The 113,772-nt window shown below is 70.8% G+C and carries 98 protein-coding genes, 1 tRNA gene, 1 pseudogene and 1 riboswitch (2 of these 101 only partly in view); of the genes and pseudogenes, 59 read left to right on the top strand and 41 right to left on the bottom strand.

Going from position 1 to position 113,772, the window contains the following annotated elements:
* The 7 genes from FCH28_RS16575 to FCH28_RS16605 form a co-directional block, all read left to right on the top strand.
* On the top strand, positions 1-928 hold the 3' portion of the coding sequence (locus FCH28_RS16575) for an ABC transporter ATP-binding protein (protein ID WP_136740817.1). The gene continues 806 nt to the left of window position 1, outside the view; the window shows 928 of its 1,734 coding nt (coding positions 807-1,734); its start codon lies off the left edge, out of view; it ends in the stop codon at positions 926-928.
* Positions 925-2,931 (top strand): ABC transporter ATP-binding protein, encoded by a 2,007-nt coding sequence (locus tag FCH28_RS16580; RefSeq protein WP_136740818.1) that lies wholly within the window; start codon positions 925-927, stop codon positions 2,929-2,931. Before FCH28_RS16575 ends, FCH28_RS16580 begins: the two co-directional genes overlap by 4 nt.
* 417 nt (positions 2,932-3,348) lie before the next feature.
* On the top strand, positions 3,349-4,185 hold the full coding sequence (locus FCH28_RS16585; protein WP_136740819.1) for a response regulator transcription factor: 837 nt from the start codon (positions 3,349-3,351) through the stop codon (positions 4,183-4,185).
* 24 nt (positions 4,186-4,209) lie between these two features.
* Complete coding sequence (locus FCH28_RS16590; protein WP_136740820.1) at positions 4,210-5,235, top strand: LacI family DNA-binding transcriptional regulator; 1,026 nt, start codon at positions 4,210-4,212, stop codon at positions 5,233-5,235.
* Positions 5,236-5,336: 101 nt separating this feature from the next.
* On the top strand, positions 5,337-6,368 hold the full coding sequence (locus FCH28_RS16595; RefSeq protein ID WP_136740821.1) for a S1C family serine protease: 1,032 nt from the start codon (positions 5,337-5,339) through the stop codon (positions 6,366-6,368).
* A 117-nt stretch (positions 6,369-6,485) separates the two neighbouring features.
* A complete protein-coding gene (locus FCH28_RS16600; protein ID WP_136740822.1) occupies positions 6,486-7,223 on the top strand; it encodes a response regulator transcription factor in 738 nt (245 codons plus the stop codon).
* Positions 7,220-8,674 (top strand): sensor histidine kinase, encoded by a 1,455-nt coding sequence (locus FCH28_RS16605; protein ID WP_246102926.1) that lies wholly within the window; start codon positions 7,220-7,222, stop codon positions 8,672-8,674. Before FCH28_RS16600 ends, FCH28_RS16605 begins: the two co-directional genes overlap by 4 nt.
* Here the strand turns inward: FCH28_RS16605 and FCH28_RS16610 are convergent.
* Both FCH28_RS16610 and FCH28_RS16615 read right to left on the bottom strand, forming a co-directional pair.
* Positions 8,655-10,001 (bottom strand): LmeA family phospholipid-binding protein, encoded by a 1,347-nt coding sequence (locus tag FCH28_RS16610; RefSeq protein ID WP_136740823.1) that lies wholly within the window; start codon positions 9,999-10,001, stop codon positions 8,655-8,657. The two genes, FCH28_RS16605 and FCH28_RS16610, sit on opposite strands and share 20 nt — an antisense overlap.
* 255 nt (positions 10,002-10,256) lie before the next feature.
* Entirely contained in the window at positions 10,257-10,646 is a 390-nt protein-coding gene (locus tag FCH28_RS16615; RefSeq protein ID WP_136740824.1) for a hypothetical protein, read from the bottom strand.
* 143 nt (positions 10,647-10,789) lie between these two features.
* On the opposite strand from FCH28_RS16615, the gene FCH28_RS16620 reads away from it, so the two are divergent.
* The gene (locus FCH28_RS16620; RefSeq protein ID WP_136740825.1) at positions 10,790-11,722 is read left to right on the top strand and encodes an aminoglycoside phosphotransferase family protein; all 933 of its coding nucleotides are present in this window, start codon (positions 10,790-10,792) and stop codon (positions 11,720-11,722) included.
* 28 nt (positions 11,723-11,750) lie between these two features.
* Here the strand turns inward: FCH28_RS16620 and FCH28_RS16625 are convergent, their stop codons facing one another.
* A complete protein-coding gene (locus FCH28_RS16625; protein ID WP_136741127.1) occupies positions 11,751-12,215 on the bottom strand; it encodes a DUF3574 domain-containing protein in 465 nt (154 codons plus the stop codon).
* A gap of 202 nt (positions 12,216-12,417) precedes the next feature.
* Between FCH28_RS16625 and FCH28_RS16630 the strand changes: the two genes are divergently transcribed.
* Positions 12,418-13,281 carry a hypothetical protein gene (locus FCH28_RS16630; protein ID WP_136740826.1) on the top strand — a complete coding sequence of 288 codons (864 nt, stop codon included), beginning with the start codon at positions 12,418-12,420 and terminating at the stop codon, positions 13,279-13,281.
* An 80-nt stretch (positions 13,282-13,361) separates the two neighbouring features.
* Here the strand turns inward: FCH28_RS16630 and FCH28_RS16635 are convergent, their stop codons facing one another.
* Positions 13,362-15,209: a bifunctional metallophosphatase/5'-nucleotidase gene (locus FCH28_RS16635; RefSeq protein WP_136740827.1), complete on the bottom strand. Its 1,848-nt coding sequence runs from the start codon at positions 15,207-15,209 to the stop codon at positions 13,362-13,364.
* 187 nt (positions 15,210-15,396) lie between these two features.
* Here FCH28_RS16635 and mshD point away from each other — a divergent pair, with 187 nt between their 5' ends.
* Entirely contained in the window at positions 15,397-16,335 is a 939-nt protein-coding gene (mshD, locus tag FCH28_RS16640) for a mycothiol synthase (RefSeq protein ID WP_136740828.1), read from the top strand.
* Between the two features lie 39 nt (positions 16,336-16,374).
* Here mshD and FCH28_RS16645 read toward each other — a convergent pair whose 3' ends face one another.
* Positions 16,375-16,977 (bottom strand): GNAT family N-acetyltransferase, encoded by a 603-nt coding sequence (locus tag FCH28_RS16645; protein ID WP_136740829.1) that lies wholly within the window; start codon positions 16,975-16,977, stop codon positions 16,375-16,377.
* A 343-nt stretch (positions 16,978-17,320) separates the two neighbouring features.
* Between FCH28_RS16645 and FCH28_RS16650 the strand changes: the two genes are divergently transcribed.
* The 3 genes from FCH28_RS16650 to FCH28_RS16660 are packed head-to-tail and all read left to right on the top strand — an operon-like array spanning position 17,321 to position 21,355.
* Positions 17,321-19,618 (top strand): RNA degradosome polyphosphate kinase, encoded by a 2,298-nt coding sequence (locus tag FCH28_RS16650; RefSeq protein WP_136740830.1) that lies wholly within the window; start codon positions 17,321-17,323, stop codon positions 19,616-19,618.
* Positions 19,602-20,939, top strand: a complete 1,338-nt coding sequence (locus tag FCH28_RS16655; protein ID WP_425471940.1) for a CHAD domain-containing protein — start codon at positions 19,602-19,604, stop codon at positions 20,937-20,939. The genes FCH28_RS16650 and FCH28_RS16655 overlap by 17 nt, the downstream gene beginning before the upstream one ends.
* Positions 20,936-21,355 (top strand): NUDIX hydrolase, encoded by a 420-nt coding sequence (locus FCH28_RS16660; protein ID WP_136740832.1) that lies wholly within the window; start codon positions 20,936-20,938, stop codon positions 21,353-21,355. Before FCH28_RS16655 ends, FCH28_RS16660 begins: the two co-directional genes overlap by 4 nt.
* Positions 21,356-21,417: 62 nt before the next feature.
* Here the strand turns inward: FCH28_RS16660 and FCH28_RS16665 are convergent, their stop codons facing one another.
* The gene (locus FCH28_RS16665; protein WP_136740833.1) at positions 21,418-22,425 is read right to left on the bottom strand and encodes an aldo/keto reductase; all 1,008 of its coding nucleotides are present in this window, start codon (positions 22,423-22,425) and stop codon (positions 21,418-21,420) included.
* A gap of 174 nt (positions 22,426-22,599) precedes the next feature.
* On the opposite strand from FCH28_RS16665, the gene FCH28_RS16670 reads away from it, so the two are divergent.
* A complete protein-coding gene (locus tag FCH28_RS16670) occupies positions 22,600-23,514 on the top strand; it encodes a helix-turn-helix domain-containing protein (protein WP_136740834.1) in 915 nt (304 codons plus the stop codon).
* A gap of 271 nt (positions 23,515-23,785) precedes the next feature.
* On the opposite strand, the gene FCH28_RS16675 is transcribed toward FCH28_RS16670, so the two are convergent.
* Positions 23,786-24,640, bottom strand: a complete 855-nt coding sequence (locus FCH28_RS16675; RefSeq protein WP_136740835.1) for a class I SAM-dependent methyltransferase — start codon at positions 24,638-24,640, stop codon at positions 23,786-23,788.
* 156 nt (positions 24,641-24,796) lie between these two features.
* On the opposite strand from FCH28_RS16675, the gene mshA reads away from it, so the two are divergent.
* On the top strand, positions 24,797-26,206 hold the full coding sequence (gene mshA, locus FCH28_RS16680) for a D-inositol-3-phosphate glycosyltransferase (protein ID WP_136740836.1): 1,410 nt from the start codon (positions 24,797-24,799) through the stop codon (positions 26,204-26,206).
* A complete protein-coding gene (locus tag FCH28_RS16685; protein WP_136740837.1) occupies positions 26,199-26,711 on the top strand; it encodes a type III secretion system chaperone family protein in 513 nt (170 codons plus the stop codon). Before mshA ends, FCH28_RS16685 begins: the two co-directional genes overlap by 8 nt.
* A gap of 62 nt (positions 26,712-26,773) precedes the next feature.
* Here the strand turns inward: FCH28_RS16685 and FCH28_RS16690 are convergent, their stop codons facing one another.
* From FCH28_RS16690 to FCH28_RS16700, 3 genes are all read right to left on the bottom strand, one after another.
* Entirely contained in the window at positions 26,774-28,063 is a 1,290-nt protein-coding gene (locus tag FCH28_RS16690) for an alpha/beta hydrolase family protein (protein ID WP_425471941.1), read from the bottom strand.
* 267 nt (positions 28,064-28,330) lie between these two features.
* Positions 28,331-28,702, bottom strand: a complete 372-nt coding sequence (locus FCH28_RS16695) for a deoxyxylulose-5-phosphate synthase (RefSeq protein ID WP_136740839.1) — start codon at positions 28,700-28,702, stop codon at positions 28,331-28,333.
* A gap of 133 nt (positions 28,703-28,835) precedes the next feature.
* On the bottom strand, positions 28,836-30,263 hold the full coding sequence (locus FCH28_RS16700; RefSeq protein WP_136740840.1) for an MDR family MFS transporter: 1,428 nt from the start codon (positions 30,261-30,263) through the stop codon (positions 28,836-28,838).
* A gap of 266 nt (positions 30,264-30,529) precedes the next feature.
* Here FCH28_RS16700 and FCH28_RS16705 point away from each other — a divergent pair, with 266 nt between their 5' ends.
* On the top strand, positions 30,530-31,291 hold the full coding sequence (locus tag FCH28_RS16705) for a phosphoglyceromutase (protein WP_136740841.1): 762 nt from the start codon (positions 30,530-30,532) through the stop codon (positions 31,289-31,291).
* Positions 31,292-31,452: 161 nt separating this feature from the next.
* On the opposite strand, the gene FCH28_RS16710 is transcribed toward FCH28_RS16705, so the two are convergent.
* Positions 31,453-31,905, bottom strand: a complete 453-nt coding sequence (locus FCH28_RS16710) for a protein kilB (protein ID WP_136740842.1) — start codon at positions 31,903-31,905, stop codon at positions 31,453-31,455.
* Between the two features lie 296 nt (positions 31,906-32,201).
* Here FCH28_RS16710 and FCH28_RS16715 point away from each other — a divergent pair, with 296 nt between their 5' ends.
* Positions 32,202-32,450 carry an SCO4226 family nickel-binding protein gene (locus FCH28_RS16715; RefSeq protein ID WP_136740843.1) on the top strand — a complete coding sequence of 83 codons (249 nt, stop codon included), beginning with the start codon at positions 32,202-32,204 and terminating at the stop codon, positions 32,448-32,450.
* Between the two features lie 186 nt (positions 32,451-32,636).
* Here the strand turns inward: FCH28_RS16715 and FCH28_RS38145 are convergent, their stop codons facing one another.
* Both FCH28_RS38145 and phoU read right to left on the bottom strand, forming a co-directional pair.
* Positions 32,637-32,798, bottom strand: a complete 162-nt coding sequence (locus tag FCH28_RS38145) for a hypothetical protein (protein WP_169314180.1) — start codon at positions 32,796-32,798, stop codon at positions 32,637-32,639.
* Positions 32,799-32,943: 145 nt separating this feature from the next.
* Positions 32,944-33,624 (bottom strand): phosphate signaling complex protein PhoU, encoded by a 681-nt coding sequence (gene phoU / locus FCH28_RS16720; RefSeq protein ID WP_136740844.1) that lies wholly within the window; start codon positions 33,622-33,624, stop codon positions 32,944-32,946.
* 602 nt (positions 33,625-34,226) lie between these two features.
* On the opposite strand from phoU, the gene phoR reads away from it, so the two are divergent.
* A complete protein-coding gene (gene phoR, locus FCH28_RS16725) occupies positions 34,227-35,498 on the top strand; it encodes a two-component system sensor histidine kinase PhoR (RefSeq protein ID WP_136740845.1) in 1,272 nt (423 codons plus the stop codon).
* Positions 35,499-35,503: 5 nt separating this feature from the next.
* Positions 35,504-36,175, top strand: coding sequence for a two-component system response regulator PhoP (gene phoP / locus FCH28_RS16730; protein WP_465270440.1), 672 nt, complete (start codon positions 35,504-35,506; stop codon positions 36,173-36,175).
* 95 nt (positions 36,176-36,270) lie between these two features.
* Here phoP and FCH28_RS16735 read toward each other — a convergent pair whose 3' ends face one another.
* On the bottom strand, positions 36,271-36,936 hold the full coding sequence (locus tag FCH28_RS16735) for a copper chaperone PCu(A)C domain-containing protein (RefSeq protein WP_136740846.1): 666 nt from the start codon (positions 36,934-36,936) through the stop codon (positions 36,271-36,273).
* 898 nt (positions 36,937-37,834) lie between these two features.
* On the opposite strand from FCH28_RS16735, the gene FCH28_RS16745 reads away from it, so the two are divergent.
* The 7 genes from FCH28_RS16745 to FCH28_RS16775 all read left to right on the top strand — a co-directional run bounded on the left by FCH28_RS16745 (position 37,835) and on the right by FCH28_RS16775 (position 45,056).
* Positions 37,835-38,317 carry a CarD family transcriptional regulator gene (locus FCH28_RS16745; RefSeq protein ID WP_003953493.1) on the top strand — a complete coding sequence of 161 codons (483 nt, stop codon included), beginning with the start codon at positions 37,835-37,837 and terminating at the stop codon, positions 38,315-38,317.
* 466 nt (positions 38,318-38,783) lie between these two features.
* A complete protein-coding gene (ispD, locus tag FCH28_RS16750) occupies positions 38,784-39,530 on the top strand; it encodes a 2-C-methyl-D-erythritol 4-phosphate cytidylyltransferase (protein WP_136740847.1) in 747 nt (248 codons plus the stop codon).
* On the top strand, positions 39,517-40,047 hold the full coding sequence (ispF, locus tag FCH28_RS16755; RefSeq protein WP_425471943.1) for a 2-C-methyl-D-erythritol 2,4-cyclodiphosphate synthase: 531 nt from the start codon (positions 39,517-39,519) through the stop codon (positions 40,045-40,047). Before ispD ends, ispF begins: the two co-directional genes overlap by 14 nt.
* A gap of 130 nt (positions 40,048-40,177) precedes the next feature.
* Positions 40,178-40,582: a PPOX class F420-dependent oxidoreductase gene (locus tag FCH28_RS16760; protein ID WP_136740848.1), complete on the top strand. Its 405-nt coding sequence runs from the start codon at positions 40,178-40,180 to the stop codon at positions 40,580-40,582.
* A gap of 146 nt (positions 40,583-40,728) precedes the next feature.
* A complete protein-coding gene (cysS, locus tag FCH28_RS16765) occupies positions 40,729-42,123 on the top strand; it encodes a cysteine--tRNA ligase (RefSeq protein WP_136740849.1) in 1,395 nt (464 codons plus the stop codon).
* Between the two features lie 149 nt (positions 42,124-42,272).
* Positions 42,273-43,229, top strand: coding sequence for a 23S rRNA (guanosine(2251)-2'-O)-methyltransferase RlmB (gene rlmB, locus FCH28_RS16770; RefSeq protein ID WP_136740850.1), 957 nt, complete (start codon positions 42,273-42,275; stop codon positions 43,227-43,229).
* A 153-nt stretch (positions 43,230-43,382) separates the two neighbouring features.
* Entirely contained in the window at positions 43,383-45,056 is a 1,674-nt protein-coding gene (locus FCH28_RS16775) for a DoxX family protein (RefSeq protein ID WP_136740851.1), read from the top strand.
* A gap of 153 nt (positions 45,057-45,209) precedes the next feature.
* Here the strand turns inward: FCH28_RS16775 and FCH28_RS16780 are convergent, their stop codons facing one another.
* From FCH28_RS16780 to FCH28_RS16790, 3 genes are all read right to left on the bottom strand, one after another.
* Complete coding sequence (locus FCH28_RS16780; protein ID WP_136740852.1) at positions 45,210-45,938, bottom strand: nucleotidyltransferase family protein; 729 nt, start codon at positions 45,936-45,938, stop codon at positions 45,210-45,212.
* Positions 45,939-45,968: 30 nt separating this feature from the next.
* Entirely contained in the window at positions 45,969-46,403 is a 435-nt protein-coding gene (locus tag FCH28_RS16785; protein WP_136740853.1) for a hypothetical protein, read from the bottom strand.
* A 278-nt stretch (positions 46,404-46,681) separates the two neighbouring features.
* Positions 46,682-47,818 (bottom strand): ABC transporter ATP-binding protein, encoded by a 1,137-nt coding sequence (locus tag FCH28_RS16790; RefSeq protein ID WP_136740854.1) that lies wholly within the window; start codon positions 47,816-47,818, stop codon positions 46,682-46,684.
* A 181-nt stretch (positions 47,819-47,999) separates the two neighbouring features.
* On the opposite strand from FCH28_RS16790, the gene FCH28_RS16795 reads away from it, so the two are divergent.
* Positions 48,000-48,073: transfer RNA gene (locus tag FCH28_RS16795), tRNA-Thr, on the top strand.
* 216 nt (positions 48,074-48,289) lie between these two features.
* Here the strand turns inward: FCH28_RS16795 and FCH28_RS39240 are convergent.
* A pseudogene (locus FCH28_RS39240) lies at positions 48,290-48,568 on the bottom strand (LacI family transcriptional regulator); the annotation flags it as partial.
* A gap of 536 nt (positions 48,569-49,104) precedes the next feature.
* Between FCH28_RS39240 and FCH28_RS16805 the strand changes: the two are divergent.
* The 3 genes from FCH28_RS16805 to FCH28_RS16815 all read left to right on the top strand — a co-directional run bounded on the left by FCH28_RS16805 (position 49,105) and on the right by FCH28_RS16815 (position 51,874).
* Positions 49,105-49,557 (top strand): very short patch repair endonuclease, encoded by a 453-nt coding sequence (locus FCH28_RS16805; RefSeq protein WP_136740855.1) that lies wholly within the window; start codon positions 49,105-49,107, stop codon positions 49,555-49,557.
* A complete protein-coding gene (locus tag FCH28_RS16810) occupies positions 49,554-50,561 on the top strand; it encodes a DNA cytosine methyltransferase (RefSeq protein ID WP_136740856.1) in 1,008 nt (335 codons plus the stop codon). The genes FCH28_RS16805 and FCH28_RS16810 overlap by 4 nt, the downstream gene beginning before the upstream one ends.
* A gap of 77 nt (positions 50,562-50,638) precedes the next feature.
* On the top strand, positions 50,639-51,874 hold the full coding sequence (locus tag FCH28_RS16815) for a DNA cytosine methyltransferase (protein WP_246102928.1): 1,236 nt from the start codon (positions 50,639-50,641) through the stop codon (positions 51,872-51,874).
* Here the strand turns inward: FCH28_RS16815 and FCH28_RS16820 are convergent.
* From FCH28_RS16820 to FCH28_RS39895, 3 genes are read right to left on the bottom strand one after another with little or no spacing between them, the layout of a single operon-like run.
* Entirely contained in the window at positions 51,843-52,730 is an 888-nt protein-coding gene (locus FCH28_RS16820) for a DUF6339 family protein (protein WP_136740858.1), read from the bottom strand. The two genes, FCH28_RS16815 and FCH28_RS16820, sit on opposite strands and share 32 nt — an antisense overlap.
* Positions 52,727-53,719, bottom strand: coding sequence for a hypothetical protein (locus FCH28_RS16825; RefSeq protein WP_136740859.1), 993 nt, complete (start codon positions 53,717-53,719; stop codon positions 52,727-52,729). Before FCH28_RS16825 ends, FCH28_RS16820 begins: the two co-directional genes overlap by 4 nt.
* Positions 53,716-57,222 carry a sigma-70 family RNA polymerase sigma factor gene (locus FCH28_RS39895; RefSeq protein WP_169314183.1) on the bottom strand — a complete coding sequence of 1,169 codons (3,507 nt, stop codon included), beginning with the start codon at positions 57,220-57,222 and terminating at the stop codon, positions 53,716-53,718. The genes FCH28_RS16825 and FCH28_RS39895 overlap by 4 nt, the downstream gene beginning before the upstream one ends.
* Positions 57,223-57,468: 246 nt before the next feature.
* Here FCH28_RS39895 and FCH28_RS16835 point away from each other — a divergent pair, with 246 nt between their 5' ends.
* The 5 genes from FCH28_RS16835 (at position 57,469) to FCH28_RS16855 (ending at position 66,763) form a co-directional block, all read left to right on the top strand.
* Positions 57,469-59,085 carry an NERD domain-containing protein gene (locus FCH28_RS16835; protein ID WP_136740861.1) on the top strand — a complete coding sequence of 539 codons (1,617 nt, stop codon included), beginning with the start codon at positions 57,469-57,471 and terminating at the stop codon, positions 59,083-59,085.
* Positions 59,082-62,249 (top strand): helicase-related protein, encoded by a 3,168-nt coding sequence (locus tag FCH28_RS16840; RefSeq protein WP_136740862.1) that lies wholly within the window; start codon positions 59,082-59,084, stop codon positions 62,247-62,249. Before FCH28_RS16835 ends, FCH28_RS16840 begins: the two co-directional genes overlap by 4 nt.
* Positions 62,246-64,138, top strand: a complete 1,893-nt coding sequence (drmB, locus tag FCH28_RS16845; protein WP_136740863.1) for a DUF1998 domain-containing protein — start codon at positions 62,246-62,248, stop codon at positions 64,136-64,138. Before FCH28_RS16840 ends, drmB begins: the two co-directional genes overlap by 4 nt.
* A complete protein-coding gene (locus FCH28_RS16850; protein WP_136740864.1) occupies positions 64,135-65,235 on the top strand; it encodes an AAA family ATPase in 1,101 nt (366 codons plus the stop codon). Before drmB ends, FCH28_RS16850 begins: the two co-directional genes overlap by 4 nt.
* A 424-nt stretch (positions 65,236-65,659) precedes the next feature.
* Complete coding sequence (locus tag FCH28_RS16855; protein WP_136741130.1) at positions 65,660-66,763, top strand: aminopeptidase P family protein; 1,104 nt, start codon at positions 65,660-65,662, stop codon at positions 66,761-66,763.
* A gap of 40 nt (positions 66,764-66,803) precedes the next feature.
* On the opposite strand, the gene FCH28_RS16860 is transcribed toward FCH28_RS16855, so the two are convergent.
* Positions 66,804-67,979 (bottom strand): NAD(P)-binding protein, encoded by a 1,176-nt coding sequence (locus FCH28_RS16860; protein WP_136740865.1) that lies wholly within the window; start codon positions 67,977-67,979, stop codon positions 66,804-66,806.
* Positions 67,980-68,289: 310 nt separating this feature from the next.
* Between FCH28_RS16860 and FCH28_RS16865 the strand changes: the two genes are divergently transcribed.
* Positions 68,290-68,934, top strand: coding sequence for a pentapeptide repeat-containing protein (locus FCH28_RS16865; RefSeq protein WP_136741131.1), 645 nt, complete (start codon positions 68,290-68,292; stop codon positions 68,932-68,934).
* Positions 68,935-69,123: 189 nt separating this feature from the next.
* Here FCH28_RS16865 and FCH28_RS16870 read toward each other — a convergent pair whose 3' ends face one another.
* Positions 69,124-69,621, bottom strand: coding sequence for a hypothetical protein (locus FCH28_RS16870; protein WP_136740866.1), 498 nt, complete (start codon positions 69,619-69,621; stop codon positions 69,124-69,126).
* Positions 69,622-69,744: 123 nt separating this feature from the next.
* Here FCH28_RS16870 and FCH28_RS16880 point away from each other — a divergent pair, with 123 nt between their 5' ends.
* Positions 69,745-71,340, top strand: a complete 1,596-nt coding sequence (locus tag FCH28_RS16880; RefSeq protein ID WP_187363851.1) for an SGNH/GDSL hydrolase family protein — start codon at positions 69,745-69,747, stop codon at positions 71,338-71,340.
* Between the two features lie 200 nt (positions 71,341-71,540).
* Here FCH28_RS16880 and FCH28_RS16885 read toward each other — a convergent pair whose 3' ends face one another.
* A complete protein-coding gene (locus FCH28_RS16885; RefSeq protein WP_136740867.1) occupies positions 71,541-72,116 on the bottom strand; it encodes a TerD family protein in 576 nt (191 codons plus the stop codon).
* A gap of 235 nt (positions 72,117-72,351) precedes the next feature.
* Between FCH28_RS16885 and arfB the strand changes: the two genes are divergently transcribed.
* Complete coding sequence (arfB, locus tag FCH28_RS16890) at positions 72,352-72,780, top strand: alternative ribosome rescue aminoacyl-tRNA hydrolase ArfB (RefSeq protein WP_136740868.1); 429 nt, start codon at positions 72,352-72,354, stop codon at positions 72,778-72,780.
* 111 nt (positions 72,781-72,891) lie between these two features.
* On the opposite strand, the gene FCH28_RS16895 is transcribed toward arfB, so the two are convergent.
* On the bottom strand, positions 72,892-73,506 hold the full coding sequence (locus FCH28_RS16895; RefSeq protein WP_136740869.1) for a flavin reductase family protein: 615 nt from the start codon (positions 73,504-73,506) through the stop codon (positions 72,892-72,894).
* Between the two features lie 299 nt (positions 73,507-73,805).
* Here FCH28_RS16895 and cdgB point away from each other — a divergent pair, with 299 nt between their 5' ends.
* On the top strand, positions 73,806-75,464 hold the full coding sequence (gene cdgB / locus FCH28_RS16900; RefSeq protein WP_136740870.1) for a diguanylate cyclase CdgB: 1,659 nt from the start codon (positions 73,806-73,808) through the stop codon (positions 75,462-75,464).
* A 303-nt stretch (positions 75,465-75,767) separates the two neighbouring features.
* Entirely contained in the window at positions 75,768-76,676 is a 909-nt protein-coding gene (locus FCH28_RS16905) for a carbohydrate-binding protein (protein WP_136740871.1), read from the top strand.
* Between the two features lie 84 nt (positions 76,677-76,760).
* Here the strand turns inward: FCH28_RS16905 and FCH28_RS16910 are convergent, their stop codons facing one another.
* From FCH28_RS16910 to FCH28_RS16920, 3 genes are all read right to left on the bottom strand, one after another.
* Positions 76,761-77,690: a 1-phosphofructokinase family hexose kinase gene (locus FCH28_RS16910; protein WP_136740872.1), complete on the bottom strand. Its 930-nt coding sequence runs from the start codon at positions 77,688-77,690 to the stop codon at positions 76,761-76,763.
* A 206-nt stretch (positions 77,691-77,896) separates the two neighbouring features.
* Positions 77,897-79,138 (bottom strand): N-acetylglucosamine-6-phosphate deacetylase, encoded by a 1,242-nt coding sequence (gene nagA, locus FCH28_RS16915; protein WP_136740873.1) that lies wholly within the window; start codon positions 79,136-79,138, stop codon positions 77,897-77,899.
* Positions 79,138-80,070, bottom strand: a complete 933-nt coding sequence (locus FCH28_RS16920; RefSeq protein WP_136740874.1) for an ROK family protein — start codon at positions 80,068-80,070, stop codon at positions 79,138-79,140. Before FCH28_RS16920 ends, nagA begins: the two co-directional genes overlap by 1 nt.
* Positions 80,071-80,392: 322 nt before the next feature.
* On the opposite strand from FCH28_RS16920, the gene FCH28_RS16925 reads away from it, so the two are divergent.
* From FCH28_RS16925 to otsB, 3 genes are all read left to right on the top strand, one after another.
* Positions 80,393-81,661, top strand: a complete 1,269-nt coding sequence (locus tag FCH28_RS16925; RefSeq protein WP_136740875.1) for an extracellular solute-binding protein — start codon at positions 80,393-80,395, stop codon at positions 81,659-81,661.
* A gap of 265 nt (positions 81,662-81,926) precedes the next feature.
* Positions 81,927-82,190, top strand: a complete 264-nt coding sequence (locus tag FCH28_RS16930; RefSeq protein ID WP_136740876.1) for a DUF3263 domain-containing protein — start codon at positions 81,927-81,929, stop codon at positions 82,188-82,190.
* 273 nt (positions 82,191-82,463) lie between these two features.
* Positions 82,464-83,423: a trehalose-phosphatase gene (gene otsB, locus FCH28_RS16935; protein ID WP_169314184.1), complete on the top strand. Its 960-nt coding sequence runs from the start codon at positions 82,464-82,466 to the stop codon at positions 83,421-83,423.
* Between the two features lie 251 nt (positions 83,424-83,674).
* On the opposite strand, the gene FCH28_RS16940 is transcribed toward otsB, so the two are convergent.
* Together FCH28_RS16940 and FCH28_RS16945 are read right to left on the bottom strand one after the other, a co-directional pair.
* Positions 83,675-85,183: an alpha,alpha-trehalose-phosphate synthase (UDP-forming) gene (locus FCH28_RS16940; RefSeq protein ID WP_136740877.1), complete on the bottom strand. Its 1,509-nt coding sequence runs from the start codon at positions 85,181-85,183 to the stop codon at positions 83,675-83,677.
* A 47-nt stretch (positions 85,184-85,230) separates the two neighbouring features.
* Positions 85,231-86,202 carry a glucosyl-3-phosphoglycerate synthase gene (locus tag FCH28_RS16945; RefSeq protein WP_136740878.1) on the bottom strand — a complete coding sequence of 324 codons (972 nt, stop codon included), beginning with the start codon at positions 86,200-86,202 and terminating at the stop codon, positions 85,231-85,233.
* A gap of 228 nt (positions 86,203-86,430) precedes the next feature.
* Positions 86,431-86,577, top strand: a riboswitch (SAM riboswitch).
* A gap of 17 nt (positions 86,578-86,594) precedes the next feature.
* On the opposite strand from FCH28_RS16945, the gene thrC reads away from it, so the two are divergent.
* From thrC to groL, 4 genes are all read left to right on the top strand, one after another.
* Positions 86,595-87,914, top strand: a complete 1,320-nt coding sequence (thrC, locus tag FCH28_RS16950; protein WP_136740879.1) for a threonine synthase — start codon at positions 86,595-86,597, stop codon at positions 87,912-87,914.
* Between the two features lie 59 nt (positions 87,915-87,973).
* Positions 87,974-88,252 carry a MoaD/ThiS family protein gene (locus FCH28_RS16955; RefSeq protein ID WP_136740880.1) on the top strand — a complete coding sequence of 93 codons (279 nt, stop codon included), beginning with the start codon at positions 87,974-87,976 and terminating at the stop codon, positions 88,250-88,252.
* 414 nt (positions 88,253-88,666) lie between these two features.
* The gene (locus FCH28_RS16960) at positions 88,667-88,870 is read left to right on the top strand and encodes a cold-shock protein (protein WP_003986833.1); all 204 of its coding nucleotides are present in this window, start codon (positions 88,667-88,669) and stop codon (positions 88,868-88,870) included.
* Between the two features lie 359 nt (positions 88,871-89,229).
* Complete coding sequence (gene groL / locus FCH28_RS16965; protein ID WP_136740881.1) at positions 89,230-90,852, top strand: chaperonin GroEL; 1,623 nt, start codon at positions 89,230-89,232, stop codon at positions 90,850-90,852.
* A 135-nt stretch (positions 90,853-90,987) separates the two neighbouring features.
* Here the strand turns inward: groL and FCH28_RS16970 are convergent, their stop codons facing one another.
* Complete coding sequence (locus tag FCH28_RS16970) at positions 90,988-91,641, bottom strand: TetR/AcrR family transcriptional regulator (protein ID WP_136740882.1); 654 nt, start codon at positions 91,639-91,641, stop codon at positions 90,988-90,990.
* A gap of 296 nt (positions 91,642-91,937) precedes the next feature.
* On the opposite strand from FCH28_RS16970, the gene FCH28_RS16975 reads away from it, so the two are divergent.
* Together FCH28_RS16975 and FCH28_RS16980 are read left to right on the top strand one after the other, a co-directional pair.
* On the top strand, positions 91,938-92,369 hold the full coding sequence (locus FCH28_RS16975; RefSeq protein WP_136740883.1) for a VOC family protein: 432 nt from the start codon (positions 91,938-91,940) through the stop codon (positions 92,367-92,369).
* 70 nt (positions 92,370-92,439) lie between these two features.
* Positions 92,440-92,847 carry a VOC family protein gene (locus tag FCH28_RS16980; protein ID WP_136740884.1) on the top strand — a complete coding sequence of 136 codons (408 nt, stop codon included), beginning with the start codon at positions 92,440-92,442 and terminating at the stop codon, positions 92,845-92,847.
* 58 nt (positions 92,848-92,905) lie between these two features.
* Here the strand turns inward: FCH28_RS16980 and FCH28_RS16985 are convergent, their stop codons facing one another.
* The 3 genes from FCH28_RS16985 to FCH28_RS16995 form a co-directional block, all read right to left on the bottom strand.
* Positions 92,906-94,510: a PTS transporter subunit EIIC gene (locus FCH28_RS16985; protein WP_136740885.1), complete on the bottom strand. Its 1,605-nt coding sequence runs from the start codon at positions 94,508-94,510 to the stop codon at positions 92,906-92,908.
* Between the two features lie 68 nt (positions 94,511-94,578).
* Positions 94,579-95,517, bottom strand: a complete 939-nt coding sequence (gene murQ, locus FCH28_RS16990; RefSeq protein ID WP_136740886.1) for an N-acetylmuramic acid 6-phosphate etherase — start codon at positions 95,515-95,517, stop codon at positions 94,579-94,581.
* 136 nt (positions 95,518-95,653) lie between these two features.
* Positions 95,654-96,598, bottom strand: coding sequence for a MurR/RpiR family transcriptional regulator (locus FCH28_RS16995; RefSeq protein ID WP_187363852.1), 945 nt, complete (start codon positions 96,596-96,598; stop codon positions 95,654-95,656).
* 131 nt (positions 96,599-96,729) lie between these two features.
* Between FCH28_RS16995 and FCH28_RS17000 the strand changes: the two genes are divergently transcribed.
* The 3 genes from FCH28_RS17000 (at position 96,730) to FCH28_RS17010 (ending at position 98,013) form a co-directional block, all read left to right on the top strand.
* Positions 96,730-97,092 (top strand): hypothetical protein, encoded by a 363-nt coding sequence (locus FCH28_RS17000; protein ID WP_425471953.1) that lies wholly within the window; start codon positions 96,730-96,732, stop codon positions 97,090-97,092.
* 1 nt (position 97,093) lies between these two features.
* On the top strand, positions 97,094-97,369 hold the full coding sequence (locus FCH28_RS17005) for a DUF4031 domain-containing protein (RefSeq protein WP_136740887.1): 276 nt from the start codon (positions 97,094-97,096) through the stop codon (positions 97,367-97,369).
* A 113-nt stretch (positions 97,370-97,482) separates the two neighbouring features.
* Positions 97,483-98,013, top strand: coding sequence for a pyridoxamine 5'-phosphate oxidase family protein (locus FCH28_RS17010; protein ID WP_136740888.1), 531 nt, complete (start codon positions 97,483-97,485; stop codon positions 98,011-98,013).
* A gap of 182 nt (positions 98,014-98,195) precedes the next feature.
* On the opposite strand, the gene FCH28_RS17015 is transcribed toward FCH28_RS17010, so the two are convergent.
* Together FCH28_RS17015 and FCH28_RS17020 are read right to left on the bottom strand one after the other, a co-directional pair.
* Positions 98,196-99,458, bottom strand: coding sequence for a Cmx/CmrA family chloramphenicol efflux MFS transporter (locus FCH28_RS17015; RefSeq protein WP_425471944.1), 1,263 nt, complete (start codon positions 99,456-99,458; stop codon positions 98,196-98,198).
* A 117-nt stretch (positions 99,459-99,575) separates the two neighbouring features.
* On the bottom strand, positions 99,576-100,265 hold the full coding sequence (locus tag FCH28_RS17020; RefSeq protein WP_136740889.1) for an HD domain-containing protein: 690 nt from the start codon (positions 100,263-100,265) through the stop codon (positions 99,576-99,578).
* A gap of 468 nt (positions 100,266-100,733) precedes the next feature.
* Between FCH28_RS17020 and FCH28_RS17025 the strand changes: the two genes are divergently transcribed.
* On the top strand, positions 100,734-101,489 hold the full coding sequence (locus FCH28_RS17025) for a copper homeostasis protein CutC (protein ID WP_136740890.1): 756 nt from the start codon (positions 100,734-100,736) through the stop codon (positions 101,487-101,489).
* A gap of 210 nt (positions 101,490-101,699) precedes the next feature.
* Here FCH28_RS17025 and FCH28_RS17030 read toward each other — a convergent pair whose 3' ends face one another.
* Positions 101,700-103,886, bottom strand: a complete 2,187-nt coding sequence (locus tag FCH28_RS17030) for a HelD family protein (protein WP_136740891.1) — start codon at positions 103,884-103,886, stop codon at positions 101,700-101,702.
* Positions 103,887-104,264: 378 nt separating this feature from the next.
* Between FCH28_RS17030 and FCH28_RS17035 the strand changes: the two genes are divergently transcribed.
* Both FCH28_RS17035 and FCH28_RS17040 read left to right on the top strand, forming a co-directional pair.
* Positions 104,265-104,525 (top strand): hypothetical protein, encoded by a 261-nt coding sequence (locus FCH28_RS17035; RefSeq protein WP_246102932.1) that lies wholly within the window; start codon positions 104,265-104,267, stop codon positions 104,523-104,525.
* Between the two features lie 156 nt (positions 104,526-104,681).
* Positions 104,682-106,124 carry a glycosyltransferase 87 family protein gene (locus tag FCH28_RS17040; protein WP_246102933.1) on the top strand — a complete coding sequence of 481 codons (1,443 nt, stop codon included), beginning with the start codon at positions 104,682-104,684 and terminating at the stop codon, positions 106,122-106,124.
* Between the two features lie 75 nt (positions 106,125-106,199).
* On the opposite strand, the gene FCH28_RS17045 is transcribed toward FCH28_RS17040, so the two are convergent.
* The gene (locus FCH28_RS17045) at positions 106,200-107,852 is read right to left on the bottom strand and encodes a DNA repair helicase XPB (protein ID WP_136740892.1); all 1,653 of its coding nucleotides are present in this window, start codon (positions 107,850-107,852) and stop codon (positions 106,200-106,202) included.
* 329 nt (positions 107,853-108,181) lie between these two features.
* Positions 108,182-110,665 carry a helicase C-terminal domain-containing protein gene (locus FCH28_RS17050; RefSeq protein ID WP_136740893.1) on the bottom strand — a complete coding sequence of 828 codons (2,484 nt, stop codon included), beginning with the start codon at positions 110,663-110,665 and terminating at the stop codon, positions 108,182-108,184.
* Positions 110,666-110,979: 314 nt separating this feature from the next.
* Here FCH28_RS17050 and FCH28_RS17060 point away from each other — a divergent pair, with 314 nt between their 5' ends.
* Both FCH28_RS17060 and FCH28_RS17065 read left to right on the top strand, forming a co-directional pair.
* Complete coding sequence (locus tag FCH28_RS17060; RefSeq protein WP_136740895.1) at positions 110,980-112,182, top strand: hypothetical protein; 1,203 nt, start codon at positions 110,980-110,982, stop codon at positions 112,180-112,182.
* Between the two features lie 56 nt (positions 112,183-112,238).
* Positions 112,239-112,895: an HAD family hydrolase gene (locus FCH28_RS17065; protein ID WP_136740896.1), complete on the top strand. Its 657-nt coding sequence runs from the start codon at positions 112,239-112,241 to the stop codon at positions 112,893-112,895.
* Here FCH28_RS17065 and FCH28_RS17070 read toward each other — a convergent pair.
* Entirely contained in the window at positions 112,859-113,110 is a 252-nt protein-coding gene (locus tag FCH28_RS17070; protein ID WP_136740897.1) for a hypothetical protein, read from the bottom strand. The genes FCH28_RS17065 and FCH28_RS17070 overlap by 37 nt on opposite strands.
* Before the next feature lie 227 nt (positions 113,111-113,337).
* Between FCH28_RS17070 and FCH28_RS39715 the strand changes: the two genes are divergently transcribed.
* A complete protein-coding gene (locus FCH28_RS39715; protein WP_136740898.1) occupies positions 113,338-113,721 on the top strand; it encodes a cold-shock protein in 384 nt (127 codons plus the stop codon).
* 16 nt (positions 113,722-113,737) lie between these two features.
* Here FCH28_RS39715 and FCH28_RS17080 read toward each other — a convergent pair whose 3' ends face one another.
* Positions 113,738-113,772 carry the end of a 1,4-dihydroxy-6-naphtoate synthase gene (locus FCH28_RS17080; RefSeq protein ID WP_136740899.1) on the bottom strand. It continues 835 nt past the right edge of the window, so only the last 35 of its 870 coding nucleotides appear in the window; the start codon falls outside the window, past its right edge; its stop codon occupies positions 113,738-113,740.

A 113,772-nucleotide genomic window follows, 5' to 3' on the forward strand; every position in this document is an offset into this window, starting at 1 on the left:
GCGGATCGGCGCGCTGACGGCGTTCCTCAGCTACCTCATGTACATCCTCATGTCGATCATGATGGCGACGTTCATGGTGATGATGCTGCCGCGCGCCGAGGTCTGCGCCGAACGCATCCAGGAGGTGCTGGCGACCGAATCCAGCGTCGTCCCGCCGGAGAACCCCGTCACCGAGCTGCGCCGGCACGGCGAACTGGAGCTGCGCGACGTGGAGTTCCGCTTCCCGGGCGCCGAGCAGCCGGTCCTCAGGGACATCTCCCTGGTCGCCCGCCCCGGCGAGACCACCGCCGTCATCGGCTCCACCGGCAGCGGCAAGTCCACCCTCCTCGGCCTCGTCCCGCGCCTCTTCGACGCCACCGGCGGCACGGTCCTGGTGGACGGCGAGGACGTCCGCACCCTCGACCAGGAGACCCTGGCCCGCGCCATCGGCCTCGTCCCGCAGAAGCCGTACCTCTTCTCCGGCACCGTCGCCAGCAACCTCCGCTACGGCAATCCGGACGCCACCGACGACGAGCTCTGGCACGCCCTGGAGACCGCGCAGGCCCGCGAGTTCGTCGAGCGGATGGACGGCGGTCTGGACGCCCCCGTCGCGCAGGGCGGCAGCAATGTCTCCGGCGGCCAGCGGCAGCGCCTCGCCATCGCGCGGGCGCTGGTCCGCAAGCCGGAGATCTACCTCTTCGACGACTCCTTCTCCGCGCTGGACTACGCGACGGACGCGGCGCTGCGGGCCGCGCTGTCCCGGGAGACCGACCGGGCGACGGTGGTGATCGTCGCGCAGCGGGTGTCCACCATCCGCGGCGCCGACCGGATCGTCGTCCTGGACGAGGGCCGGGTCGTCGGCACCGGTACGCACACCGAGCTGATGGCGGACAACGAGACCTACCGGGAGATCGTGCTCTCCCAGCTCACCGAGCAGGAGGCGGCATGACCACCGCGGACAAGGGAGCGGCCGCCCCGGCCGAGGCCCCGGAGACCCCGGAGACCCCCGAGGCCGCCCCGAGACGGGGCCCGGCCCCGGCACTGGGCCCGGCCCGGATGATGGGCGGCCAGCCCACCGAGAAGTCGATGGACTTCAAGGGCTCCGGCAAGCGGCTGCTGGCCCAGATGCGGCCCGAGCGTGGCATCTTCTCGTTCGCCCTGGTGCTCGGCGTGGTGAGCGTGGCGCTGACCGTGGTCGCGCCCAAGATCCTCGGCCATGCGACCGACCTGATCATGGCGGGGATCATCGGCCGCAAGCTGCCCGACGGGCTCACCGCGGAGCAGGCGGCGGACCAGCTGCGCGCGCACGGCCAGGGCGGGCTCGCCGACATGCTCGGCACGATGCACGTCGTCCCCGGCCAGGGCATCGACTTCGGCGCCGTCGCCACCGTCCTGCTCTGGGTGGCGGTGATCTACGTGGCCGCCTCGCTCTTCGGCTTCGTCCAGGCCAGGATCGCCACCAAGGTCGTCCAGCGCACCGTCTTCCGCCTCCGCGAACAGGTCGAGGAGAAGCTGGCCCGGCTGCCGCTGAGCTACTTCGACAAGCAGCAGCGCGGTGAGGTGCTCTCCCGCGCGACCAACGACATCGACAACATCCAGCAGACGCTGCAGCAGACCCTCAGCCAGATAGTCGCCTCGCTGCTGACCATCCTCGGCGTCCTCGCCATGATGTTCTGGATCTCACCGCTGCTGGCGCTGGTCGCCCTGGTCACCGTCCCGGTGTCGGTCCTCGTCGCCGCCAAGGTCGGCAAGCGCGCCCAGCCGCAGTTCGTCCAGCAGTGGAAGACGACCGGCAAGCTCAACGCGCATATCGAGGAGATGTACACCGGCCACTCCCTGGTGAAGGTCTTCGGCCGCCAGCGGGAGTCCGCCGAGCTGTTCCGCGAGCAGAACGAGGCCCTCTACACCGCCGGCTTCAAGGCCCAGTTCATCTCCGGGATCATCCAGCCCGCGATGATGTTCATCGGCAACCTCAACTACGTCCTGGTAGCGGTGGTCGGCGGGCTCCGGGTGGCCTCCGGCGCCCTCTCCATCGGCGACGTCCAGGCGTTCATCCAGTACTCCCGGCAGTTCAGCCAGCCGCTCACCCAGGTCGCCTCGATGGCCAACCTGGTCCAGTCCGGTGTCGCCTCCGCCGAGCGGGTCTTCGAACTCCTCGACGCGGCGGAGCAGGACGCGGACCCCGAGGTCCCGGCCCGCCCCGAGAGCGTCACCGGCCGGGTCGAGTTCGAGGACGTCTCCTTCCGCTACGCCGGGGACAAGCCGCTCATCGAGGGGCTGTCGCTGGGCGTCCACCCCGGCCAGACCGTCGCCATCGTCGGCCCCACCGGCGCCGGCAAGACCACTCTCGTCAACCTGCTGATGCGGTTCTACGAGGTGCGCGGCGGCCGGATCACCCTCGACGGCGTCGACATCGCGGAGATGTCCCGCGAGGAGCTCCGCTCCCACATCGGCATGGTCCTCCAGGACACCTGGCTCTTCGGCGGCACGATCGCGGAGAACATCGCGTACGGGGCCCCCGAGGGCACCTCGCTCGACCAGGTCGTCGCGGCCGCCAAGGCCACCCACGTGGACCGCTTCGTGCGCACCCTCCCGGACGGCTACGACAGCGTCATCAACGAGGAGGGCGGCAATGTCTCGGTCGGTGAGAAACAGCTGATCACCATCGCCCGCGCGTTCCTCGCCGAGCCGGCGATCCTCGTCCTGGACGAGGCCACGAGCTCGGTCGACACGCGCACGGAGGTGCTGATCCAGCACGCGATGGCGCGGCTGCGGACGGGCCGTACGAGCTTTGTGATCGCGCACCGGCTGTCCACGATCCGGGACGCGGACGTCATTCTCGTCATGGAGAACGGCTCGATTGTGGAACAGGGCACACACGACAGCCTGCTGGCGGCGCACGGCGCGTACGCCCGGCTCTACGCCGCGCAGTTCGAGGAGGCGGTGGTCTGACGCGGCCTGGCCGCGCATTTCCCGGGCCGGCGGGGGCCGGCCCGGGAGCGCGGCGGGCATGATCACTTGCGTCCCGGACCGTCAAGACCGCCGTCCGACGACCACTCGAAGTGATCAAGGGAACACAAGAAGGTGCAAAATCGGCCTCCGGTCCGGAACGCATCTGAGATATCCTGCAGGGCAAGAAGGATCCGGGCAGCGTAGCCCCCGGGTCCTTTTGTGCTTTAAAACGCGCGATGCGCGATGGAGAGCGCTGTACGAAGCAGAGCCGCAGACTCCCCCGGCCAAGGCCGGGAGGTGCCCCCGTCGCAGGGACCGAGGAGGAGCAAGACGCATGGGCAAGAGAAGCAAACCGGACAGTGAGCCGTACAGGACGACGCACACCGAGCGCGCCATGATCGGGGCAGGTGGTCGGAAGTGAGCTCGCTCCTGCTGTTGACCAATGCACTCCAGCCGTCGACGGAGGTGCTCCCCGCCCTCGGCCTGCTGCTGCACAGCGTGCGGGTGGCCCCCGCCGAGGGGCCTGCCCTCATCGACACCCCCGGGGCCGACGTCATACTGATCGACGGCCGCCGCGATCTTCCCCAGGTGCGTTCGCTGTGCCAGCTGCTGCGGTCCACCGGGCCGGGCTGTCCGCTGGTGCTGGTGGTGACGGAGGGCGGCCTCGCCGCGGTCACCGCCGACTGGGGCATCGACGACGTCCTGCTGGACACGGCGGGACCCGCCGAGGTGGAGGCCCGGCTGCGGCTGGCGATGGGCCGCCAGCAGATCACCACCGACGACAGCCCCATGGAGATCCGCAACGGTGATCTCTCCGTCGACGAGGCGACCTACAGCGCCAAGCTCAAGGGCCGGGTCCTGGACCTGACCTTCAAGGAGTTCGAGCTGCTGAAGTACCTGGCGCAGCACCCGGGCCGGGTGTTCACCCGCGCCCAGCTCCTCCAGGAGGTGTGGGGCTACGACTACTTCGGCGGCACCCGGACGGTCGATGTGCACGTACGGCGGCTGCGCGCCAAGCTCGGCCCCGAGCACGAGTCGCTGATCGGCACGGTCCGCAACGTCGGCTACCGCTTCGTGACACCGGAGAAGGTGGAGCGGGCGGCGGCCGAGGCACAGGCGAAGGAGGACGCCGCGAAGGCGAAGGCCGCGAATGCGGTGAAGTCCTCCCCGGACGACTCCCACGCTGGTGGCGGCTCCGCGCAGGCCATGCCGACGGGTGCCGAATCGGTATCCGTTCGGCCTGCCCAGCGGTAGCACCACCCGCGTAGACTGCCGCGCGTGGCCAAGGTGACGCGGGATGATGTGGCAAGACTGGCGGGTACGTCCACCGCCGTGGTCAGCTACGTCATCAACAACGGACCAAGGCCGGTCGCCCCGGCCACGCGCGAGCGGGTGCTTGCCGCCATCAAGGAGCTCGGCTACCGGCCGGACCGCGTCGCCCAGGCGATGGCGTCCCGCCGTACCGACCTCATAGGCCTGATCGTGCCGGACACCCGGCAGCCGTTCTTCGCCGAGATGGCGCACGCCGTCGAACGGGCCGCCTCCGAGCGCGGGAAAATGGTCCTGGTCGGCAACGCCAACTACGAGGACGAGCGCGAGGCCCACTATCTGCGGGCCTTCCTCGGCATGCGGGTCTCCGGGCTGATCCTGATCAGCCAGGGCCCCAGCGAGCACGCCGCCGCCGAGATCGACGCCTGGGACGCCCGGGTGGTGCTGCTGCACCGGCGGCCGGACGCCATCGACGACGTCGCGGTGATGACGGACGACATCTGGGGCGCGCAACTGGCCACCCGGCATCTGCTGGAGCACGGCCACCCCTACGTCGCCTTCCTCGGCGGCACCGAGGAGACCCCGAAGTCCGGCGACCCGGTCACCGACCACGTCGAGGGCTGGCGCCGGGCCATGCAGGAGTCCGGGAAGACACCCGAGGGGCGCTATTTCCAGGCGCCGTACAACCGCTACGACGCCTACCAGGTCGCGCTGAAGCTGCTGGCAGGCCCCGACCGGCCGCCGGCCATCATGTGCGCGACCGACGACCAGGCGATCGGTGTGCTGCGGGCCGCCCGCGAACTGCGCATCGACGTGCCCGGCGAGCTGGCGGTGGCCGGCTTCGACGACGTGAAGGAAGCAGGGCTGACCGACCCGCCGCTGACGACGGTCGCCTCGGACCGCCAGGCGATGGCGCGCGCCGCGGTCGATCTGGTGCTGGACGACGGGCTGCGGGTGGTGGGCTCGCGCCGCGAGCGGCTGCGGCAGTTCCCGTCGCGGCTGGTGGTGCGGCGGTCGTGCGGCTGCCAGGGCTGACGAGCCGACCGCCCGGGACTTATCCCGGGCATACCCACTTCTGTCGGGCCTCTTAGGGCGTTCTCAGACCATTCTCATGCTGTGGACGCACAGTCATCACCATGACCGAGAGCTACCGCCGAAGCGGCGATGAACCATCCCAGGACCGGCCGTACGCATACGGCGCCGCCTACGGGGACGCCTACGGGCGGGTGGTTCCGCCGCTGCCCCCGTACGCACCGGATCCCGCCCCGCGCGAACCGCGCCACCGGGCGCGCCGGCCGGTCGCGCTGATCGCGGCGGTGGCGCTCGCCTCCGGTCTCATCGGCGGCGGCAGCGCCGCGCTGATCGCCGGCGCCACCCGGACGGCGGAGACCGGCACCGCCACCCCGGTCGTCAACGCGGGCAAGAACAGCGGCGGCGGTGTCTCGGCGGTGGCGAAGGCCGTCAGCCCGGCCATCGTGGAGATCAGGGCGCGGACGGCCGACGGCGAGGCCACCGGATCCGGCGTGGTGATCACCAAGGACGGCGAGATCATCACCAACAACCATGTGGTGGCCGGCGCGGACACCGTGACCGTCACCTTCGGCGACGGCGGCAGCAAGAGGGCCAAGGTCGTCGGCACCGACCCCGACAAGGACCTGGCGCTGATCAAGGTCAGCGGCGCCAAGGGCCTGACCGCGGCCACCCTCGGCGACTCCAACCGGCTCGCGGTCGGCGACCAGGTCGTCGCGATCGGCTCGCCCGAGGGCCTCACCGGGTCCGTGACCAGCGGTATCGTCTCCGCGCTCAACCGCGAGGTCACCGTCCCCAAGGACCGGGACCGGGGGCAGCGGGGGCCGGAAGGCCCGGGCGGCGGCTGGCCCTTCGAGTTCGGCGGCAACCAGTACAACGGCGACACCGGCTCGTCCAAGACCACCTACAAGGCCATCCAGACCGACGCCTCGCTCAACCCGGGCAACTCCGGCGGTGCGCTGATCAACATGCAGGGCCAGGTCGTCGGCATCAACTCGGCTATCTACTCGCCGAGTTCGGCGACCAGCAGCACCGCCGGCAGTGTTGGTCTCGGATTCGCCATACCGATCAACACCGTCAGGGCCGACCTCGACGCACTGCGCGACGGCGGGAGCGACCGCGGCAGCAGCGGTGTCTGACCACGCAGCCGTGCCAGGCTGATGGACACTCCTGAAGTCAGCGGCTCGAGTCGGCGACCCGAGTCGGCGGCTTGAGCCATCGGCCGTTCCGTATCCCACCCCGAGGTAGTCACGCACATGAGTCCCGCCGAGCACGGTGATCAGCCCGCCCGCATCCTGATCGTCGACGACGAGCCCGCGGTCCGCGAGGCCCTGCAGCGTTCGCTGGCGTTCGAGGGCTACGGCACCGAGCAGGCCGTCGACGGTCTGGACGCGGTCGAGAAGGTCGCCTCGTACGACCCCGAACTGATCGTGCTGGACGTGCTGATGCCGCGGATGGACGGGCTGACCGCCGCCCGCCGGCTGCGGGCGAGCGGGGTGACCGTACCGATCCTGATGCTGACCGCACGCGACACGGTCGGCGACCGGGTCACCGGGCTGGACGCCGGCGCCGACGACTACCTCGTCAAGCCGTTCGAACTGGACGAGCTGCTGGCCCGGATCCGGGCGCTGCTGCGCCGCAGCTCGTACGCGGCGGCGGCCGGCGCGCCGCCCGAGGCGGGCGAGACGCTGGCCTTCGCCGACCTGCGGATGGACCTGGCGACCCGCGAGGTCACCCGGGGCAGCCGCCCGGTCGAGCTGACCCGCACCGAGTTCACGCTGCTGGAGATGTTCCTCGCGCACCCGCGCCAGGTCCTGACCCGTGAGCAGATCCTGAAGGCCGTGTGGGGCTTCGACTTCGAGCCCACCTCCAACTCCCTCGACGTCTATGTGATGTATCTGCGCCGCAAGACCGAAGCGCACGGCGAACCCCGGCTGGTGCACACCGTGCGCGGGGTCGGCTATGTGCTGCGGACCGACGGCGGCGCGGAGTGAGCGGCGGGCACGACGGGTTCGGCGGGATCGGCGAACGCTTCGGCCGGCTGCCGCTGCGCGCGCGGCTGACCCTGCTCACCGCGGCCGCGGTGGCCGTGGCGGTGGCCGTCTCCGCGCTGGCCTGTTGGCTGCTGACCCGCACCCAGCTGCGCGACGAGGTGGACAACTCGCTGCAGAACGTCACCGTCCCGCCGGCCTACCTCCAGTACACCTACGACAACTGCCGGCCCACCGACCCGACCGAGAACGAGAACGCCCCGCCGTCGTACTACAACGTCCAGGTCGTCCAGGTGGACGGCTCGCGCTGCGTGGGACCCAACTCCCAGCCCGTACGGGTGCAGGCCGCGGATCTCGCGGTGGCGCAGGGCCTGCGGCGGGACACCCTGCACGACGCCACCACCGGCACCGGCGCGGACGTACGGGTGCTGACCAAGCACATGGATGTCCAGGGCGTGCAGTTCGCGGTCTCCATCTCCCGTCCGCTGAGCGAGATCAGCAGCGCGCTGAACACCCTCGCGCTGCTGCTGGCCGCCGTCGCGGGACTGGGTGTCGTCGGGGCGGGCACGGCCGGACTGGTCATCGCGCGTTCCGGCCTCAAGCCCGTCGACCGGCTCACCGAAGCCGTCGAACACGTCGCCCGCACCGAGGACCTGACCATCCGCATCCCGGCGGACGGCGAGGACGAGATCGCCCGCCTCTCCCGCTCGTTCAACTCCATGACCGCGGCGCTGGCCGCCTCCCGCGACCTCCAGCAGCAGCTGATCGCGGACGCCGGCCATGAGCTGCGCACCCCGCTGACCTCGCTCCGTACCAACATCGATCTGCTGGTGCGCAGCGAGCAGTCCGGCCGGGAGATCCCGGCCGCCGACAAGGCGGCGCTGCTGGCCTCGGTGAAGGCGCAGATGGGGGAGCTGGCGGCGCTGATCGGGGATCTCCAGGAGCTGTCCAGGCCGCCGGCGCCCGGCCAGTCCGCCATCGAGGTGGTGGCGCTGCACGACATCGTCGCCGCGGCCCTGGACCGGGCCCGGCTGCGCGGCCCGTCGCTGGCCTTCACCGCGGACCTCGGCCCCTGGTACGTACGGGCCGAACCGGCCGGGCTGGAACGCGCGGTGGTCAATCTGCTCGACAACGCGGTGAAGTTCAGCCCGCCGGGCGGCAGCGTCCAGGTCCGGCTGGCGGCCGGCGAGCTGACCGTCCGCGACCACGGCCCCGGCATCCCCCAGGACGAACTGCCGCATGTCTTCGAGCGGTTCTGGCGCTCGCCGTCCGCGCGCAGCCTGCCCGGCAGCGGGCTGGGCCTGTCGATCGTGGCCCGTACGGCGGAGCAGGCGGGCGGCGACGTACGGCTACGGGCCGCGGCGGGCGGCGGCACCGAGGCGCTGCTGACCCTGCCGGGCGCCGCGACGCCGCCACCGGAGATGCCGGGCCCGGCTACTTCTTCTGCTTCTTAGCCGCGTCCCCGACCGGCAGGTTCGCGCCCGACAGCTCGACGCGGATGCCCTCCCGCTCGACGGAGATATCGCGCAGCCGTACGTCGCCGGGCGTCTTGGGCAGCCGGAAGGACAGCGACAGCCGGTCCGCGAGCTGCGGCTTGGTCAGTCCGGTCAGCGCGCCCAGCACCTTCGGGTCGATGCCGACCTTCTCCAGCAGCCAGGGATGGTCGACCACCACATCGACGAGGTTGACCTGCATCAGCTGCTCGACGAAGCGCGGCGACCCGGTCAGCTCGTGCAGCTTCTGCTCGTCGCGCAGCGCCTGGTCGATGTACTGCCGGGGAATGCCGATCCGGTCCGCGATCGCCGGAATGCTCAGCATCGCCTTGACCTTGGCGGCCTGCCGGCTGACCTCGGCGGCGGCCTTGCGGGTCAGCCGCAGACCCTCTTCCTTGCCGGTGCCGGGGCGGTAGACGGCGACATCGCCGATGTCCAGCCGCATCCGGCTGATGTCGGTGGAAATCCCGCGGTCGCCCGCCCGCCGAATGCGGGCCTCCGCCCGTACCCGCAATTCGTGTCCGGCGATCGGCAGCCGCCCGTCGGCCCGGACCGCGTCGGGACCCATCTCGCTGAATTTCACCTGCGAGGCGCCCAGTTCGCGATTCATGTCGTCGAAGGCGAGCAGCACGCTGCCGTGCATTTTGCCGATCGTGGCGCCCTTGATGGACGAGGGAAGATCGCCGTCGAGCCGCACATCATTCGCGGTCGCCTCGATTTTCGCCAGCGAGACCCGGTCGGCCGCCAGGTCGGGAATGGTGACCTTCACCTGGTCGAGACGCTTGTCGAAGACCTGGGTGAGGAAGGGGAATCCCTGGATGTCGACTTCCGGCTTGGCCGTGAGCTTCAGGGATTCCTTCAGTTTCTCCTCGGTCTTGTCCTGTGCGTAGAGCACCGCGAAACGGTCGAGCAGGCTGAGGAACGCCGTGCACACCAGGACCGCGACCAGCAGTTTCAGGGTGAGCGGAACGGCGGCGAAGCGGCTGACCCCACGCTTGCGACGGCGGTGGTTCGGCGCCGTCCACACCTCGTCGTCCTCGTCCGAGCGCAGCCCCAGCCCCAGGGGATCGTCGCTGCCGTCACGCTCGTTGAGGTACGTACGGCGGCGGGACGTGCCGTCGAATTCCGCGCCGTATTCCGGCTCGGGCTCCGGCTCCGGCTCGGGGTCGGCGAGGGCCGCCAGGTCCGCGTAGGGATTGACCTTCTCAAGCCGTCTGGTGTCGCTGTGCGGGTCGTCCGGAGTGGAGCCTGACGGGGAGGGTGAAGCTATGCGTATGGGGGTTCGCATCCGCATATCCCACCATGAGCGGGACCCTTGAACGCAAGCGCTACCGACGGTATGTGAGATAGGTGATGGTTGTCCTGTCGGGCTTGGCGAAGAATTATCCGTAACTTGAGCACGATCTGATCTACCGTCACCATCCGCTGCGCTTTGCCTGGGCCGCGTCTTGTCTTTCCCGTCGTTGTACCTGCGGCAGGCGGTGGCCGCTGCGCGGGGCTGTCGGGTGCGGCTCCGGGCCTCCGGACTCCGTCCTGAGGGCCGTCACCGCACCCGACAGACAACCGCCCGCCGCAGGCGCAACGGCGAGAAGTGCCCACGGCGGGACAGCCGAAGACGGCGCGAGCAAAGCGCAGCGGATCGGCCCCACGGCCTTACCGTGGCCAGTGCCAGGACCGCGCCGACCGCGGACATGACGACGATCAGCGCGTCGTAGGCGAGGAAGACCCACAGCGGAGCGTGATCCGCGGCGCCGTCGCCCCTCGCGTGGCGGTAGTCGACGCCCATCCAGAGGTGCCAGACGAACGAGGCCACCAGCCAGCCGAACGCCGCGTACGCCCAGAAGGCGAGGCGGCGCCGCGGCGGAGCGGGAGCCGGCGGAGGACCGGGGGACCTGCGTGAAGGAGAACCCGGGGACCTGCGTGACGGAGTCATACCGGCACGCTAGGGACGCGGGCCACGGTCCGGGTCCCACTACGGGCGGGACCGCCTCCCCCGCGCGGCGGAACCCCCGCTCGCCCTCGGGGCGCCCCGAAATCCCGTTGATCTTCCGGCCGTTGGGCCCGTACGGTCCGCGCATGCTGCCTCGCGTGGACACGGACGACGAGTGGGACGCGATCGTCCCCGACGAACGGGTGATGCGGCCGGGGGCCGTCGCCCTCTGTACCCGGCTCGGCCTGACCGACGTCCCCCTGACCCGCTTCCCGGACGGGTCCCAGCCCGTCTACGCGGTCGGCGACCGGTACGTCCTCAAGCTGTTCCCCGCCGCGAGCGCGGCCGACGGCATCGCCGAGGCCCGCGTCCTCTCCCACGTCCAGGGCCGCCTTCCGGTCCCCACCCCCTATGTGCACGACGCCGGGGAGTTCGACAACGGCTGGCGCTACGTCCTGATGTCCCGGTTGCGCGGCACGGACCTGGCCGTCACCTGGCCGCGTGTCCCGCGCGCCGACCGGGACCGCATCGCCACCGAGTGCGGGGAGACCCTGGCCGCGCTGCACGCCCTCGACCCGGCCCCGCTCGCCGACGTCCTCGGCCCCGGTGACTGGGACGCCTTCCTCACCGGTCAGCGCGCCTCGGCGGTGGACCGCCAGCGCGCGCACGCGCTCCCCGAAGCTTGGCTGGAACAGATCCCCGGCTTCCTCAACTCGGTGCCGCTGCCCCCGCAACCGTCGGGGGCGCTGCTCCACACCGAGTTCATGCGCCAGCACCTGACCATCGACGAGCACGACGACTGGCGGCTGACCGGTCTGTTCGACTTCGAGCCCGCCATGATCGGCCACCGCGCCTACGACTTCGTCGCGGTGGGCCTGTTCGTCTCCCGCGGTGACCCCCGCCTGCTCGCCCGTGTCTTCCGCGCGTACGGCGAGACCTTCACCCCTCGCGAACTCCTCGCCCACACCCTGCTGCACGTCTACAGCAATCTGCCCTGGTATCTGCGGGAGCTGCCCGCCCCGCCGGAGCCGACGCTGGAGTCCCTGGCGGAGACCTGGTTCGGCACGGCGGGGCGGTGACAGGCCGGCCCACGGCCCGCCTGGCAGGTCAGAAGTCGACGCGGGCGCGGTCGTCGACGCGGGCCACGGACTCCTGCCCGAACCGCTTGTTGTAGGTGTCGCGGATGTACTCGATCTTGGGGTCGTTCGGGCCGGCCTGGGAGGTGGGATAGAACAGCGTCAGCTCGTAGGAGCGCTCATGCTCGATGACGCCGTGTGCGTCCCGGTACTGGCCCTGCCCCTCCTGGATGGTCAGGCCGTCCGGGAAGCGGGGCGTGACGACCTTGTCGACGAACGCGTGGAACTGCTTGTCGGTGACGGCGGGGCCCCCGTCCGGGCGGGCGGTACCGAAGAAGAGGCTGGTCTCGACGTACGGAGCGCCGTGCGCGGCCCGCGGCGGCTGGCTGGCGTGCGCGGACGCGGGGGCGACGGCGGGTGCGGAGGCGGGCGCGGCGGCGCCGAGCAGGGCGGTGGACAGTGCCAGGACGGCGATACGCAGACGGGACGGGGCCATCGATGCCAACGGACTTCCTCTCGTGGGGACTCGGCCGGGTAACGACGGTAAGGGGCCGAGAGGACGCGTCCTGGGGATATAAGCCACCCTTCGGGTGAGGGCGGGCATCGCGCCCAGGGGGGCATGGGCTCGCCGGACGGGGGCCACAGGGAGGGTGGATACGCTGGCCCGATCCACTGTCACGGAATTGGGGAACTGCCGTATGGCGATGCGCAAGAGCACGATGAAGGAGCAGGTCGCTGAGGCGATAGCCCAGCAGGCCCCCGGGGACCGGGCGTTGGTGTCGATCACCTGCCTGACCGGGCCGACCCCCTGGCTGACCGGGGCACTGGGCCTGATCGGACAGATGCTGGTGAAGTACTACTTCGTCACCGTCACCGAGCAGGCGGTCGTCCTCCACCGGATGCACCGGCTCAACCAGCGGCCGCAGGAGATCACCCACGCGATCCCGCGTGACCAGATACAGGGCGCGGTCTCCGAGGTCAATGTGAACCCGCTCTGGAGCTCGTTCCGCCTGGCGCTCCCGGGTGAGTCGGCCCCGGTCCGGCTGAACGTCCACCGCGTCTGGCGGGACGAGATGGAGCAGCTGCTCGCCATGATCGGCGCAGCGCCGCAGCAGGGTTACGCGCCGCAGCAGCCCGGCCTTCCGGGGCAGCAGCAGCCGGGCTACCACCAGGCTCCGCAGCAGCAGGGTTACGCGCCGCAGGGGGCACCGCAGGCGGGCCAGCAGGGGCAGCCGCAGTACCAGCAGCAGGCCCCGCACCAGGCTCCGCCGCAGCAGGCCCAGCCCGGCTACCCGCAGCAGGCGCCCCAGCACGCCCCCCAGCAGCCCCCGCACCAGGCTCCTCAGCAGCAGCCGCAGCCTGGCTACCAGCAGCCCCAGCAGCCCCAGCAGCACCCGGGCTACCACCAGGCCCCGCCGCAGCAGCCCCAGCCCGGCTACCAGCAGCCGCCGCACCAGGCACCCCAACAGGCCCCGCAGCAGGGCCAGTACGGCTACCCGGCCGGCCAGCCCCAGCAGCCCCCGTACGGCGCCCCGCAGCAGGGCAACCCCTACGGCGGCTGAGCGCGCGCCACACGAACACGACGACGGCCCGGCGGGGGATCCCGCCGGGCCGTCGCCGCACCCTCTCCTCTGCTACTTCTCTACTTCACGACCGTGATCCGGTCCGCCTTCGGCGGGTTCAGCGGGCTGTCCGCCGAGGAATGGGCCGCCAGGTAGCCGGTGAACGCGTCCAGGTCGGACGGGCCCACGTACTTGTTCCCGCCGTCCTTGAAGACCGGGAAGCCGTCGCCGCCGCCGGCCAGGAACTCGTTCATGGCGACGCGGTAGGTCTTGGCCGGGTCGATCGCGGCGCCGTTCAGCCTGATCGAGTCCTTGACCACGCGGTCGGCGCCGGTCTTGGTCATGTCCAGGGTGTACGTCAGGCCCTCGGAGACCTGGAGGATCTTCGGGGAGGCCGCGTTCGGGCCGCTGACCTGCTGCTGGAGCCCGGTGATCAGTTGCGCGCCGGTGAGGTCGACGACGTTCATCATGTTGGTGAACGGCTGGACGGTGAAGGCCTCGCCGTAGGTGACCACGCCGTCCCCCTCCTCACCGGAGGCCTTGAAGGCGAGGTCGGAGCGGATGCCGCCGGGGTTCATCAACGCGAGCTGGGCGCCGCCCTTGCCGTCCGGCTTGGTGGTCTCCAGCTGCGCGTCCGCGATGACATCGCCGAGCGGCGACTCGGGGGCGTTCGCGCCGCGGCCCGCGATGTCGGCGGAGATGCGGCCGACGGGGCGGTTCGCGACCGGCGCGGCGAGCTTGTTCCAGTGGGCGATCAAGGACGTCATGTCCGCGGCCTTGGGCTGGGTGCGGTTCACGACGTGGTTGACCCCGCGGGGCGCGTGCACGCTGGTGCGCACGATGTCCTTGGTGCGGCGGTCGTACGTCAGCGTGGTGTCCGTGTAGAGCTTGCCGTAGGACGCGGCGGAGGTGACGGTGCGCGGGGTGCCGGACGGGTCCGGGATGGTGCAGGCGTACGCCTGGTGCGTGTGGCCGGTGACCAGCGCGTCGACCCGGGACGTCACGTTCTTGGCGATCTCGGTGATCGGGCCGGAGATGCCTCCCCCAGTCTCGGCTCCGCTCGACCGGGGGGACCCCCATCCGGGGCCGGGGCTGTCGCAGTTGTAGTTGTACGAGGTGGAGGCGGGCAGACCGCCCTCGTGGATCAGCGCGACGATCGACTTCACGCCCTGCTTGTCGAGCTCCCGGGCGTACTTGTTGATCGTCTCGACCTCGTCGTGGAACTTCAGGCCCTTGATGCCCTCGGCGTTGACGATGTCCGGGGTGCCCTCCAGCGTCACGCCGATGAAGCCGATCTTGACGCCGTTGCGCTGCCAGACGCTGTACGGCTTGAGCAGCGGCTTGCCGGTCCTGTCGTCCGTGACATTGGCGGTGAGGTAGGGGAAGTCCGCGCCCCGGAACTTCCTGCCGTCCTCGTAGCAGCCGTCCTTGGGGTGGCAGCCGCCGTTCTGGAGGCGGGTCAACTCCTTGCGGCCCTCGTCGAATTCATGGTTGCCGACGGAGGTGACGTCCAGCCCCAGCTTGTTCATCGCCTCGATGGTCGGTTCGTCGTGGAACAGACCGGAGAGCAGCGGGCTGGCGCCGACCATGTCACCGGCGGCCGCGGTGACCGAGTACGGGTGGCCCTTGCGGGCGGTGCGCAGCGACTGGGCGAGATATTCCACGCCGCCCGCCTCGACGGTCTTCTTGCTGCCGTCCGGCTGGATCTCCTCGACCGTGCCGGAGGAGCCCTGCGGCGGCTGGAGGTTGCCGTGGAAGTCGTTGAAGGAGAGAAGTTGTACGTCGACGGTGCGGCCCGGGTGGCGTGCCGGGTCGCTGCTGGCGCCGGCCGGCAGGGCGGTGGCGGTGACACCGACGGCCGCGGCCAGTACGGCGGCCGCGGCCGTCAATCTGCGCGCGATACGGCGCCGTTGAGGTGTCGATGGCATGGGATCCCCCTCGTGTACCGGTCGGGTGCCGGTCGGTTACGGGACGGACAACGGGTCGTGTGTGTCCGAGCGGTGGGCAGCCTACGGTCGACGCGCGTAGCGCAACAGGGGGAGAAGGGTTACGAGCTGGTTGCCGGGGAGCGGCGGCGTACCGGACGAGCGCGCGGCAGGGTCGTACGCTTCAGGCATGACTGACGCTGCACACGAGACGGGCCGGACCGGCCGCAGGATCCAGGTGGCCGACGAGCTGGCCCCGGAAGAGGCCGCGGCCGTCCTCGAGCTGATCGAGCGGGCCGCGCGTACGGACGGGCAGCCCGCCGTGTCCGAGCAGGGGCGCTTGCAGCTGCGCGGCGGGCGGCGGGTGGGAGTCCGGCACCTGTTGGTGTACGTGCCCGTGGACGACACCGAGGAACTGGTCGGGTACGCGCAGCTGGAGGACACTGACCCGGTGGAGGCGCCGGCCGCCGAGCTGGTCGTGCACCCCGGGCAGCGCGGCCGCGGGCACGGCCGGGCGCTGGGCACCGAACTGCTGGACCAGTCGGGCCGCCGGCTGCGGGTGTGGGCGCACGGCGGGCATCCGGCCGCCCGCCACCTGGCACAGACCCTCGGGCTGACGATGTTCCGGGAACTGCGGCAGATGCGGCGCTCGCTGACGGACCTGGACCTGCCGGAGCCGGTCCTCCCCGAGGGCGTGACCGTACGGACCTTCCAGCCGGGCATCGACGACGAGGCCTGGCTGGAGATGAACGCGGAGGCGTTCGCGCACCACCCGGAGCAGGGCTCGCTGACCCGGCGCGACCTGGAGGCCCGGATGGCCGAGGCGTGGTTCGACCCGAAGGGTTTCTTCCTCGCGGAGAAGGGCGGGCGGCTGGCCGGCTTCCACTGGACCAAGGTGCATGCCGAGGAGGGCCTCGGCGAGGTGTACGTCCTCGGGATCCGGCCCGGCGCGCAGGGCGGCGGCCTGGGCAAGGCGCTGACCGCCATCGGGCTGCGGCATCTGGCGGCGGAGGGGCTGCCGACGGCGATGCTGTACGTGGACGCGGACAACGTGGCGGCGGTGACCGTGTACGAGCGGCTGGGATTCCGTACGCACGAGACGGATCTGATGTACCGCTCGGAGACGTGAGAGGCGCGGGCCGGGTGGGGCGGGCGAGGGGCTGCTGCCCTAGCCGCCCTGCGCCGTCCGCCACTCGCGCGCCAGCATCGCGTAGACGACCTCGTCGGCCCATTCGCCGTCGAGGAACTCGTTCTCCCGCAGATGGCCCTCGCGGCGCATCCCCAGGCGTTCCAGAAGGTTGGCGGAGGCGGTGTTGCGGCCGTCCAACTCGGCCTGGATGCGGTGCAGTCGAAGGTCCTCGAAGCCCAGTTTCAGCAGTGCGCGGGCGGCCTCGGTGGCGTAGCCGCGACCCGCGAAGTCGGGGTTGAAGACATAGCCGATGCCGCCCTGGCGGTGTTCCCTGCTGGTCCACACGAAGGTGACATCGCCGACGAGTTGCCCGGTCGCGCGGACGACGACGGCGAACTGGAGGATGTCGCCGGACTCGCGCAGCGTCGTACGGGCCGCCTTGGTGGCGACGGACGCGCGCGAGCCGTCCTCGTCGAAGGGGCCCCAGTAGAGGTAACGGCAGACCTCGGGGCGGCGCTGGTAGGTGTGGATCGCCTCGAAGTCGTCGGCGGTGACGGGGCGGAGATCCAGCCGATCGGTGCGTATCGGGTAGTCGGGGGTGTACGGCAGCGGCGGTGTGGGAGGCGTGGGAGGTGTGGGCACGCGGGGGAGCGTAGGCGGCGCGGCCGACGGACGCAGCCCACTTTTCGCATGATTCCACTAGTTGTTTAGTGGAAGCTTGGGGCGGGCCCGTTGGTCTGCGCCCCCGGAAGGCGCCCGGACGCCCCCCGCCAACCCGGGAAAACGGCCGGAAAACCCCCGGAAACCCCCTGGGAGTAGCGCCCCGCTTGCCTGTCCGCCATATCCGCGTTACCGGCGATTCAATGTTGCTTGCGAGCATCACTGAATGCAGCCCGCTGTGCCGAAAGCCCCGAAATCGGGGCTCCGAGTCGCTTCGCCTCCTCCTGACGCGCCCGGAATCCCCAGAGCGCGGAAGAATGGGGCCATGAACCAGCAGTCCAGCTCTCAGGCCCAGGTCCAGCCCGAGACGACGGCCGCGAAGCCGAAACACGCCCGTCCCGAGGCCGCGGGCCCCGCCGCCCAGCCGTCGGTCGGCTCCATCGCCGCCCACCGCCCGCACGCCGTCGGCGTGCCGCTGCCCGAGCTGGAACCGGATCTGGACGCCGATCTGGATTCGTACGACGACCACGGAGTGCCGGGCGCGAACGGCGAGGAGCTGCCCAGCGGCCGCTTCCTGGACCGGGAGCGCAGCTGGCTGGCCTTCAACGAGCGGGTGCTGGAACTGGCCGAGGACCCCGCCACCCCGCTGCTCGAACGGGCCAACTTCCTGGCGATCTTCGCCAGCAACCTGGACGAGTTCTTCATGGTCCGGGTGGCCGGCCTCAAGCGCCGGATAGCCACAGGTGTCGCCACCCGCTCCGCGTCCGGGCTGCAGCCCCGCGAGGTGCTGGAGCTGATCTGGACCCGCTCGCGCGAGCTCATGGCCCGGCACGCCGCCTGCTTCCAGCAGGACATCGCCCCCGCCCTCTCCGAGGAGGGCATCCACCTCATCCGCTGGCCCGACCTGACCGAGAAGGAACAGGCCCGCCTGTTCACCCTCTTCCGCCAGCAGATCTTCCCGGTCCTCACCCCGCTCGCGGTGGACCCCGCACACCCCTTCCCGTACATCTCCGGCCTGTCCCTGAACCTCGCCGTCGTCGTACGGAACCCGGTCAGCGGCCATGACCACTTCGCGCGGGTCAAGGTCCCGCCGCTGCTCTCCCGCTTCCTGGAGGCCTCCCCGCAGCGCTACGTCCCCATCGAGGACGTCATCGCCGCGCACCTGGAGGAGCTGTTCCCGGGGATGGAGGTGCGCGCCCACCACATGTTCCGGGTCACCCGCAACGAAGACCTGGAGGTGGAGGAGGACGACGCGGAGAACCTGCTCCAGGCGCTGGAGAAGGAGCTCATGCGGCGCCGCTTCGGGCCGCCGGTCCGCCTGGAGGTCGAGGAGTCCATCGACCCGGGCGTCCTCGACCTGCTCGTACAGGAACTGAAGGTCTCCGAGGCCGAGGTCTACCCGCTGCCGGGGCCGCTGGACCTCACCGGCCTCTTCGGCATCGGGGCGCTGGACCGGCCCGAGCACAAGTACCCCAAGTTCGTCGCCGGCACGCACCGTGACCTGGCGGAGGTGGAGTCGGCCTCCGCCCCCGACATCTTCGCCGCGCTGCGCGCCCGTGACGTGCTGCTGCACCACCCGTACGACTCGTTCTCCACCTCCGTGCAGGCGTTCCTGGAGCAGGCCGCCGCCGACCCGCACGTCCTCGCGATCAAGCAGACCCTCTACCGGACCTCCGGCGAGGACTCCCCGATCGTGGACGCCCTGATAGACGCCGCCGAGTCCGGCAAGCAGGTGCTGGTCCTCGTCGAGATCAAGGCGCGCTTCGACGAACAGGCCAACATCAAGTGGGCCAGGAAGCTGGAGGAGTCCGGCTGCCACGTCGTCTACGGCCTGGTCGGCCTCAAGACGCACTGCAAGCTGTCGCTCGTCGTCCGCCAGGAAGGCGAGATGCTGCGCCGCTACTCGCATGTGGGGACCGGCAACTACCACCCGAAGACGGCCCGGCTGTACGAGGACCTGGGGCTGCTGACCGCCGACCCGCAGGTCGGCGCCGACCTCTCCGACCTCTTCAACCGGCTCAGCGGCTACTCCCGGCGGGAGACCTACCGCCGGCTGCTGGTCGCCCCCAAGTCGCTGCGGGACGGACTGATCCAGCGCATCACCAAGGAGATCGCGCACCAGCGGGCCGGGCGCCCCGCCTATGTCCGTATCAAGGTCAACTCGATGGTCGACGAGGCCGTCATCGACGCGCTCTACCGCGCCTCCCAGGCCGGCGTGCCGGTCGACATCTGGGTGCGCGGCATCTGCGCGCTGCGCCCGGGAGTCGCGGGACTGAGCGAGAACATCCGGGTCCGCAGCGTCCTCGGCCGCTTCCTGGAGCACTCCCGGATCTTCGCCTTCGGCAACGGCGGCGAGCCCGAGGTGTGGCTGGGCAGCGCGGACATGATGCACCGCAATCTGGACCGGCGGATCGAGGCGCTGGTGCGGGTGACCGACCCGGCGCACCGCGCCGCCCTCAACAGACTGCTGGAGACCGGGACTTCGGATTCCACCTCGTCCTGGCACCTGGGCCCGGACGGCGACTGGACCCGGCAGGCGGTGGACGCGGACGGCGTGCCGCTGCGGAACGTACAGGAAATGCTCATTGACGCCCGGAGGCGCCGGCGTGGCCCAGCGACATGACCAGCCGACCGGGGGGCCGGCCGGTCTCCTCGGTACCGGACACCAGCCCGGCCGCCCGCCCGGAGCACGGGCCGCGGTGGTGGACGGGCCACAGGCACGAGCGGGCGAGGGCCGCGGGGGCGGCGACGGCCGGGGGACCGGGGAGGGCCGGGTGTACGGGCAGCAGGCCCGGCCGGACGGACCGCCGCCCCGCACGTCCACCCCCGCCGCTTCCCCCCTCGCCCACCCCTCCGACTGCCTTCTCTCCGCCGGCTCGGCGCTCGCCGGGCGCACCGCCGGGGAGCTGCTCGCCGCATATCTGCACCGGCAGTCCGCGGACTTCCTGCGCAGCCTGCGACTCCACCGCGAGAGCGGCTCGGACGCGGAGGGCGCGGGCGAGGCCGCCCGGCAGCTGCGCTCCGCCGCCCGCCGGATCAGCGCCACCCTGCACACCTTCCACCCGCTGACCGAGGAGTCCTGGGCCGACCAACTCCAGGCGGAACTGGGCTGGTTGTCCGGCACCCTGGCCCGCGAACAGGCCTGCGCGGCGCGCCGCGAACGGCTGATGGCGGCGCTCCAGCGGCTGACGGGGCGGGGCGACCGGACCGAGCGTGCGGAGCGGGGGCCGCGCGGCGGCCGGGGGGACCGTACGGGAGCCGGCACCGGGGCCGGCACCGGCGCGGCCACGGGTACGGCCACCGCCAAGGCCGCCGAGCCGGACGCGGAGGGCACGCTGTCGGCCGGGGCGGCGCGGGCCGGCGCGCTGCTGGACCGCCAGCTCACCCTCGCCCGCACCCGCGCCCACTCCGCCGCGCTCCAGGCCCTGGGCTCCTCCCGCTTCCACGCCGTCGCCGACTCCGTGGCGGTGCTCGCGTCCGAGGCGCCACTGGCCCGGACCGCCGCCGACGTGCCGGCCGCCGAGGCGCTGCCGTCACTCGCCGAGCAGGCCCACCGGCGGCTCGCGGACGCCATCGCCGCACTGCCGCTGTCCCGCGCCGGCCATCCGTACAACGCCGACGCACTGGCCGCCGACCACCGCCAGGACACGCCCTGGCACCAGGTGCGGATGCTGGTCCGGCTCAGCCGCTACGCCGAGGAACTGATCGCCCCTGACCAGGTCGACCCCCGGCTGGTGGAGGCGAGCCGGGCCCTGGAACGGCATCGCGACGCCGCCGAGGCCGCCGCCGCTGCCGCCGCCGCGGCCCGCACCCCACGGATCGCCCCGGCCACGGCATACGCCCTGGGTGTCCTGCACGCCGACCAGCGCCACGAAGTGGAGGCGGCCCGCTTCGCGTTCGGCCGGGTGTGGCTGCCGGGCGAACGGAGCGGAGCATGGACATGACGTTTCCTCAGAAGCGGATCCGGGCGGCGGGGTGCGTGCTGTGGCGCCGCGCCTCGTCCGAGGACGGGCTGGAGATCGGGCTGGTGCACCGCCCCAAGTACGACGACTGGTCGCACCCCAAGGGCAAGCTGAAACGCGGCGAGGACGCGCTGGCCGGGGCGGTGCGGGAGGTCGCGGAGGAGACCGGCATGGACTGCCGGCCCGGCGCGCCGCTCCCGACCGCCGCCTATCTCGCCAACGGCCGCCCCAAGCAGGTCCGTTACTGGGCCGCCGAGGCGGTCGGCGGGGCCTTCACACCCAATGCCGAGGTCGACCGGCTGGAGTGGCTGTCGCCGGCCGACGCCCGCGACCGGCTCACCCACGAGCGGGACCGGTCGCTGGTCGGCGCGCTGCTCGCCGCGCTGCATCTGGCGTGAGGCGGGCCGGGGCGGGCGTGCGGGGCCGGGGCGGGGCCGGGGCCTTCCGGGCGCCGTCCGGGTCAGCGGCGGCGCAGCGACGCGTCCGCCACGGCCGGCGGGACGTAGTAACTGTCGGCGCGGTTGAGGTCGGTGCCCGGCGGAACGATCGCGTCGATCCGGTCCAGGACGTCCGCGCCGAGCATCACCTCCGCCCCCTCCAGGAGGCTGTCGAGCTGGTCGAGGGTGCGCGGCCCGATGATCACGGAGGTGACCGCCGGGTGGGCACGCACGAAAGCGGTCGCCAGGTGCGGAAGGGACAGCCCGGCCTCCGCGGCCACCTCCGACAGGGCGCCGACCGCCTCCGCCTTGCGGGCGTTCTCGGGGATCGACAGGTCGAACTTCTGGGTTTCGAGGCCGGCCCGTGAGCTGGCCGAGAGGTCGCGGCCGGACAGCCAGCCCGCGCTGAGCGGACCCCAGGTCAGCACGCCCATGCCGTAGCGTTGCGCGGTCGGCAGCACCGCGGCCTCCGCACCGCGCGCCAGCAGCGAGTACGGCGGCTGCTCGCTGCGGAAGCGGACATGGCCGCGGCGCTCGGCGGTCCACTGCGCCTCGACGATCTGCTCCGCGGGGAAGGTCGAGGTGCCGACCGCCCGCACCTTGCCGGACCGTACGAGGTCCGAGAGGGCGCCGAGCGTCTCGTCGATGTCGGTGGCCGGGTCGGGACGGTGCACCTGGTAGAGGTCGATGTGGTCGGTGCCGAGCCGGCGCAGGCTGTCCTCCACGGCCCGGACGATCCAACGGCGGGAGTTCCCGCCGTGGTTGGCGTCCGGGCCCATCGGGTTGAAGAACTTCGTCGCGAGGACGACATCGTCGCGGCGCCCCTTGAGGGCCTTGCCGACGATCTCCTCGGACTCGCCGGCCGCATACACGTCCGCGGTGTCGACGAGGTTGATACCGGCGTCCAGCGCCCGGTGCACGATCCGCACACCGTCGTCATGGTCGGTATTGCCCCAGGCACCGAGCATCATCGTGCCGAGCGCGTACTCGCTGACCGAGATACCGGTGCCGCCGAGAATCCTGCGGTTCATTCGCTGCTCCGTGGGGTGGTGTGTGGGGTGGTGCGTGGGGTGTGTGGGGCGCGGGTCGCGTCGCGGCCTCCCGTGCGTGGACCACCTTGCGGCGCGTACGCGGAGGCGACCAGGCCCGTCGCAGCCTGGGTCCGGCGGAACCACCCAACCGGCCGTGCGTCGCATACTGGACGGATGCTGCATGCGGATGTCGAGATCAGCTCGTTCCTCAAGGCGCGCCGCGCGGCGCTGGACCCGGCCGACCTGGGGCTTCCCGGCGGACTCAACCGCCGCCGGGTGCGGGGGCTGCGGCGCGAGGAGGTCGCGCAGCTCGCCGGCATCAGCGTCGACTACTACACCCGGATCGAGCAGGGCCGTGCGCACGCGATCTCGGACTCCGTCCTGGACGCCATCGCACGGGCGCTGCGGCTGACCGGTGGCGAGGTGACGTACCTCCGGAACGTGGCGGTGCCGCGCCGCCGCGGGGCCGATTTCCGGCCGACCGGTGACGGTCCCGGGCAGACAGGCGAAGGTCCCGGGCAGACCGTAAGGCCGGAGATCCGGCAGCTGCTGGACGCCATGGAGAGCACCGTGCCGGCCATGATCATGGGCCGTGGCCTGGACATCCTCGCCTGGAACACGCTGGCCGGCCGGGTCGGCTTCGACTTCGACGCGCTGGACCGCGATCGGTGCAATTCGGCGCTGCTGGTCTTCCTCGACCCCGCGGCGCGCGTGCTGCACCCGGAGTGGGACCGTATCGCCGAGGAGGTCGTCGGGAACCTGCGGGCGGAGAGCGGACGGCACCCCGACGACCCGCGGATCTGCGAGGTCGTCACCGAACTCCTCGACAGCAGTGCGGACTTCCGGCGGCTGTGGGAGGCGCAGGCGGTGCACGAATGCCTGCGTGGCAGCAAGCGGATCATCAACCCCCACGTCGGCGAGCTCCGCATCAGCTTCGAGAGCTTCCGGCTGGCCGACGACACCGACCAGGCGCTGGTGACGTACAGCGCACCGCCCGGCTCACCGACAGATCTACGGCTCCGACAGCTGGCGGGAAGGGAAGCGCTGGCCGCGGGGGCGGGGGAGGGAGCCGGGGCCGGGACGGCCTAGGCGGCCGGCCGCGCCGGGGGCGGTCCCCCGGGGGCGGGTGGCCCAGGCGGCTTGTCGCGGTAGGCGTCCGCCGGGAACACCTCTCCCCAGGAATACCGCCCACCGCGAACACACTCCCCAGGAATACCGCCCGCCGCCCCCGCGTTGTGGACCCGCAGGGGGCCCTCGCGACCCTTAGGGGATCTGTTCGAACAACCCTTAGGGGTTCCGCCCGCCCCTGGGTCGTACGCCACCGCCCCGCCCGGCCCCCAGCCGCCAGCCCCCGTCCCGCTCACCCCCGTGGCGCCAGTGCCTCCCACCGCACCGTGACCTCGCCCTGGCGCCTGCGGCGTGGGTCGCCGGTCAGGGGCCAGTCGGCCGCCAGGCTGCGTATGGCGGCGAGCCAGCGCTGGCGTGCGCCCAGCGCGCCCAGCGGAGCGGCCGCCGCCCAGGCGCGGTCGAAGTCGCGCAGGAAGGCGTGCACCGGCTCGCCCGGCACATTCCGGTGTATCAGCGCCTTCGGGAGGCGTTCGGCCAGGTCGGACGGGGTGTGCAGGGAGCCGAGCCGGGTGGCGAAGGTGACCGTACGGGGGCCCTCGGGGCCCAGCGCCACCCACACATGGCGCCGCCCTATCTCGTCGCAGGTGCCCTCGACCAGCAGCCCGCCGGGCGCCAGCCGCGCGCACAGCCGCTGCCATACGGCGGCGACCTCGCCCTCGTCGTACTGCCGCAGCACATTCGCGGCCCTTATCAGGACCGGCGCGCGCCCCCGGTCGCCCGGCAGCGGCACCTCGAAGCCGCCGTGGACGAATTCCAGTCCGGGCCGCTCGTACAGCTGGGCGGCCGCGACCCGCGCCGGCTCGATCTCTATGCCGACGACCTGCGCCTCCGGCCGGACCGTGCGCAGCCGGCCCAGCAGCTCCACGGCCGTCCAGGGCGCGGCGCCGTATCCGAGGTCGACGGCGACCGGATCGGCGGCCCGGCGCAGCTCGGCGCCGTGTTCGGCGGCGATCCAGCGGTCCATGCGGCGCAGCCGGTTGGGGTTGGTGGTGCCGCGGGTGACGTTTCCGACGGGCCGGGTCGGCGCGGACGCCGGAGCGGCGACGGCGGCGACGGGGGCGACGGAGAGGGTGGAGCGGCGGGCCATGCCATCGAGGGTATGGGGTCGCGCCGGCCATCCCGGCCGTAGGTCATGCTTTGGCAAACTGTAAAGACATGGCTCCGGACGGAAATGGATGGGCGGTTTCCGTTGTTGGAGGGGTTCGGAGGCGCGCAGCCCGCCTCGGCTAGGAGGTAGCTCGCAGTGAGCCAATACGTGTCCCGGCTCCGCAGCCGTTCCTACGGCCAGTTCGCGGGCCAGGCGAGACTGCGGCTGCCCGGCGGCGTGCGCCGTCCGCGCCGTGTCGCGATGCTCAGCGTGCACACCTCCCCGCTGCATCAGCCCGGCACCGGCGACGCCGGCGGCATGAACGTCTACATCGTCGAGCTGGCCAGGAAGCTCGCCTCGATCAACATCGAGGTGGAGATCTTCACGCGCGCCACCACCGGCGCCCTGCCGCCCGCCGTAGAGCTCGCCCCCGGCGTCCTCGTCCGGCATGTCGACGCGGGCCCGTACGAGGGCCTGGCCAAGGAAGAGCTGCCCGCGCAGCTGTGCGCCTTCACCCACGGCGTCATGCAGGCCTGGGCCGGCCACCGCCCCGGCTACTACGACCTCGTCCACTCCCACTACTGGCTCTCCGGGCACGTCGGCTGGCTCGCCTCCGAGCGCTGGGGCGTCCCGCTGGTGCACGCCATGCACACCATGGCCAAGGTCAAGAACGCCGCGCTCGCCGCCGGAGACGCCCCCGAGCCCGCCGCGCGCGTGATCGGCGAGACCCAGGTCGTACGCGCCGCGGACCGCCTGATAGCGAACACCGCCGAGGAGGCGGACGAGCTCGTACGGCATTACGAGGCGGACCCTGGCAAGGTCGCCGTCGTGCACCCGGGCGTCAACCTCGACCGGTTCCGGCCCACGGCGGAGAGGGCGGCCGAGGGCGAGCCGACCGGTGCCTCCGGCCGCGGCGTCGCGGAGAGCCGGGCCGCCGCCCGCGTCCGGCTCGGGCTCCCGCAGGACGCGATGATCCCGCTCTTCGCCGGCCGCATCCAGCCGCTGAAGGCCCCCGACGTCCTGCTGCGGGCGGTCGCCGTCCTCCTGACCGAGGAACCCTCCCTCCGCTCCCGCCTCGTCGTCCCGGTGGTCGGCGGGCCCAGCGGCAGCGGCCTGGCCAAGCCGGAGGGCCTGCAGAAGCTGGCCGCCCGGCTCGGCATCGCGGACATCGTGCAGTTCCGGCCGCCGGTCGGCCAGGAGCAGCTCGCCGACTGGTACCGCGCGGCATCCGTCCTGGTCATGCCGTCCTACAGCGAGTCGTTCGGCCTGGTCGCGATAGAGGCCCAGGCCTGTGGCACCCCGGTCGTCGCGGCCTCGGTCGGCGGCCTCCCGGTGGCCGTCCGGGACGGCGTCAGCGGCTTCCTCATACCGGGCCACGACCCGGCCGACTACGCCCGCGCGCTGCACCGCTTCGTGGCGGACCCGTCCCTGGCCACCCGCATGGGCGCCGAGGCCGCGCGGCACGCCCAGTCCTTCGGCTGGGACACCGCCGCCTCGGCGACCGGCGAGGTGTACACCGCGGCGATGCAGGAGCGCCGGCGTCACCTACGATCGCTGCATGGCTGACGTGGCGGAGACCGTGAACGACGCACGGCGGACGATCGAGGCGACCCTGGACGACGCCGGACTGGAGTGGGAGTCCCCGTCGGACGGCTCGTATGTCGTCAAGCTTCCGGGCACCCGCAAGCTCTCCACGACCTGCTCGCTGCTGGTCGGGCGGCACTCGCTGTCCGTGAACGCCTTCGTCGTACGGCACCCCGACGAGAACCATGAGGCGGTGCACCGCTGGCTCCTGGAGCGCAACACCCGCCTCTACGGCGTGAGTTACGCCATCGACAAGCTCGGCGACATCTATCTCGTCGGCAAGCTGCCGCTGGCCGCCGTCACCCCCGAGGAACTCGACCGCATCCTCGGCACCGTCCTGGAGAACGCCGACGGCTCATTCAACACGCTCCTCGAGATGGGCTTCGCCACGGCTATCCGCAAGGAGTACGAGTGGCGGGTGTCGCGCGGCGAGTCCACCCGCAACCTGGACGCCTTCGCGCATCTGACGGGCCGGGCTTCGGAGTAGGAGCGGGTCCGGGAGTTGCGGCGGGTTCCCGCGTTACGGCGGGTTCCGGCGCTGCTCGGTCGCTACCGTACGAACCGCACCTCCGGGTACCGGTCCGAGGGCCCGTCGAACAGCCCGCTGTCCCGTCCGCGCAGCCACCGGTCGAAGAACGCCGGGACATACGCCCGCTGTGCGGCGACCGCGCGGCCCGGGTCTATGGAGCCGATCATCTTGATCACCTCCTTCCGGCGCAGGTCCAGCCGCCGCGCGATCTGAGGTATCAGCGACTCCGCGTCCGTGTAACTCGCATGCGTGCTCCTGCCGAGCGTCAGGTCCCGGTGCCAGCCCGAGCTGTGCCCCCACACCGCGCCCCAGGAAGCGACGGTGTGATGGGTGTCCCCTTCCTTCCCCATCAGCAGTAGCGGCCGGTCGACGCCATCGAGGCCGACCGTCGACGGGTTCGACGGATCGTCATCGCGCTGGGTGTAGCCCATGACGCCGTCCATGTTCACCGCGGCCTTGATCCGCCGGTCGTCATGCATCGTCTGCGCCGCGGTGAACCCGCCGGCCGACTGTCCGAACATCCCTATGGCCTTGAGGTCCAGGGCTCCCCGCAGACCGGCCGGCAACGGGGAGGACCGACCCACCTTCGTCAACTCGTCCAGTACGAACCGGGTGTCGGCCACCCGCACCCCGCTGACCTTCTTCAGCAACTCCGTCATCCGGCCGGCCTTCTCGGCCCGCTCCATCTCCGCCGGCATCACACTGCGCGCCACGCGCCCGTCGGGGAACTCCACCCCGGCCGCCTCGTAGGTGTGGTCGATGCTCACCACCACATAGCCGCGGGAGGCCAGTTCGTCGCAGAGCGTGCTGCCCAGTGAGCGAGGATCACCGGCACCGGGGGAGTACAGGACCACAGGGAGCCGCCCCCGATGGCGGGCCACCGGCGCACCCTGGTGCGCGTGGGTGCGCGTTGCTCCCCAATCGACCTTCCCCTGCGGCACATACTTCGAGAAGCTGTTCAGCGCGTCGAACCCCGCCGCCTCACCCGGCAGCATCTGCGGCGCGAGCGGATACCGCCCTGCGTCCTCCTGCGCCGGATAGCGGACACTCACCATCAGCTCGCGGTGCGCTTGCCCGGTGACCCATGGATCGTGGCGCCGGTGGTCGACCAAGTGGAGTGAGGCCGTGCCGACTTGATGTGGCCCGGTGGGCGCGGGAAGCGTCATCCGCGCCGGATGAGCGTCGGCGGCCGAAGTACGTAAGGACGTATCCAAGGGGGCGTGTCCGGGGACGGGACCGGGCGCGGGCCGCTCCGTCCTGACCGCTCCCTGGGCCCCGGCCGCCGTCGCGACCAGCGCCGCAGCGACCACCAGTGCACCAACAGCCCCCGCCCTGCGCCACCTTCTCCGCTTCGCCGCGCTCCCGGCCCCGTTCCCGACCTCGGTCCCGGTCCTGCCGCCGGACTCGTTCCCGGCCCTGTCCCCGTCCCCGTTCCGCATGACGTCTCCCCCGTCCGTTCTCCCCCGCGGTTTCCTGCCGCACAGCCAGGATCTCGTCGTCAAGCGGCCCGATCAATCGGGGAAAACCCTGACTTCGCGGTGCGGCCGGCACGAACGATCACTGCGCCGAGGGGGGCCTCAACCGCGTTGAACAGCCGCGGACCACGGCACCTCGTATCGCACCAGCGCGCGGGCGAACGGCTCTCCCGTGGCCTTCGCATACGCCATCCGCTCCCGTACCTCGCCGAGCGTGCGCGGGCGGTATCCGGGCCCGCCGCAGCAGCTCTTATGGAAGCGAACGCCCGCGTTGAGCAGCACCGAGAGCACCCGCCAGCCGGCGGTGTCCCGTCGGCGCGGCGGTGCGAACGCGGAGCCGACGTGGATCAGCGGCTTCGCGCAGCGCGGGCAGCGCCGTCCGTGGTCGCCGTATGGCTGCTGGTGCCCGCCATAGGGCTGCTTGTACGAGGCCCGGCAGGGCAGGCAGACGTATGACGTCTTTCCGGAGGGCATACGGGGAGCGTAATCGGAGGCGGCGCCGGACTCGACGGGATTTCGGTCGACGGGATTTCGGTCGGCGGATTTCGGCTCGCAGGGATTTCGGCGCGGCGGACGGGCCGAATGCCGATGCGCCCGGCGGGGACGGTCACGCCACCGGTTCGGCCGACGCGGAGGCGGCGGACGTCCCCCTGCCACCGCTCGCCTCTGCGCCACCGTCGGCCCCCGCAGCACCGCTCGCGGCCTTGCCACCACCGCCACCGGCCCCCGCACCACCGCGCGCCGCGGCGTCCGCGACCACACCCCGCGTGGATTCCGCCCCTCCCGCCCCGCCCGCCGATGCGCCCGGCAGGCTTCGCAGCAGCACCCCGTACCCCACCGCAGCGACCGTGCCGACGGCCGCGCAGCCGGCCCACAGGGCGTCGGCCCCGTAGTGGTCGATCACCGTGCCGCCGATCAGAGGGGCCGTCAGAGAGGCGACCGACCAGGAGAGGGCGTACATGCCCTGGTAGCGGCCACGGCCATGGACCGGCGACAGCCGCACCACCAGCCCCATCTGCGTCGGCGAGTTGATGATCTCGCCGAGGGTCCAGACGGCCACCGCGACCGCGTACATCGCCACCGACCCTGCCAGTGCGGTCAGCCCGAAGCCGTACCCGGCGAGCAGTGCCGATCCGATCAGCAGCGTCGCGGGGCTGCGGTGCTCGATGAAGCGGGTCACGGGGATCTGCAACAGCACGATGAGTACGCCGTTGACCGCGATCACCAGGCCGAAGTCGGTGCTGGAGAAGCCGTCCTGACCCATCGACACCGGCATCGACACATACGCCTGCTGGAAGAGCAGGGCCAGGAGGAGGTTGAGGCCGACCACGGTCATGAAGCGTCCGTCGCGCAGGACGGTGAGCATGGAGATCCGGCCGGGGTCCGCGCCCCCGGCGTCCCGGGTGCCGTCCGCGCCGGTCGTGCTCGGCGCGTCCGGCCGCGACTCCGGCAGCTTCCAGAAGACGACCAGGGCGCAGGCCAGCACCAGCGTCGCCTCGCCCAGGAAGAGGGCCAGGTAGCCGTGCTCGGCGATCAGCCCGGCGGCGGTCGAGGAGATCGCGAAGCCCAGGTTGATCGCCCAGTAGTTGAGGGAGAACGCCCGCACGCGGTCCTCGGGGGCGACGATGTCCGCCATCATCGCCTGCACGGCGGGCCGCGAGGCGTTGGACGCCATGCCGACCAGGCACGCCACCGCCGCGATGGCGACCGGATGCTCCATGAACCCCAGCAGCGCCACGGAAGCCGCCGTCGACAGCTGTGCGATCAGCATGGTGGGCCGCCGGCCGAGCCGGTCGGTCAGCACGCCCGCCCCTATGGACGAGACCACACCGCCGAGCCCGTAGAGCGCGCCGACCAGGCCCGCGTACGAGGCGGAGAAGCCACGCTCGACGGTCAGGTAGAGCGCCAGGAAGGTGGCGACGAACGCCCCCAGCCGGTTGATCAACGTACTGGTCCACAGCCACCAGAACTGCCGGGGCAGACCGGAGACGCTCTCCGTGGCGGCGCGTCTGAGGCCGGTGATTGTTGCAGACATGACAGTTCCCCCGGGGATGTTCGGCGTGTCCACGTCAGTGGCGACTGTGAGAGTGGTGGGAGGGCGTGAGGGGTGGGAGTGGGGTGAGGGGTGGGAGCGATGTAAGTGGTGAGAATGCTGTTCGCAACCTACTTACGGGTCGGCTGTCACCGCCACTCAATTGACGGGAAGCGTCAAACGTCGCCGAGAAGGCCAGGTCGTCGCGGGGGAGCCCGGGCCCTGGACAGGCGCAAAGCCCGATCCGGAATTCGATTACGCTCGACGGCATGGCCGACGCACCGTACAAGCTGATCCTCCTCCGCCACGGCGAGAGCGAGTGGAACGCGAAGAACCTGTTCACCGGCTGGGTGGACGTCAACCTCAACGAGAAGGGCGAGAAGGAGGCGGTCCGCGGCGGAGAGCTGCTCAAGGACGCCGGTCTGCTCCCCGACGTGCTGCACACCTCCCTCCAGAAGCGCGCGATCCGCACCGCGCAGCTGGCCCTGGAGGCCGCCGACCGTCACTGGATCCCGGTCCACCGCAGCTGGCGGCTGAACGAGCGCCACTACGGCGCGCTGCAGGGCAAGGACAAGGCGCAGACGCTCGCCGAGTTCGGCGAGGAGCAGTTCATGCTCTGGCGCCGCTCGTACGACACCCCGCCGCCCGCCCTCGAGGACGGCTCCGAGTTCTCCCAGAGCGACGACCCGCGCTACGCGGACATCCCGCCGGAGCTCCGCCCGAAGACCGAGTGCCTCAAGGACGTCGTCTCCCGCATGCTGCCGTACTGGTACGACGGCATCGTCCCGGACCTCGTCGCCGGCCGCACGGTCCTGGTCGCCGCCCACGGCAACAGCCTGCGCGCCCTGGTCAAGCACCTCGACGGCATCTCCGACGCGGACATCGCCGGCCTGAACATCCCCACCGGCATCCCGCTCGCCTACGAGCTGGACGCCGACTTCCGCCCGGTCAAGCCGGGTGGCACCTACCTCGACCCGGAGGCCGCCAAGGCCGCCATCGAGGCAGTGAAGAACCAGGGCAAGAAGAAGTAAGAATCGCGATCACGCCCCTCACCCGCACGTTTGATGCGGGTGAGGGGCTGTCGTCGTTCTCGGGCGGGCTGCGGGCTGCGGGCTGCGGGCTGCGGGCTGCGGGCTGCGGGCTGCGGGCTGCGGGCCGTCCGGAGCATCGGGCCATGACCCGGCCGGCGATCTCAGGCCATGGCCCGGCCCGCGGCGGCGACCAGTTCGTCGGTCGCCGCGATGGCGGCCTCGCGGCGGGAGGCCAGGGCCGCGTGGTCGGTGGCGTCGCGCAGGTCGAACGCGGCCAGGGCGGCCTGGCGGGCCGGCTCGGCCAAAGACCGTTCCAGGACGGAGACCGCGACCAGCGGTCCGGTCACGGCCGAGCGCGTGGCGTGCGAGGCGGTGCGCGCCGCCTCGACGGCTTCCGTGCCCGCGCCGTCCAGGCGCAGGACCTCGCGATGCCACATGGCCCGCCGGTGGTCGCCCAGGGCGGCCACCAACTCGCCCAGCGCCTTGCGCAGCGCTTCGGCCCGCTGGTCGGCGCGGGCGGCGCTCTGCGCGATCCGCGCACTCTTGATCTGCAGCAGCCCGGTGAGCGCGCCCCCGAGCAGTGTGCCGACCACGGCAATGACGCTGGGCCACATCGTGAAGTCCTCCTTGAACGCAGAGACGGCGGGCTTCGGGCACGGCCGCCCGCCGGGCGTACCACCTGGCAGGCGTGATCCCGTCAGCCCCCGGTGCGCTTGAGGGGACGCCCTGCGGAGACGGCCGGTTGCCGATCGGGATCCGCCGTCCCGAGGTCCGGGACGGGCGTACCGGCATCCCGCGCCAGTAGGGCGATATGGGGCAAATGGATGCAGCATGTTGAGAGGGGGGCGACGTCGAACGGTGCGCGTTCGTCCGAAGCCGGAGGGGGCCGCAAGCTGGAGAGGTGAGTCAGATGGCCGAATTCATGGACATTCATCACGGCATGAAGGGCATCACGGCCGAGCAGCTCAGGGAGGCGCACAACGCTGATCTCGCGATCGAGGGGCAGGAAAACGTCCACTTCACCCGCGCCTGGGCGGACCCCGACGCCGGCGACGTCTTCTGCCTCTCCGAGGCGCCATCGGCGGAAGCCGTGCAGCGTGTGCACGAGCGCGCCGGCCACAAGGCGGACGAGATACACCCGGTGCCGCTGACGATCTGACGCGGCCCGGAAGACACAACGGAAGACACAACGGATGACACAACGGAAGACACAACGGCAAACGCACCGGAGGGCACACCGGCAATCACGCCGGCCGACCAGCGGAAAACACAGCGGCCCCGACCCGGCGGAACGCCGGTCGGGGCCGTTGTGGTCGCGCTGTCACCGTCGCGCCGGCGGGGCCGGCTAGCCGCAGCCGCCGCCGCACTGGCACGGCCCGCCGGACTGGCAGCCGCAGGCGCAGCCGGGGCCGCAGCCGCAGGCGCCGAGCAGCGGGAGCCGCGGACGTTCGACGGCCGGCGGGTCGTCGTGGGGCGTGGGGTTGGGGGAGTCCGCCATGTGCGCCATGAGTTTCCTCCTAGGGGTCACCGGGTGCCCAGTTCTGCCCATTGCATGCCCCGGCCGAGAGGCGCGTCAACGGCGCGTGGAGGCACACGTCAACGGCGCACGGTGGTGTGGGGGACGGGATCGTGCCCCTTCGCCACCGCCGTGCTCAGGCGCCCTCGACCGCCGTCGTCGGCGGAGCGATCTCGTCCGCGTGCTCGCCGGTGACCAGGTAGACGACCCGCTTGGCCACGGAGACCGCGTGGTCCGCGAAGCGCTCGTAGTAGCGGCCCAGCAGCGTCACGTCCACGGCCGTCTCGATGCCGTGCTTCCAGCGGTCGTCCATGAGGTGCTGGAAGAGCGCGCGGTGCAGCAGGTCCATGGCGTCGTCGTCCTGCTCCAGCTGAAGCGCCAGATCGACGTCCTTGGTGATGATGACCTCGGCGGCCTTGGCCATCAGGCGCTGCGCCAGCTGCCCCATCTCCAGGATCGTGGCGTGCAGATCGCGCGGCACGGCCGTCTCCGGGAAGCGCAGCCGGGCCAGCTTGGCCACATGCTGGGCGAGGTCGCCGGAACGCTCCAGGTCGGCGCTCATCCGCAGGGACGTGACGACGATCCGCAGGTCGGTGGCGACCGGCTGCTGCCGCGCCAGAAGGGCGATCGCCCGCGCCTCCAGATCGCGCTGGAGGTCGTCGACCTTCTCGTCGGCGGCGATCACGTTCTCGGCCAGCTTCAGGTCCGCGTCGAGTATCGCCGTGGTGGCGCGCCCGATCGCGGAGCCGACGAGCCGGGCCATCTCGACCAGGCCCTCGCCGATCGAATCCAGCTCCTCGTGGTACGCGTCCCGCATCAGTGACCTTCTCTCGCATCGAGTGGTGGTGTGGATCCGAAGGGGAACGGATCCGTGGGGTCGGGTGGGTATGTGTCCTGTGGGTCCACCAGGTCCGGTGGGGCCTGTGGATCCGGTGGGGTGTGGAAGGTGGGGAACAGGGCGAGCGGTTGCTCTGGGGTCCTGCTCCGGTTCCTGCGCTCTTTCCTACGCTCCCACGGGTCGTGCCCGCGCGGCCGGTGAATCAGGGGGAGCCGAGAAGAGCGGGTGACCCCCGGTTCTCGGCCGCGTCGGTGCGGGATCGATTCCTCACCCGCACCCTCACACTGCGGGGGCATCGCGACCTCCGGTGCCACCGGGAGTTAACCGTCGCCGTCGTGAAGGTGAACTCTGGGCGACGTGACCGCTGCCCCGAGTCCGGCGGTCCGGTTCACCTGACCGCGCCCCGGGCCGGTCGAGCGGTCGCCCCGGCCGCCTTGGGGCGTCTGGTCCGCGGCCGCGGTATCCGCCCTGCCCTCCGGAGTGAACCACCACCGACGCCTCGGTGAACTCTGGGCGACGTGTGTCCGGGGAGGGGCTCGCACGACTGGGGAAGTGTCCGACCCGGCGCATAACCTGGTGTCATGAACGTGGATGCGGCCGTTGCCGCCGTGGCAGCGATCGCCGGGCTGTGTACCGGCGTCTTCGCCATGCTGGCGTTCCGCTGGAGCGAGCGGGACCAGGCCAAGCCCACCCGCACCTCCCTGCACACCGACGCCGTACTGCCGCCCGGCGTCGACACCGTGCTCTCCGTGCTGCGCTCGTCCGCCGTGGTCCTCGACGAGGCCGACGCCGTCGTGAAGGCCAGCTCCGCAGCGTACGCCCTCGGGCTGGTCCGGGGCGGCAAGCTCGCCGTCGAGCCGATGATGCAGATGGCCCGCGACACCCGCAGGGACGGCGAGATACGCCAGGTCGAGCTGGATCTGCCGCGCCGCGGCACCGGCCGCGGGGACGCGCTCGCCGTCTCCGCCCGGGTCGCCCCGCTCGGCTCCCGGCTCGTCCTCCTCCTGGTCGAGGACCTCACCGAGGCCCGCCGCATAGAGGCGGTCCGCCGCGACTTCGTCGCCAACGTCAGCCATGAGCTCAAGACCCCGGTCGGCGCCCTCTCGCTGCTCTCCGAAGCCGTGATGGACGCCAGCGACGACCCCGAGGCCGTCACCCGCTTCGCCGGCCGTATGCAGAACGAGGCCACCCGCCTGACCAGCCTCGTCCAGGAACTCATCGACCTCTCCCGGGTCCAGAACGACGACCCGCTGGAGGACGCCGAGCCGGTCCGGGTGGACGAACTGGTCGCCGAGGCGATCGACCGCTGCCGCCAGCAGGCCGGCACCAAACAGATCACCATGGCCGCCGGAGGCACCGCCGACCTGCACGTATGGGGCAATCGCGGCCAGCTCGCGGCCGCCCTCGGCAATCTCGTCGAGAACGCCGTCAACTACTCCCCGGCGCGCACCCGCGTCGGGATCGCCGGCCGCCGGGTCCCCGCACCCGGTGGCGACCTGATCGAGATCGCGGTGACCGACCAGGGCATCGGGATATCCGAGAAGGACCGGGACCGCGTCTTCGAGCGGTTCTACCGAGTGGACCCGGCGCGCTCGCGCGCCACCGGCGGGACCGGCCTCGGCCTCGCCATCGTCAAGCACGTGGCCGCCTCCCATGGCGGAGAGGTCACGGTGTGGAGCGCTGAGGGACAGGGCTCCACCTTCACCCTGCGTCTCCCCGAAGCCGGTGCCGTACGCGACCGCGAACGGCCCCCGGACCTCGACATCGCGGAGGCCCTCGACGACGAGGACCGCCCGTACGAGACCTTCAACGAACCGCTCCCTGCTCACCCTGCCCCGGAGGTCCTTCCGTGACCCGAGTGCTTGTCGTCGAGGACGAGGAATCGTTCAGCGATGCACTGTCGTACATGCTCCGCAAGGAGGGTTTCGAGGTCGCCATCGCGGCTACGGGCCCCGATGGACTGGACGAGTTCGAGCGCAACGGCGCCGACCTCGTCCTTCTGGACCTGATGCTGCCGGGCCTGCCCGGCACCGAGGTCTGCCGCCAGCTGCGCGGCCGCTCCAACGTCCCGGTCATCATGGTGACCGCCAAGGACAGTGAGATCGACAAGGTGGTCGGCCTGGAAATAGGAGCCGACGACTACGTCACCAAGCCCTTCTCCTCCCGCGAACTGGTCGCCCGCATCCGCGCGGTGCTGCGCCGCCGCGGCGAGCCGGAGGAGGTCACCCCGCAGGCCCTGGAGGCCGGCCCGGTCCGGATGGACGTGGACCGCCATGTCGTCACCGTCTCCGGCGGCAAGGTCGACCTGCCGCTCAAGGAGTTCGACCTCCTGGAGATGCTGCTGCGCAACGCCGGCCGGGTGCTGACCCGTATGCAGCTCATCGACCGGGTGTGGGGCGCCGACTACGTGGGCGACACCAAGACCCTGGATGTGCACGTCAAGCGGCTGCGCGCCAAGATCGAGCCGGACCCGGGCGCCCCGCGCTATCTGGTCACGGTCCGCGGTCTGGGCTACAAGTTCGAGCCGTAAGCCCGCCGGCCGCACGCCGGTGGGGTGCGCCGAATCCACGCGTCAGGGGCGCCCGTCCGATCCGGACGGGCGCCCCTGACGCGTATCTGGCCGGGTCAGTGACCCTCGTGCGCCCCGTGCGCCTCGTTCGTGGCCTTGCCGGTCGGCGAGGCGGCGCCGGTCGGGGTGGCCTCGCCGGTCGGCGTGGCCGACTCCGACGGCTTGGCGGTGCCCGACGGGGTCGCCGAGCCGGACGGCTGCGGCACCTCGCTGGGGCCCCAGCCCGTGAAGTACTTCTGCGCCGGGACGACGAACGCCGCGATGTCGATCTTGCCCGCGGAGCTGAAGTTGAAGGTCAGCGGCTGCGAGCCGCCGTCCTTGACCGACTCGCGGCCGCTCGCCAGGACGGCCGCGGCGTTGCCCTCGCCGCCGATCACGACGGAGCCGCCGGCCGGCACGGTGATCGGACCCGAGGCACCCTTGGCGGGGCTCAGCTTGGCCGACTTGCCGGTGCCGTCGACGCTGATGGCGGTCAGCTTCTGGTCCTTGGCACCGTTGTTGAACAGCGTCACGGAGATCACGGCCGGGCCCTTGGCGTTCAGGTCCGGCTGGGTGATCACATTCGCGTTCTGGATCTTGATGTCGCCGACGGCGGTCGCGGCGTTGTCCGGCTTCACCTGCAGCGTCTGGGCATCGTTCCCGGCACCGCACGCGGAGAGCGAGGCGATCGAGAGCGAAAGGACGGTGGCGGCGAGGACGCCGCGTCGAAGGCTGCGGCTCACGGCGGCGGCATCTCCTTGACGAGCTACGGCGGCCGAACTTCGTGCCCGGTCGCGGATGGACGGCTGGGGCGGCCGTTGCGTACGCGTCATACGACGGGTGCGTAAAGCCGCCCTAAGGGTGTGTCAGCGCCGCTAGGTTACCGAGCCGTCCTCACGCCGCCGCACCCGACCCGCCCCCAGCGTGATCAGGCGCCCGTCGCGGGCCGAGGTATCCGCCGGCATCCGGCGCGCCCGGCCCCGCGACGGAAGGACGACGGACCACCGTCGGGAAGCCCGCGGCACGCCCATCGCCGTGGCAGGATCCCCGCTTCGGCACCCCGTTTCGGTATCGCTCGGCATCGCGCCTCGGGGTCGCCCTTCGGCATCCCCCTTCGAGATCTCGTACGCATCTCTTCGCCGCCGATTTGAGGATCCCGTTCCCGTTCCTCTCCACCGGCTCTCCACTTCCTCGATGTACTCGGAGAACGCGGATGAATATTCGGCACGGCCGTTCGGGTGGTGTCCTGCCGGTTTCCCGAGGTGAAAAGCAGTATTCGCAGGGAATGTGTGCGCCCCGCGGAATTGATCACGCCCCTCCGTCGGCCGAAGTTGATCAATTCGAGAATCGAGCCGGAGCCGCCCGCGACCAACCGAACGGAGTAGCGGAAGTCGCTCATACGGATCCGTGCAAAACGGGACGTACATCACGTCGATCATCCCGTTCCCGGTGTGTGACAGGCACGTTTCACCTCCCCCGTGGAGCCCCTCCGACCTGCGAATACCCGCGTACGGCGACCCCTCGCAGCACGTTCCGGGCGCTGTTGTCAAGCCCCGAGATATGCCCTGACCTGCGAAAACGCCATTCAGAACGGCCCGTTCCCGTGTTAGCATGGATAGCCACGGAAGGGGTACCTGTCACATGACGTTCAAGGTTGGCGACACCGTGGTCTATCCCCATCACGGGGCCGCGCTGATCGAGGCCATCGAAACTCGCCAGATCAAAGGCGTGGACAAGACCTACTTGGTGCTGAAGGTCGCCCAGGGCGACCTGACTGTTCGTGTTCCAGCGGACAATGCGGAGTTCGTCGGCGTACGCGACGTGGTTGGCCAGGACGGGCTGGACCGGGTCTTCGAGGTGCTCCGCGCACCATATGCCGAAGAGCCTACGAACTGGTCCCGTCGCTACAAGGCAAATCTTGAGAAGCTCGCTTCCGGCGACGTGATCAAGGTTGCCGAGGTCGTGCGCGATCTCTGGCGTCGTGAGCGCGAGCGCGGGCTCTCCGCCGGTGAGAAGAGGATGCTTGCCAAGGCGCGCCAGATTCTGGTGAGCGAGCTTGCCCTCGCGGAGAACACCAACGAAGACAAGGCCGAGGCTCTGCTCGACGAGGTCCTCGCGTCCTGACGACGCAGTGTGCGAATGCTGTGTGAATCCACGTAACCATGTGATTCGACGATGTTGATTCGACGAAGCGGCGAGAAATCTGCGACGTGAATCGGCACTGCGTTTATCTGGCACCGGGTACATGTGGCGAGCGGGTGCATGTGACAAGCCCTGTCGTGAGACAAGCCCTGTCATGTGACAAGTCCTGTGGCATGTGATTCACGGTGACGTGTGAGGCAACGCAGTACTGCCGCGGTGCCCGAGTGACGACCGTCCGCCTAGCGGAGCGGTCTGTTGCCGGGCGCTGCGGCATATCTGCGGCCGGTCGCCCCGTGGTGTGCCGGGCTCGGGCAGCTTCCTCGACCGATGTCACGGAAGGGTCCGGTCAAGGCATCGCGCCCGGCACGCTCAGGCCATACCCACCTCGGCCGAGGAAACAAACCTGTCTGCGCCAATTCCGGGCTCGCCCCGGACTCCGGAGCCCTCGATGTCAGATCCCTCCCGCCCGATCCGCACCGCCGCGGTGATCCCCGCCGCCGGCCGCGGTGTCCGGCTCGGCCCCGGCGCCCCCAAGGCGCTGCGCGCGCTGGGCGGCACCCCCATGCTGGTGCACGCCGTCCGTGCGATGGCCGCCTCGCGCGCCGTCTCCGTCGTCGTCGTGGTCGCCCCGCCCGACGGCGCCGCCGAGGTCCGCCACCTCCTCAACGAGCATCCGCTCACCGACCGGACCGACCTCGTGGTGGTGCCCGGCGGCGAGACCCGCCAGGAATCCGTACGGCTCGGTCTGGCGGCGCTGCCGGACGCCGTCGACGTGGTGCTGGTGCATGACGCGGCGCGTCCGCTGGTGCCCGTCGACACCGTCGACTCGGTGATCGCGGCGGTGCGCGGCGGCGCGCCGGCCGTCGTGCCCGCGCTGCCGCTCGCCGACACCGTCAAGCAGGTCGAGCCGCAGCCGCAGGGCACCCCGGAGCCGGTCGTCGGCACCCCGGAGCGCGCCCTGCTGCGTGCCGTGCAGACCCCGCAGGGCTTCGACCGGGAGACCCTGCTCAAGGCGCATGACACGGTCGTCGAGGGCGAGGGCGCCACGGACGACGCCGGGCTGGTCGAACGGCTCGGGACGCCGGTCGTCGTCGTCCCGGGGCATGAGGAGGCGTTCAAGGTGACCCGCCCGCTGGACCTGGTGCTGGCCGAGGCCGTACTCGCCCGTAGGAGGGCCACCGATGGCTATGTCTGAGGCCGCCGCGGCCGGGCTCCCCGGCGCCCCCCTCGTCCCGCTCGTCGGCATCGGCACGGACGTGCACGCCTTCGAGCGCGGCCGCGAGCTGTGGTGCGCCGGGCTTCTGTGGGACGAGTCCCACAGCGGCGGCTACGGCCTTGCCGGGCACAGCGACGGCGATGTGGCCGCGCACGCCGCCTGCGACGCGCTGTTCTCGGCGGCCGGCATCGGCGACCTCGGCGCGCATTTCGGCACCGACCGCCCGGAGTGGTCCGGCGCCTCCGGTGTGACGCTGCTGGCCGAGGCCGCGCGCATCGTGCGGGCCGAGGGCTTCACGATCGGCAATGTCGCGGTGCAGGTCATCGGCGTACGGCCGAAGGTCGGCAAGCGGCGGGACGAGGCGCAGAAGGCGCTGTCGGCGGCGGTCGGCGCGCCGGTCTCGGTGTCCGGGACGACGTCGGACGGGCTGGGGCTCACCGGCCGCGCCGAGGGGCTGGCCGCGGTCGCCACGGCGATCGTCTTCCGTACGGCCTGAGAGGGCCGAGGTGGGGCGCGGCGGCGCCCGGCGTTCCCCCGTACGGCCGGGAATGCCGGACGCCGCACGGGTGTTGGGGGAGCATCGGAGTACTCGTGTCCACCGGTACGGCTCGCAGGAAGGACCCCTCGTGAGTGCCACACTGTCCGATGCCCTCAAGGAACTCCTCGACACCCCCGTCTTCGTGACGGTGGCGACCATCCAGCCCGACGGCAGCCCCCAGGTGTCCCCGGTCTGGACCCGGCGGGACGGCGACGACGTGCTGATCTCGACGACGGTCGACCGCCGCAAGGCCGCCAATCTGCGCCGCGACCCCCGTGTGAGCATCGTCGTCCAGCCCTTCGACGACCCGTATCACTACGCCGAGATCCGCGGTTCCGCCTCGCTCACCACCGAGGGCGGCCCAGAGCTGATCGATGAGCTGTCCCTGAAGTACACGGGCAAGCCGTACGCGGAGTTCAACCCCGCGGCCAAGAACGACGCCGAGCGGCTGGTCGTACGGGTCACCCCGCGAAAGGTGGTCGGCACCCTCTGAGGGCGGGACGCCCGGCGGTCTCCGCGTGACCCGGGCCACTGCGCGTTTCGGCGGATATCCCCGGCTCGGCGGTCGAGTGTCACGCTTCTGTGTCCCCGCGGCCCAGGGGGCGCAGGGCACTGCCTCGTTCCGACTACCCTGGTTCCGTGACGATTCGCCTGTACGACACCAGCGCCCGGCAGATTCGCGATTTCACCCCGCTCACGCCGGGCTGTGTCTCGATCTACCTGTGTGGCGCGACCGTGCAGGCCGCCCCGCACATCGGGCATATCAGGTCGGGACTGAACTTCGACATCATGCGCCGCTGGTTCACCTACCGCGGCTATGACGTCACGTTCGTGCGCAACGTGACGGACATCGACGACAAGATCATCACGAAGTCGGCCGAGCAGGGCCGCCCGTGGTGGTCGATCGGCTACGAGAACGAGGTCGCCTTCAACACGGCGTACGACACTCTCGGCTGCCTGCGCCCGACCTACGAACCGCGCGCCACCGGACACGTCCCCGAGATGGTCGAGATGATGCGCGGCCTGATCGAGCGCGGCCACGCCTACGCCGCCGACGGCAACGTCTACTTCGACGTGAAGTCCTTCCCCGGCTATCTGCAGCTGTCCAACCAGGAGTTGGACAACCTGCTGCAGCCGTCCGGCGAGGGCGAGACCGGCAAGCGGGACCCGCGCGACTTCGCCATGTGGAAGGCGGCGCGGGACGGCGAGCCCAGCTGGGAGACCCCGTGGGGCCGCGGCCGGCCGGGCTGGCACCTGGAGTGCTCGGCGATGGCCCACAAGTACCTGGGCTCCGCCTTCGACATCCACGGCGGCGGCGTCGACCTCGTCTTCCCGCACCACGAGAACGAGATCGCGCAGGCCAAGGCCTTCGGCGACGACTTCGCCGCCTACTGGTCACACAACGCCTGGGTGACCATGAGCGGCGAGAAGATGTCGAAGTCGCTGGGCAATTCGGTGCTGGTCTCCGAGATGGTCAAGCGCTGGCGCCCGATCGTGCTGCGCTACTACCTGGGCACCCCGCACTACCGCTCCATGATCGAGTACAGCGAGGAAGCGCTTCAGGAGGCCGAGGCGGCGTTCGCGCGGATCGAGGGCTTCGTCCAGCGCGCCGTCGAGAAGGTCGGGGTCGTCGAGCCCGCGCCCGAGGTGCCGCCGGCCTTCGCCGAGGCGATGGACGACGACCTGGGTGTCCCGCAGGCGCTGGCGATCGTGCACACCACCGTCCGGCAGGGCAATTCCGCGCTGACCGCCGACGACAAGGAGTCCGCGGTGGCCCGCCTCGCGGAACTGCGGGCGATGCTCGGGGTGCTCGGTCTCGACCCGCTCGACGAGCGCTGGGCGGTCGGCGACGCCGAGGGCGGCGCCGACCTGCACGGCGTGGTGGACTCCCTGGTGCGGCTGGTGCTGGAGCAGCGGCAGGCGGCCCGTGCGCGCAAGGACTACGCGACCGCCGACGCCATCCGCGACCAGCTCCAGCAGTCCGGTCTCGCCATCGAGGACACCCCGTCCGGCCCGCGCTGGACGCTGTCATGACCTCGGCGTGACCACCGCCCGGGCCCCGTCGTGAGCGGCGGCGACCGCCCGGATTCGCCCTTCCCGGTGGCCGCGGGCGACACTCAGTCCATACGTACGTATCCACTCCACGTCGCGAGACGTCGAGAGCAGTGAGGAACAGGTGACCCATGGCCGGCAACAGCCAAGGCAGGAACCGCCGCGTGTCCGGCAAGAAGGGCGCGCAGATCGGCAGTGGCGGTAAGCGGCGCCGGGGCCTGGAGGGCAAGGGTCCGACCCCGCCCGCCTCCGCACGCAAGGGGCATGTCAAGAACCGCCTCGCCAACGCCAAGGCGAAGCAGGCGGCAGCCCGCCGGCCCGCCCCGCGGCGCGGCGGCGCGAAGGGCACGGCGGAGCTCGTCGTCGGCCGCAACCCGGTCTTCGAGGCGCTGCGCGACGGCGTGCCCGCGACCAATCTCTACGTCCAGCAGTTCATCGACAGCGACGAGCGGGTGCGCGCCGCGCTCCAGCTCGCGACCGAGCGCGGCGACATCAACCTGATGGAGGCGCCGCGCCCCGAGCTGGACCGGATGACCAACGGGCTCAACCACCAGGGCCTGGTCCTCCAGGTGCCGCCGTACGAGTACGCGCACCCCGAGGACCTGGCCGCGGCCGCCTTCGACGACGGCGACGACCCGCTGATCGTGGCGCTCGACGGGGTCACCGACCCGCGCAACCTCGGCGCCGTGGTCCGCTCCGTGTGCGCCTTCGGCGGCCACGGCGTGGTCGTGCCGGAGCGCCGGGCGGCCGGGATGACGGCCGGTGCGTGGAAGACCTCGGCGGGCACCGCGGCCCGTACGCCGGTCGCGCGCGCCACCAACCTGACCCGGACGCTGGAGTCGTACCAGAAGGCCGGTCTGATGGTCGTCGGTCTGGCCGCGGACGGCGAGATGGAGCTGCAGGACGTCGAGGCGCTGGACGGCCCGGTCGTCATCGTGGTCGGCAGCGAGGGCAAGGGCCTGTCGCGGCTGGTCGGCGAGACCTGCGACGTACGGGTGCGGATCCCGATGCCCGGCGGCGCGGAGTCGCTGAACGCCGGTGTCGCGGCCGGTGTCGTCCTGTGGGAGGCGGCGCGCCGCCGCTCCTGAGAGCGAGGTGGCCCCGGGCGGGCGGGCGCAGGCCACAGCCCGGGGCAAAGCCTGACGTTCCGTATGTCATCCGCGTATCCCGTGATCTTTTGACGGGTCTCGGACAGATCGAGCCGGTCAAGACAGTGTCTTAACCGGGGGTCACTCGGTTAGATGAGCGTGGACACCAGAACACCCCGCACACCGCCGGGGGGACGCTCGCCGGGCTTCGATGACGAGTCGGTCTTGAGCTCGGTCAAGGTGCCGTGCGATCCCGCTCAGGTCATCGTCAACCACGCCAGCTTCCGAGTGGAGCTCGCCGCGCCCGTCGTGAGCCACACCATGGCGAACACCGCGCACATCCCCGTCATCCGGAGCTCCGCCGGTGTCAGACGCCGGGCGCCCGTGGTGTGGAGCGGCCGCACGGAACCGGGCCGGTCGGCGGGCGCCACCACCGAACTCCTCTTCGCGGTACGCAACTCGGGCATCGGCCTGGACAGCCTGGACAGCGGCCGCTCCGAGGACGGCGACGTCGGCACGACCCAGGTCCTGCCACGGGTCCGCCTCGACGAACCCCCCGCCCCCGCATCGACCGTGATCGGTCAGCGCGGCCCCTCCGATTCCGAAGCCCCCCTGCTGCGCGGCGTACGCCCCGTGGGCAGCGCCTACGGCGACAACCGTCACGGCGACAACCGTCACGGAGACAACCACCACGGCGACGACTACCGCGACACCGAGTACCGCGACGGCGGTCACGGCGACGACGGGGACGACGACAGGTTCGAGGCGCCGGAGAGCGGCGAGCCCGGAACCAAGCGGCGCGGCGGCGACAGCGTCCGGCACGCGTACTACCCGGGCCGCCGGATGAACCTCGGCGTCGTGCTGCTGCCCCTGCGGATCTTCCTCGGGCTGATCTCCGTCTACGCCGGCATGGGCAAACTCTGCGACCCCGTCTACTTCGACGGCGGCGAGCGCGGCTCGATGGTCACCTGGCTGCAGTCGCTCGACCCGTGGGCGCTGGCCCTGCCGCTGCGCGACTTCGCCGTCTCGCACCCCGTGGGCGCCGGCCTGACCGTCGCCTTCCTCCAGGTCGTCGTCGGCGTCCTGACCATGTGCGGACTGTGGCAGCGCCTCGCCGCCTCCATCGGCGCGCTGCTTTCCGCGGCCCTGCTGCTGACCGTCAGCTGGCGCACGGTCCCCGCCTACGACGCCCCCGACATCATCTACCTCGCCGCCTGGAGCCCGCTGATCATCGCGGGCGCCCCGGTCTACTCCATGGACGGCCGGCTGGCCGGCGAGGCGTGGCGGCGGCTCGGCCCGCGTGTCGAGGTCGCCGACCTGCGGCGCCGGGTGCTGCGCCGCGGCGCCGTGATGACCGCGGTGGTGGCCGGTCTGACCCTGCTGATCGGCTCGCTGCTGGGCGGCGCCGTACGGTCCGCGACGGTCACGCCGGTACCGCGTCCCGGCGAGCCCGCGATCAACAACCTGCCCGGCTCGCCGCTGCCCCGCCCCGGCAAGAGCGGCGCCCGCCCCGGCCGCGCCCACACCGGCAGCGCCTCGCACCGTCCGGGGACGCCGTCGGCGAGCGCGTCGCAGAAGAAGCGCATGGCGGGCAGGCCGTCCGCTTCGGCGCCCGGCACCCGGCCCGGCAGCCCCAGCGGTGTCACCCAGCAGCCCGGTGCGACCACCAGCGCGCCGCAGATGGCGCCGACCCGGGCCGGTGTGCCGACCCGGGCGAAGCCCTCGCTGGGAGGCGGCGGCGGTGGCACCAGCGGCGGCACCAGCGAGAGCACCGGCTCCGGAGACGACTCCGGTGGCGGGAGCACCCTGGGCGGGCTGCTCGGCTGACGCCCACCGGCCGCACCACTGTCCCCGATCGCCTCTGGTGGTCGGGGACAGTCGTGTGTGCGGTGCGGGGCGTTCAGGGGAGGCGTACGGGGCCGGGCCGGGTGGCGCCGCCCCCTGGGGCCTACGACGTCGCCCCGGCCCCCTGAGGGCGGTTCAACGCCCTTCCGAGCCCAGTTCCTTGGCCGCTTCGGTGAGGTCCTTGGCGGTGTCGATGGCACGCCAGTAGGCCCCGTGCGGCAGCGGGTAGCCGGCCAGCCGGCGCTCACGGGCCAGGCGCGGGAACGTGGTGCGCTCATGGTCGCCGCGGGCCGGCAGCAGATCGGTGAACGTCGCGGCGAAGACGTAGACGCCCGCGTTGATGAGATACGGCGAGGGCGGCGACTCGATGAAGTCCAGCACATGGCCGAACGCGTCGGTCTCGACGGCGCCCCAGGGGATGCGCGGACGGGCCAGCGCCAAGGTGGCCTCGGCATCGCGCTCGTGGTGGAAATCGGCCATCTCGCGGAGCGGAAAGCGCGTCCAGATGTCGCCGTTGGTGGCGTACCAGGGCTCGTCCGGGCGGGGGAGGGAGGCGGCGGCGTGCTTGAGGCCGCCGCCGCGGCCCAGCGGCTCCGTCTCGACAACGGTCGTGACGCGCAAGGGCAGTCGGGCCCGGTCCAGCCATTCCTGGAGGACGGCGGCGAGGTGGCCGCAGGAGACGACGGCGTCGGTGACGCCTTCCTGGGCCAGCCAGTTCAGCTGATGGCCGATGATCGGGGTCCCGGTGCCGGGAATCTCGACCATCGGCTTGGGTCGGTCATCGGTGTAGGGGCGGAGACGCGAGCCCTGGCCGCCGGCCAGGATCACGGCCTGCGTGGGGTGCGGGTGCGGGGCGCCTGTCATGTTTCGCACCTTATGCGGTGCGCGCCGGGGTCACTGTGTGGCGTTGGCGACGCCGCTGGCGAAGGAGTTGTCGCATACAGGACGGGACCACTCCTGGGCACGGTGCTGGGCGCCGGCGTACTTGGCGACCGCGGCGCGGCCGAGGGCACGGGCGATGGAGGGGCAGAACCTGGCCAGGCGGGGGTTCTTGGCGACCGCCGCCTGGAGCTCGGTCAGGGCGACGCCGGGGTTCTTCTCCTGGAGTTCGACCAGGAGGCGGTCGTGGAGAACGTCCTGGGGGGTTCGGGGGTCGGCTTTGGTGGAAGCCTTCCCCGAGGTCGAGGTCGAGGATGCGGTCAGCGCCTGGGACTCGGTGGCCCGCGATGCCCAGGGGACGCGGGTGACCGCGAGAGTCCCGGAGAGCACGAGGACGACGGGGAGTACGAGGGCAAGAGTTCGGCCGATGCGGCGGGCTGCGGAGTTCACGGTCGCGATGGTAGCGAGGGGTGATGATTTGGCGACATTTGGTCACCTCATCGGGGGATGGAATGGCTCGTCGGTGCGGTTGTGATGTTGACGCACTGGTGTGAAAAGCCGGAAAAGCCGGTTTTGTCGCCACCGGTCGAGGCCGGCCGGATACGGCAGGGCGCGGGGCGTCATACAGCACCGCCCCGCGCCCTGCCGATCGTTCAGGCCGTCAAGCCGTCGGCCCGACAATCACCCGACAGTCATCGGCCCGTAGGCCCTCAGCCCCGTCAGTCCGGTCAGTCCGACAGCCGCTCGCCCGTAGACGTCGCGAACACATGGGTCTCGCCCGGCCGCGGCACGACGTGCAGCTGGGTGCCCTTCTCCGGGACCTGGCGGCCGTTGACCCGGACGACGAGGTCCTTGATCTCGCCACCGACCTCGGCGGTGCCGTAGACGTAGCCGTCGGCGCCGAGCTCCTCGACGACGTTGACCGTCACGGCCAGACCCGCCGGGGCATCCGCCGACGCCTTGGACAGCGTGTTCACGGCCGCGCCGTTCTGCTCGACGATCTCGAAGTGCTCCGGGCGCACACCGACGGTCACCGTGGTGTCGCCCTTGTCGGCCGCCGAGGACAGCGCCTCGCGGTTCACCGGGACGACGCTGTTGCCGAACCGCACACCGCCGTCGGTGATCGGCACCTCGACCAGGTTCATGGCCGGCGAACCGATGAAGCCCGCGACGAAGAGGTTCGCCGGACGGTCGTACATGTTCCGCGGCGAGTCGATCTGCTGGAGCAGACCGTCCTTGAGGACGGCGACCCGGTCGCCCATCGTCATGGCCTCGACCTGGTCGTGGGTGACGTAGACGGTCGTGATGCCCAGGCGGCGCTGCAGGCCCGCGATCTGCGTACGGGTCTGGACCCGCAGCTTGGCGTCCAGGTTCGACAGCGGCTCGTCCATGAGGAAGACCTGCGGCTCCCGGACGATCGCCCGGCCCATCGCCACCCGCTGCCGCTGGCCACCGGAGAGCGCCTTCGGCTTGCGCCCCAGGTACTCGGTGAGGTCCAGGATCTTGGCCGCGTCCTCGACCTTCTGCCGGATCTCGGCCTTGTTGACGCCCGCGATCTTGAGCGCGAAGCCCATGTTGTCGGCGACCGTCATATGCGGGTACAGCGCGTAGTTCTGGAACACCATCGCGATGTCCCGGTCCTTGGGCGGAAGGTGGGTGACGTCGCGGTCCCCGATGCGGATGGCACCGCCGTCGACGTCCTCCAGCCCCGCGAGCATGCGCAGCGACGTGGACTTTCCGCAGCCGGAAGGCCCGACGAGAACGAGGAATTCGCCGTCCTCGATAGCGATGTCGAGCTTGTCGACGGCGGGCTTGTCGGCACCCGGGTAGATGCGGGATGCCTGGTCATACGTGACCGTAGCCATGGTGATGTGTCCCTTCACCGGCAGGAACGTGCCGGACGATCCGAGTAAAAGGAGTGGTGTAGTCCACAAGCTGTGGACACTGCGCGTGACGCTACCCGGCCGACGGCCGGATGTCAGTAGCCGGCGGTAACGAAATTATGCGACCGGCATCCGGCGGGCCTGGGTACACTTCTTCCCGCACGCCTCCTTAGCTCAGCTGGCCAGAGCACCGCTCTTGTAAAGCGAAGGTCGTCGGTTCGAATCCGACAGGGGGCTCTACCTATCGCGCTGACCTGGGGTTTCTCCCTGGGGAGGCGGTCCATTCGGCCTCGGGCTCCTCGTCCGGGGCCGTTTGTGTGCGCGACGCGCACCGGCGACGGCGGTGACATCGTGAGGCGGACGTCGATTGCCGCTTCCACCGTGGCGCTCAGGCCGGGCATGAGGCGCTTGCGCATGCCCGGTGTGACCGGGGGGATGGCGCGCCGAGAGGGATGGTGGGACCCCCTCGTTCGTCCACGCGCCGAGTACGGACAGTTGCCACTCGACGCGGACGGCCCCCCGGGCTCACGAACTCGGTCTCCAGCCGACGATCTTGCCCAGCGCATACCGGTGCACCCCTTGAGCCCGCAGCGGTGAACTCGTCGTCCCGGCTTGAGAGCGGCGCGCCCCGCTCGGCGATCGGCAGGGCGCCGAGGGTGTCGGTGACGGCCCTCTCCGGGCCGCGGTCCCGGGAGCGGCCGGGCGTTCGCCGCCTCCTCGGCGTTTCGAGGCAGACCTTCGGCGGGGAGCTGCCGGGGCCCCGCCCTCCAGGGCGTTGTCCCAGGTAGCGCGACTTCCGCCACAGTGCCACCTGCGGTCTGCGCCGCAGCGAGGTACCCGAGGATCACCGCTGCGCGCCGAAAGCGGCTCCACCAGACTTGCCCCATCGCGGCGAACCAAGACGACGGTGGGGTCAGGAGTGGGCGGCACCGCCCGGGGACTGTCCGGTCACCAATCCGGGATTGGCCTCACCCTGGTTCGTCGCATGAAGTGGGTGGCCGGCAACCCCGCCCCGGTGATCAGCTCGCTGAGTCCCTCCTCCGCGATCTGCGGGGGCTTTCGTCCGGTACCCGGTGATCGAGGAGGAGCCCCGCCGGCCTGGCGACAGGGTGGCCGACCGTGTCATGTGGTCATGGCGTTTGCCCCGGTGGCGTCCACCAATCGCAGTGGGCGGGACACGAATTCGCTCTCGCTTCCGTACCAGGGAGACTCCACTCGATGTGACTCCGAGCCCGTGGACCGGAACGACGGAGGAGGACACTGGGACCATGCGTGCTGCACTCCCCTCCAGCCCCGACGTCTCGGCCCGGATGAGCCGGCAGACCAACCGGGACACCAATGCCGAACGGGCCGTGCGACAGCTCCTCCATGCCGCCGGATACCGCTATCGGATCCACTATCCGGTGCCTGCCATGCCCAGGCGCAAGATTGACATCGCGTTCCCGCGCGCGAAGTTGGCCGTTCTCATCGACGGCTGCTTTTGGCACGGTTGCCCCAAGCACGCCACCAGTCCCAAGGCGAACGCGGAATGGTGGCGGGAGAAGCTGGATCGCAACATGGAGCGGGACCGGGAGACGAACGCACAGCTGCTCTCCGAGGGCTGGACGGTGCTGCGCTTCTGGGAACACGAGTCACCGGACGCCGTCATGCGACAGGTGGCTGCGACGGTCGACCGGGAAAGAGCCGACAGGCGGAAACGGCGGAAGGGCGGGGGCAGGTGAGCGAATTACGTTTCGTCGACGTGTGCGCAGGGGCGGGTGGACTGGCTCTGGGGTTGGAACACGCAGGCTTCGAACCGGTGCTGCTGCTGGACAGGAAGCCAGTGACGTGCGACACGCTGCGCACCAACAGGCCGGGGTGGCAGGTTCTGGAAGCGGACCTCCTGGACTTCGCCCCGACCCGTTACCAGGAGACCTACGACGTCGATCTGCTGTCGGCAGGTCTGCCCCGTGTGAGGTCCAGCGCAACCGTCGCCCGGGTCGGGACCGAGGCAGAGCTGCGCCTGCTGGAGGCGACCGTCTATCTGGTGCATGCCGTCCGGCCCCGAGCCCTGCTCGTCGAGAACGTACCGGGTCTGGTGAACGCGCCCGAATTCGAGCCGATACGCGACTTCATCCGCAAAGAGCTCGACCATCTCGGTTACCGGTTCCGGTGGTTCGTCCTGAACGCAGCCGACTTCGGGGTGCCGCAGGATCGGAGACAAGGAGTGCTCGTCGCGCTCAGGGAGCGGTACTTCGACGCCTTCCACCCACCGGAGCCGACGGTGCGCCGGCATGTGTCCGTGGGGCGGGCCCTGCGTCGATCGATGACCCTGGGCGGTTGGCGGGATGCCGACCGATGGGCGGCCCAGGCGCTCGCCGTGGCCCCGACCTTGGTGGGCGGGTCGGACGGACGGGGAGGCGCGGACCTCGGCCCCACAGGGACGAAGAGGGCCTGGGCCCGGATGGGAGTCGACGGAGGCACCGTGGCCGACGACGTTCCCGGTCCGGACTTTGTCTGGGCCCCGGAGACGGGACGCCACGGAATGGTCAGGATCACGACGGAACAGGCCGCGCTCCTGCAGGGTTTTCCATCCGATTGGGCATTCGCCGGCAGCAAGACGGCCCGCTATCGCCAGATCGGGCATGCCTCACCACCGCCTGTGGGCAGGGCACTTGGATTGGCGATCCGGGCCGCATTGGGGGAGTCCGCAACCTCCGTTGCTGACTACACTTCAGCTCCATGAACAGCCCTGGAACACAAGTTCACCATCTCGACGGAGTCCGCATCCTGGACCTCTTCGCGGGTCCTGGTGGACTCGACGTGGCCGCGCACTTCCTGGGCTTCAGGAGCATCGGGATCGAGTGGGACCGGAACGCGTGCGAGACGCGCTACGCGGCGGGTCTGCCGACGATCCACGCCGATGTGAGCGTCATGCGCGAGACCCGCTTCGACGAGATCCCCAAATCCGTCGATGTGCTCGCCGGAGGGCCGCCCTGTCAGTCCTTCTCGGTCGCGGGCAAGGGAGTGGGACGGAAGAGACTGGACAGGGTCGAAGAGTTCATCCACCGCCTTGTGGGCGGGGAGAACGAAGCCCGGATCGACGAGGACCTGCACTCCCTCGGTGACCCACGCACCGCCTTGGTGCTGGAACCCCTTCGCTGGCTCCTGAAGGCCATAGAAACGGAGGGGCGCGACCCGTACAAGGTGATCGTCCTGGAGCAGGTACCCGCCGTGCTGCCGCTCTGGGAGGTCTATGCGAAGCTCCTGCGCGGCGGCGAAGGAAGGCTGAACGGCGTCAAGTACGAAGCGGACTTCTGGGAGTTGAAGACCGAGCGGTTCGGCGTGCCGCAGACGCGCACCCGCGCGGTACTCGTCGCCCGCCGTCCAGGACTCGGGGCCGTCGAACCGCTCGAAACGACTCACCTGCCGTTCGAACTGCAACGTGAAAGGCGCAACGCTTCTCAGGCGGAGATGTTCCCGGGCTCCTCTCTTCCGACCGGGCGGAAATCACGATGGATATCGATGGCCCAGGCCCTCGAGGAGGCGAGCAGGCAGAAGGACTCCCGCGTGAAGGCGTCCCGGCTTCGGAAAGACGGAGAGATGAAGTTCTTCGTCGTCTCGAACTACGGCTCCGGAGGCGACTCCAAGAAGCGAGGTCGGCGTCTGTGGTCCGAGCCCGCTTTCACGGTCACCGGGAAGATATCCCGAAACAAGGTGTACAAGAGCATGGCGGAGTACGAAGCCGAGAAGCCCGACCGCTTCACCATTCCTGAATCCGGAGTACTACAGACCTTCCCCCACAACTTCCCCTGGTCGGGGAACGACCAGGCACAGCAGGTGGGCAACGCCGTACCGCCCAGACTCGGCATGCATGTGCTCAGCATGGCCCTGCACAGCAGGCCGCCCACGGACGAGGAGTTGACGGCCGCGACCACGTGGCGAACGGTTCCCGGGACCACAACGGAGGAGCTTCGCCACATTGGCTGCGGCGACCTGAGCCAATGCCCCCCGAAGTCGCACAGGATCACCCGCTCTCGTCGGAAGCCCGCCCCCTGACCGATACATCCGCGAAGAGCCCCTCGAAGTGGGCGGCCAGACTCTCCACGGCCTCGTCCGGCGTGGGCTCCTCATCCGGGCCCTCCGGCAGGACGTGCCGGGAGACCGCGGGAGAGGTCTCGGCGGCCGCGATCCAGTCGCGCAGAGCCTCCGAGTCGTATTCCACGTCAGGGGCGATGACGTCGTACATCAGCGTGGCGGCCGACGCGTTCACGGCGGCGACCAAGGCGTTGACCTCACGGCCGGTCTGCACGATCTTGCGATCCATGAGCCGTACGAGCGCCTGAGCAGTGGGCCGATGGTCGATGACATCGAGGCGGAGCGTGGTGTTCAGCATGTCCTGGTTGCCGCAGGCCCGTACCGCGGGCCCGTAGTCGGGCCCGTCGCGGAAGAGCTCGGCAGCCCACCAGAGACGGGCGAACGCCTGGGTGTGGTGCGGGCCGAGGAAACGCTTCCGGGCCACGCCCCGCGGGGCCTCGTCCGCCTTCGGCTCGGGCCGGTGACGCCAGACGACATAGTCCGGCGCGACACCAAGAGCCAGGTAGGACCAAAGTCCTGTGTCGGCCGCTTCACGGCGGCTCAGGCGAAGCGTCGCGTGCAGGCGGGGCGCCAGCCAGGCGTCGGCCGCAGTGGGGCGCGTGTCCCGGAACTCTCGGAGGGCCTCCTCGATCAGCTCCCGCACGGGATGGAGGCGCCCTCGCTCGTCGTCGCCCTCGAGCGGCTCGGCGACTTTGTTCAACGCGATCGACGGGACGTCCTCGCGTCCGGCGAGAAGCCCCGAGGAGATGAACTCGGCAGCCTGCATATCGGAGATCCGAGCAAGCCTCTCCGGCAGATGCTCAGGCCTGGCGGTCATACGTTGGTCTCCTGCTCGAGTCGCTCGATCCTACGGACGGTGTCGGTCAGGGTTTTGGGTACTTCGGCACGGCGAGTGGCCGCGAAGTGGATACGCGGCTGAAGTTCGGCCCAGCTCCCCTCGCCCAAGCGGCGTGTGTGGACCTCGCGAAGGGCGTCCTCCACCGAACACCCGGGCACGACGTCCGGGAGCATCTCGCGGAGCACTTCGCCGCGCCAGTCCGGCGGCAGGAGAGGGGTTCCGTCGGCCTCGATCTCCAGATCACCGATGGCGGAGTGGAATACAGCCGTCCATACGTCGGTGGACATCTGGGCCAACAGCATCTCCCTGACCATGCTCTCGACCTTCGAACCTTGACCATCCACGAGCGTCATGAGGCCCTCGAAATCCGAGTTCAGACGGACGGTGGGGATCCGCCCCGAGAGGTCCACGATCCAAGGCGCATCCCGGAAGGGACGCAGCCACGCGGCGCCGCGCGCGAAACTGACGTCGGTGACGTCGAGCTCACGGTCTCTCAGCGGAACGTCCGCCGTCACGTCGATCAACCACTCCTGCTCGGTGGAGGCAATGATCCGCCCTGCCACTCCCCCGACGGTCGCCACCACGTGCACGGCCAGTGAGGCGCGGTCCGCGTGCCCGGTCCGATGGACCGCTATCTCGCCCGACCACTCCGTGCCTTCGCCGGCAGCACGGTCGAGTCGCGTGACGGACCGCGCGTTGGTGGCCTTCTCCGTCAGAACGGCCACGACGGCCACATCGGACCAGTGGCCCTTCGCCTCGATATCCCTCGCGGGGATCGTCGCCGACACAGAGAGTCGAGCCGTGTGCCAATCGTCCCGCTCGGCCCGCCCCAGAGCCACGACCCTTTCCACCACGGAGAATCCCTTGGTGTCCAGGTCTTCGCGTATATCGTCGGGTCCCCGCAGACGTACGGCCGTGACCCGGGTCGTGACCGCGGCGGCGAGGCGGGGATACGGGTAGGCCCTCACGCGGTGTCTCCCTTGCCTGCCCGGAGTTCGACGACGAGTCCGGTGAGCGCCGCGCGAACCGGGTGGGTGGACACGTCGGTGACGCCTCGGAAAACGGCCCGGCGTGCACCCGGCGTGAAATGCAGTGTGTCGCCGACCACTTCACAGTTGCTCACGGCTTCGAGCCTGGCCCACTCGACCATCGGACGCGGGCCCGAGCGCACCTCCAACTTGGCTATGGGGCTCATGCGCCAGGACTCACCACCCGCCGGCACCTTGACCTCGGCCGTGACCAGCCACGCGCCGGACGTGTCGACCATGGCATCGAGGTCGTCCAGCTTCGGAGGTTCCAGCGAGCCCTTGACCTTCGCCGACGGCTTACCCGTGATCTTGAGTCGTTTGCGTATCCTGCTGGTGCCGCTGGGCTTCTTCTCCTGAGGGATGGCCACGAGCTCGCGCACGGCTCTGTTGGTCTCCGTGGTCAACGCCGCGATCCTGCGATGGGCCGACGGCGCGTAGCGCATCCTCAACTCCTCGGTCTGTCCCCACTTGTTGTGCTCCGGTGGTTCGGAGGTCCGAAGGAACTCCTCCGCCTCCTCGGCGAACGGCGCGCCTTCGCCTGCGGCCCGGCCCGCGAGCAGGACTGCCTGAAACGGATTGGTTCCGATCGGAAGGTCCGGTACCCGGCTCGTCTTGACCGTCATGCGATTCCCGCGCATGGCGCTCACCTGGTTGATCTTGCCGTCCGCGTCCGAAGCCTCGGTCACGAGGAGAACTGCCCTATGCTCCCCTGCCGCACCGGAGGAACCGTCGCGCGCGGGCACCCGCAACGGGACCGTGGTGATGGCAACTTGGCCGGCCGCGGTGAGCCGGTCCACCGTGGTGCCGCTCAGGAATGCCTGAAGGGCGCGTGAGCGCGCGGGTTGGTGGACCTGCGGGTCGACACGCTCCTCCTCGAGGTACTCGACGCCGTTGCGCAGCGTCCTCACCGATGCCTCCAGCAGCGGCTGCCGGTCGCCCCCCGCAGTCATCGCGGCCCAGAAGTTGCTACCGAGCGCGCCGACCAGACGCCGGTGCATGCGCTCGAGGCTGTCCTCGTCGTCGCCGGAGTCGCCCTCGTAGTCCTGGCCGACCTCCGCAAGACTGGCCACGTCGTGTGCACCGACGATCAGGAAGGATGTGCCGGGGTCGTCGCCCTCGCGGGCGAGATGCAGGTTCTCGACCGTTTTCTCGTCGGCCCACCAGGAACGCACCACGTCCACGTTGTCCGCTTCGGTGTCGGGGCGGCCGAGCCAGGCGGGGCCGGCGAACCGCCTGCCCTGTACCTCCCGCCACGGCAGATCGAGCCGTCCGATCAGTCGTCGCTCCATGTGGCCCTCGTGGGGCTCGGCGAGCGTGGAGTTCATGAGAACCAGCCCCAAGCGGCTGGTCGCCCAGAGAGTGGCCTTGCCGAGGCCGTACGAACCTCCGGCCGCCGCATCGGATTTATGGCTGTCGAGCTGACGCCGCACCACGGCGGAGAATCGACCATCCTCATAGTCGTCCCCGGTCAGCCCGTTGGCGTTGTAGTCGTCGACGCGAAGGAGCACCAGCCGGTCCCGCTCCTGCATTTCCCGAAGGCCGACGCTGATGACGCGTCCGACCTTTTGATCCTGTGCGGCGGCAGCCTCGTAGTGCGGCACAAGGTCGTCCCAGCGGATCGCCGTCCGGAATCGAGCCAGGGCGTCTCCTGTCAGTTCATGCAGGGTGTAGCGAACCCGGACGGGCCGGTCGTTCTCCTTGCGGCGCTCGTCGAGGCTGTTCTGGGTCGCCTCACGTGCCAGCACTCCCAGGTCCGCCTCGAAGGCGAAGGCCGCCGCGTTGCCGAACTCCCGTCCCCCGTCGTCATGACCGGGGCGGTGGTACCACACAGCCGGCGTCACCGAGAGTTCCACCTGTCGGTCCGGAGCATCTCGGGGACCATGCTCGCTCTCGTCCTCGGTCGTGAGCGCCTCCTGCACCCTGGCAAGAAGGTCCGGGCTCGGCACGGAACGGGCCTCGAGCCATGCAGAGACAGGCGCCCGCGTCACTCCCAGCCGGCGCGCCAGCTCGACCTCGTCCATCCCACTGCTGTGCATCCGCTCGGCCAACCACCGGCCGAACTCCGTCTCTCTCGAGGTCACCGCTCCTTCTTTCCCCTCGGAAATGCTCTTCGCCTCGGACGTGCCGCCTCCGCCGTCGAGTGGCTCGCCGGTATCCGATTCCCCCTGACCACCCTGGCCTTTGTGAAGCCCTGCCCTTCCGGAGTCCTCCTGCGTGTCCTGTCGAGCGGCTTTCCGACGGCGTCGTTCCGCGGCGGGATCGTCGGGATCCAGGCCCATTTCGATTCTTATCGCCTTCATGGCGCGTTTCTCGATCTGCCGAATGCGCTCCCGCGTGACGCCGACTCTCCGACCGATTTCCTCCAGCGTCCAGGACTTGTCGTCGATGAACCCGTGCCGCAGGAGGAGGACTTCCCGCATCCGCGGCGTAATCTCAGCTGCCTCGATGATCTGGAAGAGTTCCTCGCGCTCGAAACTCGATCGGAGTGTCTGCTCGGGGCCCGCCGGGGCTTGCCCTTCATCGGCGACCAGTTCTCCGAGAGTGGTGTTCTCGCTGACAGCGATTTCGAGCGAGATCACCGAACGGCGGCTGAGTCGCAGGCACTCCACGACCCGCTTCGGACTGATGCCACAGGCCAGGGCCAGATCGTCCACATTGGGCCTGACGCCTTGGTTCAGTGATATTCGCTCTCTCCTGCGAACCTTCTCGATCTGCTCCCACATATGGACGGGAAGCCGGATGAACGAGCCTTCATTGATGACGGCTCGACTGATGTGCTGTCGAATCCACCAGGTTGCGTAGGTCGAGAACTTACAGCCCAGTGAAACATCGAACTTCTCCACCGCGCGTATCAAGCCGATCATGCCATGCTGAGCAAGGTCCTCGTACTCGGAGCTTCCCTCCCTGTGCCCCAAGGCATTCAGAATCTTCAGAACGAGTCGCTGATTATGGACGATCATCGCGGTGAAGGCGCCGTAGGCTTCGCTGTCTCTCGGCAGTCGTGCCGCATAACCAGAGGGTAATGACTCCGAGGGCATTCTCACCGCCCGGAAGAGGAGGCAGAGCCCCACTTCTTCCTCGGCGCTCAGCAGCCGCTGCTCCGGGTCCACCCTCCTGGCGTCGGCCGCGAGCAGGGCCCGAGCAGCGCGCCTCGCCTCGTCGTGGTTGTCGACGCGCACCGTGCCGCGCAGCGACTCGAGATCCGGGACCTCCTCCGGATCTGCCTCAGGAGGTTCGAAGTCGTCGGGAAGCTCATCGGTCCCACGGGCCTCGTTCGCGACGGGGGCTCGATCTGCGACCGGGTCCCGCTCGACCTCGGTTCGTCCGCCGGCCGCATCTGCCGCGTTCACCGCAGCGAACAGGGCCTGAGTCTGCTCCGCATCAAGTCGCGCAGCCCTCATCACCTGGCCCAGGGCAACGCGGAGTTCGACGCCCTCTGCCATGAATCGCCGTGTGAGTCCCACAAGAGCATGCCAACTACCGGTGCTCGCCAGCTCGTTGGATGCATCGCACCGTGCCGTTGCCATCACGCCCCCGCGTCCCGCTTCCGCTCCCCGCTCCCGCTCCCCGCTCCTCCCAGTCCATCATTCATCACCTCCTCTCCGCCGGCTCTTCCTCAACAGGAGCGGCAACGTGACGATCAATCACTCGCTACCTTGGAGGCGTTGGCGTGACCATGGGGAGAGTTGATGCGGATCATCCCGAGCGAGATCTCGAGCAGCACCAGGAGCCAGGCCGAGCGCAGCGTGTTCGCGGCACTCAAGGCGATCCCGGACGACCAGAGCGTCGCGCTGCACACGGTCCACCTTCCCAAGCATCACAAGAAGCGGCTCGGCGAGATCGACTTCATTGTCATCATGCCCGACCTCCTGCTCTTCATCGAGGTGAAGGGCGGCCGGGTGCACCACAAGGACGGAAAGTGGTTCTACGGTCCGGTCGGCCGCGAGAAGGGGCCCAAGGAGAGCCCCTGGGAGCAGGCCAACGGGGGCATGCACGAGTTCGAACGCGAACTCGGTGCACTGGTCGGCAACTTGAGGACCCACGGCGTACCGAGCGGATATCTGGTGATCACCCCGGACGTCAACATCCCCCGCATGACCCAGTTCGAGCCCCAGCAGTACCTCGGCCGGGATGTCTACGCCGGCGGACGTGGTCTGGCGCAGGGCATGGAGCGAGCTGTCCGTTTCTGGCTTCCACAGAACGGTTGGGCCCGCACCCCGGTTCCTGCCTCCCTTCGCAAGAGGATGCTCGAAGTCGTCCGACCGGATTTCGACCTCGTTCCCAATCTGCAGTCCCGATTGACGCACCTCGATGTCGCCTTCGAGCGCCTCACCGGTGAACAGCTCGACAGACTCGACGAGTTGGAGTCGAACCCGCGCCTGATATGGACCGGCGGGGCCGGCACGGGGAAGACATTTCTCGCCGCCGAGGCAGCCCGCCGCAAGTCCGCCAATGGCACGGTCCTGTTCACCTGCGCCAGTGTCACCTTGGCGGCCCACATGGCCGGCATCCTCGCCGATGAGACGATCACCGTCCTGCCGTTCGACCGTCTCGACGAGGTTCGAGGACGTACGTTCGGCCAGCTGATCGTGGACGAGGCGCAGGACCTGATGACCTTTGCGGGCCTCGGCACTCTGGAGGAACTGGTCGACGGCGGCCTTGCCGAAGGTCGATGGATCTTCATGCTCGATCAGAACAACCAGGTACTGGCTCCCGAGGCCTACGACCCGGACGCCTGGGAATACCTGCGCCCGCTCGGTTCCGTCTACGGCCCCATGAAGCGGAACTGCCGCAACACCGTGCAGATAGTCAAGCAGGTCCACTTCTACACGGGCGCGGATCTGGGCACGGCCTCCGCCGGCGAGGGCGAACCGGTTCGGTTCACCGAAGTGCGCGACGCTCAGGAGGAGGCCGCCGCCCTCGATGCGTTCGTGAACGAACTCGTGCAGGAAGACGTCTCCCCGAGAGACATCACCCTGCTGTCCGCGTCCGGGGACTGGGAGACGAGTTCGGCCCGTCTCTCACAGCGATCCTCCAGGATCGAGCGGTTCGCGGACGTGGTCGGATCGGGTCGCACCAGGCACCGGCTCACGTGGTCCTCCGTCGCCGACTTCAAGGGTCACGAGAACAACATCGTCTGCCTCATCGACCTCGAACCCGACCATCTCGAGGGCCGGCTGGACGCCATCTACGTCGCATGGACGAGGGCTCGCGCCCAGCTCTGGGTGGCCTGCCGTCCGGGCACCCACCAGGTACTCAAAGATCTCGGTGTCGCCGTACTGAAGCGGGAGGGACGTCTCGGATGAACGACCTCGAATCCCGACTCTCCGAGCATCGCGACGACTTTGTGACGTATCTCCGTCGGCAGTTGGTCGGACCCGCCGTGGCCGAGGACGAGACCCTCGCCGACCCACCTGACCGGCGCTATCTCATGGGCACCCTGTATCCACGCGGGGCCTCCCTGACCGAGCACTCGCAGGACGACGGCCAACAGGATTACAACGAGACGGCCAGCGGCACCGGGGAAGAGGACGGCTTTGCCGATGACCCCGTGGCCGAGGCGAATGCATGGCTTCCTTCGTCTCTCGGCTTCTCCTTCTTCACCAATGCCCGGCGTATCGAGGTGACGTGCGCGGCATCACGCTACGAAACGTCCCGTGAAGGCGGGCGGCGCAGCTGGCAACGGCAGCCTCGGCTGTCCACCACGGAGACCGTCGAAGTGGGAGGGGCGACCTCGGTTCCTGTTCTGGACGGACACGGGCGCCTGCATGTCCGTTGGCGTCCCCACGGCGTCGGGTATCTCGTCACCTGCGTGCTCGCCAATGCGCATGACGAGGAGGAGAGCTCCCACAAGGATCGGGATCTGATGCTCTTCCAAGCCGATCTGAAGGCCACGACACTCGACGGAACGAAGATCCTCGAGTACCCGAGCACCCGTCTCAACAGCCGCGACGAGGAGGAGCAGGAGCTCCGCGTCCAATACCGGCACATCGTGACGAGGGCCGTTGGGCACGGATGCGCCGTCGAGTGGGACGAGGACTCCGCCGAGGTCACCACCGTACGGGCGCAGGTCATGCCCCAGCAGGTGGTCGAGCACATCAAACCGGACGGACCGAAGGACCTGCCGGTGCTCAACCTCGCGTACCTGTCCCGGTGCGGGCTCGCCGTGGAAGACCTCCGAGCCGAGCTGCACTCCTTCGTTCACGGCTACCGCAAATGGTTCGACGCCCAACAGTCGAAAGCAGGGTCCCTGCAAGGATGGGCCGCGGTACCCGCCGCACGCATCGTCGGGCGCATCGAGACCGCGCTGGGCCGTATGGAGTCGGGCGTGGAGGCGCTCACCGCATCGACCCGAGCAGGGGCCCAGGCGCGCGAGGCGTTTCGACTTGCCAACCGGGCCATGGCGCTCCAGATGCTGCACAGCCGGCCGGAGCTGGCGGGCAGCCGTCGACGCAGGGACGGCGAGGTCCTCGAGCTGACCGAGCCCGGCAGCGACTACGCCTGGCACCCGTTCCAACTGGCCTACTTCCTGCTGGTCGTCGAAGGTCTGATGAACCCCGAGCACGAAGACCGCAGAACGGTCGACCTCATCTGGTTCCCCACCGGCGGCGGCAAGACGGAGGCCTACCTCCTGACCGCCTGCTTCGAGATCGTCTGGCGCCGTCTGCGGTTCGGTGCGGCGGGGGGAGGCACCGCCGTCCTGAGCCGGTACACGCTGAGCCTGCTCACCACTCAGCAGTTCCAGCGCACGGCAACGGCCATCTGCGCTCTCGAGTACATCCGCGCGGGACATGACGGCCCGCTGTCCCACGACCTGGGAGAGGAGCCCGTATCCATCGGTCTCTGGGTGGGCAAGGACACCACCCCGAACAAGATCGCCGCTGCTCAGGAAGCACTCGGCATTCTGAAGCAGATGAACGAGCCCGACGACCGCTTCCTGCTGGAGCGCTGCCCGTGGTGCGGCACCGAGATCGTCCCGGAACGGCACGGGCAGGACAAGGACTTCGGTATCAGGGCGGACGGGGTGACCACCTCGTTCTTCTGTCCGCGCGGCACCTGCGTTTTCCATGAGCGGCTTCCCGTCTCGGTGGTGGACGAGCAGATCTACGAGGAACCGCCGACCTTCGTACTCGGCACCGTGGACAAGTTCGCGCGACTTGCATGGGAACCGAAGGCGGGAAACCTTTTCGGTCGGAAGGGCATACGCAAACCCTCTCTGGTGATCCAGGACGAGCTGCATCTCCTGGCCGGGCCCTTGGGAACAACGGTAGGTCTGTACGAATCGGCCATCCTCGAACTGTGCGCGTGGGACGGGACCATGCCGAAGGTCATCGCCTCCACGGCGACCATCCGGCGTTCGCAGGACCAGGTCCGCAGCCTCTACGGGCGCCCGGCCCAACTCTTTCCCCCGGCCGGCATGAAGGCCGGCCACTCGTACTTCGCCTCACCGGACGAGGAGAAACCCGGGCGTCTGTATGTCGGAGTCATGGCTCAGGGACACACTGCGTCGACCTCGACCGTCCATGTGGGGGCGGCCGCACTGCAGGCCCCGAAGGAGATCTGCGACGACGACACCCTTCGGGACGCGTACTGGACCGCGGTCGCCTATCACAACAGTCTGCGAGAACTCGGCCGCACCGTCACCATCGCCCGGGACGACATCCCCGCGCGACTCGAGCACCTGACGAACGACGCGACGCGACGCCGCACGCTCAACGACGACTCGGTGGTCGAGCTCACCAGCAACATCCCCCGCGCAGCCCAACCACGGCTTCTCGAACGTCTGGGCAAGCATTTCAAGGAACGCGGCAGCATCTCCTTCCTCGCCACGACGAACATGCTCTCGGTCGGAGTCGACGTTCCCCGCCTCGGTCTCATGCTCATGAACGGGCAGCCCAAGACGACATCGGAATACATCCAGGCCACCAGCCGCGTCGGCCGTCGTCATGTGCCCGGGTTGATCGTCACGCTCTTCCGCTCGACCAAGCCACGCGACCGGTCGCACTACGAGTCCTTCGGCGTCTACCACCGCTCGCTCTACCGTCATGTCGAGCCCACCAGCGTCACGCCGTGGTCCATGCCCTCCCGCAATCGCGCCCTGCATGCGGTGCTCGCCATTCTCGTACGTCACGGAATCGGTCTGAATGCCGAGAACCGGGCGGGCGACATCCTCGATCATTCGGACGACGTCGCACGGATCCGGGACCTCATCGTGGATCACGTACGGCGAGCCGACCCGACGGAGGCCGATGTCGCAGCCGAGAAGCTCGACTCGTTGATCGCGACCTGGGAGCAGGAGGCCGAGATCGCGCGGGGCGAGGGCAGCCGCCTCTATTACCAACCGCAGGGGCGCTTGCACACATCGCTTCTCACCGACTTCGGCAAGCAGGGCGGCATCTGGCAAACCCCGCAGTCGATGCGCAATGTCGACCGCGAGTGCCTCATCGTCGTGAGGGGAGCTGGAAAATGAAGGATATTCGTCGCAAGGTTCGCAGAGCGCAGACCATCGTGCCGTTCGGAGTCGGCGGAATCATCGACATTCGAGGCGAATCGTTCGTCGCCGCCGACATTCGCAGTTGGGCGGTGAACGGTGAACGGGTCGAATCCCCGCGGCTGGCATCGAAATTGGGCGTGCAGGGCTTCCGCTCGGCCCCCGTCATCCCCTCCGGCAAGGCCGCATATGCGTCCCGTATCGGGCCCACGTACGTGCGGTTCCCCAAATGGTTGTTCTGCCCTCAGTGCAGGAAGATGGTGCTCTGGCGACAGGATCTCGAGCAATGGGGGAAGCAGGCGGTATGCGGTAGTTGCTCCGGGAAGCCGCAGTTGGCCCCCATGCGTTTCATTCAGGTGTGCCGGGACGGCCACATGGCCGACATCGACTGGCGGCGGTGGGCCCACTCCAGGGGCGAAGGGCACGACGAACGTCAGTGCCGGGTCTACAGACTTCGATTTGTCGCAACTCCCCAATCTTCCGGTCTGGAAGCCCTGCGAGTCGTCTGCGTGGCCTGTCGCGCCGGACGGAATCTGGCGGGGATAAGCCAGAAGAACGTGCTCAAGCAGGTCGGCCTGAAATGTACGGGAAGCCACCCCTGGCAACCCGTGAGTGATGAGCCGGACCCCTGTGAGGAGACACCGCAAGCTGTGCAGCGCGGTGCTTCCAACGTGTACTTCCCGATCACACATTCGGCCCTCGACATTCCCGCGCCCGAAGGGGTTTCCGAGGAAGACGAAATGGCCCAGGAGGTCTACAACCACCGTTTTTGGCCCGACTTCAAGAGCTCTGTGAACGGACCTGCCTCTGCTGTCTTCATGGAGTACATAGCACGGGACTGCGACGTTCCGGAGGAATTCGTCGAGACTCTGCGGCGGCGCCATGCGGAAGAGGCTGCCTCGATGCCGTCGGCGGAGGACCCGGACGACGATCTCAGCATCGCCGAATGGGCAGCCTTCTCCGCGCCGGAGTCCGTCGCCGGATCCCAGACCTTCTCCGTCCGCCGCACCCACCTCGGAGTGCAGCATCACGACCCAGGATCCATGCAGGAACTGGACGCACGGATCTCCGGAATCGTCGTGGCCGACCGCGTACGCGAAGTCCGCGCGCTCGAAGGATTCTCGCGCTACGAGCCTAATGCCGGCGACGGCGACCAGGGCACAGGCGGCCGTGTGGTGTCGGTCAACACCCAGTCCCGGGCCAAGTGGCTGCCCGCCGTCGACACCTACGGTGAAGGAATCTTCATCTCCGTGGACGAGCAACGACTGAGCACATGGGAGGCACTTCCGTCGGTGCGTGCCTGGACCGGACGGATCGAGCGCAATCTAAACCATTCCTTCAAGGCCGACCGCCTCAGGGACAAGTCCGGTCCGAAGCTCCTCCCGCGATTCGTGATGCTGCACACCCTGGCCCATCACTTCATCCGCCAGCTCTCCTACGACAGCGGTTACAACGCGGCATCGCTGCGCGAACGTGTCTATGCCCGAAGTCATGCCCCGGGCAGTGAACTCCCACCACAGGCAGGGGTTTTCATATACACCGCCGCAGGGGACGCGGAGGGAACGCTGGGAGGCCTCGTCCGTCAGGGCCGGCCGCCGAATCTCGTCGAGACCCTGGTCCGTTTGCTCGAGTCGGCGCAATGGTGCTCCCAGGACCCGCTCTGCGCGGATTCGACCGGCAGGTCCCTGGCCAACCTCAACCGGGCCGCCTGTCATGCCTGCACACTGCTTCCCGAGACGTGCTGCGAGATCGACAACTCCCTTTTGGACAGGACCTTGTTGATCGGTGACGACGAGGTCCCGGGATTCTTCCGGGACGTCGTCCAAGCCGCACTGGACGAGTCGGCGGAGGCCGTTGATCTGCCGTGAGGTTTCCTTCCCTTCTCACCCTCGAAACCGAGCAGCAGGCGGTCGTCGATCTCCCGTTCCACGGATGCCACGTGGTCACCGGAGCACCCGGTGCGGGAAAGAGCGCGATGGCGGTCTATCGCGCCTGGGCGCTGGCAACCGCAGGTCGCGAAGTCACCCTCTTGGCACGTTCCAACCTGCTGCGTCAGTACCTCGCTCAGGCGGCCCCCGACCTCACCGAGACCCTCACCGTCACCACCTTCCATCGATGGGTCAGGGCATTTTGGAGGGCGCGATTCCAAACCACACCCCCGCAGACCGACGAGGGTGGTTGGAGCTACGACTGGTTCGAGATGCAGCGGGACTGCGTCCTGAATCAGGTCAGGTCCACGGCGCATCTGGTGATCGATGAGGGGCAGGATCTTCCCGCCGGATTCTACGATTTGTGCCGCATCCTCGACATCGGCGTCACGGTTTTCGCCGACGAAGAGCAGCGAATCGGCGACGATCAGAGCACCTTGTCCGAAATGTGCCGAGCGCTCTCCGTGCGTTCCGATCCGCTCGTACTGCGCGAGAATCATCGGAACAGCCGCGAGATTTCCATGCTGGCCTCCGAGTTCCATAAGAACGACTATGGCGAGGATCATCTGCCCGCGCCATCCGGTCGGATGCCCTGTGTCCTGAGAATTCCTTCCCTCGGGCACCTTCTCACCGGCATTCATCAATATTTCATCGCACAGCCGGAGCGGAGTATCGGGATCATCTGCAGATCGACCCTTCTGCTCCGGGATATTCAGAGCAGGCTCACGCGCCACGGTCTCGCCAAGTACACCCAGGCCTATGTGCACGATGACGAGTATCGAAAGGACATGGACTTCTCCGGAAAATCCATCCGGATCGTGAGCACGGCCAGCATGAAGGGCCTCGAGTTCGACAGCGTATTCGTCCCGGACCTGGACACCTATACGGAGGACCCGACGAGCGTCGGCGCACGTCTGCGCTTCTTCGTGCTGTGCACTCGCGCTCGCGAAGATCTCCACTTGATGTATCGCGGCCCGAAAGAGCCGGCGATCTTGTCGAGCATCCCGGAATCCTTGTTGGCCCGACAGGCCGGTTGATCTTGCGGCGCAGTCGTTCCCTCCAGCGCCGGCGTCGCCCCGTCCCCCGGCGCGGGCCCGGCCCGAGGGGCGGCAGTTGCGCACCCCGGTCGGATGCTCCGACCGGGTGGCACCCGGAATGGTGTCCCGGCGTGTTTGCCGGGTCGAGGAGACCGACCGCTCCGAGTACACCCATGGGCCTTCCCCGCCGTAGGGAGCAGCGCGGATACTTCTCGGCCTCCCGAGTTCGGCGGCGTCTGCTGCCCGGCCAACTGGTCGGCGGCCCTCGCCGGACCGCCACGAAGAACCACGGACACGGGGACCGACGCCCAGGCCGTGCAGGCCTCGGCCCGGGTGAGCGCCGAAGACGCCCTTGGCCGGTTGCGGAACGGGTCGCCCGGGTTTTGCGGGTTCGCGGCGTAGATTCGCCGGCATGGTGACTTCGATGACGCGCGATGACTATGAGCGACGCATGGAGCGGGCCGGACAGTCGGCCGCCGAGGTCGGGCTGGCCGGGCTGATCGTGACGCCGGGGCCGGATCTGACGTGGCTGTGCGGATACCGGCCGCCGGCCGTCACCGAACGGCTGACCGCGCTGGTGATCACGCCGGGGAGCCGGCCGCGGCTGCTGGTGCCGGAGCTGGAGCGGCCCGACGCGGAGCGGTCCGCCGGGGCCGGGGCGGTGGACGTGTCCGGGTGGAGCGATGGCGGCGACCCGTACGGGGAGGCCGCCAAGTGGCTGGAGCCGCGGGGGCGTTTCGGGGTGTCGGACTCGACCTGGGCGATGCACCTGCTGGGGCTGCAGCGCTCGCTCCCGGAGAGCACGTACGGCGCGCTGACGGAGATGCTGCCGATGCTGCGCGCAGTCAAGGACGCGCATGAGGTGGCGCGGCTGGCGGCGGCCGGGGCGGCCGCTGACGCCACGTACGAGGAGATCCTGGGCGTGCCCTTCGCCGGACGCCGGGAGTGCGATGTGGCGGCGGATCTCGCCCGGCTGCTGATCGAACACGGGCACAGCCAGGTGGACTTCACGGTCGTGGGGTCGGGCCCCAACGGCGCCAATCCGCACCATGAGGCGGGCGAGCGGGTCATCCAGGACGGTGACATGGTCGTCCTCGACTTCGGTGGTCTGAAGGACGGGTACGGGTCGGATACGACACGGACCGTGCATGTCGGGGAGCCGGGCGCCGAGGAGCGCAAGGTGCACGACATCGTGCGGGAGGCGCAGCAGGCGGCGTTCGAGGCGGTACGGCCCGGCGTCGCCTGCCAGGACATCGACCGGGTGGCCAGGAAGGTCATCAAGGCCGCGGGGTACGGGGAGTACTTCATCCACCGCACGGGGCACGGCATCGGGGTGACCACGCATGAGCCGCCGTACATGGTGGAGGGCGAGCATCTGCCGCTGGTCCCGGGGATGTGCTTCTCGATCGAACCGGGGATCTATCTGCCGGGGCGCTTCGGGGTGCGGATCGAGGACATCGTGACGTGCACGGCGACGGGCGGGCGACGGCTGAACGAGACGGCTCGGGAGATGGCGGTGGTGGGGTAGGGGAGGGGGAGGGGGAGGTCGGCGGACGGCGGCACGGAGGTCAGCGCCGTTCCGGAGCCGGTGTGCGGAGGCGGTGTGCGGCGGTGGTGCCCAGGGCCAGCGAGACCGCTTCGAGGGCGCTGGTGAACGACACCTCGCTCAGCACCCCGGGCGCCGCGACCTGGTCGCCCGCCAGATAGACGCCGTATCCGCGGTCCACGGCCGGGCGGTCGCGCCAGGTGGTGCCCGGCAGATCCAGCGCTCCCGTACGGCCGGTGGCCAGCGCCTCGCGGCGCCAGGTGGTGCGCTCGCGCCAGCCCGGGAAGCCGGCGTCCAGGAGCCGTTCGGCGCGGGCGACGCCGTCGGCACGCCGCTCTCCAGGGGCGATGCCGATCTGGCACTGGAGGAGCTGTTCGCCGTGCGGCGCGAGGCCCGGATCCTGGCAGGTGAAACGTTCGACCCAGCCGGAGAAGTCCAGCCCGGAGAGCGCGAACGGGTCGCCGCGCCGGGTCCGTACGGCGATGTCCAGGAGGGTCGTGCGCGCGCTGCTCCAGGTGAGGCCTTCGTCCTTGAGGAGGGTGCGGGCCGCGTCCAGGTGGGTGGCGACGATCACCGGGTGGTCCTCCGGAACCGCGTCGACGCGGGAGCCGGTCTCGATGCGTACGCCCAGGCCACGGGCGTGCGCCGCCATCCGCCCGATCAGCGCGCTCCAGCCGCCGCGGATGTAGTGGGCCTCGGGCGGGAGGGCCGTGGTGCGGCGCAGGCGTTCCTGGACGAAGGCGGCGGAGAGCAGGCCCGGGTCGTGGTGGAAGGTGGCGACGCCCACGTAGTTGGCGGCGGCACGCGCTGCCGGTTCGCCGGCCTGGGCGCTCGCCCAGGTGAGAAAGTCCTGGTCAACGGGGGCGTGCTTGCGGCTGCGCAGCTTCAGGATGCCGAGCGGGGGCAGTCGGCGCAGACCGCCGTGGTGGAAGAAGCGCAGGCCGGCGGCGCCCCGGAGCGGCAGCGCGGCGAGCGGCTCGAGCAGGCCGCGCTGCTTGAGCCAGGTCCAGTGCGGGCCTCGGCTGTAGAGGGCGTGCGGGCCTTCGTTGGTGCGGTAGGGAGCGTCGGCGGTGCGGGCGCGGCCGCCGAGGGAACGGTGCGCTTCGTGGAGGGTGACGGCGGCGCCGGCCTCGGCCGCCGAGATGGCGGCGGTCAGGCCGGCGAAGCCGCCTCCGATGACGGTGAGCTGCTGGGGCATGGGGTGTGTCCTCCGCTGCGTCGTGTGTGCGTGGCCGTGTGTTCGTAGCCGGGTGCTCGTGGTGTGCATTCGTGCCGTGGGTGCGTGCTTGTGTGTTCGCGGCTGTGTGTTCGTGGGCTTGGACGGATGGGGTGGCGCGGGATGTGACATGTGGTCGGCGGAGAGGATGTTTGCGCAGGTCAGGAGGCATCTGAGGGGGCGTTGTCAGTGGGGTGGTTCACGATGGGGTGTGCAGGCGCGGACCGGGCCTGCGGCGGGGCACGATCGGGGCGAAGGCGGTGATCGCGTGGCAGGGCGCGGCAGGGAGACGGTGCGGGCGGTGCGGCGGCCGGAGGTGCGGTTGCCGGAGCTGGCGCCGTATGACGGCGGGGAGTTGGAGCCCGAGGGGGATTACGACGGGCTGGAGTTCGCGGACGCCGACTGGGCGGGGCAGCAGGGGCGCGGCGCGCGCTTCATGGACTGTGCGGTGCGGCGCTGCGCGCTGGACGAGACGGTGCTGAGCCGGGCGCGGATCATCGACAGCGTGCTGAGCGGTGTGCGCGGTGTCGGGACGGATCTGTCGCAGGCGTCACTGCGCGATGTGGAGGTGTCCGATGCCCGGCTCGGCGGGACACAGATGCACGGCGCGGTGCTGGAGCGGGTGGTGGTGCGCGGCGGGAAGATCGACTTTCCGAATCTGCGTCAGGCGAAGCTGCGGGATGTCGCCTTCGAGGGGTGCGTGCTGGTCGAGGCCGATTTCTCGGGTGCGGAGCTGGAACGGGTGACGTTCGACGACTGCACCCTCGCGCGGCTGGATCTCACCGGGGCGCGGATGAAGGACGTCGATCTGCGCGGGGCGGCCGCGGTGGATATCGCGCGGGGGATCGACCGGTTGTCGGGCGCGGTGATCAGCGCGTCCCAACTGCTCGATCTGGCCCCGGCGTTCGCGGCGCAGATAGGCGTACGGGTGGAGTGAGGGGGAGCGGCGGGGAGCCCGTGGCGCTCGCCCCTCGGCTCCGTGGCGCACGCCCCTGGGCCCCGTGGTGTTCCCCCTCGCGCCCGTCGCGCTCACCCCTCGGCCTCTGTGGCGTATGCCTCGCGGCTCGGTGGCGCCGCCCGGCGGTGCCCGTGCTGGGGCTCAGTCCTCCGGGTGTCGTGGGCGTGGTCAGACGCGCGGGAAGCGGGCCTGGAGGTCCCAGATGGCCGGGTTGTCGCCGAGACCTTCGTGCATGTCGGTGAGGTCGGCGATCAGGTCGTGCAGAAAGTCGCGGGCCTCGCGGCGCAGCGCGGAGTGGTTGAAGGTGAGCGGGGGTTCCTCGGCCGGCATCCAGTCGGCCTCGACGTCCACCCACCCGAAGCGGCGCTCGAAGAGCATCCGGTCGCTGGATTCGGTGAAGTCCAGCTCGGCGTGAATGGGGCGGGCGGAGCGGCTGCCGCGCGGGTCGCTGTCGAGCTGCTCGACGATGTCGCACAGCGCCCAGGCGAAGTCGAGCACCGGCACCCAGCCCCAGTCGGTGGACAGCTCGCGGTCCGCCTTGGTGTCGGCGATATAGACGTCGCCGCAGAAGAGGTCGTGCCGCAGGGTGCGTACGTCCGCCGTCCGGTAGTCCATCTGGGGAGGGTCCGGAAACCGGCGGGAGAGCGAATAGCCGAGGTCGATCACGTCTTGATGGTGTCACGCCGGTGCGGCCGGGGGAGCGCCGGCACCGGCCGGCCCGGGGTCGGCAGTCGGCCTAGGGACCGGTGGCGGAACTCCCTTGCCCGACGACAAGGTGGGGGAATGATCATGTCTGGTTCTTTGGTGAGGCGATCGGCGGTCGCCGCCCTCGGGGCGGTTGCGCTGGCCGCTCTGCCGGTGCTGCCGGACGTGCCGGGCGGTCTCGGCCCGCAGCGGGCGACGGCGCGCGCTGCGGGCGCGGACGGACGAGGCGACAGGGGTCACGGCGCCGGCCGGCAGCAGAATGCCGACGACTACGACTACGGCTACGGCGACTACGAATTCGGCGACGACGACTACGACTACTACGGCGACGACGATTACGGCTACGGCGACTACGAATTCGGCGACTACGGCGATTACGGCGACTTCGACCCCGAATTCGGCGGCTACGGGGACTACGGGGACTACGGGGAGGGTCAGGGCCACAGTCACCGCCATGGCACGGCCCATCGCCACGGCAAGGCCCACAGCCACGGTCGGAGCCAGGGCCACCATCACCGCAAGGCCCGGTGGCGGGGCGGTTGGGCCGCGTCGCCGCAGGCGCCGAACAACGTCTTCCGCAACAACTGGTCCCGGGTCGGCTTCGCGCGCCAGACCATCCGGCAGGTGGTGCGCGTCAGCACCGGCGGCTCGCAGGCCCGTATCGAGCTGTCCAACCGCTACGGCACTACGCCGCTCAAGGTGGCCGGGGCGACCATCGCCCGCACCGACCACGGTGCTTCGGTGCAGGCCGGCTCGGTGCGGCGGCTGACCTTCGGGCACCGGCGGTCGGCGACCGTCCCCGCGGGGGGCGAGCTGCGCAGCGACGCGGTGGCGCTGAAGGTCCGCGCCCTGGAGTCGCTGACCGTCACGCTGTATCTGGACGAGCCGACCGGCCCGGCCACGTTCCACGGGTTGGCCTCGGCCACGAGCTATCGCGCGGACGGCGACCACCGCTCCGATGTCGGGGCCAAGGCCTTCACCAGCACCTCGCGCTCCTGGTACTACCTCTCGGGCGTCGAGGTGGCCGGCGGCCGCGCTCGGCACCGCGATGGAGTAGTGGCCTTCGGGGACTCCATCACCGACGGTTTCGGCTCCAGGGTCGACGCCGACAACCGCTACCCGGACGAGCTGGCCGAGCGGTTCGCCGCCGCCGGGCGGTCGCGCAGCGTCGTCAACCACGGGATCACCGGCAACCAGCTCACCAACAACTCGGAGTGGGCCGGCGAGAAGGCCCTGACCCGCTTCCGCAGGGACGTACTGAACGAACCGAACGTGGGCACCGTCATCCTGCTGGAGGGCATCAACGACATCGGCATGAGCGAGTGGCAGGGCGTGACGGGCGGTCCGACGCCGAGCCGCACGGTGGAGGAACTGATCGCTGCACAGCGTGAGTTGGTACGTCAGGCGCATGCGAAGGGCCTGAAGGTGATCGGTGCGACGCTGACGCCGTTCAAGGGCGCGCAGTATTACAACGAGCGCGGCGAGAACAAGCGCGATGCGCTCAACGACTGGATCCGGACCTCCGACGAGTTCGACGGGGTGCTGGACCTGGACCGGGCGCTCGCCGACCCCGCCGACCGGGACCGGCTGGCGGCGGCGTACGACATCGGCGACCATCTGCACCCGAACGACGCCGGCTACCGCGCGATGGCCGACGCGGTGGACATCGACGGGCTCTGAGGCACTTGCGGGAAGCCGATCGCTGGGCCCCGGGAGCGGCCTGCCCCGGAAGCCCCGGAGACCCCGAGAACCGCCCCCGGAAACGGCCGAGGGCCGGCCCCCAGGGGAGCCGACCCTCCGCCGTACTCAGGCGCACCCGCCTCAGGCGCACCCGCCTCAGGCGCACCCGCCTCAGGCGGTCACGCCGAAGTCGTCACGCCTCAGACGTTCACGCCGAAGTCCTGCGCGATACCGACCAGGCCGGACGCGTAGCCCTGGCCCACCGCGCGGAACTTCCACTCCGCACCGTTGCGGTACAGCTCGCCGAAGACCATGGCGGTCTCGGTCGCCGCGTCCTCGCTGAGGTCGTAGCGCGCGATCTCGGCGCCGCCGGCCTGGTTGATGATGCGGATGAAGGCGTTGCGCACCTGGCCGAAGTTCTGGCTGCGGTTCTCGGCGTCGTAGATCGAGACCGGGAAGACGATCTTCTCCACGTCGGCCGGCAGGCCCGCCAGGTTGACGTTGATCTGCTCGTCGTCGCCCTCGCCCTGGCCGGTGACGTTGTCACCGGTGTGCACGATGGACTGGTCCGGCGTGGCCTTGTTGTTGAAGAAGACGAAGTGCTGGTCCGAGTAGACCTTGCCGCTCGGGTTGACCGCGATGGCGCTCGCGTCGAGGTCGAAGTCCGTGCCGGTGGTGGTGCGGACGTCCCAGCCGAGGCCGACCGTGACGGCGGTCAGGCCCGGTGCCTCCTTGGTGAGCGAGACGTTGCCGCCCTTGGACAGGCTTACAGCCATGGGAAGTCCCTTTCCTTGTCGACTCGTCGAAGCCTCGGGCTCCGCGTTGCTGATGACGCTACCGTCACCCACCACAACGTCATCAGGGGACCACCAGGTTCCATCGGGCTTTACTTTCTTTGCCGGATCCTGATGCCAGGCCGCCCCGACGCCACGAAACCCTGATGTCACCGGTCCGTATCACCCTGCGAAAAGCGGGTGACGGAACCGCCGCGGACGCGGGATCATGGGACACATGTCCGGGCCCTATGTCATCCGCGGTTCGGTCGCTCTTCCAGAGGCCGAGCTCGTATGGCGTTTCTCGCGGTCCTCCGGTCCGGGCGGCCAGCACGTCAACACCAGCGACAGCCAGGTCGAGTTGCGATTCGACCTCGGCGGAACGCAGGCGCTGCCTCCCGTGTGGAAGGAGCGCGCCCTGGAGCGGCTGGCGGGCCGGCTGGTCGACGGTGTGCTGTCCGTACGGGCCTCCGAGCACCGCTCCCAGTGGCGCAACCGCGAGACCGCGGCCGTCCGGATGGCCACGTTGCTCGCGCAGGCCACCGCCCCGCCGCCCAAGCCGCGCCGTAAGTCGCGGATCCCACGGGGCATCAACGAGCGGCGGCTGCGGGAGAAGAAGCAGCGCGGCGAGACGAAGCGCGGCCGCTCGGGCCGCGACTGGACCTGAGCCCCGCCCGTCCCGAAAGCCCCGCCCCTCCCGAAAGCACAGCCGGCCCCGAAAGCGCAGCCGGCGCCGAAAGCTCCCCAACCGCCGGTGCGTCACCCAACTGCCGGTACGTCACCCCAGCTGTCGGTACTTCCCCCGGAAGTACGTCAGCGGCCCGCTGTCCTCGTCCGGGATCGACGACGTCAGCACCCGCCCGATGACGAGAGTGTGGTCGCCGGCCACCATCCGCTGCTCGGTCCGGCACTCCAGCGTCGCGAGCGCGCCGCCGATGAGCGGCGCCCCGGCCGCTTCGCCCCGTACATGAGGAATGCCCTCGAAGAGCAGTCGGTCGCTGATGCGGCCTTTCATCGCGAAACGCCCGGCAATCTGGCGCTGCTTCTCCGACAGTACCGAGACCGCCCAGAGGGGCTGGTCCGCCAGCAGGTCGTCCATGCGCGAGTCGTTGCGAACGCTCACCATCACCAGCGGCGGGTCGAGCGACACCGACAGGAACGCCGTGGCGGTCATGCCGACGTCCTCGCCACTCGGCCCGTCCTCCGGGTCATGGGCGGTGATCAGCACCACGCCGGCGGCGAGACGGGACAGGGCGGCACGGAATTCTTCCTCACTCACCCCCTCAGAATGGGGGATCGTCGCCCCGCCCGGCACGGATCCAGGAGAGACGGCGGTTGTGGCGGTGGGCGTGGTGTCGCCGGCCGGGTCTGCGGCGGGGGTTTTCGTGAACACGCCACGAACGCTAACTTTTGCTCGGTCCGGCGCGCATCGGACCCTGGGACGACTCGCGGCCTAGGTCTGACGACGGAGGGCCCGGGTGCCAAAATTTGCGTTCAGGAAGTGTACGGACGTTCCCGCGGGCACCCCTTTCGAGATCATCAATACACCCTCACGGACTGTGACTTGAGTCACAGCACGCGGTAATTGTTGACCCTGTGTACCGAGTGAACAGCTCACTGTGATTCAGTGAGCGTGGAATCGGACGACGAAGAATTCTGGAGTTGCTGTCGAGGTCTCAGGGAGAGCGAGCGATGGAGACCGAGTCGGAGCCATACGTCCGTCTTGCGACCCTGCGGCAGCTGCACCAAGTGGTCGCCGAGCTGAATACCGCACGCAGCCTCGCGGACACCCTGCAGACGGTCGCGGACGGAGTGATCGCCGGGCTCGGCTTCGAGCTGTCCGCGGTCAATCTCGTCCGGCCGGACGGTGACCTCGTCGTCGCCGCGGTCGCCGGCAGCGCGGGCGCCGAGGCGCTGATGGCCGGGCGGGTCGGCTCCCGGGCGTCCTGGGACCGCAGGCTGTCGATGGGCGAGCGATGGGGCGAGCTGCGCTTCATCCCGTACACCGAGGGCTGGGTGCTGGACGACGACGACGTCCCGCAGTGGCACACGGCCGGGCCCGCGCCCCGCTTCCCCGACGAGTGGCACCCCATGGACCGCCTCCTGGCGCCCATGTACTCGCAGGCCAACGGCGGCGGCGAACTGCTCGGGGTGATCTCCGTCGACCGGCCGCGCAACGGCCGGCGCCCCGGCGCCTGGGGCCAGGAAGCGCTCCAGATGTACGCCTTCCAGTCCGCCATCGCGATCAGCAACGCCCGGCTGCGGGCGAACATGCAGCGCGCCCTGGTCCGGCTGGAACGCGAGCAGCAGGCCCTGCGCGCCAGTGAGGAAAGCTTCCGGCAGGCGTTCGAATACGCGCCGAGCGGGATGGCCGTCGCCGAAATGGGCGGCGACCAGCACGGCCGGCTGCTGCGCACCAATGACGCGCTGTGCCGCCTGCTGGGCCGCCCGGCCTCCGCCATGCGCCGCTACTCCTTCTCCGACCTCGTCCACCCCGAGGACATCGGCACACTGCTGCGCACCTCCGCCGAGGGCGGCCGCGCCGAGCTGCGGCTGGCCCGCCGGGACAACACCTACGTCTGGGTCTCGCTCCGCAACTCCGTCGTCGCCGACACCGCCGACGGCCCCCGCTACCTGCTCACCCACGTCGAGGACATCGAGGAGCGCAAGCGCCATGAGCTGCAGCTCGCGCACCGCGCCAGCCATGACTCGCTGACCGGCCTGCCCAACAGCGCCGAGCTGCGGGCCCGCCTCGGCGCCCGGCTGTGCGCCCGCCCTCCCGGCTCCGCCGCCGACGCCTTCGCCTCCTCCGCCGGCCACGCCGACCCGGACAGCTTCCGCCCAGACGGCACCGAGCCGTTCGGCGCGGTCGACGGTTCCGACGGCGGCGTCCCGTTCGACCACCACGTCCACACCATCGCGCCCGAGGACGGGCCGGCGGACGACGGCTCCAAGGGGCTCGCGGTCCTCTTCTGCGACCTCGACGGCTTCAAATCGATCAACGACCGCTTCGGGCACCACACCGGCGACGCGGTGCTGATCGAGGTCGCCCGCCGGCTGACCAGCGGCGTCCGCGACGGCGACACCGTCGCCCGGCTCGGCGGCGACGAGTTCGTGGTGCTCGCCGACGGCCTCGGCACCGCCGACGCCCAGGACCTCGCCGTCCGGCTACGGAACGCGATCATCCCGCCGATCAGGGTCGACGGCCGCGCGGTCCGGGTCGGCGCCAGCTTCGGCATCGGCTGGGCGAGCTGCGGGATGTCCGCCGAAGAGGTGCTCGCCTCGGCCGACCAGCGGATGTACGTCGAGAAACGGTCCCGCTCGAAGGCCAACCGGCGGGCCGCGGGCTGAGCGCGGCCCGAATGCGCCGCGGCCCCGGAATCCGCCGCGGTCCACGCCCCGGAAAAATGCCGCGTATCTCACACTCGCCGCATCTGCCGCGTTCTGTCGCGGCACACCCGCCGTTCACCGTCCTGTAGCGATCTTGTGGCCGTTCCGGCTCGGCGTGGCAAGGCCCGGAAGCGGTAGGCTGCGCCGATGCGGCGCGCTGCCGCCGGGGGCCCGAAAGAGACAGTTCGCGCAGCGACGTGCGAACACGTACTGACACGTACGAACGCGTCCTGACGCGTACAGATCGCTTGGGAGTGACACGGAATGACGGCCGGCAACAACGGCGCGGACACGCCGGAGAACGACGACCCGTTCGCCTACCTCTACCGCTCGGAAGGCGGCGAGGGCGGCGCACCGGGCTCGGCGGGCGACGGCGCGCCGACGCGGCAGCCGGGCGTCCCCCGCACCTCCTACAACCAGGTGCGCGCCGTCGGCCAGCGGCAGTACGGCACCCAGCAGGCCCCGCAGCAGACGTACGGGCAGCAGAACGCCCACTACGCCGCGCCGGAGACGCTGCCCGGCGGCAACGACCGACCCCGGCCCGCCCAGGGCTACGCCGACGCCCCCGAGCCCCGCCGCCGCAACGGACTGCTGATCGGCGCCGTCGCGGTCGTCGCCGTGGTCTGCATAGGCATCGGCGTGGCGATGCTGACCAACGGCAACAACGCCAACAAGGAGAACGCGGGGAAGCCCGGCCCGACCGCAGGCGACTCGGTGGCGCCCAGCAAGGAACCGTCCGCCAAGCCGGCCCCCGGCGAGCTCCCCAAGGGCGATGCGCTCAGCATGCGACTGGAGGGCGGGGCGATCACCGCCAAGGACGTCCCCGGCGCCCGCACCAACACCGGTGCCTACGTCGCCGGCATGAACACCCCCGGCGCATCGGCCACTTGGACGCTGGACGTCGACAAGGCCGGCCAGTACAAGCTCTGGGTCGGCTACGGCGTACCCGGCAAGGACGCCAATCTCACCATGAGCGTGAACGGCAAGCCCGACCCCCGGCCGATCAACATGGAGAACTTCGCGCACGCCGACGAGGGCGCCTGGGACAAGGGCTGGACCAAGACCTGGTCCTACGTGCAGCTCAACAAGGGCACCAACACCGTCACCCTGTCCTGCGGGGCCGGCAACCAGTGCGAAGTGAACCTCGACAAGGTCTGGCTGGCGAACAAGTAACCCACCCGGCGGAGACGAACACAGGGGACGAGCAGCCGCCGGCGGACAAGTGACACGCCGTCAGGTTCCGTTCGGCGGCGGCCCTCACGCCGCCGACGGGTGATCCGTCACCACGACACGCGGCAACAGCTCGTCGTACGTCTTCACATCGAACTCGCCCGCCGCCGGGGCCCGCACGGTCGCCGCCGACAGCGCCACCGCGCGGCTCAGCCGGGCCGGCCACGGCAGCCCCTCCACCAGCCCGGACAGCAGCCCCGCCACGGCCGAGTCGCCGGCGCCCGTCGGATTGCCGGCGATACGCCGCGGCGGCGCGGCCTGCCAGACACCCTCGGCGGTCACCGCGAGCATGCCCTCCGCCCCCAGGGAGGCGGCCACCGCGTGCGCGCCCCGTCGCCGGGTGTCGCGGGCGGCCCGCAGCGGCTCCGTACTGCCCGTCAGAGCGGCGAGCTCATCCGCGTTCGGCTTCGCCAGATCGGGACGCGCGGCCAGCCCCCGGCGCAGCGGTTCACCGCTGGTGTCCAGGAGGACCGGCACACCGGCCCCGCGCGCCGCCCGGGTGAGACGCGCATACACATCGACCGGCACACCCGGCGGCAGACTGCCGCACAGCGCCACCGCCCGTGCATCACCCAGCAGTTCGCGGTACGTACCGAGGAAGCTGTCCCACTCCGCGGGCGAAACGGTCGGACCCGGCTCGTTGAGCTGCGTGGTGTCACCGGAGTGCTCGTCGACGACGGCGACGGTACGGCGGGTGGCGCCGCCGACCGGCACCAGCGCGTCGGTGACGTCGGACTCCTGGGTGAGCAGCGCACGCAGCGCCTCACCGGTGCCACCGCCCGCGAAGCCGGTCGCGACCGTCCGGTGGCCGAGCGCGGCCAGCACACGGGCGACGTTCAGGCCCTTGCCGCCGGGGCGCTCGGTGACCTCGGTGACCCGGTGCGTGCTGTGCGGACGGAGCCGGGGCACGCGATAGGTGATGTCCAGGGCGGCGTTCAGCGTGACCGTGAGGATCATGATTCCCCCTCCCGCGCCGGGCAGCCGCCGGTCCGACGGGTAGGACGGCCGCACCGGCGGCCGCGTATGGACAAGTGCGCGAGCGATCATGCCATCCGGACGGTGGTAGGCCCAGACCCCCGCCACCCACCGTCCGGTCCGCGTTCACCTGGAAGACGGCCACCGCGCGCCCGGGAGGACGCACCCGGGCACCCGCCACCGACGCATCAGGCCCCCGTCGGCGGCACCACCCACTCGCCCCGCCGCAGCACCCCCGCCAGCTCGTAGGCGGAGTCCAGAATCACCAGGTCGGCGTCCTTGCCCGGCTCCAGCGAGCCGGTCCGGTCGTCGATGCCCAGCAGCCGGGCCGGATTGGCGGACAGCGCCCTGACCGTCTCATCGACCGTCAGACCGTCCACGGTGACGGCACGTTGGAAAGCCCGATCCAGGGTGAGCGTGGAGCCGGCGATGGAGCCCGCCGTCGGCCCGTCGCTGATCCGCGCGACGCCGTCCCGCACCTCGACCCGCATCGGGCCCAGCGGATACATCCCGTCCGTCATACCCGCCGCCCCCATCGCGTCCGTGATGAACGCGACGCGCCCCGACCCCGCGGCGCGGAACGCCATCTGCAGGACCGCGGCGTGCAGATGCGTGCCGTCGTTGATCAGTTCCACGGTCACCCGCTCGTCCTCCAGGAGCGCCGCGACCGGGCCCGGCGCACGATGCCCCAGCGTGGGCATCGCATTGAAGAGATGGGTGGCGACGGTGGCGCCCGCCTCGATGGCCTCGCGGGTCGCGTCGTAGGAGGAGTCGGTGTGTCCGACGGCCGCGATCACACCGGCCTCGGCGAGCAGCCGCACGGACCGCAGACCACCCGGCAGCTCCGGCGCGACGGTCATCATCCGGGCCGCACCGCGCGCGGCGTCGACAAGCCTGCCGACCTCGACCGGATCCGGGTCGCGCAGCAGCTCCGGCTGGTGCGCACCACAGCGGTGCGGGGAGATGAACGGCCCCTCGAAGTGGATACCGGCCAGCTCCCCGTCCTCCACCAGCTCGGCGAGCACACCCGCCTGCCGGGCGAGATCGTCCAGATCACCGGTGACCGTGGAGGCGAGCATGGAGGTGGTGCCGTGCCGGCGATGGGTGTCGACGACCGTCAGGCACTCCTCCGGATCCGCGGACGAGAAGGAGCCGCCGCCCCCACCGTGCACATGCATGTCGACGAAACCGGGCACGATCAGATGCCCCGTCAGGTCGATGACCGCCGCCTCCCCCTCCGGATGCCGGTCACCGCGCCGCCTGTTGTGCCCGCCGCGATCGCTGCCACGGCTGCGGACCTCCGCGATACGGGTGCCCTCGACCGTGATCCGGCCGTTGTCGACGACCCCCGACGGCCGGGCGACTCGGGCGCCGGACAGGACCGTGCGCCGGGGGTCCGAGGGGCGTCCCGCGGATTGTTGCTGTGCCATCAGGCGGATACCTCCGTGGAGAGAAGATCCCAGGCGAGCAGTCCTGCGCCCAGGCACCCGGCGGCGTCCCCCAGAGCCGCCGGAACGATCGAGGGGAGCCGCTGGAACGTAACGCGCCGGCCGACCGCCTCCCGCAGAGGCGCGAACAGCGTGTCACCCGCTTCGGCCAGCCCGCCGCCGATGATCAGCGTCTGCGGATCGAGCAGGGTCAGCCCGGTCACCAGGCCGTCGGCGAGCGCGTCCACGGCGCTCTGCCACACGGCGCGGGCGCGTGCGTCACCGGACTCCACGGCCTTGGCCGCGTCCGCCGCGGTCGCCCGCGGATCGCCGCAGGCCGCCGCCCAGTCGCGGCCGACCGCGGCGGCCGAGGCCAGCGTCTCCAGACAGCCGCGCTGGCCGCAGCCGCACTCGCGCCCCCCGGGCCGTACGACGATGTGGCCGATCTCGCCCGCGCTGCCGTGGGCGCCGCCCTCGATCCGGCCGCCGATGCCGATGGCGCCCGCGATGCCGGTGCCCAGCGGCACGAAGAGAAAACGGTCGGCGTCCTTGCCGGCACCGATCCGGCCCTCGGCCAGCCCACCGGTGCGGACGTCATGGCCGAGCGCCACCGGGACGCCGCCGAGCCGCTCGGACAGCAGCGCCCGCATCGGCACGTCCCGCCAGCCGAGGTTGGCGGCGTAGACGGCGGTCCCTGACGCCTCGTCGACGATGCCGGGGACCGCGACCCCGGCGGCCACCGCGGCGCCACCGAACCGCTCCCTCCCCAGATCGCGGAGCTCCGCCGCGAAGCCGAGAATCGCCTCGACGACCGCCTCGGGGCCGCGCTCGCGACCGGTGGGGCGCCGCGCCTCGTACAGCAGGCTGCCGTCCGCCCCCGCGAGGGCGGCTTTCATCCCGGTGCCGCCCACATCAAGGGCGATGACATGTCTCACGGGACCAGTTTCGCGCGCTCCGCCATGAAAGGTCTAGTCCACTCGCCGTCGTCATACCCGTCGTGGACCGCCCCGGCGCACGGATCCGGCCGCCCCTCCCGCCCGCCGCACCGCCATGCCACCCCGCCCGACCTGGCCCGCGCCCCGCTTTGTGATCTTCGCGTGGCTAGGGCGGTGCGCAAGCGAAATATGGTGTGGTGTAGACCTTATGTGTGAACGCGGGGGAAACTCGCTGTTCCTCATGCCGGTTGAGGGAGACCCCCGAGACCACGGGGCATACCCGGCACCACGTACATTCGGGACAAAGGGCGGTAGACAGCAAGTGCAGCGGCGGTATCTGAGCCTGGCAGCGATGGGAATCGCCTCGGCCATGACACTGACACTTACCGGCTGCGGCGCCTCGGGCGACGGCGGCGATGTCACCCTCAAGCTCATCGCGGCGGACTACGGCGACCGCCAGTCCAACAGCTCCCAGCACTACTGGGACCAACTGACCCGCGCCTTCGAGAAGAAGAACCCCGGCATCAAGGTCGACGTCGAGGTCTACAGCTGGACCGACGTCGACAAGAAGGTCGAGGACCTGGTCAAGGCCGGCAAGGCCCCCGACCTCGCACAGATCGGCGCCTACGCCGACTACGCGGCCAAGGGCCAGCTCTACAGCACCGACAAGCTGCTCTCCATACCCGTCGAGGCCGACTTCACGCCCTCCCTCGCCGACGCCGGCGAATACGAACGCGTCCAGTACGGCATGCCCTTCGGAGCCAGCACCCGGCGCCTCTTCTACAACAAGAAGCTGTTCGCCGAGGCCGGCATCACCAACCCGCCGCAGACCTGGAACGACATCGCCCGCGACGCCCAACTGCTGAAGAGCCACGGCGTCAAGATCCCCTTCGCGGTGCCGCTCGGCCCGGAGGAGACCCAGGCCGAGACGCTGCTGTGGATGCTCAGCGGTGGCGGCGGCTACACCGACAGCATCGGCAAATACACGATCGACTCCGCGGAGAACGTCAAAACCTTCGAGTGGCTCCAGAAGGACCTCGTCGCCAAGGGCCTGACCGGCGTCGAACCCGCCAAACTCAACCGTGCCGACGCCTTCCAGGGCTTCGCCGACGGTGAGGTCGGCATGCTCAACGGCCACCCCACGCTGATGAAACAGGCCGAGGCCAAGGGCATCGACTACGGCACCGTCGAACTGCCCGGCACCAACGGCAAGGCCAAGGCCACCATGGGCGTCGCCGACTGGATGATGGCGTTCAAGGCCGGCGGCCACCGCACGGAGACCGGCAAATTCCTGGACTTCGTCTACAGCAAGAAGAACGTGCTGAAATTCTCCGGCGACTACGGCCTGCTGCCCGTCACCGCATCCGCCACCGAGGCGATGCTCGCCGACGACAAGTACACCAAGCTGCACGGCTTCCTCAAGCAACTCGGCAACGCCGAGTTCTACCCCGCCAACAAGACGTCCTGGCCCCTGGTCTCCAAGACCCTCAAGGCCAAGATGGGCGCCGCGGTCGGCCCCAAGGGCAACCCGTACGGCGTCCTCACCGACATCCAGAACACCGCCGACATGGCCGACAACGCGACACAGTGATGGTGCGTAGGGGGCTGGGGCCGAGGTCGGGCGTACCGGGACTGGGGTCGAGGTCGGGCGTACCGGGGCTGGGGTCGGGGCCGGGCGTCGGCCGATGCCTTAGGCCGGGCGGGCGCACGGGGCCCGGAGCGGGCTGTCGGGCGTTGTCCGGAGCGGTGGGCACGGAGGCCGGAGTGGCGTGTCGGGTATCGCCCGGGACCGGGCGTACGGAGGCCGGGACGGGGCGTCGGGCGATGTCCGAGGCCGGGCTTATCGTGGAAGCGTGATGACGGGAGACACGAACGGCAACGACACCGCGGGTTCCGACGCGCTCTCCTCGCGGGACGAAGCGGTGCTCGCCGTCGAGCGCCGCTCCTGGCCGGGCCCCGGCGCCAAGGAACGCACCATCCGCGAGCGCCTCGGCATCTCCCCGACCCGCTACTACCAGCTCCTCAACGCCCTGTTGGACGACCCCCGCGCACTCGCCCACGACCCGGTCACCATCAACCGCCTCCGCCGAATACGCGAAACCCGCCGCGCCCGCCGCTGACCTCCCTACGGGGCCGCCCGCCGCTGACCGCCTCACGGGACTGACCGATTGCCCCGCCAGGACTGACGACCAGCCGGGACTGACCGATTGACCGCGCGCCAGGCAAACGTCGACCCGTCCACGACCGGGCGAGCAACGCCGGCCCACCCCCGTACGCGTCCGGAGACACTCCACCCCCGTACCCGTCCGGAGACGCCCCGGACGCACGGCCCGCCGGCCGGATGCTCCCGTACACCCGGCATGCGCCCATACCCCGCCGGTAGGGTCGTCGCCATGGGCAGCCCCCCGAACGCCGCGCCGACGCCGAACCCCGAACCCGAGCCGGCCCCCGACTCCCCGCCGCCGAACGCCACATCGGCCACCGGCTCCGCGCCGCCCCCCGGCAGCGTCCCCCTCCCGCACACCGTCGCCGGCCGCGAGGGCCTCGCCGCACTGCTGGCACACCCCGAACGCGCCGTCCTCGCCCTCGACTTCGACGGCACCCTCGCCGACATCGTCCCCGACCCCGAAAAGGCCCGCGCCCACCCCGGCGCCACCGTCGCCCTCGGCCGGCTGGTGCCACGGCTGCGCGCCGCCGCCGTGATCACCGGCCGCCCGGCCACCGTCGCGGTCCGCCTCGGCGGCTTCGCTGATGCCCCCGGCCTGGACCACCTCACCGTCCTCGGCCACTACGGCGCCGAGCGCTGGGAAGCGGCCACCGGCACCCTGCACGCCCCGCCGCCGCACCCCGGCATCGCTGCCATACAGGCCGAACTCCCCGGCGTCCTGGACACCTCCGGCGTCTGGCACGGCACCTGGGTCGAGACCGCCATCGAGCGCAAGGGCGGCCGCGCGATCGCCGTCCACACCCGCCGCGCCGAGGACCCGCAGGGCGCCTTCGAGCAGTTGCGCGCCCCGCTCTCCGCGCTCGCCGAACGCCACGGCCTGATCGTCGAGCCGGGGCGCCTCGTCCTGGAACTGCGCCCGCCCGGCATGGACAAGGGCGTCGCGCTCGCCGACTGGGTCCGCGAGACTGGCGCCACGACCGTCCTCTACGCGGGCGACGACCTCGGCGACCTGGCCGCCTTCTCCGCCGTCGACAAGCTCCGCTCCGACGGTCTCACCGGCGTCCTGGTCTGCAGCGGCAGCAACGAGGTCGCCGAACTGGCCGAACGCGCCGACCTGGTGGTCGACGGGCCGACCGGCGTCGTCGCACTACTCGACGCGCTCGCGGACCGGCTGGCCGACGACTGAGGCGGGGCCAGTCGACATTCGCCCCAGTCCCCATCGACGAGACCAGGGGAGTGGCGGTGCGTGCCCTTGCCCCGCCTTTAGCCTGTGTGCCCTTCGGCGCCTTTCTGGCCCGTGTGCCCTTGGCCTGCCTTGCGACGCCTCCTCATATTCCGGCAACGATTACGGAGAGTGATTCGTTCCCGGGTGTGAGTAACTGGCCAGGAGGTGAACATAGGTGTGAGCGGCTGTCGGAAAATGGTCACTCTCTGTGGCTAAGGAGCGGAGCTTGAAGTCGCGGGGTCTGTCTTCAGGGCGTCCAGCTGGTCCAGGAACCATTGGGCCGGGGGCAGTGCGGTCGCGGCCGCGGCCAGTCGCTTGGTGCGCTCGGCGCGCTCGCCGTATTCCATCGACAGCGCCGTGTGCAGCGCCTCCGCCGTGGCGTTGATGTCGTAAGGGTTGATGACGAGGGCGTCCTTGCCCAGTTCCGCGTAGGCCCCGGCCTCCCGCGACAGGACCAGCGCGCACCCGTGGTCCGAGACCACCGGGATCTCCTTGGCGACCAGGTTCATCCCGTCCCGGATCGGGTTCACCAGCGCCACGTCCGCCAGCCGGTAGGCGGCCAGCGACCGCGCGAAGTCGTCCTTGACGTGCAGCTCGACCGGCTGCCAGTCCGCCGTGCCGTACTCGGCGTTGATCTCCTCGGCCAGTCGGCCGACCTCCGCGGTGTACTCGCGGTAGACGGCCAGGTCCTGCCGTGAGGGGTAGGCGAACGCCACATGGACCACCCGCTCGTGCCACTCCGGGTGGTCGGCCAGCAGACGGCGGTACGCCAGCAGTCCCCGCACGATGTTCTTGGACAGCTCGGTGCGGTCGACCCGCACGATCGTCTTGCGGTCCGTCCCGCCGATCTGCTGCCGCAGTGTCGCCATCCGCTCTTCGACATCCGGCCGGTGTGCCCGCTCGCGCAGGAAGTCGGCGTCGGCGCCGAGGCCGTGCACTCCGATCCGGGTCCGGCGCGGGGTGCTCTCCGGCGGGGTCGAGACGACGTAGGGCGCCCCGTCGCTCGGCCAGTACGCGTCGCAGTCCGCGCCGAGCGCCTGCCGGCAGCAGCCTGTGAAGGCCCGCGCCCACCGCTCGGTCAGGAAATTCGCCCGGTCGGCGCCGAGGATGCCCACCGTCAGCTTCCGCTGGACGTCGTCGGGAAGCATCGCGAAGTACTCGGGCGGCGCCCACGGCGTATGCGAGAAGTGCGCGATCCGCAGGTCGGGGCGGCGGTCGCGGAGCATCCCGGGCACCAGCGCCAGGTGGTAGTCCTGCACCAGGACCGCCGCGCTGGGCGCCGCCGCATCGGCCAGCGCCTCCGCGAACGCCGCGTTGTAGGTCTCGTACGACGCCCACTGCGCGCGGAACCGGTCGTCGAAGACGGGCTCCAGCGGCGTCTGGTAGAGCATGTGGTGGACGAACCACAGCACGGAGTTCGCGACGCCGTTGTAGGCGTCGGCGTGCACCTCCGCCGGAATGTCCAGCATCCGGACGCGTTGTCCGCCGGTGTCCTCCGGATCCAGCGCGCCGCCGCTCCGCCGTACGGCCTCCCGGTCGCCGTCGCCGAGCGCGGCGCACACCCATAGCGCGTCCGAGCCGGGTCCGATGGCCGACAGCCCCGACACCAGTCCGCCGCCGCCCCGCTTGGCGGACAGCGCGCCGTCCGCCGCCAGGGCATAGGAGACCGGCCCGCGGTTGGACGCGACGAGTACCTGGGCACCACTGCGCTCGGAGACCATGCCGCGAGATTAACCCGCGACGGATCCGCGCAAACGTACGCCGGAGGTCAGGCCGCGCGTCGCCGCGCGTACTCCGGTATTTCGGCCATCGGCGGGCGTTCCTCGGTGTCCACCGCTGTCGTACGGGGGACGAAACCGCTCTCGCCGCGGTCGAACTGGGTGAGCCGGGGTCGCACCAAGTGGCCCCGGGTCAGGCGGAGTTGGGCGGTGCGGTAGATCGCGGCGGCCATCCGGCCGAGGGCCAGGCCGTCCTGGTGGCGGTGCTTGCGCACGCCCACGTCCACCTGGGCGAGGGCGTCCAGGCCGACGGTGTGCAGCGCGTCGACGAGCAGGCCCAGCTCCACGCCGTAGCCGACCGGGAACGGCAGCCGCTCCAGGAGGGAGCGGCGGGCCGCGTACTCGCCGCCGAGCGGCTGGACGAAGCCGGCCAGCTGCGGCCAGTGCAGATTGAGCAGGGGGCGGGCCACCAGCTCGGTCACCCGTCCGCCCTGTCCCGGGAGGCCCGGCGCGGCCCCGTCGGTCCCGGGCTCCAGCGGCCGGTCGTACATCGCCTTCACGAACTGGATGTCCGGATCGGTGAGGAGCGGCCCCACGATGCCGGAGACGAATGTCGACGAGAATTCGCGCAGGTCCGCGTCGATGAAGCAGATGATGTCGCCGCTGGTGGCGAGCAGGGAGCGCCACAGGACCTCGCCCTTGCCGGGCAGGGCGGGGATGCGCGGCAGGATGCTGTCCCGGTGGACGACCCGGGCGCCGGCCGCAGCCGCGACCTCGGCCGTCCGGTCGGTGGAACCGGAGTCCAGTACCACCAGCTCGTCGACGAGGGGTGCCGCCTCCGTCATCAGCTCACCGCGGATCGCGGCGACGATCGCCCCGACGGTCGCTTCCTCGTCGAGTGCGGGCAGTACCACGCTGATCGTCCGGCCGGTCTGCCGCTTGGCGTCCAGCAGCAGGCCGAGCGGGCGGTCGGCCGCGGACCAGGAGCGGCTGCCGAGCCAGCGCTCCACCTCATCGAGCACGTTCAGTGTCCCCTAAGCTGCCAGGCCGCGGATGCGGCTCGTCGTCGCGCCGTGGAAGCGGCGTCCTGTTCCGCGCCGCGGGTGCGGCACGTTGTTACAGTCATCTCGCGGTTCGGACGACTATCTCAACCATCAGCGCCTTCGGTTACAGTCTTGAACAACGCGGATGACCGTCGCATGTCGGGGTCGCCGCGGCACAAACGCCTGGGTTTCGGCCCAGTGCCATACCGCTCATCCAGAGGGGCAGAGGGATACGGCCCGTTGAAGCCCCGGCAACCCTCCAGCCGGTCTCCGCGCACAGCGCGCGCGAGGCTCCCGGCTAGGGAAGGTGCCAAATCCGTCTCGTGGCGAGATGCGCCGCGAGGAAGATGAGGAGAAAGGGCCTCGCCTCCATGGCTGTGCAAGTCACCGAAAGCACCGAAAGCACCCCCGCCGTCCCCGTCGGCGGAGCCGACTCGACTGGCACTTTGGGACCGGCCGTCGCGCTGTCCTGCCGCGAGTGCGGCCAGCGTTTCGATCTCGGCCCCATCTTCGCCTGCCAGGAATGTTTCGGGCCGCTCGAAGTGGCATACGACCTGCCGAGCGGCGATCCGGAGGGCCTGCGGAAGCGGATCGAGGCCGGCCCGAACAACATCTGGCGCTACGCCCCGCTGCTGCCGGTGCCCACCGACGTCGCGGACAAGCCCAATCTGAACCCCGGCTTCACCAAGCTGGTCAAGGCCGACAACCTCGCCCGTGAGCTGGGTGTCACCGGCGGTCTGTACGTCAAGGACGACTCCGGCAACCCGACGCACTCCTTCAAGGACCGTGTCGTGGCGATCGCCGTCGAGGCCGCCCGCGCGTTCGGTTTCACCACCCTGTCGTGCTCCTCGACCGGCAATCTCGCGGGCGCGGTCGGTGCCGCGGCCCGCCGTGCCGGCTTCAAGTCCTGTGTCTTCATCCCGCACGACCTGGAGGCCGGCAAGGTCGTCATGGCCGCGGTCTACGGCGGCGACCTGGTCGGCATCGAGGGCAACTACGACGACGTCAACCGGTTCTGCTCGGAGCTCATCGGCGACCCGCTGGGTGAGGGCTGGGGCTTCGTCAACGTCAATCTGCGCCCCTACTACGGGGAGGGCTCCAAGACGCTGGCGTACGAGATCTGCGAGCAGCTGGGCTGGCGGCTGCCGGACCAGATCGTCATCCCGATCGCGTCGGGCTCCCAGCTCACGAAGATCGACAAGGGGCTGAAGGAGCTGATCGCGCTCGGTCTGGTCGAGGACCGGCCGTACAAGATCTTCGGTGCCCAGGCCGAGGGCTGCTCGCCGGTCTCGGCGGCCTTCAAGGCGGGCCACGACGTGGTGCGGCCGCAGAAGCCGAACACCATCGCCAAGTCCCTGGCGATCGGCAACCCGGCCGACGGGCCGTATGTGCTCGACATCGCGCGCCGTACGGGCGGTGCGGTGGAGGATGTCAACGACGAGCAGGTCGTGGACGCGATCAAGCTGCTGGCCCGGACGGAAGGGATCTTCGCGGAGACCGCGGGCGGGGTGACCGTCGGCGTGACCAAGAAGCTCATCGAGGACGGGGTGCTCGACCCGTCCCTGACCACCGTCGTCCTGAACACGGGTGACGGCCTCAAGACGCTTGACGCCGTCGCTCCGACCTCCGGTCCCACGGCCACCATCCGCCCGAGCCTGGACGCGTTCCGCGCGGCCGGCCTGGCCGGCTGAGCCCGGGTCCCGGCTCCGCACCCCCAACTCGTACCCCGCAGTCGCTGGAAGGCAGAACCATGAGCGTGAAGGTCCGCATCCCCACCATCCTCCGTACGTACACCGGCGGCGAGGCCGAGGTCGCCGCGGAGGGCGCGACCCTCTCCGAGGTGATCGCCGACCTGGAGAAGAACCACCAGGGCATCGCGGCCCGTGTGCTGGACGACGCGGGCAAGCTGCGCCGCTTCGTGAACGTCTACGTCAACGACGACGACGTCCGCTTCGAGCAGGGCCTGGAGACGCCGACGCCGGACGGCGCCGGTATTTCGATCATCCCCGCGGTGGCCGGCGGCTGCTGAATTTCAGCCATATCATCTGTCGCCTGACTGGAATTACCCCGTACGCAGCAAAGCGGACGGGGTAATTCCATGTTTCGAAAGGCGATACCATCGTGGTGATCCCACCCGTGCGCGTGCCGAACGCATATGAGACCGCGATGAGTTGTGTCCAATGCGTGTGCGAGGTTTGTCGGCTAAGGGTGGTTATGCCCGGCCCGACTTGCCCGGGAATAACGGGAGTTCGCGGCATATTGCCGATTCCCCGCCGCCAGAATTCTCGTCCGATTGACCTGTTGCGCTGGGCATTGGGGCAGATACATTCAGCGGCGGTCGACGCGTTCCGACGCACACCCCGCAGGCCAATCATGGGGTGAGGTCTGACCCGGGTCCGCGGAGTGCGGTCCTGTGCAAGGGCCAGTAATAGGGGAGTTAGGCATGGCTCAGGGCACCGTCAAGTGGTTCAACGCGGAGAAGGGGTACGGCTTCATCGCGGTCGACGGTGGTGCGGATGTTTTCGTCCACTACAGCGCGATTCAGATGGACGGCTACCGCACCCTTGAGGAGGGTCAGCGAGTCGAGTTCGAGATCTCGCAGGGCCAGAAGGGGCCGCAGGCGGACATGGTCCGGGTGGCCGGCTGAAGCGCCGACCGACTGCAGCATGTGAAGGCCCGCGCCCCGGAAGGGGGCGCGGGCCTTCCGCGTGCGCGCGGCGGGTTCGGGGGCGCGCATGCGCCCCCGCCGGCCCCCTTCCGGCGCTTGCGCCCACCCGTCGCCCGACCACCGCCCCTCAACGACGCCCTCCGGGCGGCTTGCACTCTCCTACCCCGAGTGCTAATCATTGGCGTTAGCACTCTCCGGGTGAGAGTGACAATCAAGGATCGAGTCGGTGAGGTCCGCTGGCCGGGTGGGGCAAGGAACCACCAGGCACGCAGGCCGTCCGTCGCGGGCGCCAATCGGTCCGGAGCAATCCACCCCGATGTCCGGGAGGACCACTTCACATGGCCAAGATCATCGCGTTCGACGAGGAGGCACGGCGCGGTCTCGAGCGCGGGATGAACCAGCTCGCCGACGCCGTCAAGGTCACCCTCGGCCCCAAGGGCCGTAACGTCGTCCTCGAGAAGAAGTGGGGCGCCCCCACGATCACCAACGATGGTGTTTCCATCGCCAAGGAGATCGAGCTCGAGGACCCGTACGAGAAGATCGGCGCCGAGCTGGTCAAGGAGGTCGCGAAGAAGACGGACGACGTCGCCGGTGACGGCACGACGACCGCGACCGTCCTGGCGCAGGCGCTGGTCCGCGAGGGCCTGCGCAACGTTGCCGCCGGCGCCAACCCGATGGCTCTGAAGCGCGGCATCGAGCGTGCCGTCGAGGCCGTCTCCGCCGCCCTGCTGGAGCAGGCCAAGGACGTGGAGACCAAGGAGCAGATCGCCTCCACCGCCTCCATCTCCGCCGCCGACACCCAGATCGGCGAGCTCATCGCCGAGGCGATGGACAAGGTCGGCAAGGAAGGCGTCATCACCGTCGAGGAGTCCCAGACCTTCGGTCTGGAGCTGGAGCTCACCGAGGGTATGCGCTTCGACAAGGGCTACATCTCGGCGTACTTCGCGACCGACATGGAGCGCATGGAGGCGGCGCTGGATGACCCGTACATCCTGATCGTCAACTCCAAGATCGGCAACGTGAAGGACCTCCTTCCGCTGCTCGAGAAGGTCATGCAGTCCGGCAAGCCGCTGCTGATCATCGCCGAGGACGTCGAGGGCGAGGCCCTGTCGACCCTGGTCGTCAACAAGATCCGTGGCACCTTCAAGTCCGTCGCCGTCAAGGCCCCGGGCTTCGGTGACCGCCGCAAGGCCATGCTCGGCGACATCGCCATCCTCACCGGTGGCACCGTCATCTCCGAGGAGGTCGGCCTCAAGCTGGAGAACGCCGGTCTCGACCTGCTGGGCCGCGCCCGCAAGGTCGTCATCACCAAGGACGAGACCACCATCGTCGACGGTGCCGGTGACAGCGAGCAGGTCCAGGGCCGGGTCAACCAGATCCGTGCCGAGATCGAGAACTCGGACAGCGACTACGACCGCGAGAAGCTGCAGGAGCGCCTGGCGAAGCTCGCCGGCGGTGTTGCGGTCATCAAGGCCGGTGCCGCGACCGAGGTCGAGCTCAAGGAGCGCAAGCACCGCATCGAGGACGCGGTGCGCAACGCCAAGGCCGCCGTCGAGGAGGGCATCGTCGCCGGTGGTGGCGTGGCTCTGCTCCAGGCGACCGGCGTCTTCGAGAAGCTGGAGCTGGATGGCGACGAGGCCACCGGTGCCGCCGCTGTGAAGCTGGCCCTGGAGGCCCCGCTGAAGCAGATCTCCGTGAACGCCGGCCTCGAGGGTGGCGTCATCGTGGAGAAGGTGCGCAACCTGACCCCGGGCCACGGTCTGAACGCCGCGACCGGCGAGTACGTCGACATGATCGCCGAGGGCATCATCGACCCGGCGAAGGTGACGCGTTCCGCGCTGCAGAACGCCGCGTCGATCGCCGCGCTGTTCCTGACCACCGAGGCCGTCATCGCCGACAAGCCGGAGAAGGCCGCCGCGGCCGCTCCGGGCGGCATGCCGGGCGGTGACATGGACTTCTGATCCTCCGGGATCAACTGTCCGCTCGTTCGCCGGGGCGGCACCCTCCTCCAGGGGGTGCCGCCCCGGCGGCGTTTTCGGTGGGTGTTCTTCGCAGTCGCTCTTCGGCGGGTGCTTGTGTCGCGCGCCGTCGTGGAGTCAGGCGTCGTGCCCGGCCGCGCCGGTGGCCGGTGGTTCTTCGGCGTTGTCGCCCGGGGAGCCGGCGGGGGTGGGCAGGGCCGGATTGGGGGTGAGGATGCGACGCAGGATGGTCTCGGCCTCGGTGCGGGCGGGCGGGGTGGAGTTGGCCAGCGCGCGCAGGCTGATGCCGTTGAGCGCTGCGGCGGCCGCTGCGGCGGTGTCCGGGTCGGTGTAGTGGGACAGGGCGCGCCGGCTCAGCTGGGTGTACTGGTCGGCGATCGGGCGCAGCGCGGGGCGGCGCAGCGCGGCGAGATAGAGCTCGAACTCCATGACCTGCTGGTCGCGTTGGGGGCCCACGCCGGGCAGGACCGCGTCGGCGAGCAGGACGGCGCACTGCTCGGGGGAGAGCGCGGGCCGTCTGGCCACCCAGTCGTCGAGGTAGCCGGCGAAGCGGTCGACGGCCCGTTGCAGGGCCGCGGCGATCAGGTCGTCCTTCGTCGCGAAGTGATACGTCGTCGCCCCGAGCGGGACGCCGGCTTCCTCGGCGACGGCACGGTGCGTCAGGCCCTCGATGCCGCGCGCGGCGATGACCCGCTCGGTGGCCACGGTGATCTCCTCGATCCGCCGCTCGGGATCGCGGCGGCGCCGGACGGTCGGCTGGTCGGTGGCCATGGGGACTCCAGACGTGACGATATAAATTCAGAATAGTACGGCTGTGCCGTAGTGCGGGTGCCCTTCTTGCTTCCGCTCTGTCTCTCTTCCCCCTGGTGCGTGGTGCGCGTGGTGCGTGTGGTGTGTGGTGCGTCGGACGTCGGGGCCTGGGGTGTGGTCGGGTGTCGATGTAGGGCGAGGAATGTCCTAATTGCACCTTCTTTGGGGTTTCAGTACAGTACTCATGTACCAATTCGCGGACGAGGCGCGACGTGACGCAGAACCGGCGCGCCGTAGCAGAGGAACGGTGACCCTTCATGACCAGCACATCCACCCCGTCCACGGACTCTCCGTCCGGGAGCGGCCCGGCCATAGGCAGGGTCTCCTCGTACGCCTTCTGGGGCCACGACGGCCGGGCGCTCGCCGACTTCTATGCCGGGGCACTGGGCTGGCGGGTGACCCGGGAGTTCCCCGACGAGCACGGCGTCCCGGTCGCGTTCATGGTCAACGACCCCGACCGGACCACGACGTACGTCTTCTACACGGCCAAGAACTTCACCCCGCCGAACTGGCCGGCCGAGGAGCTCCCCTTCCATCTCGACCTGGCCTTCGACGACATCGAGGCGGCCGAGCGGCGGCTGTTGGAACTCGGCGCGACCAAGCCCGAGCACCAGCCCGGCGGTGAGCAGTGGACGGTCCTGCTGGACCCGTCCGGCCAGCCCTTCTGCGTCAGCCGCCCCTGGTACTGACCGCCCCCGACGACCACACCCGACGACACCGACGACACCCGAAAAGACCCGACAGGACCAGGAGACGACCATGCCTTTCGCGCCCTGCATCAGCGTCCAGGACACCGCCGCCAGCCTCGCCTTCTACAAGCGCCTCGGCTTTGACGCGGACTCCAGCACGGCCCGCCCCGGCGACGACATCCACATGCTCCTCTACAAGGGCGAGTTCTGCGCGATGATCTACAGCAATGCGGACCTGAAGAACTGGCTCCCGGTCCTCAAGGACTTCCCCATCGGCTTCGCCGGCATGTTCTATCTGGCCGTGGACGACCTTGAAGGCACCCACCGCCTCATCTCCCGGTACGCGGAGATCGTCAAGCCGATCACCGGCGACCACAACGGACAGCGGATGTTCTACTTCCGCGACCCCGATGGCTATGTCATCGGCGTCAACGAGAAGGCGATGCTGGAAAGCAGCGAGATGGGCAAGTACGCCTGAGCCGGCCCCGCCGGCGGGCGGGGCCGGGGCGGCGGCAGGTCTCCGCGGGCGGTCGCGATCAGCCTGTGGAGACCGGCTCGGGATGGTCCGAGTCCGGGTCGGTTCTCGGGTCGGTTCTCCGGTCGGGGGTGGCTGCTGCCTTGGTGGTGTTCGCCGGCTCCGGGGCGGTGTTGAGCTCCATGAGCATCTGCTTGGTGAAGCCGAAGAAGTACGTGGTGAGGAAGCCGGTGAGGTAGCCGACGGCCAGGCCGAGGGCGTAGACGACGACCGTTGTGGCGATGCCGTGGTTGCCCTTGACCAGCGGGAACAGGGCCCATCCGGAGGGGCCGATGGCGGTGGAGCCGACGGTGTCGCCCAGCTGGTTGAACAGGCCCACGAAGCCGCCGCCGAAGGCGCCGCCGATGCAGGCGGTGATGAACGGGCGGCCGAGGGGCAGCGACACGCCGTAGATCAGCGGCTCGCCGACGCCCAGAAAGCCGGTGGGGAGGGCGGATTTGATGGTCGTACGGACCGGGCCGTTGCGCGGGAGCCGTACGTAGACGGCGATGGCCGCGCCGACCTGGCCCGCGCCCGCCATGGCCAGGATCGGCAGCAGGACGGTGTAGCCCTGCTGCTCGATGAGGGTGGTGTGGATGGGGATGAGGGCCTGGTGGAGGCCCAGCATGACGAGGGGGAGGAAGAGGCCGCCCAGGATGAATCCGGCGAGCGCGCCGCCGTGCGCGAGGAGCGCGTTGGCGAAGCTGCCGATGGCGGTGGAGATCTCACCCGCGACGTACATCAGGCCGAAGATGGTGACCAGGCCGGTGATCAGGACCGTGAGGGTGGGGGTGAGCAGGACGTCCAGCGCCTGGGGGACCGCCTTGCGGCATCGCTTCTCCACCTGGACGGCGAGCAGCGCGGCGGCCAGCGCGCCGAGCACGCCGCCCTGTCCGGGGGAGAGTTTCTGGCCGAAGGCGGTGATGTCCGCGATGCCGGGGAAGACGATGACCGCGGCGACCGCGCCGCCGAGGATTGGCGTACCGCCGAATTCCTTGGCGGTGTTGTAGCCGACGAAGACGGCGATGAGGGACATGAAGCCGGCGGCGATGGCGGCCAGTGCCGGGACGACGGAGGGCAGCCAGCCGAGGTTGGTCAGCAGGCCGTTGATGCCGGCGACGATGCCGCAGCCGATCAGGGCCGGGATCAGCGGGACGAAGATGTTGGCGATCCGGCGGAGGAAGAGCTTGAACGGGGTGGCGTTCCTGGCCTTCTGACGGGCTTTCAGGGCGGCGCCCTGGCTGGCGAGGTCGCCTTCGGCAGTGGCGCTCTGCGCCGTGGCTGGGGTGGTGGTCGGGGTTGGGGCAGGAGGCGGTGGTGAGGTCGTGGCCGGGTCCGGGGCGGGCGCGGGGGCGGGCGCGGTGGCGCGGGCCTCCTCGACCAGCCGCTCGAACTCGGGGGTGACGCGGGCGACCGCTCCGGGGCCCAGCACGATCTGGTACGTGTCGTCCTCGACCACGCCCATGACGGCCGGCAGTGCCTTCAGGGCGTCGTCCTGCACCAGGGAGCGGTCCTGGATGCCGAGGCGGAGCCGGGTCATGCAGTGGGCGATGGACGTCAGATTCGAGGCGCCGCCGACGAGGGGGAGGATCGCGGCGGCGGTGGCGCGGTTCTTGTCTTCGGTCATGAGCGCTCTTCGGTCATGTGCGGTGCCTTGCTGTGCGGACAACGACGGGGCTGGCGGGTCAGGCCGGGTCAGGCTTTCTCCGCGGCCTGGAGGGCCTCGCGGAGGTGGCCTTTCGAGTCGGCGAGGAGGCGGGCGGCGGTGGGGCCGTCGACCCGGCCGAGGAGGGTGAGGATGGCGTTCTTCACCTCCCCGTCCGTGGCGGCGAGCGCGGACTCGATCTCGGGGTCGGTGGCGTCGGTGGCCAGTGCGACGATCCGGCGGGAGCGGGCCCGCAGCTTCTCGTTGGAGGCGCGGACGTCGACCATCAGGTTTCCGTAGGTCTTGCCCAGCCGGATCATGGTGATGGTCGAGATCATGTTGAGCACCAGCTTCTGGGCGGTGCCGGCCTTCAGACGTGTGGAGCCGGTCAGCAGCTCGGGGCCGACGACGATCTCGATGCCGTGCTCGGCGGCCGCGGCGAGGGCCGAGCCGGCGTTGCAGGACAGGCCGATGGTCAGCGCGCCCATGGCGCGGGCGTGCTCCACGGCCCCGATGGCGTACGGAGTGCGGCCGGAGGCGGAGATGCCGACGACGGTGTCCCGGTCGTTGAGGCCGATCGAGGCCAGGTCCTCGGCGGCGAACGCCTTGCTGTCCTCGGCGCCCTCGACGGCGGTGACCATCGCGGACGGGCCGCCCGCGATCAGCCCCAGCACCTTGGCGGGGTCGGTGTTGAACGTCGGGGGGCATTCGCTCGCGTCGAGCACCCCGAGCCGTCCGGCCGTGCCGGCGCCCGCGTAGATCAGCCGGCCGCCGCAGGACATCCGGGCTGCGGTGGCGTCGATGGCCGCGGCGATCTTCGGGAGCTGCTGGGCGACGGCGGCGGGGACGGTGGCGTCCTCGTCGTTCATCGTGCGGGCGATCTCCAGGGTGGAGCGCTGGTCGATGTCGGCGAGCTCGGCGCGGAACGCCTCGGTGGTGAGGGTGTCCAGCTGGGCCCGCAGGTGCGCGTAGTCGGCGGTGGAAGTCATGGCGTGACGGCTCTTTCCGGCATGGAGTGAGGGGGCTCTTTCCGGGGCGTATGGATCTGTACGGCTGGATCTGTACGAGTGGATCTGTACGGCGCGTGTGACGCGGGGACCGCGGGTGCGGGGGCGGCTGCGGGTCTCAGCGCTGGGGGCGCGGGGAGTGGCGGTGCGCCAGGGCCTCGTACGACGCGGACAGGGCGGGCGCCGCGGTCTCGTACGTGCGCTGGGCGACGCCTATGAACAGGCAGTCCACGACGAGGAGTTGGCTGGTCCTGGACGACATCGCGGCGGGCCGCAGCTCGCTCTCGCGGGCGGTGGAGGTGGTCAGGATGTGGTCGGCGTAGGACGCGATCTCGCCGTCCGGGCGGCCGGTGATCGCGATGGTCGTCGCGCCGTGGTCGAAGGCGACCCGCAGCGGCTCTATGACATCGGTGGTCCGCCCGGAGTGGGTGATCGCGATGGCGACGTCGCCGGTCCGCATCTGCACGGCGTTGGTCACGGCGAGGTGCGGATCGGAGTGCGCATGCGCGATCAGGCCGATGCGCAGCAGCTTCTGGGCGAGGTCCTGGCCGACGAGGTTGGAGGCCCCTATGCCGTACACATCGATACGGCGGGCGCTGGACAGAGCGCCGACGGCCGCCTCCAGCTGGGTGACGTCGAGCCCGGCAGCGGTGTCGGCCAGACACTGCTGCTCTTCCTGCGCGAGCTTCGCCACGACGTCGGTGAGCGAGTCGTCGACCGCTATGTCCGCCGTCACCGCGGGTGCGCCGCCGGCCGCCTGCTGGGCGGCGAGCGCGGCCAGCGCGAGGCGCAGATCGCGATAGCCGGGGTAGCCGAGCAGCCGGGAGGTCCGGACCACGGTGGCTTCGCTGGTGCCGGTCCGCTCGGCGAGCCCGGTGACGGTGAGGGCGGCGCAGCCGGCCGGATCGCCCGCGACGGCTTCCGCGACGCGCTGCATGGAGCGGGTCATGGTCGGCGCGAGCGTGCGGACCTTGGAGGCCAGTGCGGCGGGCGCCGGTGGGGCCGGTGCGGGTCGGGTGTCGAGGGGAATGTCGCTGAAAGTTTCTTTCACGCTGCTGCTCACATCTGAAAAGTAATTTCAACGGCGTCGTGCGTCAATACCCTGCGTGAGGAGCTGTGGACAAGTCGCCCGACCGGACCGAGCCTGTGGACAACCGTGCGGCGGTGTCCGTGTTCCGCGCGACAATGGACGGCATGGAGCTGGAACAGGCACTGCATGCCGCGCGGGCCCTGGTGCTCGCAGACCTGGTGGCGGACGAGGTCGCCGACGCCGACATCGTCTCGCTGGTCGAGGACGCGGTCGTCCACCGCCGATGGTGGGTGGAGCAGTGGCCCGAGGGCGCGGCGTTCGTCGCGGGGCTGATAGCACAGGACGTCCAGGACGCCCTCCTGGAGCGGTACGGCCGCTGGCCCCTGTGCCCCGTGTGCACCACGTCCGGCGATCCCCACGCGCTCGACGTGGAGCCGGAGTTGGGGCCCGACCCGCACTGGGTCTGCCCCAAGACGGCGGTCGCGGTCGCCCCCGTCGGCAGGCTCCGCACCTCCGCGGACATCTGACGTGGCGATCTATATCGATCCGCCGACCTGGCCGGGCCACGGCCGCATGTGGTCGCATCTGATCAGCGATGTCTCCTTCGACGAACTGCACCGCTTCGCGGCCGGAATCGGCGCGCCCCGGCGGGGGTTCGAGCGCGACCACTACGACGTGCCGGCGGAGCGGTACGGCGACGCGGTGCGCGCCGGCGCGGTGGAGGTCGGCAGCAAGGAACTGCTGCGCCGGCTGACGGCCGCCGGCCTGCGCCGCCCCAAGAACCGCGCGGCACCCGGCACCTAGGGCCGGCAGGCCCGACCCATCGGACCGTGCCCTGGCGGCGTGGCGCCGCCACCGGGCCGAGGCCGCGCCAGCACCATGGCTATGACGGCGTGCCGCACCGAAAGGGGACAGTCTTGTCAGCCGAGGAACCGGTCACCGAGCTCCACCCGGCCTACAGCAGCGAGGGCGCCACGGCGACGGACTGGGCCGCGGCCGTCGGCGGGCTGACCGAGGCGGAGATCTTCTGGCTCTCCACGGTCCGCCCGGACGGCCGTCCGCATGTCACCCCGCTGCTGGCCGTATGGGCGGACGGTGCGCTGCACTTCTGCACCGGTCCGGACGAGCGCAAGGCCAAGAACCTCGCGGTCAACCCGCACTGTGTGCTGACCACCTCCACGGCCGGCGGCAACGATCTGCACGCCGGCCTGGACGTGATCGTCGAGGGCGAGGCGGTCCGGGTCGAGGACGAGATGACGCTGCGCGGCCTGGCCGATCTCTACGTCGCCAAATACGGCAGCGACTGGCGGTTCGAGGTGCGCGACGGCGCGTTCCACGGCGCGGGCAACCGGGCCGTGGTCTTCCGGGTCGAGCCCGCCACGGCCTTCGGCTTCGCCCGGGGCGAGACGTACGGCCAGACCCGGTGGACCTTCGGCGGCGGCGCCTGACCGGGGGCACACCGCCTGCCGCGCAGCGACCCGATCCGGTGCCCCGAGCCGGCAGCCCGGCCCTAGCCCGGAGCCGCCGGCCCCTCGCCCGGAGCCGCTCCGCGCCCTCGCCCGGAGCCGCTCCGCGCCCTCGCCCGGAGCCGCTCCGCGCGCCCTCGTTCAGAACCGCTTCGCGCCCTCCCTCAAGGCCGCTCCGCGCCCTCCGGAACCGGTGCGACGACCGTCGACGACGCGACGAGCCGGGAGTGGTTCGTCGCACGGTGCAGCCGGAAGGCGACGGCCGTGGTGCCCACGGCCACCGCTGCCAGCGCCGCGCCGGTCCACGCCACCGCCGGATAGCCCCACCCGGCGCCGATGACCAGACCGCCCAGCCAGGGGCCGAGCGTGTTGCCGATGTTGAACGCGGCGGTGGTGGTCGCGCCCGCCAGCGTCGGCGCCGCGTTGGCCACGTTGAACATCCGGGCGTTGAGCGCCGGCGCCGTGGCGAAGGCGGTGACCCCGAGCAACAGCGACAGCCCGATGGCGGCGACCGGGCTGTGCGCGGTCAGCGCCAGCACGGCCAGCACGGTCGTGGACGCCGAAATACCCACGAACAGCATCCGGAACAGGTGCGCGTCGGCGAACCGTCCCCCGAGGAACGTACCGATCAGCGCACCGACCCCGAACAGCGCGAGCACCGTCGGCACCCAGCTCTCGGCGAGCCCCGCGGTGTCGGTCAGCAGCGGCGACAGATAGGAGAAGAGCGCGAAGACCGCCGCGCCGTTCATGGCCGTCGCGGTCAGCGCCAGCCAGACCTGCTTGTCCTTGTAAATGGCCAGCTCGCGGCGGAGCTGCGGTCGGTCGTCGCCGGTCGGCACGGCCGTGAACGGCACCAGCGCGATCACCCCGACCAGGCCGACCGCGGCCAGCCCGGCCACCGCCCAGAACGCCGCGCGCCACCCGGCGTGCTGCCCGAGCAGCGCGCCCGCCGGCACACCCGCGATGTTCGCGATGCTCAGCCCGCCGACCATGACGGCCATCGCACGGGCCCGCGCCGTCACCGGGACCAGCGAGACGGCGACCGCCGCGCCGACCGCCCAGAAGCCCGCGCAGGCCAGCGCGCTCACCACCCGCGAGGCGAAGAGCACCCCGTACGAAGGCGCCACCGCGCCGGCCACCTGCCCGAGCCCGAACACCGCGAGCAGCGTGATCAGGGTCGTACGACGCGGCAGCCGGAGCGTCGCCGCGGCGAGGACCGGCGCGCCGACCACCATCCCGATCGCGAACGCCGAGACCAGCAGCCCGGCCTGCGGAATGGAAACATGCAGGTCACGGGCGAGCGGCTGGAGGATGCCGGACAGCATGAATTCGCTCGTACCGAGCGCGAAAACGGACAGGCCGAGGACGTACACGGCTATGGGCATGCGGGCGCGTTCGGCAGGGGAGGGCATATCAGGAGGTGGCATGTCAGCATCCAACACCCGATGAGGGCCTTACATTCCCGGCGGGGGGTGCCGGTGTGAGTGACCTTGCCCATACCTCCGCAGCAGGTCAGCCGCCCAGCAGCTCAGCCGCCCAGCAGGTCAGCCGCTCAGCAGGTCCAGCTCGGTGGCGAGGTTGCGGCGCGCGACATGCTCCCACCGGTCGTAGCCCATCGGGGTCCTGAACAGGCGGGGTAGCGCGAGGAGTTGGCGCAGCACGGCGGACCGGCCGACGGTGAACTCGGCATCGGGCACGAACGCGTACTCCTCGCGGACGGCGGCGGCATACGCCGCATAGCCGTCCGGCGAACCGGCGAGCACGGCCAGATCGGCGTCGCAGAGCACATCGCCGTCACGGTCGTCGGGCGCCGGATCGTGGGTGACCGTGAGCCGCACCAGCCGGGCCACCTCGGCCGTACGGACCGGCCCGACGCCCAGCTCGGGCAGTGCGCGCTCGGCCAGGGCGGCGCTGCGCTCCTCGTTCTCGGAGCGGTCCGGGCGGTAGACCGCGTCATGGAACCAGGCCGCCAGCTGCACGACGGGCAAGTCATCCGCGAAGGTGGCGAGTTCGTCGATGCGGTCCAGGACGTCGGACAGATGGCCGACCGTGTGATAGCGCCGCTGCGGCTCGCTCCACCGCGCCAGGAGATCGTCCGCGTACGGGGCGGGGTCGGGCCGAGCGGCGCCCTCGCGGGCCACGGGGCTCCGGGCTTCGGCCACGGTGGCAGCCCAGCGTCTGCGCAGCTCCGGGGCCAGGTCGGTGTTGTCCACAGCACGGGACAGTGGAGTCATACGAATCATTGTGCACGGGGAAAAACCCGAACGGGCGGCGGCAGGCGGAGGTGCGAGCCAGGCCACGGGAGGCCGGGGTCTCCTCACGCCGCGTCATGTCCGGGGGCGGTCCCGGCGCGGCCGTTGTTCATGCCGATCCCGTATGGACTGCTCCCCTCCCCGAAGGGACGGCATTCCCTTCGGGCATTCGGCTCCCCCCCCAGCGCCGAGGGGGCACGGGCACGTGTGCCGTAACGCCCTTACGGAAAGGGCGTATTGCTCATCTGGGTCGTGGTTCCCACCCGCACCAATGTGGGGTTGTGCGTCGCGCGGGAGGTACGCGTCGGGCGCTCGTTTGGGCGTTTCCGGCGGTTTGCGGTCGTGTCCGGCGGCGATGTGGCTGCCGGAGCGCGCACCAGCGCTTACGCTGGATATTGGACTAGACCTGTCAACTAGATCTGTCGTCGCCTCGTCAAGGATTGGGGTCATATGAGCAAGCGCGCACTCCTGGAGGTGATCGCGCTCGGCCCGGAGGACGCGGTCGCCGCCCAGGCAGGCGGAGCCGACCGTCTGGAGCTGGTCACGGACATGGCGGCCGACGGGCTGACGCCGTCCCGGGCCACCTTCGCGGCCGTCCGGGCGGCCGTCGACATCCCGCTGCGGGTGATGCTGCGGGCCGCCGACGGCTTCGCGGCCGGCGATGTGGCGGCGCTGTGCGAGGACGCGGCGGCGCTGCGGGCGGAGGGCGCGGACGAGTTCGTACTCGGCTTCCTGACCCCGGACGGACGGCCGGATCTCGACGCCGTACGCGCGCTGGCCGAGGTGATCGAGGGCTGCCGCTGGACCTTCCACCGGGCCATCGACCGGGCCGCCGACCGGGCCGCGCTGCGCAAGGAGCTGGCGGGGCTGGCGGTGCCGGCTGGGGTCGGCGGGCCGGCCGGGTTCCCCGGTGTCGCGGCCGGTCTCGACACGATCCTGACCGCCGGTTCCGTGCACGGCGTGGACGAGGGGCTGTCGACGCTGATCGCCGAGCAGGCCCGTACGGCGGTGGGCGAGCCCGGGTACCGGCCCCGCATCCTGGTCGGCGGCGGACTCGGGCTCGGCCATCTGCCGGCGCTGCGCGCGGCCGGTCTCGACGCGTTCCACATCGGGGGCGCGGCCCGCCCCGCCGGGTGGTCCGCCCCGGTGGACGCGGCGGCGGTACGGGAGTGGCGGGAGGTGCTGGACGGGGTGGTGGCGGTTTAGCGGGGTGGGGTGGTGGCGGGTGCAGGGCCGGGGGTGGTGCGCCCTGGTCGGCGGTCCCCGGTGACGCCCAGCTGACCGCCCTGGTGACGGCCCTTGGGAGACAACGGCAACGGCAACGGCAGCGGCAACGGCAGCGGCAACGGCAGCGGCAACGGCAGCGGCGGTCTCGGCTCCCATCACCGAGCCCGCCGCTGCCCACAGGTTCGAGCGTCAGCCGGCGTCCCCGGCCAGCTGCTCCGGCAGTCCCGCCGCATGGACCACCGTCAGCCCGGAGACCGGCCGGGTCAGGCACACGTACAGGCGGCGCAGTCCGGTGCGCTCGTCCGGTTCGCCGTCCACGATGGCCGCCGGCTCGTCCAGCACCACGTAGTCGTATTCGAGGCCCTTGGCGAGCGTGGCCGGCACCAGCGTCAGCCGGGACTCGGCGGAGGTCTCCTCGCCCGGTGCCAGGCAGTGCACGCCGGCCGCCTCCAGGGCCGCGCGGAGAGTCGGGATCCGGGCCTCGGCCGCGATCAGGCCGATCGAGCCCTCCTTGGTCAGCGCTTCCTCGCAGGCCGAGAGGACGGCGGCGTCCAGCTCGTCCGCCGCGACCGTGCGGACCTCGAAGTCGCCAGCGGACTCGCGGATCGAGGTCGCCTCCGTCAGGTCGGGGGCGATGGCCGGCAGCAGCCGGGACGCGTAGGCGATGACCTCGCGCGGCACGCGGAAGCCCTGCGTCAGCTCCTCGACGGCCGAGTCCGGCTTGCCCAGGTGGGCCAGCGCCTCCTGCCAGGTGTTCGTGGCCCATGGGGTGGTGCCCTGGGCGATGTCCCCGAGGATCGTCGCCGACCCCGTGGAGCAGCGGCGGCCCACCGCCCGGTACTGCATGGGTGACAGGTCCTGCGCCTCGTCCAGGACCACATGGCCCAGGGAGTGCGTGCGCGCCACCAGGTCCATCGCCTCGTCGATCAACACCGCGTCCGCGGCGGACCACTTGGCGCTCTTCGCACTGCGGGCCGGCTTGACCCAGAGGATCGTCTTCTGCTCGTCGGGCGTCAGGATGCCGTCCGCCTGCTCGGCCAGGAAATCGGCGTCGCCCAGCAGGCGCAGCACCAGCTTCGCCGGATCGACCGGCGGCCACACCGCCTTGACCGCGGCCTTCACGGCGGCATTACGGGCCACCGCGTCCTGCACCCGGTCGTCCGGCGCCTCGCCCGCCTGCTCCATCCGCACCAGTACGGCGTGGGCGATGCGCTGCGGCAGCGCGTCCCGCGCCGCGCCGTAGCGGATCTCGCGGGCCATCAACTCCCTTACGATCTCCTCCAGTTCATAGGCCGGTACACGCCAGCGACGGGAGCCGCGGACGACCACGCAGGGCTCCTGCGGCAGGGTGATGTGCGACCGGACGGCGCGCCTGAGCACCTCCGCCATCCGTGCGTCGCCCTTGACCGTCGCCGCGGCCGCCTCGTCCGTGCCGCGCACCTCCACATGCCCCACGAGGTCGTCGACCGTGGCCTGTTTGACCTCCAGCTCACCCAGGGCGGGCAGCACCTGCTCGATGTAGTGGAGGAAGGAGCGGTTCGGGCCGATCACGAGGGTGCCGGAACGGGCCAGCCGCTCCCGGTGCGCGTACAGCAGATACGCGACACGGTGCAGGCCGACCGCGGTCTTCCCGGTGCCCGGCGCCCCCTGGACGCAGACCGAGCCGCCGATCCCGGCACGCACGATCTCGTCCTGCTCCGGCTGGATGGTGGCGACGATGTCCCGCATCGGGCCGACGCGCGGGCGCTCGATCTCCGACTGGAGGAGCCGGCTGGTCAGCGCCGCCTCCTCCGGGTCGGCGAGATGCTCGTCCTCGTACGCGGTCAACTCGCCGCCGGTGTAGCCGAATCGGCGGCGCAGTTTCAGATCCATCGGGTCCTTCTTGGAGGCCCGGTAGAACGGCTGCGATACGGGTGCGCGCCAGTCGATGACCATGGGGTCGCCGTCGGCGTCGTGGACATGCCGCCGCCCGATGTAGAAGTTCTCTCCGGCTGCGCCCTCGGCGAGGTCGATCCCGGGCGCGTGCAGATAGTCCAGGCGGCCGAAGAACAGCGGGGTGTGGGAGAGGTCGGCGAGTGCCTTGATCCGGGCGTCGATCTCACCCTGGAGGACCTCGGCGTTGACCCAGTTCGCGGTGACGTCGGCGATGTTGAGCGCTTCGGCGTCCTCGCGCATGGCGCGCAGGGCGGCACGGGAGGAGGCGAGGTGGGAGCGTTCGCGGTGGAGGGGGTCGGGGTGCGGGTGCTCCGGGTCGGGGCTTTCGGCGCGTGGCGCCGGCGGTGAGGGGCGGTGGTCGGGCGACGGATCGGGGCTTTCGGCGCGTAGCGCCGGCGATGAGGGGTGGTGGTCGGGTGACGGGTGGGCGTGCGAGGGCACGGTGTGGCCTCCGGTGGGGTGGCACTACGGCGGGCGCGCGCCACGAAGAGCGGTCACGGCGGGCCGGTGTCGGTGCGTGGAGCTGGTCATCGGCGTGCAGCGAAGGGCCGGCCGGTTTCCGTCCGGACGGCGGCACTCCCCGACGGGAGGCAGGCAGACGCGCGATTGTAGTCAGCGGTTTTCAGGGGCGCCAACGGATATTCGACGGCAGGACATCGGCCGGCCGCCGCAGGCGCGGCTGCCGTACCCGGGGTGGACGTCGCCGGCCCTGTCCATCTTCCGTAGGGGGTGCGATGGGCCCGGGGTCTGACTTTCGGCTGACGAGAGATGGACCCTTGGACCGATGTGCGCCAATCGCGTGAAATTCATGATGGAGACATGAGCAGCGCAGCTATTCCTCCAGGCCCCGTTCACCACCCGATCAAGGGCGCCACGGCCCTCGGCGCCGGCCCCGGTCATGGCGCCCACGGCGCCCCCGAGCACCGCTATGTGCTGGGCAACGCCCTCCGCGCGGTCAAGGTCTTCGTCACGGCGGCTTTCAGCGTCGCCATCCTGGGCGAGTACGCCGATGACGACGACCGGCCTCCCGCACACACCTGGCGACGAACACCGAAAGACCCCACCCTGCCCACCGGCTGACCCACACCGACGATCTCGATCAAGTTCGCAGATTCGCGTGCAGGAAGCCGACCCCGCTCGGACACCCGGATGACCGGAAACCGTTACGGACGGTCGGCCTCGATCCACTAGCGTCGCCGCTGAGAGCGCGTCCAGGGCGACGGGGAGGGGACAGCGGTGTCTGCCGCCGACGGGACACAGGTGTGGTCGTGGAGGCGGACCTGGGCGCAGAGCGTCGCCGGCCCCCGTCGTCTGGTGATCGCGGCAGCGCTGCTCGTGGCGTCGTTCGCCGGGCTTTGGCTGCTGTACAAGGTCCAGCCGCTCCCGATGTCCGACATAGTCGTCTACCGCGCGGAGGGCGAGGCCGCGCTGACCGGCGGCGATCTCTACGGCTTCACCGTCACCAAGTGGGAACTCCCGGCCACCTACCCGCCCTTCGCCGCCTTTCTGTTCATCCCTACGACCTGGCTCTCGCTCAGCACCCTCAAAGTCGCCGGTGTTCTCGTCAACGCGGCCCTCCTCGCCCTGCTGATCCACCTGTCCTGCAAGGCCGTGGGCCTGGGCAAGGCCGCGCACGCCGCGCCCACTCTGCTCACCGGCACCGCACTCGGCCTCTGGATCGAACCGGTCTTCCAGACGTTCGTCTTCGGCCAGATAAACCTCGCCCTGACCTGCCTGGTCCTGTGGGACCTGACCCGCCCCGACGGTGCCCGACTCAAGGGCTTCGCCACCGGCATCGCGGCCGGCGTCAAGCTCACCCCCGCCCTCTTCGCCGTCTACCTCCTCGTCACCGGGCGGGTGAAGGCCGCCTGCACCGCCCTCGCCGGGTTCGCCGTCTCCGTGCTGCTCGGCCTGCTCGTTCTGCCCGAGGCGAGCGTCGAGTTCTGGACGCGGCGGATGTTCGAGACCGGCCGGGTCGGCAAGGCGTGGATCGTCGACAACCAGTCCCTCCAGGGCCTGCTGGCCCGGGTCCTGCACGACCCCGAGCCGGGCGTCCTGTGGGTGGCGCCCACGCTGCTCACCGCCATGGCCGGGCTCTATGCGGCCCGCCGGGTCTATCTGCGGCGCGGCCTCGACACCTGGGGCGTGCTGTGCACGGCGGTCACGGCGCTGCTCGTCTCGCCGATCAGCTGGTCCCACCACTGGGTCTGGTGCGTCCCGCTGCTGGCTGCGCTCGCCGCGCACACGCGTGGTGTCGCCCGGCGCCGGGCGCTGCTGGCCGTCGTCACCGTCGTCTTCACCGCCCGCACGATGTGGGTGCTGCCGCACGAGGGCGAACTCGACCTTCGCTACTCGTGGTGGCAGCAGCCGCTCGCCGCGCCGTACGCCGTGCTCGGACTGGCGCTGCTCGCGGCGCTGGTCTGGTGGACCCGGGGCGCCGCCGGTGCCTCCGGCCCCTCCGAAGCTCGCCACAGCCACTCCGACGAGCCCGGGAAGAGGACCCTCGCGGGCGGCAAGCCCCACGAGCCCGGGAAGGCCTGCCAGTCCGGAAAGCCCCCCGAGTCCGAGAAGCTCCCCGAGTCCGGAAAGCCCCCCGAGTCAGCGAAGGCCCACGAATCCGGCCGGGTCCCCCCGGCGCGCGCGGCCCGGGAGACGGACACGCGGAGCCGCACCAGCTGAGCCCCCCCGTCCGGGGCGCTCACACCCCCGGCGCTCATACCCCCTGCGCTCACACCCTCTGTGGGAGGCCGCCGCTCACACGTCCTCGTCCGCCGACAGCAGCTCGTCCGAATCCACGATCCGGTACGCGTACCCCTGCTCGGCCAGGAAGCGCTGGCGGTGGGCGGCGAAGTCCTGGTCGATGGTGTCGCGGGCGACGACCGAGTAGAAGCGGGCCTCGTGGCCGTCGGCCTTCGGGCGCAGTACGCGGCCGAGCCGCTGGGCCTCTTCCTGGCGCGAGCCGAAGGTGCCGGACACCTGGATCGCGACCGTCGCCTCGGGAAGGTCGATGGAGAAGTTGGCGACCTTCGAGACGACGAGAACGGAGATCTCGCCCTCCCGGAAGGCCCCGAACAGCTTCTCGCGCTGCGCGTTCGTCGTCTCGCCCTTGATCACCGGCGCGTCCAGATGCTCGCCGAGCTCGTCCAGCTGGTCGATGTACTGCCCGATGACCAGTGTCTGCTCGCCCTGATGCCGCCGGACCAGCGCCTCGGTCACCCGCTGCTTGCTGTCCGTGGTCGCGCAGAAGCGGTACTTCTCCTCGGTCTCGGCCGTGGCGTACGCCAGCCGCTCCGAGTCGGTCAGATTGACCCGTACCTCGACACAGTCCGCGGGCGCGATGTACCCCTGCGCCTCGATCTCCTTCCACGGAGCGTCGAACCGCTTGGGACCGATGAGGGAGAACACGTCCGACTCGCGCCCGTCCTCGCGCACCAGGGTCGCGGTCAGTCCCAGTCGCCGCCGGGCCTGGAGGTCGGCGGTGAACTTGAAGACGGGCGCGGGGAGGAGATGCACCTCGTCGTAGACGATCAGGCCCCAGTCCCGGGAGTCGAAGAGCTCCAGGTGCGGGTAGACGCCCTTCCGCTTGGTCGTCAGCACCTGGTACGTGGCGATGGTGACCGGCCGGATCTCCTTCCGCGTGCCGCTGTACTCGCCGATCTCGTCCTCGGTCAGCGAGGTGCGGCGGACCAGCTCGTGCTTCCACTGGCGGGCCGAGACCGTGTTCGTCACCAGGATCAGCGTGGTGGCCTTGGCCTCGGCCATCGCCCCGGCCCCGACCAGCGTCTTTCCGGCACCGCAGGGCAGCACGACAACACCGGAGCCGCCGTGCCAGAACCCCTCCACGGCCTGCCGCTGATACGGCCGCAGCGCCCAGCCGTCCTCGGCCAGCTCGATCGGGTGCGCCTCGCCGTCGACGTAACCGGCGTGGTCCTCGGCCGGCCAGCCCAGCTTGAGCAGCGTCTGCTTGATCTGCCCGCGCTCGGACGGATGCACCACGACCGAGTCGCGGTCCAGCCGGGCCCCGACCAGCGGCTGCACCTTCTTCGACCGCAGGATCTCCTCCAGCACCGGGCGGTCGGTGGTGGTCAGCACGAGCCCGTGTGCCGGGTCCTTGACGAGCGTGAGCCGCCCGTACCGGGACATCGTCTCGGCGATGTCGATGAGCAGCGCATGCGGCACGGGATACCGCGAGAACTGCACCAGCGCGTCCACGACCTGCTCGGCGTCGTGCCCGGCCGCCCGCGCGTTCCACAGCCCGAGGGGCGTCACCCGGTAGGTGTGGATGTGCTCCGGGGCCCGCTCCAGCTCCGCGAAGGGCGCGATGGCCCGCCGGCAGGCGTCCGCCAGCTCATGGTCCACTTCCAGGAGCAGCGTCTTGTCGCTCTGGACGATGAGAGGTCCGTTCACGCGCCTCGCCTTTCGCTCTTCGGCCGTCGACCGGGGAATCCCGGTGCGGATCCGGCACGACGCCGACGGTGGTTCCCGACCGCGCGTCCCGACCGCGGATCCCGGTCACAGACATCGACCGCAGATGCGGCCAAACATCCAGTGTGCCGCATCGCGGTGACAACGTGGCCTGCTCCGGGCCAGAGCTTCGCTGCTCCGGGCCAGACCTCGGCTGCTCCGGGCCAGACCTCGGCTGCTCCGGGCCAGATCTCGGCCGGTCCGGCCCGTCCGCCGGGGGGCTCAGGCCCCTCGGTCTCAGCCCCCCTCGGCCCGCCCCCGCCCCCGCCCCCTCACGCCGAATCGTCCGCCAGTTCCGCCACCCCTGTGATCCGGTGCAGCGGGTAGGTGCGGACCTCGTCGGAGGTGTGGTCGTAGGCGGTGACGAAGCCGCCCTCGACGCGGACCGGGGCGATGACGCGTTGGCTGGCGGCGCCGTCGGCGTTGACGTAGCCGATCCAGACGGCGGAGCTGGTGAGGACCGCGGCCTGCATGGTGGCGAGGGTCTCGGCGGAGGTGGTGCGGGGGAGCGCGCCCGGGGTGGTGGTGGGGGCGGGGACGGGTTTGCGTTCGGCGGTGGCGGCGTGGTCGCCGGCGCGGATGGCGCGTACGGCCGCTGCGAGGAGGGCGGGGTCGGGGGACGGCGGGCCCTCGGGGACCGGGGTGGGGGCCGTGCGGGGCGGGGTGCGGTAGGAGTCGGCGCGGGCGATCAGTACGTCGCCGGTGGCGGACTCGGCCGCCGGGGCGTAGCCCATGGAGCGCAGGCCGTCGAGGAGTTGGTCGGGAGAGATCTGGGCGGCGAGCACGGTCGGGGCGAGGCGGCGCAGGCGCAGTGGGGCGGCGCGGCGGTCGGCAAGGATCTCGGAGAGCAGCGCGTCGTCGTCGCAGCGGATGTACGCGGCGGCCGCGCCGATCCTCAACTGGCCGTGCCGGCGGGCCACATCGTCGATGAGGTAGCTCAGCGGCTGCGGGACCGGGGTGCGGGAGTGGGTGGTGAGGAAGTCCTGGAGTTCGGCGGCGGAGCGGCCGGCGTCCAGGGCGCGGCGTACGGAGGCGGGGGTGAAGCGGTAGACCGTGGCGCCGCCCTTGGACTCGATGTCGGCGAGTACGCCGAGCGCCTCGGCGAGCGGGCGGCGCAGCGGGCCCGGGGCGACCGCCGTCAGGTCGGCCTGGAGCAGGACGTGGTCGAGGGGTTCGGGCAGGTGGGGGGCGAGGAGGGCGGCGGCGCGCGCGGCCGCTGTGTGGGTTTCGGCGGGGGTGGGGATCGCTGCGGCCGGTTCGGCGTCGATCAGGGCGCGGCCGTGGGCGGCCAGTGCGCCGCGTCCGGTCACGCCGAGCAACTCGGCCTCGGTGAGGGTCCATTGGGCGAGGCGGGTGCGGAGGTCGGGGCCCGTGGACGCCGGGGTGTCGGCGGCGTCGGGGGCCGGGGCCGCGCCCCGTAGCGGGCGTTCCCAGGCGAGGCGGTCGAGGACCGCGGTGGCCGGTACGGCGGCGCCGGGCGGCAGCGTGGCCAGGAGGGCGAGGGCGCGGCGGCGGACCTCGGGGGCCGGGGAGCGGTCGAGGTGCGGGCCGAGGGCGGCGAGCGCGCGGCCCTTGGGGTCGGCGGTGCCGACCAGGCCCGGGGTGCGGGTCGCGGGCAGCCAGCCGGCGACCAGCGCGGCCCAGCGCTCGTGGTCGGGCAGCTCCAGCCACTCCTCGGCGGCGGGCGTGGCCGCGTACCGCTCGTCGGCTTCGCCGTCGGAGGCCACCAGCCCCGCCGCGTAGGCGAGTTCGAGCCAGAAGGCGGCCAGCTGCTCGGTGGTGTCGAGGGCGGCGGCGGTCCGCTTGAGGTCGCGGACGCTCATGCCGCCGGCGCGCAGTACGGGCGGCCCGCCGAGGTCCCATTCCTTGAGCAGTTCCTCGACGGTCGCGAGCGCGGTGAACGCCTGGCTCGCGGCGGCGCCGTCCACAAGGTGGGGATCGCGTTCGGTGAGCGGGGCGAGGGCCGGCGGCGCGGGCTCGGGCGTGCGGTGGGCGCGTCCGGCCCGCAGATGGAGGGCGGCCTCCCGGGGCAGTACGACATTGCGCGCGCCCGCCGGGAGCAGCAGGCCACGGTCGAGCAGCCACTGGAGGTGGGGGGCCGGGCGGTCGGTGACGCCGCCGTACGGCGGGCCCCACAGCAGCTTGTCGAGGACGGCGACGGATTCGGCGGGCGCGGTGTCGAGCAGCGCCGTCATACGGGTGCGGTCGGCGAAGAGGGCGGTGAGCGCGGCGACCGCGGTGACCGGGTCGTGGGTGGCGGGCAGCCCGGCCGTGGCGATGATCTCCTGGAGCCGCCCGGGAGACATCCCGGCGGTGGCCTCGGCGACGGTCGGGCCCAGACCGGTGGGGGACGGGTGGGTGGCGCTGGGGGTGAGCAGCTCACGGGCGGTGCGGACCAGCCGCAGCCGGTCGTCCGGGCCCCAGACCAGCGCCTGCGCACGCAGCGCGGCGACCGCCCTGGGCAGCTCGGCGGCGACCGCCGGGTCCCCGGCGTCGCCGGCCATCAGCGCGCCGAGCGTCTCCTGCGGGCAGGGGTCGGGCGCCACCGCCAGCGCCTCGGCGGTCTGCAGCGCGAACTTGTCGAGGCGCTCCACGGCGCGGACGACGGAGGCCCGGGTGCCGGCGCGGGTGGCGAGCTGGGTGATGTCGCCGGGCACCGGGTTGAGCAGGTCGGGCCGGGCCCGCAGCAGGCCGAGGAGCCCGCTGTCGGTGCGGGTCCTGAGCTCCTCGGCGAGGGTGCGGGGTGTACCGGTCATTCGTCCTACGTTAGCCGGAGCGGGGGAGGCGGGGCAGCGGGTGCGGGGCCGACGCGTTGCCGGGTGCGGGGCGGGGCCTGGCCGGTGCGGGCCGGGCGCCGGTGGCGGGGGGCCGGATGCCGGTGGCGGGGCCGGGCGCCCGCCGGGGTGCGGCACCCCCGCGCGCCGCCTCCCCGCCCCGTACGCCCCAGCCCTCTCCCCCCGTGCGCCGCGCCGCCTCCCCCGGCGCCGCACCGCCCCACCGCCCTCCGGCTCGCCCGTTGTCCGAGGCGGTACCGTCGGGGCAGCAACCAGCGGACGCCGCAGGGGATTTCGTGGGGATCGAGAGCGATCAGCTCGTCTTTGACTATCTGAGCCGGGTGGGCGACCTGGCCCAGCAGCGGGGGCTGCCCTCCGCCACGCGGATGCGGCTGGTCGCCCGGCTGCGGTCCGAGATCGACGCGCAGAAGGTCGACTCGGTCTCCGGTGTGAAGCGGCTGCTGTCGCGGCTGGGGACGCCGGAGGCGGTGGTGACGGACGCGGCGGGCAACGGGGCGCGGGGCGGGGGCCGCGACGGGGGAGGGAGCGACGGGACCGCCGCGCCCGCCTCCCCGCGCCCCGTCGACCTGCCCGGTCCGCGGCCCGTGGATCCCGCGCCGCGGACCGGCGTCCGCGACAAGCTCGGCGGGCTGGGCCGGCGCAGCGGGCCGGCCGGCCTGGTGCCCGAGCCGCGGAACGGGGCCGGCTCGGGTCCGTCCGGGCGGCCCGGCTTCCTGCGGAAGGCCCGTGCCCAGGAGCCCGACGTCCCCGAGACCGCCGCGCCGCCGCATCTGGCGGGCATGGACGAGGTGGGGGACGAGGATGACGCGCCCGACTGGTGGCGGGTGGAGCCGGCGCCGTTCGGGCCCGGCGAGTCCGTGCCCGGGTTCGTCGGCGGCATCGAGATCCCGGAGATCTGGGAGCGGCCGAAGGGCGACGGTCCGTCCCTGACGAAGGACGGGGAGCCGGAATCCGACGGGGACGCGGACGGGGAGCCGGAGCCCGACGGCGATGCGGACGCGACGGCGGGGGGCCGGCGGGGCCTGGCAGGGACGTTGCGGCGAGCCCTCGCCGGGCGGCGTGCCGTGCGGGGCGCGGGCGCGGAGGTGGACGACGGCGCGGCCGAGGAGGAAGAGGCGGTGGCGGAGCCCGCCCGGGTGCGGCTCAGCCCGGTGGTCACCCTCGCCGTTCTGCTGCTGGTCGCCGGGGCGGTGCTGGAGTCGTGGATCGCGCTGGCGGCGGGCTGGGCGCTGGTGTACGCGTCGCGGCGGCTGAGCCGGGGCGAGGCGAAGTTCGCGGCGATGGGCGTGCCGGGCATCGTCGCCGGCGGTCTGCTGGTGTGGCTGTGGGGGCGGTTCGACGGGCGGTGGGGTGAGCCGCTCGCCGAGGGCCGGCTGGGGCAGGAGCTGCTCGACGGGCTGCCGGGCATGGCGCGGGTCGCGGCGGTCGCCTCCGCTCTGTTCCTGGTGTGGCGGATGAGGCGATGGTCGCGGGGCTGACCGGCAGGCCCTGAGCGTCAATCCGGGACGCTTTCGGTTGCGGGCACAATGGCGGGATGGCTGCGCTCCCCCTGACGGTCGGATTCGACCTCGACATGACGCTGATCGACTCCCGCCCCGGCATCAAAGCGGCGTACCGGGCACTGTCCGCCCTGACCGGTGCGTACATCGACGCCGACCTCGCCGTGACCCGGCTGGGGCCGCCGCTGGAGCAGGAGATCCGCGAGTGGTTCCCCGAGGAGCGGGTGGCCGAGATCAGCGACGTCTACCGGGCGCTCTACCCGGAGCACGCGATCACGGGGACGCTCGCCATGCCCGGTGCCCGGGAGGCCATCGCCGCGGTCCAGGCCGCCGGCGGCCGTGCCATCGTCGTCACCGCCAAGTACGAGCCGAACGCCAAGCTGCACCTCACGCACCTCGGCATCGACGCGGACGCGGTCATCGGCTCGCTGTGGGCCGAGGCCAAGGCCGAGGCGCTGCGGGAGCACGGCGCGCGGATCTACGTCGGCGACCACACCGGTGACGTCCGGGGCGCGCACACCGCGGGCGCGCTGTCCGTCGCCGTGCCCACCGGGCCGTGCGAGGCCGCGGAACTGCGTGCGGCCGGCGCCGATATCCTGCTCGCCGACCTGACCGAGTTCCCGACCTGGCTGGAGCGCTATGTGGCCGATGGAGGCTATGAGCCCGACGGGGTGGACGCCGCCTCCGCCTGACGGCGCTGCGCCACGGCGGACCGGATCACCCCTGTCGCGGCGACGAGGAACCCGGCGCCCATCAGCATGCACACCCAGTAGAAGACGGACGGCAGCGGCTCGGAACCGATGAACAGCGGCGTCACGGTGGCGAGAGTGGCCACTGCGCCAACTAGGAACATGATCGCGCCGATTCGGACCAGCAGATCCCCGGCCTGGGGAGTTTCGTCAGACACCTGACCAGGGTAAGTCCGGGCCAGAAGCACTGAGGATCCACCCGGCCACGTCTTGTCACCGGCCATCGGACCATTAGCCTTGGTGGTGGCGGGTCCGGTGGCCCGCTGCACTGCTATCCAGACCCGTTTTCCCGCAGCTTCGCAGTAGCCCCACCCAGCCCAGCCCGCCCGCCCCAAACTTTTTTTATCTCCGGCATTTTCCAACGAGTACGAGGACGAGGACAGACGTGCCTACCGGCAAGGTCAAGTGGTTCAACAGCGAGAAGGGCTTCGGCTTTCTCTCCCGCGACGACGGCGGTGACGTCTTCGTGCACTCGTCGGTGCTGCCCGACGGCGTGGACGCACTCAAGCCGGGCCAGCGTGTCGAGTTCGGCGTCGTCGCAGGCCAGCGCGGCGACCAGGCGCTGACGGTGACGCTCCTCGACCCCGCACCCTCGGTGGCCGCGGCACAGCGCCGCAAGCCCGACGAACTCGCGTCGATCGTGCAGGACCTCACCACGCTCCTGGAGAACGTCACCCAGCAGCTGGAGCGCGGCCGTTACCCGGACAAGGCCCACGGCTCGAAGATCGCGGGCATGCTGCGCGCGGTCGCCGACCAGCTGGACGTCTGAGGCAGGCGCTCAGGCCCTAGCCGGCGCGTCCGGTTCCCACGAAATCCAGCG

Origin of the sequence: Streptomyces piniterrae (genome assembly GCF_005048155.1) — a bacterium.
Classification (GTDB): domain Bacteria; phylum Actinomycetota; class Actinomycetes; order Streptomycetales; family Streptomycetaceae; genus Streptomyces; species Streptomyces piniterrae.

What these genes read in the sequence shown, in the direction of transcription:
- FCH28_RS16940 (WP_136740877.1), bottom strand. Translation starts at nt 85,183, where the DNA reads ATGGTCTCCGAGCGCAGTGGTGCCCAGGTACTCGTCGCGTCCAACCGC.
- arfB (WP_136740868.1), top strand. Translation starts at nt 72,352, where the DNA reads ATGTCCGGGCCCTATGTCATCCGCGGTTCGGTCGCTCTTCCAGAGGCC.
- murQ (WP_136740886.1), bottom strand. Translation starts at nt 95,517, where the DNA reads ATGACTTCCACCGCCGACTACGCGCACCTGCGGGCCCAGCTGGACACC.
- FCH28_RS16955 (WP_136740880.1), top strand. Translation starts at nt 87,974, where the DNA reads ATGAGCGTGAAGGTCCGCATCCCCACCATCCTCCGTACGTACACCGGC.
- FCH28_RS16905 (WP_136740871.1), top strand. Translation starts at nt 75,768, where the DNA reads ATGACGGCCGGCAACAACGGCGCGGACACGCCGGAGAACGACGACCCG.
- FCH28_RS16860 (WP_136740865.1), bottom strand. Translation starts at nt 67,979, where the DNA reads ATGCCCCAGCAGCTCACCGTCATCGGAGGCGGCTTCGCCGGCCTGACC.
- FCH28_RS16820 (WP_136740858.1), bottom strand. Translation starts at nt 52,730, where the DNA reads ATGACCGCCAGGCCTGAGCATCTGCCGGAGAGGCTTGCTCGGATCTCC.
- FCH28_RS16885 (WP_136740867.1), bottom strand. Translation starts at nt 72,116, where the DNA reads ATGGCTGTAAGCCTGTCCAAGGGCGGCAACGTCTCGCTCACCAAGGAG.
- FCH28_RS16880 (WP_187363851.1), top strand. Translation starts at nt 69,745, where the DNA reads ATGTCTGGTTCTTTGGTGAGGCGATCGGCGGTCGCCGCCCTCGGGGCG.
- FCH28_RS16985 (WP_136740885.1), bottom strand. Translation starts at nt 94,510, where the DNA reads ATGACCGAAGACAAGAACCGCGCCACCGCCGCCGCGATCCTCCCCCTC.
- phoR (WP_136740845.1), top strand. Translation starts at nt 34,227, where the DNA reads ATGAACGTGGATGCGGCCGTTGCCGCCGTGGCAGCGATCGCCGGGCTG.
- FCH28_RS16665 (WP_136740833.1), bottom strand. Translation starts at nt 22,425, where the DNA reads ATGAACCGCAGGATTCTCGGCGGCACCGGTATCTCGGTCAGCGAGTAC.
- mshD (WP_136740828.1), top strand. Translation starts at nt 15,397, where the DNA reads ATGACTGACGCTGCACACGAGACGGGCCGGACCGGCCGCAGGATCCAG.
- FCH28_RS16625 (WP_136741127.1), bottom strand. Translation starts at nt 12,215, where the DNA reads ATGGCCCCGTCCCGTCTGCGTATCGCCGTCCTGGCACTGTCCACCGCC.
- nagA (WP_136740873.1), bottom strand. Translation starts at nt 79,138, where the DNA reads ATGGCACAGCAACAATCCGCGGGACGCCCCTCGGACCCCCGGCGCACG.
- thrC (WP_136740879.1), top strand. Translation starts at nt 86,595, where the DNA reads ATGGCTGTGCAAGTCACCGAAAGCACCGAAAGCACCCCCGCCGTCCCC.
- FCH28_RS16675 (WP_136740835.1), bottom strand. Translation starts at nt 24,640, where the DNA reads ATGGCCCGCCGCTCCACCCTCTCCGTCGCCCCCGTCGCCGCCGTCGCC.
- FCH28_RS38145 (WP_169314180.1), bottom strand. Translation starts at nt 32,798, where the DNA reads ATGGCGCACATGGCGGACTCCCCCAACCCCACGCCCCACGACGACCCG.
- FCH28_RS16670 (WP_136740834.1), top strand. Translation starts at nt 22,600, where the DNA reads ATGCTGCATGCGGATGTCGAGATCAGCTCGTTCCTCAAGGCGCGCCGC.
- otsB (WP_169314184.1), top strand. Translation starts at nt 82,464, where the DNA reads ATGGGCAGCCCCCCGAACGCCGCGCCGACGCCGAACCCCGAACCCGAG.
- rlmB (WP_136740850.1), top strand. Translation starts at nt 42,273, where the DNA reads ATGGCCGGCAACAGCCAAGGCAGGAACCGCCGCGTGTCCGGCAAGAAG.
- cdgB (WP_136740870.1), top strand. Translation starts at nt 73,806, where the DNA reads ATGGAGACCGAGTCGGAGCCATACGTCCGTCTTGCGACCCTGCGGCAG.
- FCH28_RS16975 (WP_136740883.1), top strand. Translation starts at nt 91,938, where the DNA reads ATGACCAGCACATCCACCCCGTCCACGGACTCTCCGTCCGGGAGCGGC.
- FCH28_RS16745 (WP_003953493.1), top strand. Translation starts at nt 37,835, where the DNA reads ATGACGTTCAAGGTTGGCGACACCGTGGTCTATCCCCATCACGGGGCC.
- FCH28_RS16855 (WP_136741130.1), top strand. Translation starts at nt 65,660, where the DNA reads ATGACGCGCGATGACTATGAGCGACGCATGGAGCGGGCCGGACAGTCG.
- FCH28_RS16600 (WP_136740822.1), top strand. Translation starts at nt 6,486, where the DNA reads ATGAGTCCCGCCGAGCACGGTGATCAGCCCGCCCGCATCCTGATCGTC.
- groL (WP_136740881.1), top strand. Translation starts at nt 89,230, where the DNA reads ATGGCCAAGATCATCGCGTTCGACGAGGAGGCACGGCGCGGTCTCGAG.
- FCH28_RS16650 (WP_136740830.1), top strand. Translation starts at nt 17,321, where the DNA reads ATGAACCAGCAGTCCAGCTCTCAGGCCCAGGTCCAGCCCGAGACGACG.
- FCH28_RS16615 (WP_136740824.1), bottom strand. Translation starts at nt 10,646, where the DNA reads ATGACTCCGTCACGCAGGTCCCCGGGTTCTCCTTCACGCAGGTCCCCC.
- FCH28_RS16715 (WP_136740843.1), top strand. Translation starts at nt 32,202, where the DNA reads ATGGCCGAATTCATGGACATTCATCACGGCATGAAGGGCATCACGGCC.
- FCH28_RS16630 (WP_136740826.1), top strand. Translation starts at nt 12,418, where the DNA reads ATGGCGATGCGCAAGAGCACGATGAAGGAGCAGGTCGCTGAGGCGATA.
- FCH28_RS16930 (WP_136740876.1), top strand. Translation starts at nt 81,927, where the DNA reads ATGACGGGAGACACGAACGGCAACGACACCGCGGGTTCCGACGCGCTC.
- FCH28_RS16970 (WP_136740882.1), bottom strand. Translation starts at nt 91,641, where the DNA reads ATGGCCACCGACCAGCCGACCGTCCGGCGCCGCCGCGATCCCGAGCGG.
- drmB (WP_136740863.1), top strand. Translation starts at nt 62,246, where the DNA reads ATGAAGGATATTCGTCGCAAGGTTCGCAGAGCGCAGACCATCGTGCCG.
- FCH28_RS17000 (WP_425471953.1), top strand. Translation starts at nt 96,730, where the DNA reads ATGGAGCTGGAACAGGCACTGCATGCCGCGCGGGCCCTGGTGCTCGCA.
- FCH28_RS16840 (WP_136740862.1), top strand. Translation starts at nt 59,082, where the DNA reads ATGAACGACCTCGAATCCCGACTCTCCGAGCATCGCGACGACTTTGTG.
- FCH28_RS17035 (WP_246102932.1), top strand. Translation starts at nt 104,265, where the DNA reads ATGAGCAGCGCAGCTATTCCTCCAGGCCCCGTTCACCACCCGATCAAG.
- FCH28_RS17025 (WP_136740890.1), top strand. Translation starts at nt 100,734, where the DNA reads ATGAGCAAGCGCGCACTCCTGGAGGTGATCGCGCTCGGCCCGGAGGAC.
- FCH28_RS16960 (WP_003986833.1), top strand. Translation starts at nt 88,667, where the DNA reads ATGGCTCAGGGCACCGTCAAGTGGTTCAACGCGGAGAAGGGGTACGGC.
- FCH28_RS16780 (WP_136740852.1), bottom strand. Translation starts at nt 45,938, where the DNA reads ATGACAGGCGCCCCGCACCCGCACCCCACGCAGGCCGTGATCCTGGCC.
- FCH28_RS16775 (WP_136740851.1), top strand. Translation starts at nt 43,383, where the DNA reads ATGAGCGTGGACACCAGAACACCCCGCACACCGCCGGGGGGACGCTCG.
- FCH28_RS16620 (WP_136740825.1), top strand. Translation starts at nt 10,790, where the DNA reads ATGCTGCCTCGCGTGGACACGGACGACGAGTGGGACGCGATCGTCCCC.
- FCH28_RS16660 (WP_136740832.1), top strand. Translation starts at nt 20,936, where the DNA reads ATGACGTTTCCTCAGAAGCGGATCCGGGCGGCGGGGTGCGTGCTGTGG.
- FCH28_RS16705 (WP_136740841.1), top strand. Translation starts at nt 30,530, where the DNA reads ATGGCCGACGCACCGTACAAGCTGATCCTCCTCCGCCACGGCGAGAGC.
- FCH28_RS17015 (WP_425471944.1), bottom strand. Translation starts at nt 99,458, where the DNA reads ATGCCACCTCCTGATATGCCCTCCCCTGCCGAACGCGCCCGCATGCCC.
- FCH28_RS17050 (WP_136740893.1), bottom strand. Translation starts at nt 110,665, where the DNA reads ATGACCGGTACACCCCGCACCCTCGCCGAGGAGCTCAGGACCCGCACC.
- FCH28_RS16695 (WP_136740839.1), bottom strand. Translation starts at nt 28,702, where the DNA reads ATGCCCTCCGGAAAGACGTCATACGTCTGCCTGCCCTGCCGGGCCTCG.
- FCH28_RS16805 (WP_136740855.1), top strand. Translation starts at nt 49,105, where the DNA reads ATGCGTGCTGCACTCCCCTCCAGCCCCGACGTCTCGGCCCGGATGAGC.
- FCH28_RS16580 (WP_136740818.1), top strand. Translation starts at nt 925, where the DNA reads ATGACCACCGCGGACAAGGGAGCGGCCGCCCCGGCCGAGGCCCCGGAG.
- FCH28_RS16595 (WP_136740821.1), top strand. Translation starts at nt 5,337, where the DNA reads ATGACCGAGAGCTACCGCCGAAGCGGCGATGAACCATCCCAGGACCGG.
- ispD (WP_136740847.1), top strand. Translation starts at nt 38,784, where the DNA reads ATGTCAGATCCCTCCCGCCCGATCCGCACCGCCGCGGTGATCCCCGCC.
- FCH28_RS16635 (WP_136740827.1), bottom strand. Translation starts at nt 15,209, where the DNA reads ATGCCATCGACACCTCAACGGCGCCGTATCGCGCGCAGATTGACGGCC.
- FCH28_RS16835 (WP_136740861.1), top strand. Translation starts at nt 57,469, where the DNA reads ATGCGGATCATCCCGAGCGAGATCTCGAGCAGCACCAGGAGCCAGGCC.
- FCH28_RS16710 (WP_136740842.1), bottom strand. Translation starts at nt 31,905, where the DNA reads ATGTGGCCCAGCGTCATTGCCGTGGTCGGCACACTGCTCGGGGGCGCG.
- FCH28_RS16685 (WP_136740837.1), top strand. Translation starts at nt 26,199, where the DNA reads ATGGCTGACGTGGCGGAGACCGTGAACGACGCACGGCGGACGATCGAG.
- FCH28_RS17065 (WP_136740896.1), top strand. Translation starts at nt 112,239, where the DNA reads ATGGCTGCGCTCCCCCTGACGGTCGGATTCGACCTCGACATGACGCTG.
- phoU (WP_136740844.1), bottom strand. Translation starts at nt 33,624, where the DNA reads ATGCGGGACGCGTACCACGAGGAGCTGGATTCGATCGGCGAGGGCCTG.
- FCH28_RS17020 (WP_136740889.1), bottom strand. Translation starts at nt 100,265, where the DNA reads ATGACTCCACTGTCCCGTGCTGTGGACAACACCGACCTGGCCCCGGAG.
- FCH28_RS16610 (WP_136740823.1), bottom strand. Translation starts at nt 10,001, where the DNA reads ATGCGAACCCCCATACGCATAGCTTCACCCTCCCCGTCAGGCTCCACT.
- FCH28_RS39895 (WP_169314183.1), bottom strand. Translation starts at nt 57,222, where the DNA reads ATGGCAGAGGGCGTCGAACTCCGCGTTGCCCTGGGCCAGGTGATGAGG.
- FCH28_RS16980 (WP_136740884.1), top strand. Translation starts at nt 92,440, where the DNA reads ATGCCTTTCGCGCCCTGCATCAGCGTCCAGGACACCGCCGCCAGCCTC.
- ispF (WP_425471943.1), top strand. Translation starts at nt 39,517, where the DNA reads ATGGCTATGTCTGAGGCCGCCGCGGCCGGGCTCCCCGGCGCCCCCCTC.
- FCH28_RS16700 (WP_136740840.1), bottom strand. Translation starts at nt 30,263, where the DNA reads ATGTCTGCAACAATCACCGGCCTCAGACGCGCCGCCACGGAGAGCGTC.
- FCH28_RS16790 (WP_136740854.1), bottom strand. Translation starts at nt 47,818, where the DNA reads ATGGCTACGGTCACGTATGACCAGGCATCCCGCATCTACCCGGGTGCC.
- FCH28_RS16910 (WP_136740872.1), bottom strand. Translation starts at nt 77,690, where the DNA reads ATGATCCTCACGGTCACGCTGAACGCCGCCCTGGACATCACCTATCGC.